This is a genomic window from Natrialba sp. INN-245, assembly GCF_009807105.1.
Lineage (GTDB): Archaea > Halobacteriota > Halobacteria > Halobacteriales > Natrialbaceae > Natrarchaeobius > Natrarchaeobius swarupiae.
Genome location: NZ_WUBV01000014.1, coordinates 1 through 81,121, shown reverse-complemented (window position 1 = coordinate 81,121; position 81,121 = coordinate 1). Strand labels below are relative to the sequence as shown.

The window sequence follows — 81,121 nt, the reverse complement described above, 5'->3', positions numbered from 1 at the left end:
TTAATAGTCCATGGTTAGTGGCAGCGGGTGTCGGCTTCAACCCCGGGCACGGTGGTCCGGGGAATCCGCCTTGGTTTTCTTTTGAAATCGACGTACCGGCGAACCAACACGACGGGTCGCGGGTGCGCTGGAACTGACGGACACCAATCCGTATCATACCGACCGCGATGCGTCTGTCCCGGTCGACCGCAGACCAGCGATCGACCGGCAATCAGTCGTCGCAGACCGTCTCAGTCGTCGGCGGGAGTTCCTGTTCCCGTATCGTCGACGATACCAGTTCCGAACGCCGACGGCTGTCTGGCGATGAGCGCTTCGTTGGCTGCGACCCAGCGCAACAACAGGAACGCGAAGACGTACTTCGCACCGATGTCGAGGGCGCTGTACCCCCAGGAGGTGATCGCGACGTCGAGGATGGCCAACCCTTCTGCACCGAGTGCCCAGAAGATCGGGTAGCCGAGCCACAACACGACGGTCAGGATTTTGAGCATGTTGAAGATATCGGAGGTCCCTGCGGCTTCGGCGTCTTTGGGCCACTCGACGAGTAAGACGTAGAGGACGACGATGAAAAACGTACAGCTGAGAAAGTACCAGAACCAACGGAGACCGTAGGAAGACGTCGTCATTGCGGCCGCAAGTCCGGTCACACACATCGCGATGTCGGCCGTGATGATCGTAAACAGCTTCGTCAGATTCGTTCCCGCAAGCAAGCCGAGAGCGAGCAGGATCATCGGAGTCGACAAGGTCCAGGTGAGATACCGCCCCCACATCGTCAACACCTCCTCGCCGGCCAGTGCGTGGCCGCTCGGCATCTCGAAGAAGCTTATCGTCAGCCCGGACGCCAGTCCGGTGTAGCTGGCGATCGACACGAGCGGCACCAACAGTGTGGCGACCCAGATGAGTTTGGCTCGAGGATCAGTGACGTTTCGGCCCATATAGACGAACAGGAGTATGGCTACCCCTGCGAGGGCGATGTTCGCCCAGAACGACGCGTTCAACAGCACGTTGTCTTGGACCTCCTGGTACACCTCCGCTTGCGTCATCTCGAGTGGTACCCCGTGAACGAGTGCGACCATGTCCGCCGCGATCGGTTCGATCATTGTACGTCGAGTATAGACGGCACGAGGCATCGTTGTGAACCCATACCATGCAAACGCCACTGACGAGCGACGAACGACATTCAGGTGTCGGCCGCCCAGTTACTGCGATATCCTGCTCAGTATGGCTCTGGTTTATTGATGGTTCCTCACGACGGACGTACTGTGAACCGCTGGAACCACTCGAGCACGTTCGGCCGGTATGAGAGTTATCATCGATGCGGTCGCCGTTTCGAACGGGAACGATCCTAAACCGATGACACTGGCGCTCAGTTATCTGTCTATCCACGCGATTTTCGTACTCCCGCCGATCGTCGTCCTCGGATTGCTTGCTTCGCGACGAGATCGAGCCCGATGGTCTACTCGAGCGTTGACCGGCCTCGGCGTTATCCTCGTGCTCGCTGTCGTCTACACGACGCCGTGGGACAATCTACTGATCGCCGAGGGCGTCTGGTGGTATGGAACAGGGAGCGTTCGCGCGACTATCTGGCACGCCCCGGTCGAAGAGTACCTGTTTTTCGTGTTCCAGCCACTCCTGACCGGGTTCTGGCTGTTTCAGTTTCTTCGAGTTCCGGCCCGATCGCTGCGGATTCCACGTTTGCACCGCCTCGTGGGTGCGCTCGCGGGGCTCTCGATTGGCGGGGCGGGATGGCTCTTGCTCGGCTCGACGCCGACGACGTATCTCGGTGCGATACTGCTGTGGGCGGGACCGATTCTCGCCATTCAGTGGGCGTTCGGGATCACCGCGCTGTGGGACGTCCGTCGAACGGTCGCACTGGCGGTCGCCGTTCCGACGCTGTATCTCTGGATCGTCGATCGGATCGCGATCGGACTCGGCGTCTGGGTTATCTCGGATGAACACACGATCGGTGTGTCGCTGATCGGTCTCCCGGTCGAAGAGGCGCTGTTTTTCCTCGTCACGAACGTCTTCGTCGTTCAGGGGCTGGTGTTGTACGTGTGGACACTCGAGCAACTCGACGAGACTCCGACGCTCCAGGGTCTTCGAACGCGTCGATAATGTCTACGAACACGAACGCGTCGGCCGAATCGCCGAACGCTCGAGAGCGTGCGCACGCTCGAAACGTCGCTCGAGTCGTGAGCCTCGCAGCCGCGACGATGGTGCTCGGACTCGGATTTGCGCTTACGGCTCTCACCGGATCACTCCCGCTGTGGGTTCAGTACCTGCCGCTGTTGGCAAGCGTTCTCCTCCTGGGTCTCCCACACGGTGCGGTCGATCATCTCGTTCTCCCCAGGGCTCGAAACGAGCCGATCACCGTCCGGGCGCTCGCGGCCGTCGGCGCACTCTATCTCGTCGCTGGAACCGCCTACGCCGCAGTGTGGCTGCTCGCTCCGCTGACTGCGTTCTCCCTGTTCATCCTCCTGACGCTGTTTCACTGGGGCCAGGGTGACGTCTACGTACTCGACGAACTGGTCGGCGTCGACTACCTCGAGACGCCGGTGAGACGAATGCTCACGTTGCTCGTTCGCGGCGGCGCACCGATGGTCGTCCCCCTGATCGCCTTTCCCGGGCAGTATGCCTTCGTCGCGGGGACAGTGGTCGGTCTGTTCGACCCCGGTGTGGCCACTGCACTCGAGTCACTGATTCGGACACAGGTTCGCCTGCTCGTCGGCGCGGCGTTCGGGGCCGTGGTGGTCGCGACCCTCGGTGTGGGCTATCTCCGGTCTGAGGGGTCGCGATCGTGGATGATCGACGCTGGCGAGACGGTCGGTCTCCTCGCGTTTTTCGCGCTCGTACCGCCGGTTCTCGCGATCGGGCTCTACTTCTGTTTCTGGCACAGCGTTCGCCACATCCTCCGGACGATGCTCGTCGACGACGGTACCGTCTCTGCTCTCGCGGAGCCCGCGGTCGGGCGGGCCTGCCGGCGATTCGTCCGCGATGCGACACCGTTGACGGTCGGTGGGATCGTCGTTTGCGCTTCGATTGCCCTGTTGGTTCCACAGACGCCGGCGACCGTTCCGGAGATCGGTGGGCTCTATCTCGTCGCTCTCGCGATCCTCACGCTCCCCCACGTCGTGGTCGTCTCGTTGCTCGATCGAGCGCAGGGACTCTGGCCGCCGTCACCGACCCACGACTGAAGTCGTGGGCTTTCGCCTCGAATACGTGTGAACCGGCGACGAGCCGCGAGTGAGAGCAACGAGAGGTTTAAATCGAAACGGGCGGCCAAAGCGGGCGATGCCAACGCTCGGCGTCGAGTTCGTCATCGATCCCGCCACGACCCTCCAGCTACTGAGTTGGATCCTCGGCGGCGCGATACTCGGGAGCGTAAGCGGCCTCGTGCCGGGACTGCACGCCAACAACTTCGCACTTTTGCTCGCCGGCTTCGCGGTTGCCGTTCCCGGCCCGCCGCTTTACGTCGGCTGTGCGATGCTTGCCGCGGGCGTCGTCCACACGTTCCTGAACGCCGTTCCCGCGATGGCACTCGGTGTTCCCGACGCGGAGATGGCCGTCACCGCCCTGCCGGGCCACCGGATGGTTCTCGAGGGGCGAGGCCCAGAAGCGATTCGCCTCTCGGCGCTCGGGAGCCTCCTCGCCGTGCTCGCAGCAGTTCCGCTCGCTGTTCCAGTCACCTACGCCGTGACAGCCGCGTATCCGACGATCCGGGCGAACCTCCCGCTCGTCCTCGCGACGGTCGTCGTCGCGTTGATCGCCTCGGAACGGACGTGGCGCGGTCGGGTCGGCGGAACGCTCTCGTTCGCACTCGCCGCGGCGCTTGGCGCGCTGACGCTCGACCTCTCGCCGGACGCGCCGCTCGAGGCGGGTGGGATGCTCGCGCCGCTGTTCGCCGGACTGTTCGGTGCGCCGGTGTTGATCGACGCCATCTTCGGGAGCGGGATTCCACGTCAGGACGAGGAGCGAATCGCCCTCCCACGGTGGCTCGTCGCTGCGACTGCCGTCGCGGGAACGCTCGCGGGCGCGGTCGTCGGCTACATTCCCGGCATCTCGGCCGCCATCGCCGCCGTCGCAGTGTTGGTACTCGTTCCCGGCGGCTCGGGCGATCGTGGTTATATCGTCGCAACGAGCGGCGTCGACACCGCAAACACGATCTTCGCGCTGTTCGCGCTGGTCGCCATCGGCCAGCCGCGGACGGGCGTGATGGTCGCCTTCGAGCACGCGAACGCGCCACTCGAGTTGCCCGTTTTGATCCTCGCGGTCGTCGTCGCCGGTGCGATCGGCTTCGTGCTCGTGATCGTCGTCGGCGACGCCTACCTCGAGTTGGTTGGCCGAACCGAATACTGGAAGATTTCGGCGGTCGTCCTCGGGTTACTGCTCGTCCTCTCGTTTCTCTTTACCGGCGTTCCCGGTATCGCTGTGTTCGTCGTGGCGACTGCGGTCGGACTGATCCCCGTCCGATTGCGAGCCCGACGTGTCCATCTGATGGGGGTTCTCATCGGTCCGTTGATGTTTGGCCTCTGAACGAACTGTTGTCGAACGTTACCGGCGAGACCACGACCTCCCCGTGGTTTCACCAACTCATTGATCCACCGAGTCGGCTGAATCGCCGCTTCTCGTCGGGCCATCGAATATACCACATAATTTTTGTACACGATTAATGTAGGGCTCGACGGTGCTCACCAATGGTAGACGCGACAGTCGACGTCATCCACCGCGGCGGGCTCGAGTGCGATCAGAACTACATGATCGAGGGAGAGACCCTCGGCACACACGACGAGCCAAACCCTGACGTGACCTACGACGAAATCCCGGTCTGGAGCCTCGTCATCGATCACCCGGAGGCGACGATCCTCTGGGACACCGGCTCACACCACGACGCCCTCGACGGTCACTGGCCCGAGGGGCTCTTACAGGCGTTTTACCCCCACGACGCCCACGAACATCGGCTTGACGACGATCTCGAGGAGGCGGGGTACAGCCTGGACGACATCGACGCCGTCTTCCAGACCCATCTGCATCTGGATCACGCGGGCGGCCTCGAGTTTTTCGACGGGACCGACGTCCCGGTCTACGTCCACGAACGCGAGATCAAGTTCGCCTACTACAGCGCGAAGACGGACAAGGGAAGCGCGGCGTACATCCTCGAGGACTTCGATCACGACCTGAACTGGCAGGTGATCCACCGCGACAGCGAGGAGCATTTCGAAGACGTCGAGTTCGTCCGCTTCCCGGGGCACACACCAGGGTTGACTGGGACGGTGATCCATCTCGAGGATGACGGCACGCTCGTGTTCACCGGCGATCAGGTGTATCAGGCCCCGAACTACGAGGACGAGGCCCCGCTCGGTGCCGGATTGCTCTGGGGCAAGACGGAGTGGTTCGAGACCCTCCGCCACATCAAAGAGATCGAACGGCGTCACGACGCGGAGGTCGTCTACGGCCACGACGCCGACCAGTTCGAGGAGATCAGGGACGGGTGGGGGCGATGAGCTACGATCGCTCGGTCTCAGCGCCGGAACACGAACTCGGCCCGGAAACCGTCTGGCACCTCCAGATGCCCCAGATTCGGTTCGGTCGGGACAGCGTCGAGGAACTCGGCTTCCAGCTCGCCGATCTCGGGGTCGACGCGGCTGCCGACGAGACGCCACACGGTCTCCTCGTGACCGACGAGAACTTGGTCGACATCGGCCACGTCGATCGCGTCACCGACCTCCTCGAGGACGCGGGCTACGACGTCACCGTCTGGGACGGCGCGGAGCGCGAGCCCTCGATCGAGAACGTCGACGACTGTATCTCGTTCGTCCGCGAGAACGAGGGCGAGGACGGGTACGACTTCTACGTCGGATTCGGCGGCGGAAGCTGTATCGACGTCGCGAAGGGGACTCGGGCGGTGATCGCAAACGGCGGCGAGGTCCTCGATTACATCGCCGAACCGACCGGCGGAGGCGAGTCGCTCACGGAATCCGGCCCGCCGCTCGTGTTGATGCCGACGACGGCGGGGACCGGCGCGGAGATCTCGCCCGTCGCGATCTTCTCCGTCGAGGAAAAAGAAATCAAGGAGGGCGTCTCGAGCAACCACATTCGGGCGGACGCGGCAGTCCTCGATCCGACGTTCACGACGACGCTTCCCGCCGAGCAGACCGGCAAAACCGCGATGGACGCGCTGGGGCACGCGATCGAGGGCTACACCACGCATCCGTTCGACGGCCTGTTGCGCCCGTCGGATCCAGCCGAACGACCCGTCTACGCGGGGCGGACCGGACTGACGGAGATGTTCTCCGAGAAGGCGATCGAACTTCTTTCCGGCAACGTCCGCACTGCGGTCCACAACGGCGACGACATCGAGGCCCGGTCCGCCATGCTGAAAGGAGCGCTGTTCGGTGCGATCGCCGGCCTGACGGCGGGGGCGAGCCTCTGTCATGCGATGGCCTACCCCGTGGGAAACAAGTATCACACCTATCACGGCGAGACGATCGCTGTGCTCACCCCCGCGACAACGCTCGGCTACAACGCTGCGAGCGATCCAGAACGCTTCGCCAGCGTCGCCGAGATGCTCGGTGCCGACACCGACGGTATGGGGACCCGCGAGGCCGCGGATCGAGCGAGAGCGGAGTACGTCCGGCTCCAGCAGGACCTAAACGTCATCCCGAGCGGTCTGACCGACCTCGCAGGTATCGAGGACGACGACGTCGACTGGCTCGCGACCCAGACCGTCGAGACCCAACAACGGCTGTTGCGGTGTAACCCGCGGCCGGTTACGAAAGCGGATGCCGTCGAGATCTTTCGGGATGCCTTGCACAACTGGGAGTAGCCGATTCGATCCCGGCTCCTCCGGCGGACTCGAGCGATAGATACTGTTTGTGAATCAATATAGTAAGCGAACATGTTCGACCTACGTCTCAACCGATGGGAATAGGCGCGCTCTTCAATGAGATAGACCCGTAAAACAACGGTGAACTATGAGTATGGACCACGGTTCCCGACGAACGTTCCTGAAGCTCACCGGTGCGACAGCAGCGACGGCGCTCGTCGCAGGATGTAGCGACAACGGCAACGGTAACGGTAACGGAAACGGCGACGACGGAGCCGACGGTATCGCGCTCGATCCCGGCACCGACATCCGGTTCGACGCCCAGACCGCCGGCTGGGAGGGCCTCGAGCCCTCCGAAATCGAGAGCGAACAGAACCCGACGATCGTCTTAGAGGAAGGCGGCGAGTACACCATCGGCTGGACCGAAGGCGACGGCGCGTTCCACAACATCGAGATTCGCGACGACGGCGGTGACGTCGTCGACGACCTCCAGACCGACGAAACCGACGACGACGAGCCCGACGACCAGATCCTCGAGTTCGAAGCCAGCAGCGAGATGGTCCAGTACGTGTGTGAGCCACACGAGACGACCATGGTCGGCGACATTCAGGTCGAGTAGTACGATCAACCGGCCGCAACTCGTCGTTCGGGACGAGAACGCTGCGATTTTCGCTTTTCGGGACCACTCCACTGCTCGGAGAGCGATCACTCCTCGTGCCACTTGATCGAACAGCCCTGTGACGGTCGCCAGTCGAGATCCACGTCTTCGCCGTCGAGGACGGCGTCGATGGCCTCGCTGACGTAGAATCGGGACGGGTCGTCGTCCGGGTTGGGGGCGTCGTCGAGTCGTCCCTGGTAGACCAGCCGGAAGTCGGCCTCGCCGGACGCCTCGGCTTCGTTCGCGAAGAGGAACGGGTCCGGGGTACAGACTGCACCGTACTCGCGGGCGACCGCCTGACTCTCGTCACGGAGATACGCATCGTAGTCGATCCGGCCGTCCGTGACGAACTCGCACATCAGTTCGAACGAGTCGTCGGGATACTCCTCGGCGTCGTTCGGGTTGATCCCGACGACGGAGACGTCGTCGTACTCGTCGGCCAAGTCGTTCAGCAGGTCGAACTTCGCCTGTGCGTACGGACAGTGGTTACAGGTGAACACGAGCAACAGCGCCTCGTCGTCGGCGAACGACTCGAGGGTATACGTCTCGCCGTCGGCGCCGGGTAGTTCGAAGTCGGGTGCCGGGTCGTCGGCGGCCAGTTCGGAATCAGATTCACGCAAGACCATGTCAGTACCGTTGTATATCGGGCGTAAAAACCGTTGTCGTCGGGGCTGTCCTCCGGTCGACTGGCGGGAGAGAGTCGATGGACCCCACGTCCAAAACGCCTATTCGCTCGAACGTCCATCCGGTCTCACGTCCACTCGAGGGACCCTCGGGACGGCCTACATATTTGTACCTCCCACGTTATCGATGAAATATGAAGACGCTCGAGGTAACCGACGAACAGTACGCCTACATCCAGTACCTCCGGGAGGAGATTTCGGAGTCTGTCGTCGGCAAGTACGGGTTCGTGCGCGAACGAGATGCCGTTCAGTTTCTGATCGACAACGCCGACGAAGATTTCGAGATCGACGGCGAGTTCGACTCGTCGGCGACCGACGACGTGACGGCGTCGGTCGACGCGGCCATCGAAGGCGGGTCCGATCCCCACGAACTCGAGGAGATTTCGTACGACGAGTCCGCCGATCCCAGCGTCGAGGACTCTACGGCAGACGACGAGGGGGACCCGGAGGCAGGTGACGAAGACGACGTCTCGGGAGACAGCAGTGAAGCGGAAGAGGGTTCGGGAGATAGCAGCGAACCGAACGAGGGCTCGAGTGCGAGCGACGACGCAGATGACGGCTCGAGTGGGGGCGGTGACGCCGACGACGACGACATGTTAAACGAGATGATGAGCTTACTCGAGACCCACGACGACAAGTGGGAGGAGTCGTCGTCGGCAGACTACCGTTACACCGTCGCACTCCCCGACGGCTCGAACGAGGACGTCCAGACGAAAGACGACGTCCGCGCGCTGTTGTTCAAGAATTATCGGTAACTCGATCCAGTCATTCGTCGGAGAGTCGAACGCGGTATTCGTCGTCGGTGAGAGCGACCTGGCAGCCGAGAAACGGGATTTCGCGGGGAGACGACCGTCTCGCTTTGCCTCTCTTTCGGACGCCGCTTCAACTCGAATCGGGGCCGTCGTACCCATCGAGAGCGGGCGCGACCATCCCGACGATCCGATCGAACCCGCGGCTGACGGCGATCCTTCTCGTCTAACGAGCGAAGAACAACGTTTTTACTCGCGCTCGCGCTTCGCAGTGGTATGAGCGAACGCGACGTGCTCGAGTCCCTTCGTGAGAACGCGCGATACTCCACTGCGGACATCGCGCGAATGACCGACCTCGAGGAGAGCGAGGTCGAGGCAGTAATCGAGGAACTCGAGGCAGCAGGCGTGGTTCGCGGCTACCAGGCGGTCGTCGACTGGGACAAGCTGGAAGACGAACGCGTTCGCGCCGAGGTCGAGTTGAACGTGCGCCTCGACCGCGAGACGGGCTACGGCGACATCGCCGAACGGCTCGTCCAGTTCCCGGAGGTCACCGCGTTGCGGCTGGTCAGCGGCGACTACGACTTCGACATGGAGGTCGAAGGCGACTCCATCCGCGAGGTCTCGCAATTTATCAGCGAGAAAGTCGCGCCCGTCCCCGAGATCACCCAGACGGTCACCCACTACGTGATGACCTCCTACAAGGAAAACGGGATCGAACTCGGCGACGGCGAAGAAGACGATCGACTCTCGTACTCCCCCTGATTTCCGACGATGACGATCGAACTCTCAGACCGCGTGAAGGCGGTCCCGCCGTCGGGTATCAGGCGATTCTTCGAGATCGCCGAGGAGCGCGACGACGTCATCTCGCTCGGCGTCGGCGAACCCGACTTCTCGACGCCATGGGCGGCGAGAGACGCCGCCATCGCCTCCCTCGAGCAAGGAAAGACCTCCTACACGGCAAACCGGGGCAAGCGCGAACTCCGGGAGGCCATCGCCGACTACGCCGCCGATCGGTTCGACCTCGGCTACGACCCGGACGAGGAGATCATCGTCACGGCCGGCGCGAGCGAGGCCGTCGATCTGGCGTTTCGCGCGCTGGTCGATCCCGGCGATACGGTCGCGATCGCCCAGCCGTCGTACATCTCCTACGAACCCGGCGTGATCTTCGCCGGTGGCGAGGTGCTCCCCGTCCCGACGAGAGAGGAAGACGAGTTCCGACTGACGGTGGAGACACTCGAGGCTGCGGGCGCGAGCGAAGCCGACCTCCTCGTCCTCTGTTATCCCAACAACCCGACCGGAGCGATCATGCGCGAGAGCGACCTCGAGCCGGTCGCCGAGTTCGCCCGCGAGCACGATCTGACAGTTCTCTCCGACGAAATCTACGCCGAACTCACCTACGATGGTGAGCACACCTCGATCGCGACGCTGCCCGGAATGCGCGAGCGGACGGTCGTCTTCAACGGCTTCTCGAAGGCCCACGCGATGACCGGCCTCCGACTGGGATACGCACTCGCCCCCGCAGACGTCGTCGGTGCCATGAACCGGATCCACCAGTACACCATGCTCTCCGCGCCGACGACGGCCCAGTACGCCGCCCTCGAGGCGCTCGAGTCCTGCGACGACGAGGTCAAGAAGATGGTCGACCAGTACGACCGCAGGCGGCGGTTCGTCCTCTCGCGGTTCCGCGAGATCGGCATGGACGTCTTCGAGGCGAAAGGTGCGTTCTACTGTTTCCCCGAGGTTCCAGAAGGCTGGACCGCCGAGGAGTTCGCTGAAGCAATTCTCCGCGAGCAAGGCGTCGCTGTCGTTCCGGGTGACGTCTTCGGCGACGGTGGCGAGGGACACCTCCGAGTCTCGTACGCGACCGCCCTCGAAGAGCTTCGTGAGGCGTTGGGACGGATCGAGGCCTTCCTCGAGGAACGGGACTGACCGGCAGTCGCCTCTCCGACCGAGATAGGGTAAACAGGCGCCTCAGGGCTCGAGATCGACAGTTACGGTAGTCGCGATCCAGCCGTCGGTGTTGTCTCGTTCGGTGAAAACGTGCTTGCCGGGCCGGGTCTCGTGGCTGCTTACGATCGTCGTCGGTTCCTCCAGTTCGTCGTCGTCCTGATTCTCCCTGCGGGCGGGTACGTCCATCACGAGAGGTTAGGCGACCCTAAATCTAAAAAGGTTTTGGTGGGCCTAAGTTTCTGGGAGGTGGAACGTCTCCGCCGCGGTGAGAGACAGCGGGGGGACGCCGCCGGTCACGTGGCGAGAAACGCCAGTTACCGACCTCGAGTGCGGTAGTCCGTGACGCCCCCTATAGTAGCCACTAGAACGAATTACACACTGATCGCGGAGCCACCTTGCGATCAGGTGTACATTGACTTTCAGTGGCTACTATAGAACACGGCGAACGGCACCAAAAGCGCCAGCGGAACGCCGACGGCGACCGCAGCCGTTCCCCACGGAACGTCGGCGTCTCTGGAGAGACCACACGTGAGCAGGTACCACTGCCAGAGCAAGACCAGAAGCGAGACGACCTGCAGGATCGGCTCGAGCGAGGCCACCGCTCCCTCGATGACGCCGAGTTGAGCGTCGGGATCGGTGATGGTGACGTCCCGGAGGACGAACCAGAACCCGACGAGGACTGCGCCGAGCCGGACGAATTCCGGCACCGCGGCCCAACCCGCGAGCGCGAATGATCCCGGGACCGAGGGATCTCCGCCAGCGAGGCGGCCGGCGGCGAACAGCACGATCCCGCTGAAAATCCACAGTATAAACGGCGAAATCAGCGCGTACGGGATGTACTCGTGGAACGTCTCCTGGGCCAGTGCACCCGCGTCGCGTTCGATCGTCGCCGGTTCGTCACAGTTGTCGGCGAGTGGCGATTCGTCGTCACCGTGTTGATCGCAGACCCACTCCGGCGGCCGGTCGGGGTTGTCCATCGTCACCGTCGCGTCGATCGATCCGGCGAATATTGTCCCGAGAAGCGAGAGGCCGATCACGAGAGCAATCGCGAGCGCGACGACGACACCCGCCGCGACCGCGAGCGTTTCGGCCGGTGGTCGTTCCTCGAAGAACGTCCCAGGCGAGAGCAGGAGCGTCCGAATCGAACGGAGGATGGAGGGCATCGTGACGACGAGTCGTCAGGTTGACGCTAAAAACCGCAATCTCTAAATGTATGTCAAGACAGTGTTATTCCTCCCACTGAGGTCGCGGAGAACCTGGTAATTCGTCTGTTCGTTCCACCAACTCATCTTCGGTTAGCCACGGGTAACACCGATCCTGTAACTCGAACAGTCTGAAATCGTTCAACTGAACCCAACTGTAGGAGGGAACCGCTAACTCATGATCGGTAAGCCACTCTGTGAGCTCATCGACAGTCACATCGATCCCAGCCGCAGTGGCTCGATCGACAAGTTTCGATAGCTCGGACTGTGTCGTCTCCTCGTCAACATCAGTTGCGGCCTCGATTTGAGCCGCTGCAGCGAGTACGTCTTCCCTGCCTCGAAGATTTGATTCTGTGTCCCACCGGTAACCTCGCGGCAGAACATATGCTTTCCTGAAATATTCCGTCTCCGAAAGTTTGCCCAGTTCGTTGATCTCGCCGCCTGCATCCTGCTCGATAACGGTCGTGATGTAGTCGGCGAGCGCCGCCGTAAGATGAAACTTGACGCGAAACTCGGGGTGCCGTGAGACATCGATATCGCCCAGATCGCCGATCAGAAATGCGTAGGTTCCGTAGCGGCGATTGAGTCGGTCAGTTACCGACCGCACCCGGCGGATATAGGGTGACCGATAACTTCCTAAGACGAGATACGCCGTCTGATCCCGTTCGTAGATGGCTGGGAGTTCGTCCTGTGCCCACGAGAGAATATCCATCGCTTCTGTCGGTGTGAGATCAACGTTTCGCAGAGCGCGACGGACAGCACCCATGATTTGTCCTGCGTTCGGCGGTACAGATGGAGTCGTCATATTTTGTTCAACAACTGGTACAGTGATACATTTTCTGATTAACTTAGTCATTCCGGTAAAATACTCACTTAGTTGTCCCGAATCGTTAAATGCAGAGCTATGCTACAGTCCACTATGAGCCATACGGCGGACGATGTCTTCGACGATCCTTTTGCCGAGCAACGCGAAATGCGGGAGTTACTCTCCCAGGAGACTCGTCACCTGATCGTCCAGTGCCTGCTGGGCCATCCTCACCACCTCGCGTCGCTTGCCGAACTCACCTACATGATCCAGAAAAATGAAGGAGCGATTCTCGATCAACTCGAGACGCTTCAAGAGGCCGGTCTCTTGAACGTCTACGTCCACGAGCCGAACGTATCCACACGTGATCTGCCGTCTCGGTTTTGGGGACCGACCGAACGTGGCGTCGAAGTACTGTACGAACACAACTTCCTTCGCGGTGTCCCGGTTGCCCGGGCAGTCTACGAAGAGACGAACAAATCAGAGAAGGTTCGCCGCCACGAAACGGCTCCACGACCATCGCTTCCTGATACCGTCCACGAGGCGCTCCAATTCGAGGAACCAGTTCCCGAAGAGTAGAGTAGAGTAGGCCCAACTCCGTCGTAGAGGCCGTCCCGCCTTACCAACCGACTCGAACGGAAGTGGTCCGATTCCTTGGTAAGGTAGGCGCTTCGGTGAAATGGTGTCCTGGGTACGTGCTTTCTCGTCGGTTCGTAGTGCACGTCTTGTTGATACCTGTTGCTTTTTCCACCTGCATACATAGCTCTCAAATAATGGTTGAGTGTCGCTATTGCGAGCAAACCTTTGAGGAAGAGTCTGCGCTCCGTGAGCATCTCTACGAGGTTCACGAACGTGACGAACTCAGTCGGATTGACCAAAAGCGAGTCGAGCAATACGTCGATGAACACGGCTTGGACGAGAGTGACAACGAGGAAGATCAAAGTCCCGATCAATCCATCCAGCGTGAGCAACGAACAGTCGATACATCAGACGGTATCTATCCCGCTGATGGGTGGGAACTCAGCGACGTCGAAGCACTCTCAACGGACGAAATCGTCGAGAAACTCACGGGCCACGGCATCGAAACGAACGAGACGGCGTTTTTGAACCGAGTTGAAGACTGTAATTCGGCGACAGCACTTTCTGAGCAGTGGGAAGCCGAATACGCAGTTGACGCCACGGGCTACGATCAGGACTTCATCTGGATGGCGACACAGGAACTCTGGGAGCGGTGGGCACCCGACACTCCGAATAAAGAACGGATCTACGACTTCGTACAGGAGGGACGCGATCTCCGAGAGAAAGGAAACCGTACTGCAGCCTGCGATCAATGGCTAACCGCCTGGGAATACATTGTCGCCGTAACGCCAGACGATATCACGACCATCGAAGCGGCAGATCGACAGCTACCGACGTTTCTCTCACTTGAGCCATTCATTCGGTCGCTCGATAGCGATCTTGCTACTGTCGCGGAAGATGAGCCAGCATATCACGAGAATCGTCTCGAGTTCTGTCGAGAAGTCGTCGAACAGTTCCCTGACGCTGACGATGAGCTTCTCCTTGACTTTCACCACTTCATCGCCGATTCACTCGCAAAACTGGACAGAACGTCCGACAGCAGAGCCGAACTCGAATCACTCATCGAAGAGTACCCCGAAGATCCCTATGCGTACAAGAAAATCGCAGACAGCTACTGGCTCGATGACCTGGGTGACCTGACGGTCGAAGAGATTGAACGAACTGCAGAACTATATCAGGCGGCGCTTGAGGCTGACACCGCGCTCGAGGGAGCGTCGATAGTGGCTGATCGCCTTGATGACGTCGAGAACCGACTTGCTGAGATGGGCGCGTCCGACGAGAGGGAGAGCTGAACGACGATGAAGCTTCGATACTACGCCGACACACCGAACTTCGACGACCACGAGCAGATAATCGATCTCCTCTACACCATCTCGGACAAGTACGGCATCACAGTGGAGATCGAGCGAGTGAATAACCGATTCGGCTCGATTCAAGTGTTTCCGGGCGAGATCCGTGATAGCTCGCCAGAAGACGTCTACGACCGATGTTTCCATTACAACCGAACGCTCGGGTCAAACATCGACGAATCGCCGTCACAGGCGTTCAAATCCGGAGGACGACACGTCGACATCGACGGATACGTCGGCGTCATCGACGATGGACTCGTCTGGGCGACGACCCATCGTGGTGATCCAATCGGCTACGGAACGGATATTGACGCTACGGACACGACACTCGGATTTCTCGATCAGGTCGCAAACGAGGGGCTGGACGCAATCGAAGGGAAGTATATGGACGAGTCAGAAGGCGAGCAGTGCGTTCTCGAACAGTTCCTCGCGGCAGATGTCATTGACGGTACCGTTCGTCGGAATGTAACCGTCGGCGAATCGCTGCTACCCGACTTCCCTGCCCATGGAGTGGACAGCTCCGTTGGCGAACTGATCACCCGGACGGTCGATGCAGTCATCGAAACGGACGAAAGCGACTGGATCATTCAGACAGCGAAGACCTTTGAAGCGTCGGCGTTCGACACCGCTCTCGGTCAAGTTCTCGTTCGCGATCGACTCTATCGTATCGATACGGGCAACGATATAGATACGACTCCTGCGATCGTATTCAATACGGTTCCCTGGGAACGGGACATTGACGCTGTTCGGGCTACAGTCGACCAAGTGACTGCGAGAGCAGACGGACCAGCTGTCCACGTGTTCGTCGGTCGCGACGGGGAGTTCAAAGAGGTTACCGAGTGACTCAAAACCCGGCCTTCTCGAGTTGGCCAAGGAATGCTGGCCGATTCGAATGCATCTCTTTGAGAAACTCGACGAACTCCTCATACGGATTGCTGTAACTATTTACCGGGGCAACCGCGCCTCGCCTTGCGGTTGCCCCGGTAAGGACTTACAGCAGTCAGTATCAAACCTGCTCTCGGAAACCAGTTCCTGCATCGGCTCTAAGTGGTCTGCGATTTCCCGGTAGTGGCGACGTCCAGTATCACCGGCGGAAAACGGAATCAACTGTTCTCGATATATCTCGAAGTATTCGATCGGACCGACTGTTGCGACCGGATCTTGATAGCGACGAACCCATGACAGATTCCCGGTCTCCTTCAGTTCGAAAAACGCCGTCTCTAGATCCATCTCGTGGACGTACATCGAGATCAGTCGTTGTCGGTCACTCTCGTGAAGTTCCCGCCCGAACTCCCCGTATATTGACGCCCATTCGCGGTCGGTACAGGCCTCTTTCAGTTCATCATAGGCGTCCCACTCGGAATTATCGAGAAACAGTTGCTTCAACAGCGTTTTGTACCGGTCTGGGTCTCGATCTTGGTACAACTCGACGGCGAGCCAGCGTAGATCGATCTTCGTGAGTTCCGAGAAATCGCCCTAATGTGTGTCGTCTACAACATCAAGCGTGCCGTGAAACAGTGAATTCCACCGCGGTATGGCGATTCAACACAGCCCTTTGTCCGGGTTCTTCCCGAACGTGAACAACCATTTGCGACAGTCTTCACGCTGGGAACGATAGTTAGATAGCTGACGGTCGTTGAGCAATTCCTCGCACGGTTCCGTGACGACCGAGATCCAGTCAAGATCGGTCATGAATTCCCCTTGAATCTTACGCCGAACGTAATTGCCGGGGAAACAACATGAACCGCAAGACTGCATCGGGGTGACACGGGTTCGATTACGTGTTTGCCCTGTAGCATCGTATTCACCTTAGGTTAGCCACAGGCCAAAACCGCAAGACGAGAAAGGGATTGGAGTGCTCCGACTGGGATTCGAACCCAGGTCATTGCCGTGAGAGGGCAATATGATTGGCCGGACTACACTATCGGAGCGCGCCTCGTGTGCATTCGTTCGTTACGCGGGTTTGTGTTTAAGGATTCCGTTTCGAATCGGGAGTGGGCAGTCGTGACACGGCCGCTGTCGGTCACTCGTCGAAGGGGGATTTCGTCGCTTCGGGTTCGAAGCCCTCGAGGCTGATGATGTTTTCGCGGCCGACGCGGAGTTTGCTGATGGTTCCCTCGTCTTCCATGTCCGAGAGGAGCATGCTGACTTTCGACTTCGACCAACCGGTTTCCTCGACGATGTTGACCTGTTTCATCCGCCCACCGTTGTCTTGGATGAGGTTGACCACGCGGTCCTCGTCGCTGAGCAGTTCCGCTTCCGGGAAGTCGTCGGGCGGGTCGACTGGTTGGTTGCTTGAGGTTGGGGATTCGACCGGCGTGGCCGTCGGCGAGATGGTCGCTTCGCGGTCGGCGTCGTCGGATCGGCGACGATACAGGACGACGCCGGCACCGGCTGCAAGCGAGACGACGAGTGCAACGACGAGGAGCTGCCAGGGCAGTCCGTCGTCGCTACCGTCGCCCATTCCGGAGACGGGGCTGCCACCGCCGGTGTTTCCGGTCTCGCTTCCCGGCTGTTCGAGGACGGCACGTGGGTGGCCGTCGAGGAACTCTCGTTCGCCACTCCAGGTGACCGAGTCGGCGTTCTCGAGTGAGGCACCGACGTACTCCGGTTCGGGTTCGGCGGCCTGGAACGTTAGGTCGTCGTCGGCGACGACAACGATCGACTGATCGTCGGTGATGTAGAGATCCTGGAAGACGTCGCCGACGATGACGGTTCCGTTGTCAGTCGCCGCGAAGCCGTCCCAGAGGAACGACATCTCTACGACTCCCACCGGGTTGAGCTGTTCGTCGATACCGGCCGAGCGATTGAAGTTCGTCGCTTCCATCTCCCGGTCGGTCGCACTCGCTCCCGTTTCGGTCATCGCTTCGGCCTGATCCCGGAATCGTTCGTACAGCCCGAAATCGTCGCCGTCGGATTCGAACCCGTCGGCGAACTCGCGAAAGTTTTCGCGTGCGACCATTTCGTTCGTATCGTCGCTGCCGTCTAACCGTTGCTCGTGGCGGAACGTCCACGTCGCGCTTCCGTTCTCGTGAACGACGATCTCGAACGTGGTGGTATCGAAATCTCGGGAGTCGACGTCGGACTGACTCGCCGTTGGTATGGACGCGGCTACCGCACCTTCCCCTGTCGTCGGATTCGTGCTGGCGGCGTAGTCGTGGACGCCACCGGCCGCCGCCGATCCCGTGACACCGACCAGCGAGACGACGACGACGAGGACGACGAACCCGACGGAAACCGGCCGGCTCATTCATCTATCACTACGTGCCGGAGCTAAAAATCCTTGTGAATAGCTGTTCGTCACTCTGTTTCGTGATTGGTGCCGGGACGTGTCGACACGCACAAACCGACCGCCTGCATACTGAGGCGTATGATCACGAACCTCGCGGCCGGCGTGCAGGCGTTTACGAGCAACGCCTTTCTCGTCGACGGCGATCGGACAGTCCTGGTCGACACTGGCGCGAATTTCGACGTCGTCGACGGGCTTCGAGCGAACACCGACGATCTCGAGGCGGTCGTCCTCACGCATACACATCCCGACCACGTCGGCAACCTCGAGACGGTCGTCGAGGCGTTCGGCGTCGACGTCTGGGGATTCGATCCCTCGCGACCGGGCGTCGACCACGGGATCGAGGACGACGAGACGGTCCAGTTGGGTGATCACGAGTACGTCGCAGTTCACACGCCGGGTCACAAAGACGACCACCTCTGTCTGTACTCGAGGGAGGCGGGCGTCCTGTTTGCCGGCGATCTCGTCTTCCAGAACGGAGGTTTCGGCCGGACCGACCTCGAAGAAGGCGATCGCGAGACGCTCATCGAAAGCATCGACCGGCTGTCCGAGCAGGTCGACGACGACCTGTCGGAGATGCACACCGGCCACGGGCCGAGCGTGACGACCGACCCCGCGAAACACGTCGAACTCGCGGGGCGGATGGCCCGGCAGATGTAGCCTGTAGTCGACTGGTTCCGTCGTTCACCCCGGACACTTCCCTCTGTCCGAGCGCTTGAGGGTCTACGATGTCTCGACGACATGGACGTCGTCGGGGGCGAATCCGACCGTTACGGTGTCGTCGGGGACCTCCTCGAGTCGCAAGACAACGGGGGTGTCGTTCCAGTTGCCGTGGGCGCGGATGCTTTCGCCCAGGAATTCAGTTGTCTCGACGTCGACGGTGAAGCGGTTCCGGTCGGCCTCCCGCGAGAGCGAATCGGGACGGACACAGAAGCTCACTCGTCGTACGTCCTCGGAAACGCCCTCGAGTTCGAACGCTGTGTCGCCCACGTCGACTCGTGTTCGCCCCCGCTTACGGCCGGAAGGTAGAACCTCGAGGTCGCGAACCACCCCGTCGAAGACGTTGTTGTCGCCGACGAACTCGGCGACGAACCGCGTCGCCGGCTCCCGGTATATCTCCTGTGGTCGGCCGACCTGCTCGAGGTCGCCGTCTCGCATCACGGCCAGCCGATCTGAGATGGCCAGCGCCTCCTCCTGGTCGTGGGTGACGTAGACGGTCGTGATCGCCAGCTCGGACTGGATTCGTTTGAGCTGGAGGCGAAGCGACTCTCGTAGGCGGGCGTCGAGGGCGCTCATCGGTTCGTCGAGCAAGAGGAGATTCGGTTCCGGTGCGAGCGCTCGAGCGAGCGCGACGCGCTGGCGTTGGCCGCCCGAGAGCTGATCGGGCGAGCGCTCGCCCATTCCCGACAGGTCGACGAGGTCGAGCAACTCGGAGACGCGTTCGTCGACGGTCGTTCCGGCTGGCGGCTCGCGAAACTGGAGCCCGTAGCCGACGTTCTCGGCGACGGACATGTGCGGAAAGAGCGCGTAGCTCTGGAAGACGACGCCGACGTCGCGGCCCTCGGGCGGGATATCCGTTATCGGCTCGCCGTCGAACGAGACCGTCCCTTCGGTCGGCACCTCGAAGCCGGCGATCGTCCGGAGGGTGGTGGTCTTGCCACAGCCCGAGGGTCCGACAAGCGTGAAGAACTCGCCGTCGCGGACGGTCAGGTCGATCCCGGTGAGTGCGCTCGTCCCGCCCTCGGCCGAGCCGTACCGTTTCGAGACGCCCTCGAGACGGAGTTCGGTCACGGCTCGTACCTCCCGCCGACACGGTCGACGACGACGAAGCTGGCCGCGGTCACGAGGAGTAACAGCGTCCCCATCGCGAGCGCGGGGCCGGATCTGCGTCCGAGATAGCGTTCGACGGCGACCGGCATGGTGTAGCTCTCGCTTCCGCCCGCCAAAATCACCGTCGAAGAGAACTCGCCGATCGAGATGGCGAACGCGAAGGCCGCGCCGGCGACGACACCGCTCGCGATCAGCGGCAGTTCGACGTCGACCAGCGCGCGGTAGCGCGAGGCCCCGAGCGCCCGGGCGGACTCGACCATCGCGCGGTCGAGACTCGAGAGCAACGGCGAGACGTTTCGCGTCACGAACGGGTAGGCAGCGACGGCGTGGGCGACGACGATGGCGACCGCGCCAGTCACCTGGAATCGCCACCCGCCGGGAAGCGGGATGCCGAAGACCAGTCCCTGCAGGAGGCCGATCCCGAAGACGATGCCGCTGACCGCAAGCGGGAGCATCGCGAGGGCGTCGACGACTGTCCCCGCGCGGCCAGCCCGCGCGGTCAGTACCGAGACGATGACGCCCATCGGAACCGCGATCAGAAGCGTCGCGACGCCGAACAGAAGCGAGTTTCTGATCGCCGGAAGAGGCCTGGTCTGGAAGGTGGCTCCCTCGAGTTGGCGTTCGGCCAGGAACGCGTAGTTTCGGAGGGTGAATCCGCCGCCGTCGGTGACGCTCCCGACGACGAGACTCGCCATCGGCCCGACGAAGACGACCAGCGCGACGAGCCCGTAGGCGAGCACGCCGAGGCGTTTCGGCGTCAACGCCGTCCGGAGATCAGGAAACAGCGGCTCCACCGACCGCGATGCGCTCGTTCTGGCGAACCCGGACCGGGCGGACTCGTACCGGAGGTAGGCGTAGGTGAGCCCGAGCGAGAGGATCGTCTCGAGGATCGCAAGCGTGGCCGCCTCGGCGTAATCCAGGCGCTGGACGCGGTCGTAGATCCAGACCTCCACGGTCGCAAGCTGGAGGCCGCCCAGCGCGAGCACGATGGGGAACGTCATGAACGTGAAGATGAACGTCAACAACGCACCGGTGAGTACCGCGGGCGCGAGTTGCGGGACGACGACGTCGCGAAACGCACGGCGCTCGCTCGCTCCAAGACTCCGGGCCGTTTCGACGGCCCGACGATCGACGGACTCCCAGGCCGCGACGGTGATCCGGGCGACCAGCGGGGCGTTGTAGAATGCATGTGCGAGGATCACGACCGCGAGCGGGTTCGCCTCGACGAATGCGAACGGACCGAGCCCGACGACGCCGAGGATCGAGTTGAGCGTTCCCGCCCGGCCGAACATCGCGTAGAAGCCGACCGCGACCATGATTCCCGGCAGGACAAAGGGCAGGATCGTCAGCGAGCGAAGCGTTCGACGGCCGCGAAACTCGTAGTTCGCGAGGACGTACGCCGCGGGGAGGCCGAGGGCGACGCTCGCGACCGTCGAGAGCGCCGCCTGGTAGGCGGTGAAGCCGAATAGCCCCATCCGGACGCCCGGCGTCTCGAGGCCGATCCACGGAAGCGGCAGGCCGACGCCTGGGACGGGATACTCGAGCGAGACCGAGACCGATACCCCGGCGAGCCATCCTGCGAGTGCGCCGAGGTGGGTTCCGACCGCGAGTGGATCGGCGAGGACCTCGGCGAGAAACCCAACGTAGAAGGGATCGGTGAGGACGTCGGCGAAGTGATCGAGCGTCGGCGTTCCGTCGACGAGGACGGCCTCGACGAAGACGACCCCGACGGGCAGGTACAACATTACTGCGAGGACGCCCGCCGTGACGAGCGCGGTCAGCCACAGCGCTCGGCGCTCGAGTCGGCTGGAAACTGCCTCGAGCAGGCGTCGAGCGCGGTCGGCGAGGTCGGACCGTCCTGGGGGTGACACGGCTGGCGCCCGGTCAGTGCGTGGCGAACTCGCGGGCCCAGTCGTCGACCCACTCGTCGACGTTCCCGCGCAGCTCCTCGTAACCGACCGTCACGGCCTCCGGAGGAACGTGTGCGTACTCGTCGAACTCCTCGTCTAGATCGACGTACTCCTCTTCGACGGCGGGGAACTGGACGTTTCGCTCGGCGATTTCGGCCTGGGCCTCGTTCGAGAGGACGAACTCGAAGAAGGCGTAGGCGAGATCGGCGTCGCCGTCCTCGAAGACCGCCATCCCCTCCGGATTGGCGTACCCCTGGTCGTTCGGGAAGGCGACCTGGTGGCGGGTGAGGTCGTTGCCCTCCGCGACGGCGAACACCTGGTCGGTCGAGTAGGAGACGACCATCGGACGGTCCTCTTCCATGTACGCGCCGTAGTACGACTCCGTCCAGTCGTCGAGAACCCGGACGCCGTTCTCACGGAGGTCCGCCCAGTAGTCGAGGTAGCCGTCCTCGCCGAAGGCGTCGATCGTCCACAGCAAGAACGCCTGTCCGGGATCGGACGTCTGGGCGTTCTGGGCCAGCAGGGCATCCTCGTAGGCGGGCTCGGTCAGATCCTCGAACGTCTGAGGTTCGTCGACCTCGCTCTCGTCGTAGACGAGGCTGATGTAGCCCGTATCGTAGGCGAGGACGCGACCGTGGGGGTCACCCATGTCGAGGCCGTCGCGGATCCGGTCGGACCGCTCGATCTCACCTGTGTCGAGTTCCCGAAAGAGCCCGCCGTCCTCGAGGTTGTCGTCGACCGTCACGAGGTCGTCGATGTTGAGACCGAAGTAGACGTCCGGCTCGATCTCGACGCCCTCGTCGGCGCGGTTCACGTAGTGGTTGATCCCCTGGTCGGGGAGCTGGACCCACTCGAGTTCGACCTCGGAATATGCGTCCTCGAACGCGTCTTTCAGCCACGGACCGGCGGGATTCTCCCCGTCGATCATCGACTCGTAGGTGACGACCTGGAGCGTCCCCGAGAGCTCGTCGTCGGCCGACCCGTCGGTCTCCGTTCCGTCGTCGGTATCGGTGCTGTCGTCTGTCGGGGATTCGTCCGAGTCGTCGGCGTCGGATCCGGAGCCTGTCTCCCCGTTTTCGCCGTCCTGGGTCAGACAGCCTGCCAGTCCGAGCGTGATCCCACCACCGACGCTACCGAGAACCGTTCGTCGTCTCATTACTCGGTTGTTCCACTCAGTGTTCATAATGGCTGTGATCCGTTTGTTTCCCGGCGCACGGGCGGACGAAAACGACTCGAGCACGGAGGACAGACAAAAACGGTCCGTCGAGACGGACGTCGTCCCGATCACCGCCCGACGGTCTCTCGAGCCGCCTCCAGGAGCGCGTCGTAGGCCTCGTTGTAGGCGCGGGCGATCCGTTCAGGTTCGCTTCGTTGATCGCTTCCGAGCGCCGGCAGACCGACGCGCTCGAGCGGATCGAGATACTCGAGAACGTCGGGGACGCGTTTCTCGAGGCGGCCGTCGATCGCGCTGGAACTGGCGATCTCGCAGACGCGACAGTAGCGGTCACCGCGGTAGATCCGTACCCGGCCGGGTTCGACCGCCGCGACGGCGGCGACGGACGCCGGATCGAGCGCCTGGAGGGGCCGTGCGACGTCGCTGTAGGACTCGACGACGGCGATCTCTGCGGCGTCGATCTCCGTCGCCAGCCGTTCGAACTCGGGGACGTACGACTGCTTTGCGAGTTCGTCGAACTCCTCGACGCTCTCGATCGGAATCGCCTCCTCGAGGGGGAGCGCGTCGGCGACGGTCGCCGGAATATCGGCGGTCGCGTTTCGGACGAACGCCACGTCTCCGTCGGCGGGTCGACCGACCCTGTCGACGAGAAACTCACGGTCCGCCCGGCCGAACAGCCCGCTCCCGCCGGCGGGGTTCGGTTGCCACAGCCGGTGGACCGGGTTGAGCGACTCGGGGTCGCGGGCGCGTCCCTCTGCGTCCGCGAGTCGCCTCGCGTCTTTGCCGTACAGTCGTCCATCGGCGAACGCACGCTGACAGTCGTCGTGGTCGAACCAGAAGTCGTTGCCCGCGCGGGGTTTGTAGCCGGCGGCGCCGGTTCGCTCGAGCAAGCCGACCGAGAACGTCGTTTTCCCGGCGTCGACGCGGTCGGAACCGACGACCAGGACGATCATTCGTCTTCGTCGTTGCCCTCCCCATCGGCCGTCGTGGCCGCCGGTTTCAATCCGTAGTATCCCGGCTCGTCGTCGCTTCGCGGCTCGGCGACGACGAGGTCGTCGGCGTTGACCATCACCCAGGGGATCGCCCAGTCGAGCAGGATATCCTCGGTCTGGCGGTCGATGTCGGCGTCGGTCTCGAGCCCCTGTAGCAAGCGAGCGATCTCGTAGACGGTGTACATCTGATCGTCCTCGAGTAGCTCTTCCGGCGTGTAGAACTCACAGGGCGGTAACTGGTCGAACTCGGATTTCGGAACTGGCATACGCCGAGCTATCGGTTTCGAGCGCCTAAATCGTTCGTTTCCTTGCGTGGCGGACGGACGACGGGGCGCAACCAACCCAACGTGACGACCGCCCGGTGACTCCGACGTCCCCACCGAGATGGTCGGTTAGATCGACGGCCCGTCCTCGAGGGCTCGGTCGACCATCTCGATCGGATGTGCTGGTCGCTCGTATCCCTCGAAATCGCCGATCTGGGTCCGACAGGAGACTCCCGGTGCGACCACCGATGGTGCGTCGCGAGTGACCGATCCGCCGTCGACCCGCGCGGGAGCCCGGTCGGCCGCCGCGGCCGACGCCGTCCCGAGGCGGTCGGGATCAGATTCCGTCGTCGCACTTGTCAGCCCCTCGAGTTGCTCGCGAAGCAGCGACCCGATCGCCAGCGAGAGCTCGTAGTGGTCGGCCTCGTAGCCGAAACTCCCGGCCATGCCACAGCAACTGGCGTCGATGGGGTCGACGTCGTATCCGACCCGGCCCAAGACGCCGACGGGGTGGTGATCCGTCCCGCGGGCCTTCTGGTGGCAGTGGCCGTGATAGGCGACTCCGTCGGATCGGGGGCCGCTGTCGATGGCGAACGACAGTCTCTCCTCGAGGCGGTGTCGATCGACGTACTCGCAGACGTCGTAGGCGTTCGTCGCGAGTCGCTCGAGGCGCTCCTCGTCGACCGTCCCGGAGAGCAACGACCGGTACTCGTCGACGACCATCGACGCGTCCGAGGGCTCGACGAAGACCACGGACCAGCCGCACTCGAGGAACGGCTCCAGATCCGAAAGCAGTGCCTCCCCACGCGATCGGGCCTCCTCGAGCATCCCCTGGGAGTAGGCGGCCCGGCCCGTCGGTCCGAGGTCGGGGATCCGGACGCGAACCCCTGCCGCCTCGAGGACGCGGACGGCCGCCTTTCCGGGATCGGGATTCGAGTAGTTCGTGTACGTATCGGGGTAGAGGACGACCCCACGCGTCGCCTCGCCGGCGGCGACCCCGGGGCCACGTCCCTCGAACCACGAAACCAGGCTCTCGCGGCGAAACGTCGGTAGCGTCCGATCGGCGGCGATGCCGACCGTCCGCTCGAGGGCGATTCTGGCACCCGGAAGCGCCGACGCGCGGTTCGCGATCGGGGCGAACGTACTCCCGAGGGCGGCGACCCTGTCGACGTTCGCGAACAGTCGCTTTCGCAGGTCGATTCCCGTTCGTTCGTTGTACTGGTGGGCAACCTCGGCTTTGAGCTTCGTGAGGTCGACGCCGGTTGGACAGTCACTCTGACAGCCCTTACAGCCGATACAGCGTTCGAGGACCTCCTCCTGGAACCGCTGGTCGTACAGCTCCTCGGGATCGATTTCGCCGCTGATCGCCGCCCGGAGGAGGTTGGCTCGCCCGCGGGTCGTCGCGATCTCCTCGTCGGTCGCACGGTAGGTCGGGCACATCACGTCGCCGTCGGTCTGGCGGCAGGTGCCACAGCCGTTACAGAGTTCGACGAGGTGGGAGAAGCCGCCATCTTCGTCGAAATCGAGGGTGGTCCGCGGCTCGAGCGAGGCGTAGCCGGGGCCGTACCGGAGGTTTTCGCGGATGTCGGTCGGAGTTTCCTCCCGGTAGACGACCGTTCCGGGGTTCATCCGCCACTCCGGATCGAACGCCGACTTCACGGTCTTAAACGCCGCCCAGAGATCTGGGCCGTAGAGTTTGGGGTTGAACTCCGTCCGCGCGAGTCCGTCGCCGTGTTCGCCCGAGAACGAGCCGCCGTGTTCGAGCGCGAGGTCGGTGACGTCCGCCGCGATCGAGCGCATCTTCTCGACGCCCTCGCCCTCTTTGAGGTTCAGGATCGGCCGGATGTGGAGCGTCCCCGCGCCGGCGTGGGCGAAGTAGGCGGCGGTCGTGTCGTGATCCGCGAGGATCTTACGAAAGCCGTCGACGTACGCGGCGAGTTTCTCGGGTGGTACCGACGCGTCCTCCACGAACGGGTACGGCTTCGGATCGCCCTCCATCCCCATCAGAAGCGGGATGGCGGCCTTTCTGAGCTTCCAGAGTCGGTCCTGTTCCGTCGAGGACCGTGCCTCGAGCAGTCCGAACGCGTCTCCGTCAGCGACGAGCCGCGTCCGTGCTCCCTCCAGGGCCTCGTCGAAGTCGTCGAACAGTTCCGAGTCGAACTCGACCATTAGCGCCGCCTCGGTGCCGTCGGGGACCGGTTCGGCGTACTCGGCGTACTCCGCCGACTCCGAAGCAAGTCGGAACACCTCGTCGTCCATCAGTTCGACCGCGCTGGCATCGAGATCGAGCGCCGCGGGGACCGCCGACAGCGCCTCGAGTAAGTCGTCGTACCAGCAGAGCGCGAGGACGGTCTCCTCGGGTCGTGTCACGAGCGACAGCGTCGCCTCGGTGACGACCCCGAGCGTTCCCTCGGAGCCGACGAGCAGCTTCGAGAGGTTGATCACCCGATCGCCGTCGTCTGTCGTCCGGATCACCTTCTGGAGATTGTAGCCGCTGACACTGCGCTCGAGGGTCGGATACCGCTTCTCGATCACCGCTTCGTGCTCGTCGAGGAGGCTGTGGACCGTCCGGTAGAGCGCTGCCTCGCGGTCGTCTCTCTCGAGGATACGGTCCCACTCGTCGCTGCCGATAACGACGTCCCGGGTGCGAATCACCGAGCCGTCGGCCAGGACGACCTCGCACTCGTCGACGTAGGCGTCCGTGATCCCGTACCGGACCGAGTGCGCGCCAGTCGAGTTGTTGCCGATCCCGCCGCCGATCGTCGCGCGGTTCGAGGAGGCGGGGTCGGGTGGGAACTTGAGTCCGTCCGGTGCCAGCGCGGCGTCGAGGTCGTCCTGGACGACCCCCGGCTGGACGACGGCCCGTTTCGCCTCCCGATCGATCTCGAGAATATCGTCGAAATGTCTGGAGAGGTCGAGGACGACGCAGCCGGGTCCGACCGTCTGCCCGGCCAGCGACGACCCCGCGCCTCGAGGGAGGATCGGTACGCCGTGGTCGGCCGCGACGCGAACGACGGCGCGAACGTCGTCGACGTCTACTGGGAAGACGACCCCCGCCGGCTGTGCGCCGTAGATGCTGCCGTCCGTCGCGTAGAGCACTCGGGTGTACTCGTCAAATCGGACGTCACCGCGACACGCTGTCTCGAGATCCGCGGCCAGTCGTGTGCCGGCATCGTCGGACGTTCGGCCCCGATTCCGCTCGAGTCGGTCGGTCTCGATCGTTTCATCGCCCTCGACAGCCATATCACGCCCTCTCATCGTCCCCGACAATAAATCATGTGAGTGGGTAACGGGTGGCAAAAGCGTGTGGATTAATACCGATATCTTGTGTCAGTTCCACGACGTGTACGGGTCGTCGGTGTGGCAGTCGCTTTCCGACTGGTTCGAGAAAAAATCGAGATCGACGAAGTCGTCGCTTACTCGAAGTGGTCGACGCACTTCCCGTACTCGTCGGCGACCGAGTCCCAGTTGACGACATCGAAGAAGTTGTCGATGAAGCTGCCGCGGTCCGGGCCGTAGTCGTGGTAGTACGAGTGCTCCCAGACGTCGAGTGCGAGAATCGGGTGTGCGCCCCACAGCGCGCCCTGGTCGTGCTTGTCGACCGCCAGGTTACGCAGCTGTTTCGCGACCGGGTCGTAGACGAGCAGGGCCCAGCCACCGGCAGCGCCGGCAGCGGCCTCGAACTCGCCCTTCCAGGCGTCGTAAGAGTCGAAATCCTCCGCGATGCGGTCGGCGAGTTCGCCCTCCGGCTCGCCGCCGCCGTCGGGAGACATGTTCTCCCAGAACAGCGTGTGGAGATAGTGTCCACAGCCGTTGTGGGTGACACCGCCCATCGCTCCGGGGGAAGAGCCGAACTCGCCGGACTCGCGGTTCTCCTCGAGGGTCTCCTCGGCGGAGTTGAGACCGTTAACGTAGCCCTGGTGGTGGGTGTCGTGATGCCAGGTCACGACCTGCTCCGAGATCGACGGTTCGAGCGCATCGTAATCGTACGGTAGTGGTGGAAGTTCGTGGTCAGTCATTGGTAAACACCTGTTCGTTGTAATGCTATCTCTCCTGTTAAGTGTTGAGGAGTGAAACGATACCATACCCCACAATTACGTCGTGGGGAGTCGACTCCGTCAGGACCCACCACGAACGTCAAGTTAAACCTTTCAACCCGGTCCGGTCCGCACATGCGCGTTTCGACGGCTCTCGTCATCTCATACGGTCTGTTGTCGGTCAGCACCGCCGCACCGGGGGCCCGTTCTCCGCGTGCGGCGGTAGACAGGTACATCACATCAACCAGTATCAGGCGAACTCCTTGTGGTAGGCGTGCTCGAGCCACTCCTCGAGCGTCGGCTGGGTCCAGTATCTCACCGTTTCGCTTCGGCGGTCGTACTCGAGAACCCCCGAATCCTCGAGTTTCGGCACGTGAACGTGTTGGAGTTCCGTTCGAATCTCCAGTTTCTGCCGGTCGATCTCGGAAACTAACTCACTCCCCTCCTCCCGGTTCTCGAAGGCGACAACGTTGTTCGTCACCTCCTCGAGCGTCGCGACGCCGTCGGGGCGGTCGTACAGAAAGTACAGCACGTATCGACGACGGCGATTCGACAGGAGGTCGAAAACGACGTCGAGCGACGGAGTCGTATCAGTTGACAGTTGTGTCGACTCCCGTTCGGCTTCACGCATTCACGGACCACCTACCATAAGTTACCATTCGAAACCACCAACACCCCGTTCACCAGCCGCCACATTAGATGTTACGTCTACCGGAACGAGTACCTGTGTTATATAATACACTTGCTGGGCCGGGTAGAAATGCGGTGGAGCTGGTTCGACGGGCGGGGCTACTCGTAGAGCCAACCGGCGTCGTGTTGATCGTAGTCGATCAGTTCGTCGTCGTCGAAGTGGATCGAGATCTCGCGCTCGTTTGCGCCCTCGTCCTCGTGGTCGGCGGCGTGAACGACGTTCCGACCGAGATCGAGCGCGTAGTCGCCCCGGATCGTCCCGGGTTCGGCCTCGAGCGGATCGGTCTCGCCGATCATCTGGCGGACCTGACGCGTCGCGTCCTGGCCCTCCCAGACCATCGGGACGACCGGGCCGGAGGTGATGAAGTCGACGAGGTCGTCGTAGAACGGCTTGTCCTCGTGCTCGCCGTAGTGTTCTTCGGCTCGTTCGCGGGGCATGTTCTCGACTTTGATGGCGACGAGTTTGAGCCCGCGCTCCTCGAGCCGAGAGATCACTTCGCCCACGAGCCCGCGTGCGAACGCGTCGGGTTTGACCATCACGAACGTGCGTTCGCGGTCGCTCATTGGTCGTCTTCCTCGTCGTCGCTCTCGGCGGTTTCCGTCTCGTCCGATTCGGCGTTCGCTGGCGCGTCGTCGTCTTCGACGTCTTCGGCGGATTCGGTGTCGGCCTCGTCGACGGCTTCGACGACGTCCTCCTGGTCTGGTTCCTCCTCGACGTCCGCGTCCGTCTCGACGGGGCCTTTCCCGGCGCGACCTTCCGCGGTCCACTCGAGATCGCGCGGTTCGCGACCGAGCTTGTAGTTTTTCTCGGCCTTCGAGTCGACGAAGTGGAGCACGGTTCCGTCGTTGCGGACGTACATGATGCCCGTGCCGGGCTCGATCTCTTCGCCCGTGTAGTCGCACGTGCGTTTCTCGACCATTGGTTACTGACCTCCGATGGAGTCCGCCTCGCGGGCGGTCTCGCGAAGCTGGAGTACGTCCCCTTCGCGGACCGGCCCGAGACAGTTTCGGGTGATGATTCGTCCCTGGTTCTCGCCCTCCTGAATGCGGCACTTGACCTGCATGGCCTCGCCGTGCATTCCGGTTTTGCCGACGATCTCGATGACCTCGGCGGGCGTGGATCCGGTTTCTTCCTCTTCAGCACTCATCTTCGGTCACCTCAGTCGAGATCCTCGACCTTGTCGGCGATGTCCTCGACGTCACCGTCGGCCTCGCCGGCGTCGACGATCGCTGCGGCGGCCGAGCCGACCTCGAGGCCGGCGGCGTGGCCGACGTCGTCCTGGGTCTCGACGAAGACGACCGGAATGCCCTTCTCGTCTGCAAGTTCGGGAAGGTGCATGACGATCTCTTCGGGAGAGACGTCCTCGGCGACGTAGACGAGATCGGCGTTGCCGCGCTCGATCGCTTTCGTCGTTTCGTTGGTTCCTTTCTTTACTCGTCCGGTGTCTCGTGCGACCTCGAGCGCCTCGAGGGCGTCGTCGGCGAGGTCGGCTGGAATTTCAGTGGTTACGTAGACTGCCATTGGTTGTTCACCTCTCCTACACGTGGGCTCGCGCTCCCCTGCCGTCCGGGACGCTGGGCATCCCGTGCCGACACGATAGCCGGCGGAAGTCCTGTGAGGCTAGGAGCATCATCAACCCCGCGTAGGGTGTAGTACGGAGTAGCGCTGCCCCCCTTAAAAGCGTGTTCAAACTATCGGAGCCGTGCGATTCCCCCCCACGGTAGCGCTCGTCTCCACTATCTCTAACGAGCAACTACTCGGAGACACACGTTTCCCGTCGTTGCGTTCAGCGAAACGCCAGTCAGCACTGTCCGCCGGTTTCCGCCAGTCCGGCAGTATCTTACCGTCGAACGACCAAACCGGGGATACCGATGGAGAACGTCGCCTCGATCGCCGGTTCGCTGTTCGACGAAGCGCAGCGAACGAACGAGCGGCGAGCGCTCGTGCTCGCGGGCGACCGCGAACGGGGATACGACGCCCTCGAGTCGACCCTCGAGGCGCTCCCGATCCCGATCACGGACACGACGCTGGTCGGTTCCGAGGATCGACTGCGCTGTGAGTGCGTTTCCCAGTCGAGAGCGGGCGAACTGCTCGGGACGACCCGAACCGCGGTCGCGCTGGACACCCACGGCGGTCTCCGACCGAACGCGCTCGGGAGCGTTCTCGGCGCAATCGACGGCGGCGGCCTGTTCTTCCTGCTGGTCCCGTCGCTCGAGGACTGGCCCGATCGTCGCGGCGAGTTCGACGAGTCGCTTGCAGTCCCGCCGTTCTCGTTGTCCGAGGTCACGGGTCGATTTCGACAGCGACTCGTCGACACCCTCCGGGCCCACCGCGGTATCGCCGTCGTCGACCTCACGGACGGCCGACTCGAGGCCGACGGGTTGACGCATCCGGCCCCGCGCTGGTATCCGGCGACCGACGGCGAGCAGCCGTCGGATTCGCGCCACCAACGGTTATCGCCCGACCAGCATCTATTCCCGCCCGAAACGTACGACGCGTGCCTGACCGACGACCAGGCCGAGGCGGTCGCCGCGTTCGAATCCCTCGCGGATGAAAGCGAGAGCGAGAGCGATCGGGAGTGTGAGAACGGGTATGGGAGCGGGAAGCGGGCGCTCGTCCTCCAGGCCGACCGTGGTCGCGGGAAGTCGAGCGCCGCCGGGCTGGCTGCGGGCGCACTCGCCGCCGCCGGGGCCGACGTTCTCGTCACGGCACCCGATCGACGAAACGCTCGAGAGGTGTTCGACCGTGCCGGCGAACTCTGTAACCGCCTCGAGGCCGCGACAATCGTCGAGTCAGACCGCCTCGAGACGGTCGACGGCGGTCGCGTTCGGTTTCTCGAGCCCGCGGCCGCCGTCGGCGAGAGCACCCCGACGGACGAAGACGGCTCAGGGATCGACGGACGGGGTGAAACACCGGACGTCGTAATCGTCGACGAGGCGGCCGCGTTTCCGGTTTCCCGGCTCGAGGCGTTCCTCGAAGCGGATCGGATCGCGTTCGCGACGACGACCCACGGCTACGAGGGGGCGGGCCGAGGGTTCTCGGTGCGCTTTCGCGACCGACTCGCCGACAGCGACCACGAGGTCGTCGATCGAACGCTCGTCGAGCCGATCCGCTACGCCGCGGGCGATCCACTCGAGATCTGGGGCTTTCGAGCGCTGTTGCTCGACGCGCGACCGCCGGTGGCTCCCCTCGTCGCGGACGCACAGCCGGAAACCGTCGAGTACTGCCGTCTCGAGCCCGACGAGTTGCTCGCCGACGAGTCGCTCCTCCGGGAGGCGTTTGGCCTGCTCGTCCTCGCCCACTACCGGACCGAACCCAACGACCTCGCGCGGCTGCTCGACGCTCCAAACCTCGAGACTCGGGCGTTGGTCCACGACGGACACGTCGCCAGCGTTGCCCTGCTCGCACGCGAGGGTGGGCTCTCGGCGGAGACGCGAGAAACGATGTACGAAGGCGGACGCGTACGCGGGAACATGCTCCCCGACGTGCTCACGAGCCAGCTCCGAGACGAGAAAGCGGGAGGCCCTCGTGGGATCAGGATCGTCCGGATCGCGACACACCACGACGCGCGTGGGCGAGGACTCGGTTCGCAACTCCTCGAGTGCGTCGAGGCGGAGTTCGCAGGCCGTGGAGGGACCGCCGACGAGGACGACTCCGTCGACTGGCTCGGAACCGGGTTCGGCGCGACGCCCGGCCTCCTCTCGTTTTGGCGCGAGAACGGGTATCGGACGGTCCACGTCTCGGGCACTCGAAACGACGCCAGCGGGAAACACTCGGCGCTCATGCTTCGACCAGCCAGCGACGGGGGTCGGGCGCTTCACGATCGGCACGCGAGGTGGTTCGCCCGCCGGATTTCGGCCCTCTCGACCGACGCCCTCGCTGATCTCGAGCCGGACACCGTCCGCGAACTCCTGGGAAGCGTCGACGAGCGCGCCGCGCCGGCGCTCGAACTCTCCGACCACGAGTGGCGGATCGTCGCCGGTGCGGCCTACGGCCCCGGCCTGTTCGACGTCGATCCGGGCCCATTTCGCGCGCTGGCGGTCAGGTACCTGGTGGAGACTCCCGACTCCGTCGCACTCGAGGATCGCCAGGAACGCCTGCTCGTGTTGCGAGTTCTCCAGGGCCGAGCGTGGCCGGCCGTCGCCGACCGTCTCGAGTATCACTCGACGAGACAGTGCATGCGGGCACTCGGCGAGACGTTCCGTCCGCTGGTCGATCGATACGGTTCCGACCCGGCGCGTTCGGTACGCGAGCGCTTTCTCGGGGAGTGAGATCGACTGGCGCAGGTCTGGTTCGCACGGCGACGTGACGGTTCGGGTCGGTGCGTACGGCGACGTGAGTTCCTCGAGTCGACACCCGACCGAGCCGGTGCTGTGGTGGCCACAGTTTCAACCACGTCGAGGATGTATCGCCCTGCATGGAGTTCGACGTCGTCCAGGGAGACATCGCAGCACAGTCCGCCGACGCGCTCGTCAACGCCGCGGGAACGAGCCTGCGGATGGGGTCGGGCGTCGCCGGCGCGCTCCGCCGGGAGGCGGGCGAGGAACTCAATCAGGAGGCGATGGACGAGGGACCCGTCGACCTCGGTACCGTCGTGGTCACGGACGCCTACGATCTCGACGCCGAGTACGTGATTCACGCCGCTGCGATGCCCCACTACGGAGACCGGCAAGCGACCGAGGAGAGCGTCCGCGACGCGACGCGAAACGCACTCGAGACGGCCGACGAGCTGGGCTGTCGCTCGGTCGTCTTGCCGGCGCTTGGCTGTGGGGTCGCCGGTTTCGACCTCGCTGACGGCGCGGTGATCATCGGAAAGGTGATCGACGGCTACGAGCCAGAGATCCTCGAGGAGGTTCGATTTATCGCTTACAGCGACGAGGAGTACGACGCGATTCGCGCGGCGACGGGGGCGAAGACGTCCGAGATGACGGACGCCGAGGAATCGGATCGGTGAGATCGAGGCGGCCGACCGCTACGATCGTTCGCGGATCGTGACGTCGGTCGTGCCGCCGAGGGCTTTGAGTTCGTACTCCGCTTTGGCTTTCAACTCGAGATCGAACGTCGTTTCGCTGTCGACGGTTTCCCACAACACCGGCGATGAGAGGGAAACGCCTCCTCTCGTATCTGAACGAGCGATCGGCCGCTTTCCGAGTCGGCCGTCACCCCGCACTCGGTTCCCGTTCCGGTTTCGAACGTTTCGCTCTCGTCTCTGAACACCTGCGTCGACAGGATCCCGCCGTTGCCCGCGCCGAGACAGCCGGCAGTCGTTCCCGCCGCGGCTATCGCGGAGCGTCCGAGGAAGCGTCGTCGGTCAAGTCGGAGACGAGCGTTTCGTTACTATGTTATCATTATACCGAAGAAAGCGCAACTACCCCGGATATCGGTCGGGGAAACGGTCCGTTCCGTGCGATCCGTCTCGTGTGCCTACTCGAGAGAAAGTCCGCGAATCTCGACGGACTCGCCCGCTTCGACGCGACCGATGATCTCGCCGTCCGTCTCCTCGACGAACGCCCCGGCCCGGTCTTCGGGGAGCGCGACGACGAAGCCGGTCCCCATGTTGAACGTGCGGTGCATCTCCTCGTCGGTGACGTTGCCTTCCGTCTGGACGAACTCGAAGATCGGCTGGGCGGGGTGGGGATCGTCGATCACGTAGCGACGCTGGCCCATCCGGAGGAGGTTGGTCCAGCCGCCACCCGTGACGTGGGCCGCCGCCCGGACGCCGTGGTCGCCCATTGGCCCGAGCAAGTCGGTGTAGATCCGCGTCGGGCGGAGCAGTTCCTCGCCGATCGTCCGGCTCTCGTCGTGGGGGAACGGGTCGGTGTACTCGTAATTGCGGGTGACGGCCTCGCGAGCGAGCGTGAGCCCGTTCGAGTGAATGCCACTCGAGGGAACGCCGACGAGGACGTCGCCGACGGCGGCCTCGCCCTCGAGTACCGCGTCTTTTTCGGCGAGACCGACGCAGGTTCCCGCGAGGTCAAACCCTTTTACGACCTCCGGCATGACGGCCGTCTCGCCCCCGAGCATCGTCAGGTCGGCCGTCTCGAGGCCGACGGCCAACCCTTCGCCGATCTGGTTGGTGAGTTCCTCGTCGGGATCGTCGATCGCGAGATAGTCGACGAACGCGACGGGCCTAACGCCCGCCGCCACGAGATCGTTGACGTTCATCGCGATGCAGTCGATGCCGATCGTCGAGTAGTCCTCGATCGCCTCGGCGACGAGGAGTTTCGTGCCGACGCCGTCGGTCGCAAGCGCCAGATACCGGTCGCCGATGTCGACCAAGCCGGCGTACTCGGTTCGCAGGTCGCTCCCAAAGGCCTCGAGCAACGCGGCGGTCGCGTCCTCGCTCGCTTCGATGTCGACGCCGGTCTCGGCGTACGTGAGTCCCTCGCCCCCCTCCTCGGGGTCGTCGTCGGCTGTCTCGGTCATGTGCGAACGACCGCGTGGGTCGTCCAAAAGATCACCGGTCCGCCGATGTGGGGGGTGTGGGGCGAACCTTCATACTACAGGCGACCCAACAGTTGGGTATGAACTGCAGGGTTGCCGTCGAAGCTGCCGTGCCGGTGTTCGACGTGGAGACGGAAGACGAGGCGATCCGAATCGCCATCTCGAAGACGGGCGAGATGCTGAACCCTGACTTAAACTACGTCGAGATCGATATGGGCGAACGGACGTCCCCATCGGGAGAGGAGCTTCCACCCGCGTTTATCGCAGCCGACGAGGCGCTGGTCGCTCTCGAGCTCGAGATGACCGTCTTCAACGTCGAGCGCGAGGAACACGCCTCGCGCATCGCCAGAAAGGAGATCGGTCAACGCCTCGAGAACATCCCACTCGAGGTTACGGAAATCGAGACGATCGAAGACGAGGAGTCGGCCGACGACGAGGAGTCGGCCGACGAAGAACCCGAGACCGACGACGACGATTCGAAGACGAACGACGACGAGTCGGAGTCGGACGAAATCCTCCCCGAGTTCGAGGATCTCGTCGAGTAATCGCTCGTTTCCGACGGACGATGTCCGTAAGCGTTCCGTGACGACTCGGCTCCGTCGTGGCGAGACTCCGTAGTATTTCCTCTCTGGGGGACAGACACACTGTTGTCCGAGATTCCAACGAGACGAGAGAGACGGTCTCACCAGTCGGTGAGTAGTGTACCCGAGAATACGACGCGAGATTCAGTCAGCGGTTGCGGCGACGACTTCCTGTTCGTCCTCGCGCATGTTGGTCGTGATGCCACCGGCGAGCGCGAAGACGGCTGCTTTGTGGTCCGTTTTCGATTTGTGGATCGATGTCGGTCGAATACCGCGCGATTCGTACTCCTCGAGGTCGATCTGACAGTCATTCCACTCTGCACACTGGTTCGATACCTCCGCGAGAAGTCCGTGAAGGTGAATGAGCTCCTGCTTCTTCATAACCATCCACTCCTACCCACTGCAGGGTTATATTATTATCTTGAGTCGCGTTACCATGCATCTTATGCTGTGCCTTCGTGACTGTCGAGATCGCAAACCAATTCGAACCGATAACTGACTGGGCGAAACCGTCGTCTAAGACGCTGTTGGGCATCCCCGAATTCGGGAAACACCTGGTTTACCCGTCGATTTTCCTCGGCGTAGCCCACTGCGAACGGAAACGGCGAATTCGAAAACCCGTCGGTTACGTTCCGGCTACCCGAGTTGTTTCAACGTCTGAAGGTCTCGATCGGTTCGCATAAACTCCGCCGTTCGACGCGACGCGTGACAGTTCGGACAGTGAAACATCTCGGTCGAGGCCGGAAGCTCCCCCGGCGTGACCTGCCAATCTTTCCCACATTCTGGACACAACAGTCGAACGGTCGTCTCGTCCATGGTATGTGATTACACACCGGCCGTGAAAAACCTTGTCGACACGGATGCTGTCTCGACATTGGACAGGTATTTTCAACGAAGTGTAGTAGATAGATCGATCAGTCGACGGGCTAATTTTCACGCTTTGGCACTGGAGAGTGCCGTACGTTCAATGTACTCGGTTGTGAAATCCAGCCACTCACCAGATGGCCGACAAGTATATTCGGGTGGGTGACGTTAGGGTCTGTGGCGGGGACGGGCGCACAGTCGTTGCCACAACTGCGTCCAGTGCCGTCGGCGACGACGGATCGATAGCGGTCAACTGCCGATGGGACTCGCCCGTAATCCCGGTTCCTCGCCACCCGGACGAATCCGATCTCGAGAGGGGGATGGGGGCTTTCCCCTTTCGATGTTCGGCGCATCGACCCGAGACGGCAGTCGACTCGAGCGGGCGAAACTTACTGTGACCCGTATTCTTCTGGGTGATGGTCGCTAATACACATCTGCAGCACCTGCCGAATATAAAAATCCTTCTCGGAGGGGTTCTCCTCCGCTAATGCGTTTTCGAGGTGTTCTTTACACTGAGCACTGAGCGGCCTCATGTTGTCCCATCATATGGTTGGGTACTAAAATCTATCAATTCTGGTAGAAATGGTCGTCGAATATTAGGATTACTCATCATCTCTCCCGGTCAGCAACGATTCGGAACGACCGTTCCGACCGAGCATGGCACCCACGTCGATCGGACAGATCTCGTAGCGGACTCTCTCCTCGACGCGGTGTTCGGTCGAATCACCTGCTCGAGAGAGTCACATCCGAGTTCGTCGGCCGCGGTGTTACTCACCAACAGCGTCTTCGACGATCGCGATTTCCTCGTCCGTCAGCCCGTACAGTTCGTACACGATCCCATCGATTAGATCGTCGGTCTTCTCGATTTTCTCCTCGAGTTCCTCGGCTCGAGCCTTCGTTTCGAGGTAGCTCTCGAGGCCGTCCTCGACGTCTGCGACGGCGGGGAGGGTGAGCTTCCGGAGGCGGTCGACGGGCGAGTTGGTCTTGGTGGCGGTTTCCCGGAAGTTCGCGAAGCCGCCGGCTTCCTCGACGGCGACGGGGACGAACGCTTCGATCAGGTCGGCTTCGGTCTCGGTGAGATCCGAAATCCGGAGTGCGGGTTCGAACTCGGTTTCGGTGTACCCCCAGCGGTCGGTCTCGAACTCGTCTTCGTTCTCGGGTTTGTAGCGGGCTGTTAGGTGGATCTCGAGACTCGAGTCGGACTCGCGGACGACCTCGACGGAGCCGATGCGGAGGTTCTCGCGGTCCTCGGCGGTATCGGTGAGGATGGAGTCGGCTGCATTTTCTGGTGGTTGGCTGAATCCTATCTTAGAAATAGCCAGCTCGTTAGAGAAAGTCCCCAAGTGATCGAGAAGGGAAAGATTAAGCGAACTTCTGTCTTTTCGAAGTTTCATTATCTCTCTGACTAAATCTTCTAGGTCCGTCACTAAGTTACTATTATCTGACAAACCGTTGTAAATCGGTATCTTTCGGATATCGTCTGGATATATACTGGAATAGCTTCCTTGGAGTGTTCCAGTTGCAAGAAATTGGGAGAAGTAATATGTGATGAGATTCGAGTTGAATATACCAACTATCGCTCTTACATCAAATTCTTCTGTGTCATCTAATGGCTCGAAGCTTTTCGGAGACTGTTTGTCTAAGATTTCCTCGCTCCAACGGACGACATTCGTAACATTGTCGTTATTGTAATATCCTGTCTTATCGAAACAGGCCTCAATCCTATTATCTGCACCACTTACTCTTGGGACAAGGATTTTTTCAGACTCAAAGAGTTCTGGGAACTTTGGTCGATGAAAATGCTCTCTCTTAGATTCGTAGTCGATATATTCTCCTTCCCAGTCAATCAAGTATCGAGAGATATTGCTTCCTTCGATGTACTGTTTGTGTCCCTCCTGTGCCTCTTTGGAGATTACATCATCTTTCTTGAAATCCAGTTCACTATCGGAAGCAGCATGCGCAACTACCCCGACATTGACACAGCAAACATGTCCAGCGGGAATACTTTTCTCGTCAACCTTCCTTTTGAGGTCGATATCAGTAGTTGCTAGAGATGGACGGAGCGAATAATTAGAATACTCTGAGAAATTAGTCTGATGGATTCTTGCTGTAATGCTGAAATGTGGATTGTTAAACTCAACTAAACTTGTTTTACCATCTTTTCTTTTTTCCGGTGATAATATGTATATGAGATATTGTCGGTCAACTTCATTGAATATCTGATGCTCTCCAAAGTGTATCAGTTGGTGTATTGTCCAATCATCGATGAATTTTTCTCGAATTTTCGTCCCATATTTTTCAGTTCCCAGTGATGTTGGTGTAATGAATGAGTGTCGCCCTTCACTCTTTGCTAATGTTGCTGCTCGATAACAGAATGGAACAAACAAATCCCAATGCCCAGAGGTCACTTCTTGATACAGTGATTCCAGCGTCGATACAATCTGTTCATTACTCTCTGTCAGTTCCCAATTTGATACCCACGGCGGATTCCCAATCACCGCATCGAACCCAGCATCCGCCCGCTTCTCCCCGTCGTCATCGAAGAAAACCTCCGGATACTCGAGTTCCCAGTGGAAAAACGCCTCGCCACCAGCCATTGCCTGCGCAGTCTGGAACCAGTCTTCCTCCCGTACCTCGAGCCACTCGTCCTCGTCGTCGATCGCTCGAGCCATCCGCTCGTAGGCCCCTTCGGGAACGTCGAGGTCGAACCGTTCGGCCGTGTGGACGTTCGTCAACTCGAAGAGCCGCTGGTAGAACGGATCGCTCCGAACCTCGGCGTAGATCTCCTCCATCGACTTGACGTCTGCGAGCGTCTCGTTGTCGATCTCGAGTAACTCCTGTACCCGATCCATGACGTGATCGAGCGTCCGCTCGCGCACCCGAGCGAACGACTGCTGGAGCGTCAGTTGCCCGCCGTCGTCGTCCGCGTCCGCGCCGTTCGAGAGCACCTCCGTCACGTCCGAGCCGACGAGCGAGTTGCCCGCTTTCAGGTGGTGGTCCAGAAACGCAAGCGGCTGATCCGCCGCCAGCGTCTCGAGCCACATCGACAGCTTCGCGAGTTCGACCGCCATCCCGTTCAAGTCGACGCCGTAGATACACTCCTTCGCGACGTCCCGGCGCACCCGCTGTTCGTCGAACGCCGTCGCCTCCTCGAGTTCGCGCACCTCTTCCATCACCTGCTGGGCGAGGTACTCCGTCGCCCGCGTCAGGAAATGCCCACTGCCCATCGCCGGATCGAGGATCTTCAGGTCGGTCACCCGCCGGTAGAACGCCCCCAGATACTCGTGGGTTCCCGGCTCGAATCCCTGCTCCTCGAGGTCGGCTTTGATTTCGGTGACCAGCGGCCCGACGGTCTCCTCGACGATGTACGTGACCACGTAGTCCGGCGTGTAGTACGCCCCCGTCGCCTTGCGCTCGCCCTCGTCGTTGACGACGTACAGCCCACCCGGGGAGACCTGTTCGACCGCCTCCGCGACCGTCACCTCCGTCGCCGGCTTCCAGACCTGCCCGCCGTCTTCGGCCACCGCCGCGTACGCCTCGGGTGCGATCCGGAACTGGTGTTCGAGCAGCCCCTCGTAGACGCTCCCGAGGTGGCGCGTATCCAGGTCGGCGTAGTCGGCCAGCACGTACCGCCCCTCGTCGTTTTCGGTCGTCGAAATCCGGTAGAGCACCTCCGCGAGATACCGGTTGCTCACCTCGTGGTCGGTCAAAAACTCGTGGCGCTCGCGGTTGAACAGCCCGCCGTTGTACGGCGGAATGCCCAACGATTCCTCGCCCTCGTCGATCAGCCGGAACAAGTCCTCGAGTCGACTCCACATCGTCGTCGAGTACTCGCTGTAGGCGTCGGTGAAGCCGTCGTCAACCTCACCGATCTCGTCGTGAATCTCCAGACGGAGTTCGTCGAGGCTGAAGTTCTCCTCGTACTCCGTGATCGCGTTCTGGCCCTCGCCTTCGGGATGGATCAACCCCCGCGATTCGGCGTAGAGGACGAACATGAGCCGATACAACAGTACCAGCGACTGCTCTTTTAACTCCTCGAGAGCCGCGTCGTCGTCGGGATCGATCTCGAGATCGTTCGTCTCGACGAACCCGCGGCCGAGTACCCGAACTGCGGTGAAAACGTTGTCCTGTAAGTCCTCGCCGAGTTCCTGTGCGACCGTCTCGCTTTCGGACCAGACCGAATCGAGAAACGTCGTCCCACCGTGTTCGCGAAACGCGTCCGGCCGGAAGAAGACGTAGAAGTACTTGAACGCCTCGAGAGAGCCGGACTCAAGCAATTCGGGCAGATCGACCTCGAAGTACGTCTGGGTCTCGTAGTCTTTGGTTCCGTAGAGTCGCCACTTCCGACCGTTGGTGAGCACGCCCCACTGGATCGCCTCGGGCGTTCGCTCGAGATAGTGTTTGATCTGGTGGGAGGCGTTCCGGTATGGCCGCCGTTCGCTGAAGCGCGTCGTAAACTCGGCGTCCCACTGCTTCGCTTCGACGAGGCCGATTCCGCGGTCGAACAGATCGGTGGTGTCCTCGCTGCTCAGGTAGACCTCGGCGGCGTCCCGTCTCGCCTCGGTGTCCTCGAACAGCAAGACGTCGACGTAGCCGCTCCCGCCGGGGAGCGTCGTCTCGACGTTCGTCCCGAACCCGAGGACGTCGAGCACCTCGTCGATCCAGTTGTCGATCAACGGATCCTCCGTGTAGCCGTCGACGAGGTCGGACTCGAGGTCGTACAGCGACTGCAGTTCCGACATGGCCTCCCGGGCGGCGTCGTCGCAGTCCCACTCGTCGCGATCCTGAACGCGCTCGTCGAGATAGTGCCCGGAGAAGAGATTCGAGTTCGTGTACGGCCGATCCGACAGCGTCGCCTGACTCATGATACACGGGTCCTCGAATTGTCAGGATAAGAAAGCTCTGGTCGATCGGGTCGGCCCGTCCGGCCATCGAATCCGAATCTGGCGATCGACCGGCAATCGACCATCGAAGACCCACTCAGACGGATTGCTGTGCAGATGTCCCGGCGCGGCCGCGACCCGTACGGCGGTTGTGCCGGAAATGACTGATACGATCTACTGTGAGTCATTTTCGGTGCGACCGCGACCCGTCCTGCGGTCGCACCGGTAAATCGTTACAGCAAACCGTATGACAGTAACCTGTCTCAGTCGTCGGCCGGCCGTTCGACGCCCTCGCCGAGGATCTCCGCCCGGTGTTCGTCGAGAAGCGGTGCTCTCCCCCGTGGCTCGGGGGGTGTCTCGGTCATTTTGATCGGATTGCCCGCGATCTCGACTGTGCGGTTGGCACCCGGTTGGTCCACGGCGACGAGCATCTCACGCTCGCGGACGTGGGGATCCGCGAAGATCTCCGCCGTACTCTGAACCGGTGCGGCCGGCACCTCGCCCTCGAGAGTCCCCACGAGGTCGTCGGTCTCGAGGTCCTCGGCCCACGCGGCGATCTCTTCCCGGAGGTGGTCACGGGACTCGAGTCGGTCGGCGGCGGTGGCGTAGGCGGCGGCCAGATCGGGCCGATCCATCGCCTCACAGAGTGCATGCCAGTGAGCGGTGCCGAAGGCGGCGATTACGGCGTAGCCGTCGGCCGTCTCGAAGGCGTCGTAGGGGAACAGCGTGGGGTGGGCGTTACCCCGGCGGGTCGGAGGCTCACCGGTGTAGGAGTGTTGGTAGACCGCCCGCTCGGTGAGGCTGATCATCGCGTCGTACATCCCGGTGTCGACGTACTGGCCCTCGCCGGTGTGCTCGCGGTGGTTGATCGCCGCGAGAATGCCGATACAGTTTAGCGTCGCGGTAAAGAGGTCGCCGATGCCGGGGCCGACCTTCGTCGGCGGGCCGTCGGGGTGGCCGGTGATCTCCATGACGCCGCCCAGCGCCTGTGCGACGAGGTCGAACGAGGGCTGTCCCTGCCGATCCGTCTCGCCCGTACGCGGGTCACCGAACCCTCGAATCGACGAGTAGACGAGCGCCGGATTGTGCTCTTTGAGTGTTTCGTAGCCGAGGTCGTACTTCGCCATCGTCCCCGCGCGGTAGTTCTCGACGACGACGTCGGCCTCGGAGACCAGCGAGAGAAACGCCTCGCGGTCGGCGTCGTCGCCGAAGTCGAGTTCGACGCTTCGCTTCCCGCGGTTGACGCTCTGGAAGTAGCCGCCGTAGGCCTCGTCGTCGGCGTCAGCCGCGAACGGCGGGTTCGACCGGATGAGGTCCCCGCCGGGTCGCTCGATCTTTACGACGTCTGCACCCATATCCGCGAGCAACATCGTACAGTACGGCCCGGCGAGCACCTGGGTCAGATCCAACACGCGCAGGTTCGAGAGCGCACCCATGCCTCGAGGCACCCGGCGCGAGCATAAAACTGTTGTGAACAATCATTATATTTGTGGCTGTATGCCACACCCGGTCACTAAACACGATTAAAGAATATTATCATGGAAGATCATTAAGTTTATCACCCGCTCTCACATGGGTCGGTATGCATGTCGAATACGGTCGTTCTCGGCGTGATCGGCTCCGACGCACACGTCGTCGGGATCACGATCCTAGAGCAGGCGTTTCGTACAGCTGGCTTCAACGTCGTCAACCTCGGTGTCCAGACCTCCCAGGAGGAGTTCGCCGAGGCCGCACGCGCACACGACGCCGAGGCTGTACTGGTCTCGTCGCTGTACGGCCACGCCAAACAGGACTGTCAGGGCTTTCACGACGTTCTCGAGGCGGCCGACGTCGACGCGGTCACCTACATCGGTGGCAACCTCGCGGTCGGCCAGGACGACTGGGAGCGAACGCGCGAGACGTTCGAGGCGCTGGGCTTCGATCGCGTTTTCGACTCCGAAACCGACCCCGAGGAGGCGATCGCCGCGCTCCGTCGGGACCTCCGGATCACACCGCCCGAAACCGAGCGGGTGGCGGCCAACACGTAGATGATCCGAGACGAACGATTGCCGTCCGACGAGCTACGGCGTCTCGACGAGACGATCAGAACCAACTGGTCGACCGGAGCCGACATCGACTTCGAGGAAGCGATTCGCTACCACGACTCGCTTCCCGCCCACAAACGCTTCGCGGACGTCCTCGAGTCCGCGGACGATCCGTTGCTCCAGCCGCGGGCCGGCGTCCCCCGACTCGAGGATCAGATCGAACTGCTCGCGTACCTCCACGAGTCGGGAGAGGCCGACCTCCTCCCCACCACGATCGACTCCTACACGCGGGACAACGCCTACGAAAAAGCAAGGGAAGGACTCGAAAACGCCCGCGAGACGGGCGACGACACCCTCAACGGGTTTCCTGCAGTGAACCACGGCGTCGAGGGCTGTCGCGAACTGATCGACGCGACCGACGCGCCGATCGAGGTGCGCCACGGCACCCCCGACGCCCGGCTGCTCGCGGCGATCACGTTTGCGGGTGGCTTCCAGAGCTTCGAGGGTGGGCCGATCTCCTACAACATTCCCTACACCAACCGCCACAGCCTCGCGGAGACGATCGAGAACTGGCAGTTCGTCGACCGGCTGGCGGGCACCTATACGGAACACGGCGTCCGGATCAACCGCGAACCGTTCGGACCGCTGACCGGCACGCTCGTTCCGCCGTCGATCGCCATCGCGATCATGCTGATAGAGGGCAAACTCGCCGCCACACAGGGTGTGCGGTCGCTGACGCTCGGCTACGGACAGGTCGGCAACGTCGTCCAGGACGTCGCCGCCCTGCGGGCCCTGAAGGAACTCGGCCAGGAGTTCCTCCCCGACGAGGTGTGCGTCACGACGGTCTTCCACGAGTGGATGGGCGGCTTTCCGCCGGACGAGGCTCGCGCCAACGGCGTCATCGGCCTCGGCGGACTGACCGCTGCGATCGCTCGGCCGGACAAAGTGATCACCAAGTCCCCACAGGAGTTCCAGGGGGTTCCAACGATGGAGGCCAACGCCAGCGGCCTCCGCACCACGAGACAGGTCATCGATATGGCAATCGAACAGAACATCGATATCGACGGCATCGACCGAGAACAGCAACTGATCGAACGCGAGACTCGCAACCTCCTCGAGGCGGTCCTCGAGGCGGGCGACGGCGACGTCGTCCAGGGAACGCTCGCGGCGTTCGACTCCGGGGCGCTCGACGTTCCCTTCTCCCCGAGCGACAGCGCGAAAGGGGCCGTCCTTCCGGCGCGAGACGACGACGGACGCGTCCGAATCCTCGAGTGGGGCGAGCTCGCGATGGACGACGAGATCAAGGAGATCCACCGCGGGCGTCTCTCACAGCGTGCCGACACCGAGGGACGCGACCAGTCGTTTCGGATGGTCGCCGACGACGTCGACGCGATCAGCGAGGGGAAACTCATCGGCCGCCCGGAGCCCCGAGGTGACGCGTAGATGGAGATCGAGACGATCGACGCGACGACGGGCTACGCCGGGTTCTTCGCGGACGACCAGCGGGCGATCAAACGCGGCGCGAAACGGGACGGCTTCGTCTACGAGGGCGAGCCCGTCACCGACGGTTTCGAGGCGATCCGTCAGGCCGGCGAGGCGCTGCTCGTCGACGTCGAACTCGCGGACGGCACCGTCGGCCGCGGCGACTGCGCCGCGGTCCAGTACTCCGGCGCAGGCGGACGCGACCCGCTCTTTCGCGCCGAGGAGTACGCCCCCGTCGTGACTGGGCCCGTCGCCGACGCACTCCGCGGGAGCGACGCGCGCGGGTTCCTCGAGAACGCCGAGGCGATCGAACACCTCCGAATCGATGGGGAGAAACTTCACACGGCGATCCGCTACGGCGTCTCGCAGGCGCTACTGGCGGCCGCGGCCCGCGCCGAGGGCACGACCCGGACGGACGTCCTCGCCGACGCACTCGAGACCGAACCCGCCAGTGATCCAGTCCCCGTCTTCGGCCAGTCCGGCGACGACCGCTACGCCAACGCCGAGAAGATGATCGTCAAGGGCGTTCCGGTCTTGCCCCACGCACTGATCAACAGCGCCGAAAAGCTCGGCCCGGACGGCGAGGGACTGCTCGAGTACGTCGCCTGGCTCGCCGAACGGGCGCTGGAACTCGGCTCCGAGGGCTACGAGCCGCGATTCCACGTCGACGTCTACGGGACGATCGGCGACCTGTTCGGGCCGCCGTACGACCGGGCCGAGGTGGTCGACTACTTCTACGCCATAGAGGAAGCAGCCGCGCCATTCTCGATACAGATCGAGGGGCCGATGGACGCTGGGAGCCGCGAGACTCAGATCGAGGCGATGGCCGAACTCCGCGACGGCCTCCGGGACGCTGGCGTCGACGTCCCTATCGTCGCCGACGAGTGGTGTAACACCTTGGCCGACGTACAGGCGTTCGTCGACGCGGGCGCGGCCGACCTCGTGCAGGTGAAAACGCCCGATCTCGGCGGGATCCACCGAAGCGGGCGAGCCGTTCGCTACTGCGAGGGGACCGACACGGAGGCGTACCTCGGCGGAACGTGCAACGAGACCGCGACCTCGGCGCGGGCCTGCGCCCACGTCGCGCTCGCGACCGACGCCGCCCAGACGCTCGCGAAACCCGGCATGGGGTTCGACGAGGGCTACATGCTCGTCGAAAACGAGATGCGGCGGACGATCGCCCGGCGAGAGCGAGCCGCCGAACGGACGAGCACCGACGCGGAGACCGGAGCCGGGTCGGACTCCGAATCCGGGGAGGTGAGCGCCGATGACTGAGAACTCGAGGTCGAACGGCGACGCCGAACGCGGATCCCGGAACCGACACGACTCCGTGGAGTGGACCGATCCCGACACGTTCGCTCGAGCCCTCGAGCGCGCCGAGACCAGACCGAAGGGAAACACCTTCGAGACGTTCGCCGAGGGTGACGTCGTCGAACACGACCCCGGGCTTCGACTCACCCGCTGGGGGAACGAACGCTGGACGAGCCAGACGCTCAACCACGATCCGGCCTACTGGCGGACCGACGCGGCTCGAGCGCGCGGGTTCGACGAGCCGCCGATCCACCCCGACTATCTCACGGCGGCCACGCTCGGGATCACCGTCGAGGAGTTAAGCGAGAGGGGCGGCTACTTCCTCGGCCGGACGAACCTGCGGTTCCCCGGGACCCCGGTCTATCCGGACACCGAACTCCGCGTCGAGAGCGAGGTCGTCTCGACCGCGACCTCGAGTTCCCGGCCCGAATACGGGATCGTCACGTGGCGAACACGGGGAATCGACGCCGAGACGGACGAGCCCCTCTGTACCTACGAGCGGACGAACATGATCCCACGGCGCGAGCCCGTCGAAACGGCTGGGAATGGCGCGACAAACGCCGACGGAACCGGTTCGTCGGGGACAGCCGAAACCACACCCGACGACGACCTCCCCACGGACCTGATCGTACCCGAGGGCGGCTTCTTCGAGGACTTCCTCGAGGCCCTCGAGGCGGCAAGCGGCGGTGACACCGCGGTGGCCTACCGGCACGAACGCGGGCGAACCCAGGACGACGTTACCGTCGCGGCGCTGCCACTGGCGACGCTCAACACGGCCGGACAACACTACAACGCTGACGTCATGGCGGAGACTCCGTCGGGCGACGTCGTCACCTACGGCGACGTTACCCGGTCGATCGCGCTCGGCCACGCCCGCTCGGACGAACGAACCTGGCGCGAGGTCGGCTTCGACGACGAGTCGTTCCACGACTTCGTCACACCCGGCGACACCGTCTACGCGTTCACCCGCGTCCTCGAGGTTGAGGACGACGCCTCGGACGGGCGGGCCGGCACGGTTCGCTTTCAACACGTCGCGTTCAACCAGCACGAGGAACCCGTCTACTCGGGCACGCGGACGGCCGAGATCCGGAAACGAGCGCCGTGACCCGAACGACCGAACGCCGTGATTCGGAGGATCGAACACCGCCGACGGTGGTCTCGCGACGTCCGACATCCGAACCACGGCAGACGACCGGATCGCCGATACCCCAAACCGATAGGGACCACCGACCCCATCAAAATCAACGATGACACCGACGACCGAACCACGAATCTGTCGAACGTTCCAGACTGCACCGGCCGCCGTCCCGAGAGAGGAGTCGGCGAAGTATCTCGTCTCCGGCCTCGCCTCCGAGGGGTTCGAAGCCCCCGACTGGCTCGTTCCCGACTTAGAGGACGGCACCGCACCCGACGCGAAGGCGAAGGGACTCGAGAACGTCCTCGCGGAGGTCCCGCGGGCCGACTTCGCGGGCGAAATCTGGCCCCGCGTCGAGTGGAGTTACGCCGATCGACCGTACCGCGAGAAGGGCCGCCACCAGATCGACCGCCTCGTGGGCGAGATCGGCGACGAGATCGACGGCGTCGTCGTCCCAAAGGTGGGGCGACTCGAGGACGTCGAACGCGCGGCGGCGGTCGTCGCCGAGGCCGAGGCGAGCCACGGCTACGACGAGGGGGCGATCGAACTCGCGGTGATCGTCGAGACGGGACGTGCCCGCTCGGATCTGCGCGAGATCGCGAGATTCGGCGAGAACTCCCGACTCGCCGCGCTGGTCTTCGGCCCCGTCGACTACACCGCCGAACTCGGCGGCCGGGATCTCGGCGACGGCCGGCCGCGCTGGGACGGCCTGCTCGAGGCACTCTCGAACGAGACGAGCGCGGCGGACCTGCTCGCAATCGGGGGCCCGTTCGACGATCTGTTCACCCAACGCGCCGGGCTCACGTACTACAACGCCGAGGGGTACGCCGATCAGGTCGAACACGAAGCCCGACTCGGCCTCAACGGCTCCTGGTCGCTCCATCCGAAACAGACGATCCAGGCGAACACGATCCACACGCCGACGCCCGCGGAACTCGAGCGTGACGTCGACCGAATCGAGCGGTTCAACGAGGCCAAACGCGAGGGGACCGGCGCAGTCACCATCGACGGCCAGATGGTCGACGAGGCGACGTTCAAGGTGTTCCGGAACACGATCCGGACGGTGCGTGCGATCCACCGGACGCGGCCCGAACAGACCGCCGACTACTACGACGAAGCGCTGCTCGACCGGGCGCTCGAGCTCGAACTACGCTACGACGAGTGATACGGATTGCTGTAACGAGTTACCGGTGCGACCGCAGGATGGGTCGCGGTCGCACCGGAAGTGATTTCCAGTAAACCGTATGAGTGACCCGAGGGACGAAAGCGTCGGCTCGAGACGAATGTACTCGCGGCCGGACGGTTCGTCGTCGACCCAACTCGAGGTCGGGTGAACGAAATCGTCAGTTACGAGCGATCGGTGAGAAAAGAGCGGAGGTTCACGCGGGTGCCGCCGTATCCGAAGCCTCGAGCAGCTCCTTGTAGCGGTTGCGGATCGTCACTTCGGAGATGCTGGCGACCTCGCTGACCTCGTTTTGGGTGACCTTCTCGTTGGTCAGCAGTGCGGCGGCGTAGACGCCGGCGGCGGCGAGGCCGACCGGCGACTTGCCGCTGTGGACGCCCTCCGTGCGGGCCGAGTCGAGCAGTTCGCGGGCCATTCGCTCGGTCTCGTCCGAGAGATCGAGGTCGCTAACGAACCGGGGGACGTAGCTCTCGGGGTCGGCCGGCTGGACCTCCAGCCCGAGTTCCCGAATCACGTACCGGTACGTGCGGGTCAGCTCCATCTTGTCGACGCGGGAAACGGCCGAGATCTCGTCGAGGCTGCGTGGGGTGCCCGCCTGGCGAGCGGAGGCGTACAGCGACGACGTCGCGACGCCCTCGATCGACCGTCCCGGCAGGAGGTCTTCCTCGAGTGCGCGGCGGTAGATCACCGACGCAGTTTCACGGACGTTCTCGGGGAGCCCGAGCGCGCTAGCCATGCGGTCGATCTCGCCGAGTGCCTGCTTTAAGTTGCGCTCTTTCGAGTCTCGCGTGCGGAAACGCTCGTTCCAGGTGCGCAGTCGCTGCATCTTCTGTCGCTGGCGACTCGAGAGCGCCTTGCCGTAGGCGTCTTTGTCCTGCCAGCCGATGTTCGTGCTGAGCCCCTGGTCGTGCATCATGTTGGTTGTCGGAGCACCGACGCGGCTTTTCTTGTCCTTCTCGGCGGCGTCGAACGCACGCCACTCGGGACCGCGGTCGATTTCGTCTTCCTCGACGACGAGTCCACAGTCCTCACAGACGGTCTCGGCGTGTTCGGCGTCGCTGATGAGCCGCCCGCCACACTCCGGGCACTGTTCTCGTTCCGTCGATCGCGTCGTCGTTTCCTCGTTCTCTTCCTCTCGTTCGTCCGAATAGGTTCGAATGCGTGTATCGGTCATGGTGTATCGGGTGCGTTACTCGGGGCTCCCGGGTGGGGGAACCAGAAGAAACCCGGTCGCCTCAGCTAACGTATGGTAAGGTCGTAAGAGACTTAAAGCTTCCGCCTACCTTATAAAATAATCGGAATTGTTGTTATATATGTTCCGATATACACCTAATAATCATGAAAGATTCGGAACACTCCTCCGGAGGTCCGTTTTGCGTTCTCGCTGATCCGATCAGCACCGCTCTCGAGTCGAACGCTTTTCGACCCTCGCTCCCGAACCGCTGTCCATGACCGTCCGTTTCGGTGCGGTGACGATCGACTGGTTCGGACTCGCGACGATTCGCCTCGAGGGCCAGACGGGTGCCGTCATCTACGTCGACCCCGGGCCAGCGGAGTACGGTGTGCTGGATGGGTACGACGCTCGAGATGGCGACCTGATCCTCGTCTCACACGCACACCACTACGATCCGGAGTCGATCCGCCGGGTCGCCCACGAGGACGCGATCGTCGCAGTTCACGAATCGATCGACGCGAGCGAGATCGATCGGGTCGAGGAAGCACCCGAAGAACTCCCGTTCGTGGTCGAACGCGTCCGGGCCGACGAGTCGTTCGTCCTCGGCCCGCTCGACCTGTTTACCACCCCAGCGTACAACGACCCCGCGGGAGGACACACCGACGACAGTGGGTCACCGTACCATCCTGAGGGCGACGGATGCGGGTTCGGAGTTACTGTCGACGGTATCTGTGCGTTCTGGCCGGGTGATACCGACGTTCTCCCGCTTCACGAGGACCTCGACGTCGACGTCCTTCTGCCGCCGATCGGCGGGACGTTTACGATGGATCGACGCGATGGGGCAGCCCTCGCAGCGACGATCGATCCCGATCTCGTCTTGCCGGTCCACTACGACACCTTCGAAGAGATCGAAGCGGACGCCGACGCGTTCGTCGTCGACGTCGCCAACCGGGGCGTGCCCGTGGTCCTCGACGAGTGAACCCTCGTGTTTTGGCGTCGTCTACTGGCCGTTGTCGTTCGATACCGGTGATCGATCGGACGGAGTCATCGATCACCGGTAACTTCGGGAAGATGGATCTGACGTTGCCTTGATACGGTTTACTGGCCGTCAGTACCGCCCGCTTCCGGAACCCGTTCTCCGGGAGCAGCGCTACACAGGGACAGCAATCCGTATGGGACCGCGACGCGTCGGTCGAACAACGAACGTATAAGTACACCCTCGAGAAGTTGCGGACGATTCATATGGCGATCACAGATCGGCGTCTGGGGGAGTGGGGTTCGACGAACGGTGAGTCGAGACGGACCGCTGTGCGAAGGGGTGAGTGGCGTGGCCGGTGAGGCCGGTGTCGAAAGTGAGGTCCACCAATCCGAGCTTACGTATCCGTCGACTGACTGGCGTGGGTTCTTCAGGAACCACTTCGGACCCTCGATGCTGTGGGCACTGATCGGCATTGGCGCCAGCCACATCGTCCTCGCGCCGACGCTCGGCGGGACGTTCGGACTGTTTGCCGTCTGGCTGTTCGCGCTCATCTACCTCGCGAAGTACGGCGCCTGGGAACTGGGCATTCGGTACAACTACGGCGTCGGCGGGAACCCGGTCGAAGCGTACGGCGACCTGCCGGGGCCGAACAACTGGATGCAGTGGTTTACGGTCGCGGTCTTTCTCGTCGCCTACGCCGGGATCACCGCCGCGGTCGGAATGAGTACCGCCGCGTTCGTCGAGGCGTTGACGCCGCTTTCGTTCCCGCAGGCGTTCGTCGCCCTCGTCGGTCTCGCCGGTGCGCTCGTCCTGTTCACCCGGTACAGCCTCCTCGAGAAGATCCTGCTGGGCTTTACGATCGCACTCGGCCTACTGATCGTGCTGGGCGTGTTCGTGGGCCCGCCGCCGAGTGACGTCGCCATTGGAACGGCGTTTACCGTTCCCGATCTCACCGGACCGGTGTTCGTCGGTCTGTTCGCCGCCGCGGCGGGCTTTGCGCCGACCGGCTTCAGCACGAGCGTCCTCATCGGAAGCTGGAGCATGGCGAAAGGCGAGGGTGCTGGCGAACTGCGCGACCGCGGCCTCGATCCCGAAGACGAGGCCCACCACGACTACATCCGCGCCTGGATCCAGACCGGCCGACGTGACTTCAACATCGGCTACGCGTTCAGTTTCGTCCTCATCGTCGCGATGGTCGTCCTCGCCGCGAACGTCCTCTATCCGAACCCGCCGGCGGACGCGAACCTCGCGGTCGCCATCGGCACCATCCTGAGCGACTCCTTCGGCGAGTGGTCCTACTACGCGATGGTTCTCGGCGCGTTCGCCGCGCTGTACTCAACTGTCATCACGCTCCTCGACGGCGCCTCGCGGGCGACCGGTGACATCGTCCCGATGGCCGTAGAGCGCCCCGACCTCGACGGCGAGCGCATCAGGAAGGCTGTCGTGGTCGCCATCGTCGCCGTGAGCATCGGCGTCGTTCTCACACTCGGCGCTGTCCCCGTCACGTTCCTCATCTGGATCTCGGCGATCCTCGCGATCACGGAGATCCTCTTCTACCCGGCGAACTGGTACGTCGTCAGAGAACACCTGCCCGAACAGTTCCAGCCCTCGCGGCGGTGGGTCGCCTACTACGCGATCAGTCTGGCCGTCGTCCTCGTCTTCGGGCTCATGGGTGCGGCCCACGAGTTCGGCTACGTTTAGCGGTTTCTACGCTCCGAACAGCGCCTGGCGGTTTTCACCTTCGAAATAACGTGTGAAACTGAACGTGTTGATTCGGAGACGACAGATGGCACGGAAACGGTTCGGAGGAAAACGGCTGGGTGGGGTTGTGGGTGTGGCGTAGCCGATACGCCAGAGGGGCGTCTCTCGGTAGTGGACAGACTGTTTGGTGGGATATGCGGTCACGGGCTGAGACCGCACCCGTCATTTGGCGGGTGGGATGAATAAAGGGAGAGACCCACTCCAGCGAACTGGGAATGATGACAACCGTTGTCGCCCATTTTCACCCGCCGAACTCGAGCGATCGGCCTCTTCGAACCGATCGAAAACGTCGCTTTTTCAGCCCGGCTCGAGAACCGCTAGATCACGCCCATCGCATCCAGACGCTCGGGGAGATACGTATCCGTCACGAAATCCAGACCGTGAGACGCCAGCGACTGCTGTTCGGACTTCTTCTCGATCTCGAGTTGCAACTCGATCTGTTCTTCCCAGTAGTCGGTCTGGAACCGGGGGTCCTCGAGTTCGCTCTCGAGGGCGTTCTTGTCCGAGTCCGAGAGGGGATCGGTCGGCAGGTCGTACTCGACGATATCGGCGGGCTGAATGCCGATGTACTCGGCTTCGGGCGTCGCGAGATACTCCGAGAGGTGGGCCGATTTGATCGAGCCGTAGGCGACGGAGCCGTAGATCCGATACGACCACGGGTCGCCGTCGGCGAACACCGTCGCCGGGAGGTCGAGTTCGTCGTGTAAGCGCTTGATGATCCGACGGGTCGCCCGTGCGGGCTGGCCTTTGAGGTGGACGATCAGGGCGTTGTACTCGTCGTCGAAACCGTTCTCGACGAGTCGGTCGCGCATCCCGCCGGTCTCGACTGCGAGCATGAAGTCGGCGTCGCTATCGAGAAACTCGATCGTATCGGGGTTGTTCGGAATCTGGTACCCCCCCTCGCCGACGTCTTCCTGGCAGTGAATCTCGCGTTCCCCGCGGCGAGTCTGCTCGCGGAGATGCAACGGCCCCATGATCGTCGCACCCGATTCTTCGGGGCGCATATGAAAGTCCTCGCGGGTGACTCCCGAAACGATCTCGAGATCCTCGATCAGCCCGTTCGACTCGTCTTGGTCGCTGAACTGGGCTTCCTTGTTGTCCCAGCTCTCCGAGAGGTAGTACAGTTCACGCAGGGTCGACGAGCGATCTTCCTCGAGTTGATCGGCGAGGAACTCGATGGTGTAGACCGCCTTCAAGAGCTTTCGCGCGCCACGAACCGAGTTCGCCGATCGGGTCGACTCCCGGTCGCCGTACACCCAGACGCCGCTTCCCTCGTCGTACTCGATGTTGTTTTTCGTCCGCGTCGGCACGGACATATGCGGAATCTCGCCGAGTTCGAACTGGTCGTAAAACTGTGCGGCGAGATCGATCAACTGTTCTCTAGCTTGCTGGTCTTTCTGGGTACTCATCGGTCTCCCTCCGTGACGGTGAGTTTCTCGGATTCGACGCCTTTGACGTCCAGATCGAACGCCGCGTCGTCGGCGATCTCGTACTCGAGTTCGGCCTCGTCGCCGCTCCCGACGTCGGCTTCCCACTTGACGAACCACTCGCCATCCATCTCGACGACGGTCGCGCCGTCGCTGAGCTTCCGTGGCTCGGCGGAGACGATGTCGGTGATCTCGAGCGTTTCGGTCGTACTCGAGTTGTTCTCGACGACGACCGAGACGGCCTGTCCGTCGCCGTTTGCTTCGATCCGGCGTTCGACTAAGACGTTGTTCATGATGCGAGCGATGGCGTCGTCGATATCTGGTTCCTCGCGGCCGGTGACCTCGGCGACTTTCGTGGCCATCTCCGGCAGAATCTTCCCGAGGACGTTCTGTTTCTTCCGGCGCTGTTGCATCGACCGGCGCTTGTTCAGGTAACTTTTGAGTTCGCGGGCGGCCTCCCGAATCGCGAGTTCGATCTCGTCTTCGATCTCGGGAACGTTCGCGACCGCGTCTTTCGACTCGCTGGTAAAGGGAACGTTCGTCGAGGCGACGTGGACCATGATCACTGCTGGGCCGTTCGGCAGGCCCGAGCCGCCGGGTTGGTCGAGCCCGTAGTTGCGCCAGCCGATCGACTTGACGACATCGGTCGTCGCACACGCGCCGCGCTGGTAGACGAGTGGGACGCGGTTCGCAAAGCGCAGGACGTCCGCGCTCCCTTCCGCCTCGAGGTCGCCGCCGTAGGCGATCCCCGCCTCGACGATGAACGGATCGCCGCCGTGAACTTCGGCGTCACGGGTCGCGGAGGCGTAGAAGTCGGCGTCGAACTCCTTCTCTAAGCCAGCCTCGATGAGATCCGCGGAGATCGGCGAGAGACACCGCGTCGGCGGTGCCATGATGTCGGTCTCGCGCATCCCGTCGACGAGGTCGCTCGCGGCGTCTCGATCGTCGGCGAGTTCGCGCACCAGCGGCAAGTCGTCGGGAACGGTCGCCATGACGTCCCAGATCGCCTCCACGACGTTCTCGCGGGCAGTGTCGCCGAAGGCGACGTCGTCGTACTCCTCGGTCAACTCGGCCGCACGGTCGACGTACTCGCGGAGTGCCCGGCGGGTGAGGCGGTGGCGAACGTCCTCTTCGTCTTCGAACCTGGCCCCGAGCCGGTCGGCGAAGGCGTGGACGGTTTCGTCGTCTTTGCGAGTGCTCGTCGCGTCGTCCGCAAGGTCGTAGAGGTCGGCGACGATCCTCGAGTCGACCGTCTCTCCGTCACCCGCAGCGTCGGCATCCCCAGGGGTGCTCTCGTCCTCTTCGGCGGCGTCGATCAACGCGAGCCAGACGGCTTCGACCGCGTTCTCCCGAACTGTCTCGCCGAACGTCGTTCCGTGTTCGGATTCGGTGGCCTCGGCGGCCGCCTCCACGTCGGCGCGCAGTTCGTGGTGGGCGATCCGGTCGCGGTCGTCGACGGCCTCGGCGATCGCGCCGGCGAAGGCGGCCGTCGCGTCGGCACCTTTGTTGGCGGTCGCATCCGAGACGATCGACTCGAGGTCGATTCTCTCCTGTGGTGCGGGTGGTCGCCAGCGCATCTCGCGGCCGTAGTGGCGGTCGCGGAAGGAATCGATCACCGAGTCGGCGGTCTTCTTCCCGACACGGGTGAACTCCTCCTGGAGGAATCCCGAGACGCTGTGGGAGTCAGTCGCCGTGAGCATCTTCATCACGGTGCCGAGTTCGACGCCGTGGGGGTGGGGGCGAATCTCCTCGGTTTCCTCGGGGAGCTGGTCGGTCGCCCGCTCGAACTTGAACTCCGCTTTCGGCTCGCGTAACTCGAGGCGGGCGTGGGGGTTGACGACCGCCGTGTGTTTGATGTAGTCGTGAAGCTGCTGGCGGGCGCGCATGTTCGCCTCCATCTCGAGTTCGATTCGGGTGCCGTGGGGACGGTCCCAGGAAGTCGCCTCCTCGACGCTGATCTCGGGTTCGTTGTCGTCGGTGTCGACGATCAGCTCGAAGTACTGGGCGTCGCTTGCACCCTGGGTTCGGCTGGTGATCTTCGCGGGCTTGCCACTCGTCAGCTGCGAGTAGAGCACTGCCGCCGAGATTCCGATCCCCTGCTGACCGCGATTCTGTTCGCGGACGTGAAACCGCGAGCCGTACAGTAGCTTCCCGAAGACTTTCGGAAGTGACTCTTTGGTCAGCCCTGGCCCGTTGTCCTCGACGATGAGTGTGTAGTAGTCACCGTCTTCCTGAATTTCGACGTAGATGTCCGGTAAGATGCCGGCTTCCTCGGCGGCGTCTAACGCGTTGTCGACGGCCTCCTTGACGGCCGTCACGAGGCCTCGAGCGCCGCTGTCGAAGCCGAGCATGTGCTTGTTCTTCTCGAAGAACTCGGCGATCGAGATCGCCTGCTGGTTCTCGGCCAGCTCCTCGGCGATCCCGGCATCCTCACCGAGTGTCGACTGGAACGACGTCATTGTCTCCCCATACTAACGGCGAGGCTAAAAGGTGTGCGTTACCGGAGTGAAAGTGAATGGGGTTCCCGGAGTGGTAGTGATACACCGATCGCCAGAGTGGCGGCGATCGGGTGTGTAGTGACGTGCACCGACACCGATAGCGCGGCGGTTCCGAGACGAGACCGTATCACAGAATCGATCTCACACCGTCGCTTCGCTCGTGGTGTACTCGTACATACAGGTAGCGATGGAGCGAAACTGCGTATAATCGATCCGGCAACTGGAAAAATAGCGCACAATATGTAGAGGATCAATTCGTAATGACCTCGAGGTCGCCGACCTGCGTCGTCGGGTGGAACTCACAGATGTACGTCCCCATCTCCTCGGAAGCGACGACGTTCTCGAGCGTCTGTTCTTCACCTTCGTCGCCCATCCCCTCAGTTGCGTAGTCGTCAACGACGTCCTCGTTCTCGTCGTGCATCGCGATATTGTGTACCGCGCCGTCTTCGTTTATCCAGCGGAAGTCGTACTCTTGACCCTCGAAAAGGACCAAATCTGGGTTATCTACTCCAGCGATAATCTCCGGTTCGATTCCCGTCCAGGCCGCGATTCGTCCCTCGAAGTAGAACTCGTCTACCCCTTCCCAGGCCTCGTCGTCGACGTCCTCGTCGTCGACGTCACCGTCTTCCTCTTCGTCCTCTTCTGTCTCGCCGGGGCCCTCGTCGCCACAGCCAGCGACGAGCGCTGGCAAACTCACCGCGCCAGTGTATTTCAGGTACGTTCTTCGATCGAGCGATTTCTTTCGGGGCATTCATAGATTCGAATACAGAGGCACTAATAAAACGTGTTCAGTCATCTCATGAAAGTCATTATTTTGTGTCCACTCGTTTCGAACCGCGGCACTCGCAGTGCGACCGGGTGCGCCCTGGCGTTCAGTGGATATCTAATTCCCTCGAGAACCCATCGACGATGGTGACTCGAGCCAGTGCGGGCGGGTCAAGCATCGACCGCGCTGACTCGGCACGCCGAATCAGTATCGAATCTCGAATCCGTTCTCGCCCAGCGGGTCGCCGTACTCGACCTCGACGTCCTCGACGCTGGCTTTCGGGCTCCCGTCGTGACACCACTCGACCATCGACTCGACCGCATCCTCCGGTCCTTCGAAGACCGCCTCGACGCGGCCGTCCTCGAGATTTTTGACCCAGCCGTCGACGCCTCGCTCCCTTGCGGTATCGCGCGTCGTCGCCCGGTAGAAGACGCCCTGGACGGTTCCGGAGACGAACACGTGTGCGCGGGTTCGTTCTGTCATGTCCGTGCGGTCGACCGCGACCGTCAAAAATCCCGCGCGTTCGCGGCCTCGAGTCCGACGGGCCCTCCCAATTCCCACCCTCGGAACGGCACACTCTCCGGTCGAGGTCCATCGCGTCTGACTTTCGTCCGACGCGTGGCTGACGAACGGCGTGCGACAGTTACACACGCGACGCACCCCCCGGCAGATGATTCCTGGACGGATCGATTCGAAGACCGGGCGCTCAGCTGTCGCCATCCGTTGTGGCGGCCGTGAACTCGTGGCCTCCGTCTCGGTGAGTTTCGTCCGGAGCTGAACCGCCCCACGAAACAGTTTGGAGCCGACAGGACGAGGGTGCTCGAGCCCGTAGGGATAGCCGATGGGAGTCCTCGACCGCCTCGAGGAAGAGTTCCTCGAAATCTCGAGTCACCGGCGGACGCTCCGGGAGCTACTCGAACTCGTCGTCGGCTCGGTCCTGTTCGTGCTCGTCGCGAGCGGGCTCGCGTACTACCTGCTGGGTCGGGTGACCGCGATCGGCGTCGCCGCGATCTTGGCGATCATCTTTACGATCACGATCGTCTCGCAGGCGTACTGGGCGATATCAGGCCGGAAGGACTACGGTGACGGCCAGTAGCCGCCGAACGACGTGATTAGACGGCGGTCACCCACCAGTCCGGACGGAGTTATTCGCCAGTCCGGAGATGGTGGAAAATGTAGGTCTGGGCGTAGCCGGCGTACTCCCCGCCCAGGCGCTCCCGGATCGCTCGAGAGGTGTCGGCGTAGGAACCGCGATCGCAGTCGGGGTAGTACTCCTCGATGGCCGACGTGATCCAGGTGTCGAGGGGAACGGCCTCGTCGAAGCCGAGCGAGAACAACAGGACGCAGTCGGCGACCTTCTCGCCGACGCCGACGAACCGGGTCAGGTACTCGCGAGCGGCTTCGTACTCGAGGTCGCGAGCCGCCTCGGGGTGGGCGTCGCCGTCGGCGACCATCTCCGCGGTTCGGACGACGTAGGGGGCGCGGTAGCCAAGCCCCAGTTCCCGAAGCTCGGCCTCCGTCGCCGCCGCGAGCTGGTCGGGCGTCGGGAAGGCGTGGTAGGTTCGCCCGTCGAGAGCGAACTCGTCGCCGTACTCGCGGGCGAGCGTCGAGACCATCCCGTGAATGCGGTCGACGCGCATCTGTGCCGAACAGATAAAGGCGATCAGCGTCCCGAACGGCGGATCATCAACGAGCCGCAGTCCGCGGTGTGTCTCGTAGGCCTCGGCGAGCAGCGGATCGTCCGGTGCGTCGGCGACGACCGCCTCGAGGTCGTCCTCGAGACGCAGGAGTCGGCGGACGGTCGGCTCCGCGTCGACGGTCGACTCCCACTCGAGGACGCCGTTGTGCGAGCGGACGCGGATCACCTCGCCGTCGACGACGGTGACGTACCACGCCTCCGGCGCGCGCTGGCCTCCGTACATCTCGCCGTCCTCACGACGCCAGAGGTAGCTCTGTCCGCTCTCGAGGGTCAGATACAGGTCGAGTCCGCCGGATAGCTCGTCGATGGGGATCGTTCCCGTCGCCATTCGTCCGAGCCTTCGGGGGCGAGGGCTTGGGGCTTTCGGACTGCGTTGAACCGCGTCTGAGAACGGTGGCTCGACTACCAGAACCCGAAGACGAGTAAGAAGCCGACGAGCAATACGACGCTTAGTCCGAACACGGCCCCGAAGACGCCTTTGTTCCACTCGAGGACGGTCTTCCCGTCGAGCGGTCCGAACGGAATCATGTTGAACGCGGCGAGAAACAGGTTTATCAAGACGCCCATGTGTCCAATGAGGCCGAGGTAACCGCCGAACAGCATCATCGGCAAGAACAACACTGCGAGCAGGTGGTTCGTTACCGGGCCCGCAAGTGCGATCATGGCATTTTCCCGCTTGGTGATCCGCCCCCGGTGGTAGACTGCACCCGGCGCGGCGAACAGAAAGCCGATCAGGGCGCTCATGATCGCCAGAAACAGCATCTGGTAGTCCGCGCGGAACTCGGCGATCTGGCCGTACTCGATCGCGACGACCTTGTGGGCGAGTTCGTGAAGCAGGAAGGCGACGCCGACGGTGACGAAGCTCAGACCCACCATCGTAAGGAAGTAGCCGACGTCGATGTCGAACCGGTGGATCGGCGCCATCAGGAGCGCGAACGCGACGCTCAGCACGATCCAGGCGACCGCGAGATCGAACAGCTCCTTGTCACTGAAGCTGAGTTCGGGATCGGGCTGGCGACCCACCTGGACGCTCACGTGATCACCTCTCGGATCAACTCGAGGCTGTTCTCGGCACCCCGAAGCAGTTCACCCATCAGCGCGTCGACGCCGCCGATCTCGGGGGCGAGCCACGGCAGGACAACGAACGGGAACAGGAAGGTGCCGATGACGCTCCCGATATTGGTGAACGCGACAATCATGATGAGCCGGAACAGCGGGACGTCGAACATGTCTCCGACGGCGTCACCGATCGGTCGGGTGGTGTCGTTGACGATCTCGTTTAGCGTCTGGACGTCCCGGACGTTGACCGGCCGGTACTTGAGTTCGACGTAGCCGACGAACCACCCCGGCGCGAGCAGGGGATTGATGCTGGTCAGCCAGGCGACTGCGCCGCCGACGCCCGCGCTGGTCCAGCGCGCCCCCGCCAGCCGTGCGAGCGTGAACGCGAAGATCCCGTTGAACAGGAACCACGCGCCGAACAGCTGGAGCAAGAACGTGTTGCGAACGCCGGCCATGATCAACAGGAAGAAGAATCCGAGGAAGCCGAGCATGACGAGGTAGCCGAAGATCTTCAGCGGCGAAAACCGGCGGCTCGAGGCTGTGCCGGTCAGCGACTCCATCGGCGGCAGCTGATCGGGGTTCCGGAGGTAGCGTTCGATCCCTGCTTTGTGGCCGGCGCCGACGACGGCGAGCACCTCGTAGCCCTGCTCGCGCAACTGGTGGAGGTTGTGTGCGATGTACGCGTCGCGTTCGTCGATCAACGCGTTCGCCCCGCGGGGGCTGAACTGGCGGAACTCCTCCATCATCGCCGCGACGACGTCGCCGTCGGTCATCTCCTCGATGTCGACCTGCTCGACGTCCTCGACGTCGCCGCTCAACGCGTCCAGGACGATGCCCAGAGCCGCGCCGGCGACCACGCCGATACCCAGACCGGCGACGACGCCCGTCGTGGCGCGAATCGAGTAGATACCGGCGTTCTCGAATCGCGCTTCCGAAATCGGGCCGGCGAACGTCTCCGTGGCGACCAGTGCGAGACAGATCCCGATCCCGATCACGACGCCGGCGAGGATCCGTATCGAAAAGTCGTTTACCAGGCCGCTGGTGTAGCTCTCGGCCGACTCGAGCGAGGGGAGAAAGAGCACGCCCAGAAAGGCCCCACCGAGGGCACCGAGGCCGCCGGCACCGACGTACTGGAGCGTCGTCGGCTCGGTCACGCCGAGTAAGAGAACGTCCGCAAGGCCGAGCATCGGCGCGAACACGATCGCGAAGAGGGCTCCGAGGAACGCGCCGACGGCCGCGCCGAGTGCGAGTCCGACGGTGCGGGGGTCGGTGATGCCGAGCGCGAGCCCACCGACCATCTTCAACTTCTCGGAGACGGACAACCGACGCCAGAACCGCTGGATCGTCACCTGGATATCCCGGTCGACGAGCGCGACGCCGCTGCCGTTTCGTTCGGCGGCCTCGATGGCAGCGCGCATGTCGGCACCGGGCTCGATGTCGAACTTCTCGCCGAGTCGCGACTGGACGTACGAGAGCATCCAGTAGGCCAGAAACTGAAAGACGGTGTTGCCCGAGAGGATGTCTTTCGCCTCGATGTCGTCCGGGGTCCCCCCCTGCATCTGGCGATAGCGCCCCTCGTCGAGTTCGACGGCGACGACGTCCGGGCGGTCCCGATCGACGACCTCGTGTACCTCGTCGACGCTCGCCTGCGAGACGTGGGCCGTCCCGAGGACTTCGACCGACCCCTCGCCGCTCGCGCTCGCGTCGGGCGGGGAGGGTACGTCGGCGTCGCCTGCATCGCTCATTAGGGGGACCAGTCGGCGACGACTTTTACCAGTATCGAACTCGGGGGAGAGAGCCGACTCGTGGATCGCACCCGAGGTGTTCGCCGCGCCGATGGCTGAGAGTTGACAGGAAGACTCATCACCCTCCTCGAGCAACACCGACCGATGACCGATCTCATCGAGACGTTGATCGAGAACCGCGAGATGGTTCAGCCGAACCACGCGAACATGCTCGAGGTCGCCCACGGAGGGAACGTGATGAAGTGGATGGACGAGATCGGCGCGATGTCGGCCATGCGCTTTTCCGGCGAGACTTGTGTGACCGCACACGTCAACCGGATGGATTTCGAGCGCCCGATCCCTGTCGGCGATACGGCCTACATCACGGCCTACGTCTACGACGCAGGCACCTCGAGCGTGAAGGTTCGTCTCGTCACCGAACGCGAGGACCTGCGGACGCGCGAACGCGAGAAGACCACCGAATCGTACTTCGTCTACGTCGCGATCGACGAGGAAAACGACCCGACGACGGTGCCGGAACTCACCGTCGATACGGAGAGAGGACAGCGCCTCCGTCAGGTCGCCCTCGAGGGAGAGAACGGGGATCGATAACCGCCACGCTCGCCTCCGTTTCCCGACGAATGCGGATTACTTCCTGTGGCTTCGAGTCACTCGAGAAGCGTCTCGACCTCGCCGAGGGACTCGAGGACGTAATCGGGCTCGATCGTGCTCGACTCGAGGCTTCTCCGGTCCGTGATTCCGGAGAGGACGACCGCCGTCGCCATTCCGGCGTTCGCGCCGAGGGCCACGTCAGTCTCCAGACGATCGCCGACGACCAGGGTTCGCTCCGGCGGGACGTCGAGTCGGTCGATCGCGGCCGTCGCGGCGACCGACGACGGCTTGCCGAGGACCGCGTCGGGTTCGCGGCCGGCGACCGCTTCCATGGCCGCCAGGATCGCGCCAGTCCCTGGCTTCACGCCGTCGTCGGCGGGGATCGTCACGTCCGGGTCGGTCCCGTAGAAGGGGACGCCGTCCGAAAGCGCCTCGAGAGCGGTCGACAGGATGTCGTAGCTGAACTGATCGTCGAACGAGCCGAGGACGACCTCCGCCGCCTCCGGATCGGCCGTCGTCTCGACGCCCGCGGTCTCGAGGATCGCCTCTAGTCGGTCGCCCCCGACGACGAACACCTGTTCGTCGGGATGGGTCTCCCCGAGGTACGCCGCCGAGACCGTCGCCGAGGTGAGCACCAGCTCGGGCTCGACCGCGACGCCGTGGGGTTCGAGCAACTCGGCGTAGTGATCTGCGCTGCGGGTTGGGTTGTTCGAGAACAGCAGTCGCGAACAGCCCGCCTGCTCGAGCGCTCTCAGGCCGTCGGTCACATCGGGGATCAGCGACTCGCCGCGGACGATCGTCCCGTCGACGTCGAGGATTACCGCCTCGTACTCCGTCATCGGGAGTGCTTGGATCGGGGTCCGATTGAGTGTTGGGTTCCCGGCCGTCTTCGGATACTCGGCGGAGTCTCCGCTCGAGAACTAATCCGTTCGCTCGAGGTTAGTTCGAGCGCTCGAGTTCGAGCCCTTCGGTCTCGATACCCGCCCGCTCGGCGCGCTCGTTGGCGTCGATCAACCGCTCGAGTTTCGCCTCGAACTCCGCTTCGGAGAGTTCTCCGGCGGCGTACCGGTTCTGGAGTTTCGTAACGGGGTCGACGGCGGTGTCGGCCGTTTCGGATGCGCCCACCGTGGCGGCTTCCGGCCGTGGAGGGTCGCGATTCGTGAGATACCACACGAGGAACGTGCTGACGACGAACAGTGCCGCGAGTCCGATCGCGTACCACACGCCGGCAAACAGCAGGACAAAGATGATGAGCACGTCCGCGAGGACGAACTTGAGGACGAACAGCTCCGCGAGGCTGTAGCCGTCGTCGGAGTCCTCGGCCATACCTGAACCGACGGCCTCGCGAGGAATAACTGTAGGGATCGACACACACCGTGGCGTTTCGCGAACTGCTGGTACTGCGGTTATAGGCCGTTCGCGCGAGCGGGGGTGAGAATTCTTATCCGCCGACCGCCTCTAGGTCGGGTATGGGACTCGAGGTCGATCCGCCGAAGCCGCCAGAACTGGAGTTCGTCGATCCGAACGAGTACGAAGACGCCACGATCACCGGAGACGGAGCAACGGAGATCGATTACCGACGCGAAGAACTCCAGGCGTTCCTCGAGGAGGGCGCCTGGGAGGAGGCGCTCGAAGAGTGGCTCGGCGACACCGATCTCGGCGAGCGCGAGTACCTGATCGCCCGCGACCTCGATCTCTTCGCGGAGTTCGACTTCTTCTGGGACGACTTCGCGGACCGCGTCGGCTACCACGCGCCGGGGATCCCTGAGGACTGGCAGACCAGGGAGTACCACCCCGGACTCGACACCTGGGGAACCGTCTCGTCGATCAACGCCGAACTCACGGAGTTCGGTCAGATCGTCTCGGTCGTCCTCAAAGAGGAGTACATCGACTGGGAGGCCGAGTACGAACCGCCGGAGGATCTTCCGGATTTCGACTGATCGTTCGACCGAACGGGACCACCGCGACGGGGGTCACTCTCGAGCGACGGCGATGTTTCGTACTGGCCCCTGACAGGACGGACACGAACCGAGCGAGTCGGCCGCTTCGCGGTAGCCACACTCTTGGCACTCGTAATACGATCGCTTCGGCGTGTACGGGTCGGTTCGGACCATGGTTCGCGTCGACGTATTCCATGCAAAAGCGTTGTGCTACTACTGTTTAGTGTGAGTTATACAATCGGGTGATGGGATATATCCTTATTTCCTGACCGTACATCCACTTCCTCCTCGCATTCGAGATCGCTGCTATCGCCGTGTGCCCGAACGTATTCGGAGACGGGTTTTCCCCCACCGAACCCGTAGGTCGGCCATGGACCAACCAGGGACCGCAACTCAACTCGAGGCGGACGACTCCGCCCAACAGGAGACGACCGTCACGGTCCGGTGTACCGGGCACGTACGCACGGCCGTCGGCGCACACGAACTCGAGTACACGTTTACGGGGACGACACTCAGGGCGTTTCTCGAGGCGTTCTTCGACGAGTACGACGTCGAGGAGCTGCTGATCGCCGAGACGGAAGCCGAGGCGACGGCTCGCGGCTGGGCTCCCGTTCCGGACGAGCTTCCGGGCACCTGGCGGAAGAATCCGGAGGGCGATCAGACCCGTCCCTACGCCAGGGTCTGTATCAACGGCCGGTTCAACGAACACGACGACGGCTTCGAAACCGAACTCGAGGACGGAGACCGTATCGCGCTCGTCTATCCGTTCATGTTTTGCGTGTGATCTCCCACCCAGCACGAACGGGGACTCGACAGCCGACAGCACGTCGACGCCGCGACGGTTCGCCCCGTAGCTCATCTGTCAACCGATGATTCGGACGCTCTCGATCATCTACTCGGGTTCGAGCCGGATCGATTGTATCGTGATTTACTATCAAAGGTCAGATAAGGTTGGCAGAGGCTTCTTTCGCCGTCGTTCGATCGGCCTGACGCGCGAACTCGTCGTCGACAGATTTAGGGTTAGACGCCCCGAAACATTCGTACAATGATGCTGAGTGACGTGATGGAGGACTATCTCAAGGTGATCTACCAGCTCCAGCAGGCGACCGACGATCGGATCAAGACCTCCGAGATCGCCGACGAACTGGACGTCACGTCACCAACGGTCACCAGCATGCTCGAGAAACTCGAGGAGCGTGGCCTGATCGACCGCGAGAAGTATCGCGGGGTGACCCTGACCGATGAGGGAGAGACCGTCGCTCTCGAGATCGTCCGCCATCACCGTCTGCTCGAGGCGTATCTCACCGAACATCTCGATTACGACTGGGCCGAGGTTCACGACGAAGCCGACCGCCTCGAACATCATATCAGCGAGAGCTTCGAGGAACGGGTCGCCAACGCGCTCGATCAACCCGACGTCGACCCGCACGGATCGCCGATCCCGAACGCCGACCTCGAGCCGCCGGAACGGTCGCCGGGCGAGTCGGTAATCGAGTTCGCCGAGGGGGAGACGGTCGTCGTCGAGGAGGTCGCCGACGACGACGCCGAAGTCCTCTCGTATCTGTCCGACCACGGTGTCGCACCCGGCGTCGAACTCGAAATCGTCGAAATAGCGCCGTTTGGGATGGTAACGGCGCGCTCGAGTCAAAACGAGAAAACCGTCTCGTTGCCGGAACACGTCGCACACCAGATCCGCGTCGCTCAGCCGGCCGAAGCCGAAGGGTAGTGGATATCGTCTCCGATCCTGTCTCTGGTGACCCGAGCAGTTTGTTTCGAATCAGTCCCACGGATTGCTCGCGGAAAGGATATACGTTTAGACTCCTCTAATTCCATGTAATGATGACTCGAGTTTACTCTGTCGGCGGTGATCGACCGCGATGAGTCGCCGATCGCTTTACGATCTCCCGCGGTGGCTGCTCGCGATCGGTCCTGTCCTGATCCTCGGCGCCGTGTTCGGACTTCTCTACTTGAGTTCACCGTTCGGTGACCTCTCGAGTGCTGGCGAGGCGAGTACCCTCGACGTGATCTGGGTCGTGACGGTTATCGGCGCGATCGCAGGTATCGTCCCGGTCGCGATCGGCATGCTCTGGTTCCCGTTCATCCGGGAACTCGATACGCGGTATATTCACGGCTTCATGGCGCTCGCTGCCGGCGTTCTCGCGTTCATCGCTGTCGAGATGACCGAGGACGTGGTCGAATACGCCGGCGACACCGGTACCCCAGTGCTCGCGTTTGGCCTCGCGGCCGCCGGTGTCGGCGTGACGTTCGCCGTCATGTACGTCGCGAGTCAGTGGCGACAGCGAACGATGAACAGGACCGAAAAGAGCGGCGTCGAGATTGCCTACCTCGTCGCGATCGCGCTCGGACTCCACAGCGTCGGGGAGGGACTCGGCATCGGGGTGTCGTACGTCATGGGTGATACGGCGACGCTTACCCTGCTCGTCCTGGCGTTCGTGATGCACAACGTCATGGAAGGGCCGACCGTGGTCGCCGCTATCGCCCGGGATAGGGCGACGCCACCGTTGCGTCACTTCGCCGCGATCGGGGTCATCGCCGGTGGCCCCGTCATCGTCGGCGGCTGGATCGGCAGTTTCGCACAGTCCGATCTGCTTGCGATTCTCTTTTATGCCATCGCGATCGGCGCGATCCTACAGGTCCTCATCGAGGTCGCGGAACTCATCCGGTTCGACGCCGACGCCGTCCTCACTCGAGCAAACACGATGGCGTTTGCGTTCGGATTCGTTCTCATGTTCCTCCTCGAGGACGTCCTCACGGAGATTCTCCTCGAGGGGTGGCTCGTTCCCGCCTGACCGTCTCGAACTGGTCGACCAACGCCACGAAGAGAAACGACTTACTGTATTCGGTCCGAAAGATCGAACACCGAAAACCAACTTGGCCCACCCGTCGGGTTTAAGGAAATCAATTACGAACATTTCGCCATGTCATCAATCGAACTGACTCCGAGCCAGAAGAAAATCCTCCGGGCGTTGACGAACCTCCACAAGGAGTCCGAAGACGCCATCAAAGGGGAAGATATCGCCGAACAAGTAGACCGCAATCCGGGGACGATCCGCAACCAGATGCAGAGTCTCAAAGCCCTCCAACTCGTCGAGGGCGTTCCCGGCCCGAAAGGCGGCTACAAACCGACTGCTGCGGCCTACGAAGCCCTCGAGATCCAGCAGATGGACGATCCCGCCTCGGTGCCGTTGAGTCACGAGGGTGAACCCGTCGAAGACGTCATCGTCGAGGAGATCGATCTCTCGAGCGTCCATCATCCGGAGCTCTGCCGTGCCGAGATCCACATGCAGGGGACGATCGGCGACATCTCCGAAGACGATGCCGTCACCGTCGGCCCGACCCCGCTGTCGAAACTCGTCGTCGAGGGCCGCGTCGACGGGAAAGACGACACCAACAACATCCTCATTCTCCGCATCGACGACATGGTCGCGCCCGCCGAAGAGCCCACCCACTGACCAGACTGTTCCCGTCGGTGGACACTGATCTGTTTACGATCTTCCGGAAAACGCTCTCTCAGTTCGTCTGATGCGATACAGGGAGAGTTGTCTCGAGCGACCGTCCCCCTACTCGCTGTCGTCCGCGTCTTCGTCGCCACCGACTGAGACCGCCGGAATCACGTCGACGCTGGCGACGGCGTCGTCGGCTTCGACCTCCATGACGATGACGCCCATGGTGTTTCGCCCGACCGTCGACACCTCGTCGACCCGGGTTCGGATGATCTGTCCGCGTTCGCTCATCAACACGGCCTGATCGTCCGCCGAGACCGCCTTGACGGCCCTAACGGGACCGTTTCGCTCCCCCGTCTTGATGTCGATCAGCCCCTTGCCGTACCGCGACTGGGTGCGGTACTCGGAGAGATGTGTTCGTTTTCCGTACCCGTTCCGGGTGACGGTCAACAGCGCCCGGTCGTCGTCCTCGTCGGTCGCGACCAGCCCCGCGACGGCGTCGTCGCCCTCGAGTTTGATGCCGTTGACGCCGCGGGCGTTACGGCCCATCGACCGAGCTTCGGTCTCGTCGAAGCGGATCGTCATCCCCTGCTCGGTCCCGATGACGAGATCCTGGGAGCCGTCGGTTACCTCGACGTCGATCAGTTCGTCGCCCTCTTCCAGGTCGGCCGCGATGATCCCGGTCGAGAGGATGTTGTCGAACTCCTCGCCAGCTGTGCGCTTGACGTAGCCGTTACGGGTGGCCATCGTCACGTACTCGTCGTCACCGAAGGCGTCGGTGTCGACGATCGCCGTGATCTCCTCGTCGCCCTCGAGGTCGAGGATGTTGACCGCCGACTTGCCGCGGGCGTTTCGCCCCATCTCCGGGATCTCGTACGTTTTGAGCTGGTAGACTTTGCCCTGATTCGTAAAGCAAAGCAGATAGTCGTGGGTGTTCGCCCGGAACACCGTGGTGACGCGGTCACCTTCCTTGACGTCCGCGCCGATGATCCCCTTGCCGCCACGACCCTGGGGGTCGAAGGTGTCGATGGGCATGCGCTTGACGTAGTCGTCCTCGGTCATGACGACGAACACCTCCTCTTCGGGGATGAGGTCCTCGTGGGTGACCGTCCCCTGATCCTCGACGATCGAGGTGCGCCGATCGTCGTCGTATTCGGCTTTCACCTCGCGGAGTTCGTCTTTGATGACCGAGAGTAGCTCCTGTTCGCTCTCTAAGATCGCCGTCAGTCGCTCGATCTCCGCGGTGACGTCCTCGTACTCGTCTTCGATCTCCGCGGCCTCCATCGAGGTCAGACTGCCGAGTTGCATCCGGACGATGTGGTCGGCCTGATCCGCGGAGAAATCGAACTCCTCCTGTAACCCCGCTTTCGCCGCCGACCGATCGTCGGAGTTCTGGATGAGGTCGACGACGTCGTCGACGTTCTCGAGCGCTCGCAGTCGCCCCTCGAGAATGTGTGCTCGATCCTCGGCCTCGGCGAGGTCGTACTCGCTTCGCCGACGGACGACCTCGCGGCGGTGGGCGATGTACTCCTCTAAGGTCTCTTTCAACGAGAGCACCTTGGGCTGGCCGTCGACCAGCGCGAGGTTGATGACGCCGAACGTTCGCTCCAAGTGATTCTCGAGGAGTTTGTTCTTGACGACCTCGACGTTCGCCCCCCGCTTGCACTCGACGACGATGCGGACGCCGTCACGGTCGGACTCGTCACGCAGGTCCGAGATTCCCTCGAGGTCGCCGTCGTTGACGTCCTCGGCGATTCGCTCGACGAGGCGGGCCTTGTTCGTCTGGAAGGGAAGTTCGGTGATGACGATGCGTTCGCGGTCGTTTTTCCACTCCTCGACCTCGAACTCGGCGCGTACGCGAAGCCGTCCGCGGCCGGTCTTGTACGCCGAGTAGATGGCGTCGCGACCGACGATGTTCGCGCCCGTCGGGAAGTCCGGCCCCTTGACGTGGCCCATCAGGTCTTCGACGGTCGCGTCGGGGTCGTCGATCAACTCGATGGTGGCGTCGATTATCTCGCCCAAGTTGTGCGGCGGGATGTTCGTCGACATCCCGACGGCGATCCCCGACGAGCCGTTCACGAGGAGGTTCGGAAACGCCGCCGGCAACACGTCGGGTTCCTGCAAGCGATCGTCGTAGTTCGCCGAGAAGTCGACGGTATCCTTCTCGATATCCTCGAGTAACTCCTCGGAGATGGGCGACATCCGCGCCTCCGTGTACCGCTGTGCGGCCGCCGGGTCGCCATCCATCGAGCCGAAGTTCCCCTGGCCGTCGACCAGCGGATAGCGCATCGAGAAGTCCTGGGCCATCCGGACCAGGGTGTCGTAGATCGCGCTGTCGCCGTGTGGGTGGTAATCACCCATCGTCTCGCCGACGATCGAGGACGACTTGCGGTGGCTCGAGCCACTCGAGACGCCCATCTCGTGCATCGCATAGAGGATGCGCCGGTGGACGGGTTTCAGGCCGTCCTCGACCCGCGGGAGCGCACGACCCGCGATGACGGACATCGCGTAGTCGATGTAGCTCTGCTCCATCTCGTCCTCGATGCGGACGTTCTCTACCGCTCGTGCCTCTATGTCTGTGGGATCGGGTACGTCGGAACTCATGTAGTCACCTCACCTCATCTCGAGCGCTCAGATGTCGATCCATTCTGCCTCGGGGGCGTTCTCCTTGATGAACTGCTTTCGGGGCTCGACGGCGTCGCCCATGAGGACGGAGAACATCTTGTCCGCCGCCGCGGCGTCCTCGACCGTGATCTGTTTGAGGATCCGGTTGTCGGGGTTCATCGTCGTCTCCCAGAGCTGTTCGGGGTTCATCTCGCCGAGTCCTTTGAACCGCTGGACCTGCGAGGGGTTGCCGTTGCACTTCTGTTCGACGATCTCGTCGCGTTCGGCGTCGGTCATCGCGTCGTAGGTCTCGCCGCGATACCGGATGCGGTACAGCGGCGGCTGGGTCGCGTAGACGTAGCCGCCCTCCAACAGCGGGCGCATGTGCCGGTAGAAGAACGTCAGCATGAGCGTCCGGATGTGGGCCCCGTCGACGTCGGCGTCGGTCGCCATGATGATCTTCTTGTAGCGGACGTCCTCGACGTCGAACTCGTCGCCGATCCCCGCGCCGATCGCGGTGATCATGTTCCGGATCTGCTCGTTCTCTAAGATGCGATCCAGACGGTGTTTCTCGACGTTCAGGATCTTCCCCTTGATCGGGAGGACGGCCTGGAACTCGGGGTTTCGGGCCTGTTTGGCGCTTCCACCGGCGGAGTCACCCTCCGCGATGAAGATCTCGGCCTCCTCGGGATCTTTCGTCTGGCAATCGGCCAGCTTCCCCGGCAGCGACGTGGAGTCGAGCGCCGACTTCCGGCGCGTGAGTTCTTCTGCCTTCTGGGCCGCCTTCCGCGCTTTCGCGGCCTCGACTGCCTTCAACACGATCGCCTGGGCGGTGTCGGGGTGTTCTTCGAAGTAGGTGCCAAGCCCCTCGTGCATCGCGCTCTCGACGATACCTCGAACCTCGCTGTTGCCGAGTTTCGTCTTCGTCTGGCCCTCGAACTGCGGATCTGGATGTTTCACCGAGATGACTGCGGTGAGCCCCTCACGAATGTCTTCGCCTTTGAGATTCTCGTCTATATCGTCGAGTAGGTCGTTCTCGTTCGCGTAGTCGTTGACCGTCCGTGTCAACGCGGTCTTGAAGCCGGTGAGGTGAGTACCACCTTCGCGGGTGTTGATGTTGTTCGCGAAGGCGTGGATCGAGCCCTGGAGCTCCTCGGTCGCTTGCATCGCGACCTCGACCTGGATGTTCTGGTCTTCGTCCTCGAAGTAGATGACTTCCTCGTGCATCGCCGAGCGCGTCTCGTTCAAATACTCGACGAACTCGCGGATGCCGCCGTCGTACTCGTACGCTTCCTCGGCGGTTTCGTCCTCGTCGGCCCGCTCGTCACGGAGCGTGATCCGCACGCCCGAGTTGAGGAAGGCCAGTTCGCGAAGGCGATTCGAGAGCGTCGAAAACGAGAACTCGTCGGTCTCGAAGATCTCCGTGTCGGGTCGGAACGTGATCTCCGTCCCGGTCGCCTCGTCCGGCTTCATATCGCGGACCCGCTCCATATCGCCGACGGGTTCGCCCGCCTCGAACGCGTGGCGATAGACGCCGCCGTCGCGTTTGACCTCGGCATCGAGGCGGCCCGAGAGGGCGTTGACCACGCTCACACCGACGCCGTGGAGTCCGCCGGAGACCTGGTAGGACTTGTTGTCGAACTTGCCGCCGGCGTGGAGGACGGTGAGAATGACCTCGAGGGCAGGGCGGTCGTACTCCTCGTGGGTGTCGACGGGGATGCCGCGGCCGTCGTCGGCGACGCTCACCGCGCCGTCGTCGTGGATGGTGACGGTGATCTCGTCACAGTGGCCCGCCAGCGCCTCGTCGATCGAGTTGTCGACCACCTCGTAGACGAGGTGGTGTAGTCCTCGAGAGTCGGTAGAGCCGATATACATCGCAGGCCGTTTCCGAACGGCCTCCAGGCCCTCCAAGACCTGGATCTGTCCGGCGCCGTACTCGCTTTCCTGGGACATGAGAAACCTGCTTTCGGGTAGTGGACGGTCACTAATAAAGCTTCACGTACGCGCGCGAGCGCGAGCCGAGAACAAAAAGCGCGGGGTGGAAACGGCCGGGTCGGTTCGACTGTCCGCGAGCACGGGCCGTATCCGGCGCTCCCGGCCGGGTTCGACGTGAAGGGGTCCGTAAATCGCACAACGAGCCCGCTGAGAGGACGTTACTCCTCTGCGCCTTCGAGTTCCTCGACGATCTCGTCTGCGTCGACGTCGGCGTCCTCGAGCGCCTCCTCGATGTCGCCGCCGCCCATACCGCCCATGCCGCCCATCATGCCGCCGAGACCGCCCATACCCATGCCGTCGATGATCTCCTGGACGATGACGCGGTCGACGCCAATCTGGTCGATGATCTGCTGGCCGATCTGTTGTTTCCCCATCATCCACTGCTGGTTCATCGTCATCTGGGGCGTGGCCTCGAGATAGAGCGTCTCCTTCTCGACTACCTCCGTTTCGAACTCGGGTTCGGCTGGCTCGTCGTCTTCGTCCGCATCGTCGTCGGGTTCGACGGGGACCTCCTCTTCGACCTCGTCGGTCTCGATCCAGAGCTCGGGCTCCATCCCGAGGTACATCTCGAAGAGACCGGCGGCCTGCTGCTCGCGGTCGTCGACCTCGTCGACGACTTCGTACTCGTACTCGACGTCCTCGCCGGCCAGCGGGTGGTTGAAGTCGACGCGTGCGCGGCCGCCGACGATCGTGCTGATGTAGCCCTGCTGGCCGTCGACCTGGACGTTCGCGCCGGGGTAGCGGTCGTCTTCGTCGATCTTCTCGGCGCTTACGGTCTCGACATTGTCGGGATCGTACTCGCCGAAGGCCTCCTCGGCGGAGATCGTGACAGTACCGGAGTCGCCAGCCTCGCTGCCGGTGATGGCTGCTTCGACGCCCTCGAAGATGTGTCCTTCACCGAGGACGATCGTCCGCGGTTTGAACTCCTGGCCCTGGTCGTCGACACCTTCCTCCTCGGCGACTTCCGGGTCGGTGGTGTCGACGAGCTGTTCGCCCTCGACGGTGTAAGCCGTGTACTCGATTTCGACGAAATCGCCCTGCTGGAGCCCGTCTTCCGCGTCGGTATCCGGACTCTCGCTTTCGGCTTCCTCTTCAGCGACGTCATCGGCCTGCTCGTCTAGCTCGGCCTCCTGATCCTCGGTCATACGTTGTACGTCCCGCCGTCTACATTTAAGGACCGCGTTTTTCGCTGGGAGCGACCAATACTTACCGCCCCTCCCCCTCGTATCCACCATGGACGAGGTGGCGTAGACCGTGTACGAGGTGGAAGTGAAGGTCCCTGTCGACCGCGAGTGCGTTCGATCGAAACTCGACGCGCTCGAGGCGACCCCCTTAGGGACGGTCGTCCAGGTCGATACGTACTACGACGCACCCCATCGCACCTTCGCGGAGACGGACGAAGCGTTGCGGATTCGGTCCGAGCACCGACCGGACGACGATGCGGAAACCAGGCTCACGTACAAAGGGCCACTCGTCGACGACGAGTCGAAGACGCGCGAGGAAGTCGAAACCGCAGTTCGGGACGACGATCGGATGGACGCGATTCTGGCAAACCTGGGCTTCGAGCCGGCCGCCACCGTCCGGAAGGAACGCGAGCGGTTCACACTCGAGAACGGCGAGTACACCGTCACCGTCGACGACGTCGACGGGATCGGCGAGTACATCGAAGTCGAGACCGAAACCGCGGACGAAGCGACACTCGAGGCCGCACGGGACGGCGTCTACGACGTGCTCGAGCAACTGGACCTCGACCCCGACGATCAGATCCGCACCTCCTATCTCGGCCTCTTACTCGAGGCCGAAGACTGAGTTCGACGACCGCTGCTATATTACCAGAGAGTATATTCTCTCCGGGATCGGTTTCCGCAAGTTATAGAATGTCGCTTCCCCAACGTCGGGTAATGAGCGAGCGGAACATCCGGGTCGAGCCGATCGACCGTCAGGCAGTCGAGGATCAAGAAGTCGAAATCGTCGAGCGAAAGGGGATCGGCCACCCCGATTCGATCTGTGACGGGGTCGCCGAGAGCGTCGCCGGGGCGTTGGCCCGCGAGTATCTGGATCGCGTCGGTGAGGTACTTCACTTCAACACCGACGAGACCCAGCTCGTCGCCGGCGAGGCTGCGCCCGCGTTCGGCGGCGGCGAGGTCGTCGACCCCATCTATCTGCTAATCGTCGGCCGCGCAACCAAACGCTACGACGGTCAGACCATCCCCGCCGAGACGATCGCATTGCGCGCCGCTCGCGAGTACCTTGAGGAGACGATCCCGCAACTCGAGTTCGGCGAGGAGATCGTCGTCGACGTGAAACTCGGCGAGGGAAGCGGCGACTTACAGGAGGTGTTCGGTGAGGATGGCGAGGGCTCCGACGCGGACGGCCCGGTGGGCGTTCCGATGGCCAACGACACGAGTTTCGGCGTCGGTCACGCACCACTGACCGAGACCGAACGGATCGTCCACGACGCCGAGTCGCGGCTCAACGGCGAGTTCGCCGCCGAAAACCCGTATCTCGGACCGGACGTGAAGATCATGGGCAAACGCGAAGGGGACGAGATCGACGTCACCGTCGCCGCGGCGATGATCGACGAGCATATCGCGGATCTGGACGAGTACGCCGAGGCCGTCGAGTCGGTCCGGGAGTTCGTCGCCGAGGTCGCGAGCGAACACACCGATCGCGACGTCGAGGTTCACGTCAACACCGCCGACGACTACGAGGATGGCTCGATCTACCTGACCGTCACCGGTACCTCGGCCGAGCAGGGCGACGACGGCTCCGTCGGCCGCGGGAACCGGGCTAACGGGCTCATCACGCCCAACCGATCGATGTCGATGGAGGCGACGAGCGGGAAGAACCCCGTCAACCACATCGGGAAGATTTACAACCTGCTCTCGACGGAGATCGCCGAGGCCGTCGTGAGCGAGGTCGACGGTATCCGCGACCTGCGCGTCCGTCTTCTCTCCCAGATTGGTCGCCCGATCGATCAGCCACACGTCGCCGACGTCCACGTCGTCACAGCCGACGGCGTCGACCTCGCCGAGGTCGACGAGTCGATCGAGGCGATCGTCGACCGCGAACTCGCCGACGTCACCGGGATCACGCGACGGGTGATCGACGGCGAACTCTCGACGTTCTGACCGCGGACGCCGGCTCGAGCGAATCTATCTTCTCGACCCACACACGGAAGCCGAGCCTACACATTAGCCAGGGAGACCGAACAGGTTCCAGTACCGGTACACCCACAGCAAGACCGCGAGCGTGGCGACGACCGCCGTGTAGTAGACTCGAGCGGGAACCCTCCAGAACTCATCGCGCCCCGCCTTGACTGGGGTGCCCACGGAAACGACCATCGCGACGGGCGCACCGAGCGACAGCGCGAACAGCAGGCTGTCCCGTCGAGGGTCGGCCGTTCGATTTTCGGCTCTTCGACTCTGCTCGTGTTTCTCCGGCTCCGCTCGTAATCCCCTTATAGCCACGGTCATCTATCCACGACCATGCATCCGCCGGGAGCCGATACCGTCCTCATCCGCCACGGGGACGTCAACACCAAGAGTAACACGGTCAAGCGGTACATGGAGGACATCCTCGCGGAGAACCTCGAGGCGCTGCTGGCCGATCGGTCGATTCCCGGCGACGTCGAACGCCGGTGGAACCGACCGCTGATCCACACCACCGAAGCCTCCGTCGAGGAGGCGACCGCGGCGGCGGCCGACGCCTTCGGCGTCGTCTCCGCGAGCCCGACCCTGACGACGAGCACCGAGTTCGACCGCATCCTCGAGGCGCTCGCCGACATCGCCCGCGAACGGTACGACGGCGGAACGTTCGCCGTCGAGGCCAGACGGGGCGACAAACGCCTCCCCTACGACAGCGAAGACCTCGCGAGGGAGGGCGGACAGGCAATCTGGGACGCGGTGGCCGACGAGTTCGATCCCGAAGTCGACCTCGACGACCCCGACCTCACGTTCGGCGTCGAGGTCCGGGAGGATCTCGCCTTTCTCTCCCTCGAGTCGGTTCCCGGCCCCGGTGGACTCCCGCTGGGCAGCCAGGAGCAGGTGATCGCGATGGTTAGCGGCGGCATCGACTCCCCCGTGGCGGCCTACGAGATGATGAAACGCGGCTGTCCGATCGTCCCCGTCTACGTCGACCTCGGTGCCTACGGCGGGGTCGACCACGAGGCCAGGGCGATGGAGACGGTCCGGACGCTCTCGCGGTACGCACCGAACTTCGATACACAAGTCTACAAGATTCCCGCCGGAGAGACGGTCGACCTGCTGGTCCGGGAGATGGAGGAAGGGCGGATGCTCTCGCTTCGTCGGTTCTTCTACCGGGCTGGGGAGACCCTCGCCGAACGCGTCGACGCCCACGGTATCGTCACCGGCGAGGCCGTCGGTCAGAAGTCGAGCCAGACGGTCCAGAATCTCGGCGTGACGAGCCGCGTCACCGACCTCCCGATCCATCGACCGCTGCTAACCCGGGACAAACAGGAGATCGTCGCCATGGCCCGCGAGATCGGAACCTACACCGACTCGACCATCGACGCCGGCTGTAACCGGGTCGCACCCGACCGCGCCGAGACCAACGCCCGTCTCGAGCCGTTGCTCGCTGCGGAGCCGGACGACCTGCTCGAGCGAGCCGAACGAGCGGCTCGAAACGCCGAACTCGTCGATCCCTGATACGGATCGGTGTCGCGTTTTGCCGGTGATCGCCGACCCCATCCGAGCGATCACCGGTACCGAACGACAACGGACCGTATGACGCGACGAGCGCGGCTCCGCCGGGTTCCCTTCGCGTCGTCGTTTTTTCGAGACGCCGCCCGGGAGACGAAACCCACATTACGCGACCGCACACACCACCACGTAGTGACCCGCGTCTGTCTCATCGGGAACCCCGACTGTACCCTCCAGTACGAACTCCTCTCTCGAGAGACCTCCCGCGAGGCGCTCGCGACCTACGATCTGACGCGCCCGTTCGAGAACTCGCTCGCGGTTCGAACCGTCAGCGTCGGCGCCGCAGTCTCGCTGCTGAACGACCTCGACTGGTATCTCACCCGGTTCGTCGACGAGGCGCTCGTCCTCGAACCGAGCGTCAGCGACGAGGAGTGGCTCTCGCGACCGCTGGCTCGCGCTCTCCGCAACGGCGCGGTCGACCCCGAGGACACCGGCGAGTTCTGCAAGGTCTATGGCCTCGAGCGCGTCGGTGAACCGAACTCGAGCAGTGATACCGAACCGAACTCGAGCGGCGGCGAAAGACCGCGCTCGAGCGACGACGCCGGACGGGAATCGAGCGGTGACGACAGACGGGAGTCGAACCGTGACGACGACTCCGCCGACGCCGACCCGGGTGGCGAGGAGGCCAAACCGGCCGACGCGTTTGGCGTCGCTGGCCAGACTCACCGCCTCGTGGAGCCACTTTACGTCCGCCGGACGGACGGCGAACTCCCGGAGTACGACCTCCGGGATGTCGGGGAGACGCTCGTCGTTCGACTGACGGAAACCGAGTACTCTTCGTAGCGGTTCGGCCGGCGGACGTCGATACGAGCGCGGTCATACGGTTTACTGTAAGTCATTACCGCCGCGCCCGGGACCCGTTCTCCGGGAGCGGCGGTAAACAGTTACAGCAATCCGTATCAGTCGAACAGCCCCGTCGAGAGGTACCGTTCCCCGCTGTCCCAGAAGACGGTTACGACCAGCGGGCAGTCCTCGACGGCGCCGCCGTCGGTCTCGGATGAGGCTGGCTGACCACCGTCGAACGCTGTCGACACCTCGGGACACTCGAGTTCGGGTTCGGCGATCTCGCGAGCGATTCGCTGGGAGACGAGACTCGTTGCACCGCTGGATTGCCCGACGAGGACGCCTTCCTCGCGAGCGAGTCGGCGACACTCGTCCTCGGCGTCCTCGAGTCGGACCGTCTCGACGCGGTCGATCAGCTCTCGATCTAAGTTCTCGCTGACGAAGCCAGGTCCCATCCCCTGGAACTCGTCGTCGCCGGGTTCACCCGTCGAGAGAATCGCGTTTCGCTCCGGTTCGACTGCGACGATCTCCATCTCGGGGAACGCTTCGCGGAGCCGCCGGCCAGTCCCCGAGATCGTCCCGCCCGTACCGACGCCCGCGACGAAAGCGTCCACCTCGCGGTCGCCGACCTGCTCGACGATCTCTTTGCCCGTCGTCCGGTAGTGGGCCTCCGGATTCGCGGGGTTGTCGAACTGGCCGAGCTGGATCGCTCCCTCCGCCTCGAGTTCGTCGGCGCGGGCGCGGGCCGTCTCCATATCGCCGTCGACGAGCTCGAGGTCGGCCCCGTAGGCGGCCATGATCTGTCGGCGCTCCTCGGATTTATCGGCGGGCATGACGATCGTCAGATCGTAGCCTCGAGCCGCACAGACCAGCGCAAGGCCGATTCCCGTGTTTCCGCTGGTCGGTTCGACGAGCCGATCGCCGGGTTCGATCAGTCCCTCGCGTTCGGCCGTCCGGACCATCTCACGGGCCGGCCGATCCTTCGCCGAGCCGCCGGGGTTGAACGATTCGATTTTGGCGGCGACGGTCGCCCCCTCCGGCGAGTCGACCTGGACGAGCGGCGAGCCGATCGTGTCCAGGATACTCCCTTTCATTAGCAACCTCTAGTGAGTCGAGCCATAAACCGATGCTGGACGAAGGCAGGACGTGCCGGTGTATCTGTGATCTGAATTACCAAATTCCTCGGCTCTATAGTAGCCACTGCAAGGGAGTGTTATGTTCCTACTGTACTTCTTCCACTGAATCCTCCGTGGATTATCCAGTACGTGAATGTGCGTACTGACCGCTGAACGCTCTACCAGTTACAATAAATGTTCTCACTGCCGTGCAAGATACAGGGCGCGATTCTTGCACGTCACAAACCGAGAATCGGGGTCGTCTAATTCGGTCAGTACAGGACTGGGAGTTATCGGAGCCATCAAGCTAATACCCAGTAACTGACAGGGTTATGCTGATAGGCGTAGTGTGTCACCAATGTTGTCACACCAAGGAAATATTGGAAAATGTCTTATGGAGACTGCGGTGCTACATTATATCGTGAAAATCCAAGAACTCATCCATCTTCACGCGTTGCTCCTCGAAACACGTGGGTACCTCGAACGGGAGGACAACGTGCCATACGGTGCATTTGATCCCTACGATGCGCAACCAATTCGTCCATCCCATATCCATCGCCAAAAAGACGCACACATGAACGCAATTGATCTGCTACTCGACGGGCTCGACAATTCCGTTCAACCGCACCCTCCACCAGACAACGCACTAGCTTTCTAAAGAGGATATGCTCACATAATATGACGCCAACTATTGAAGAGGCATCTGACCGTTGTGAATTGGACGCTGTTGTAATAGATAATCCAAGCTCCGTCAACGAGTGTGTACTCTATCCATCGGGCGCAACCGACGACGAACTCGAAACGATGTGGATTCTCGCCAAGGAGGGTGATTATACCCCTCTGGCGGATAGTCAATGATGAGTCCGCATTGAAGCATGACTCTTTGAAGTCCTACGTTGATTGATGGATCTTTCAGCAGTCAATACCTGTGTCGCGTGAACGGTTCGGATTTCGACGACGCGAATTTTAGCGTACTCGTCTATCGTCTCGCCCTCTACGTCTCCGAGTGTCTGGCCTGTATGGACCCAAACCTCGTCGTTCTCGTCGGCAGACGCCGACATGATACCGTCGTAGGCGGGATGCTCAGTATAGGATGAGCGAGCGTGTCATAGAAAGATTCGCACGCTCTGCTTATCCAAGTCTTGTCAAGACTCGCGTGCAAGATGGAACGCGCATATTCAACACCAACTGTACAATAAAAGAATACTTAATCAAATCAGTCCTATCGAGCTATAATGATAGAATGGCAGCGACGGATTGTCATGTTATTGTCTGCCGTGGCCCTGCTTGTCTTTGTGTACACGCTCCTCTACCAGTGGGCAATGCTCACGTTTGAAGGGGTAGAGATCGCGTTTTTTGATTCCTTACAAGTCGTCATTGAGGCACTCACGACAGCCGGATTCGGTGGCGATACTGGGTACTGGAACACAGCCATCATGAATCTCATCGTCGTTTGGATGAACCTTTCCGGCGTGCTCCTCGTGTTTCTAGCACTACCGCTGTTCGTCGTGCCGCTATTTCAACAAGCCCTCAAAGATAACCCACAGGAATCGACCGAACTTACTGACCACGTCATCATCTGTTCATACAACCCGCGCGAAGATGTCCTTCGGTCTAAGCTTGAGGCAGCGGATGTCCCCTATGTTATTATCGATGATGATCCCAAAACGGTGCTGGATCTGAATACCCGTGGAATCGAAGCGATCTGCGGCGATCCCGAATATGAGCAGACGTTCCGAGCCGCAAACATCAACGAAGCCCAGGCGCTGGTGGCCGATGTTTCTGACGAAGAGAACATCTCAGTAATTCTTACTGCTATAGCCCGTTGCACGATTTCGAAATTAGCTCCGACCTATCGCGGTGTAGTCACTAGCGTCTAAATAGTCACTTTAACTAGACTAGAAGTCGGATC

General features: G+C 62.7%; 76 protein-coding genes and 1 tRNA gene. 36 read left to right on the top strand and 41 right to left on the bottom strand.

Annotation, left to right across the window (positions count from 1 at the left end; genetic code table 11):
* Positions 1-230: 230 nt before the first annotated feature.
* Positions 231-1,073 (bottom strand): bacteriorhodopsin, encoded by an 843-nt coding sequence (locus GRS80_RS04235; RefSeq protein WP_235019641.1) that lies wholly within the window; start codon positions 1,071-1,073, stop codon positions 231-233.
* A gap of 277 nt (positions 1,074-1,350) precedes the next feature.
* Between GRS80_RS04235 and GRS80_RS04230 the strand changes: the two genes are divergently transcribed.
* The 6 genes from GRS80_RS04230 to GRS80_RS04205 all read left to right on the top strand — a co-directional run bounded on the left by GRS80_RS04230 (position 1,351) and on the right by GRS80_RS04205 (position 7,439).
* The gene (locus GRS80_RS04230; RefSeq protein WP_160046486.1) at positions 1,351-2,112 is read left to right on the top strand and encodes a lycopene cyclase domain-containing protein; all 762 of its coding nucleotides are present in this window, start codon (positions 1,351-1,353) and stop codon (positions 2,110-2,112) included.
* A complete protein-coding gene (locus GRS80_RS04225) occupies positions 2,112-3,191 on the top strand; it encodes a Brp/Blh family beta-carotene 15,15'-dioxygenase (RefSeq protein WP_160046472.1) in 1,080 nt (359 codons plus the stop codon). Before GRS80_RS04230 ends, GRS80_RS04225 begins: the two co-directional genes overlap by 1 nt.
* Positions 3,192-3,288: 97 nt before the next feature.
* Positions 3,289-4,530 (top strand): tripartite tricarboxylate transporter permease, encoded by a 1,242-nt coding sequence (locus tag GRS80_RS04220; protein ID WP_160046470.1) that lies wholly within the window; start codon positions 3,289-3,291, stop codon positions 4,528-4,530.
* A 161-nt stretch (positions 4,531-4,691) separates the two neighbouring features.
* Positions 4,692-5,498, top strand: coding sequence for an N-acyl homoserine lactonase family protein (locus GRS80_RS04215; RefSeq protein ID WP_149081662.1), 807 nt, complete (start codon positions 4,692-4,694; stop codon positions 5,496-5,498).
* Positions 5,495-6,820 (top strand): hydroxyacid-oxoacid transhydrogenase, encoded by a 1,326-nt coding sequence (locus GRS80_RS04210; protein ID WP_160046468.1) that lies wholly within the window; start codon positions 5,495-5,497, stop codon positions 6,818-6,820. Before GRS80_RS04215 ends, GRS80_RS04210 begins: the two co-directional genes overlap by 4 nt.
* A 148-nt stretch (positions 6,821-6,968) precedes the next feature.
* Positions 6,969-7,439, top strand: coding sequence for a twin-arginine translocation signal domain-containing protein (locus tag GRS80_RS04205; RefSeq protein ID WP_160046466.1), 471 nt, complete (start codon positions 6,969-6,971; stop codon positions 7,437-7,439).
* Positions 7,440-7,525: 86 nt separating this feature from the next.
* On the opposite strand, the gene GRS80_RS04200 is transcribed toward GRS80_RS04205, so the two are convergent.
* Positions 7,526-8,104, bottom strand: a complete 579-nt coding sequence (locus GRS80_RS04200) for a thioredoxin family protein (protein ID WP_160046464.1) — start codon at positions 8,102-8,104, stop codon at positions 7,526-7,528.
* A 191-nt stretch (positions 8,105-8,295) separates the two neighbouring features.
* On the opposite strand from GRS80_RS04200, the gene GRS80_RS04195 reads away from it, so the two are divergent.
* From GRS80_RS04195 to GRS80_RS04185, 3 genes are all read left to right on the top strand, one after another.
* Positions 8,296-8,916, top strand: coding sequence for a hypothetical protein (locus GRS80_RS04195; RefSeq protein ID WP_160046462.1), 621 nt, complete (start codon positions 8,296-8,298; stop codon positions 8,914-8,916).
* Positions 8,917-9,186: 270 nt separating this feature from the next.
* Positions 9,187-9,672 (top strand): Lrp/AsnC family transcriptional regulator, encoded by a 486-nt coding sequence (locus tag GRS80_RS04190; RefSeq protein ID WP_149081667.1) that lies wholly within the window; start codon positions 9,187-9,189, stop codon positions 9,670-9,672.
* Between the two features lie 9 nt (positions 9,673-9,681).
* Positions 9,682-10,839 (top strand): aminotransferase class I/II-fold pyridoxal phosphate-dependent enzyme, encoded by a 1,158-nt coding sequence (locus GRS80_RS04185; protein ID WP_160046460.1) that lies wholly within the window; start codon positions 9,682-9,684, stop codon positions 10,837-10,839.
* A 42-nt stretch (positions 10,840-10,881) separates the two neighbouring features.
* On the opposite strand, the gene GRS80_RS20300 is transcribed toward GRS80_RS04185, so the two are convergent.
* From GRS80_RS20300 to GRS80_RS04175, 3 genes are all read right to left on the bottom strand, one after another.
* Positions 10,882-11,046, bottom strand: a complete 165-nt coding sequence (locus tag GRS80_RS20300; protein ID WP_200840318.1) for a hypothetical protein — start codon at positions 11,044-11,046, stop codon at positions 10,882-10,884.
* Between the two features lie 233 nt (positions 11,047-11,279).
* The gene (locus tag GRS80_RS04180; RefSeq protein WP_160046458.1) at positions 11,280-12,023 is read right to left on the bottom strand and encodes a Yip1 family protein; all 744 of its coding nucleotides are present in this window, start codon (positions 12,021-12,023) and stop codon (positions 11,280-11,282) included.
* A gap of 64 nt (positions 12,024-12,087) precedes the next feature.
* Positions 12,088-12,774 carry a hypothetical protein gene (locus GRS80_RS04175; RefSeq protein ID WP_235019639.1) on the bottom strand — a complete coding sequence of 229 codons (687 nt, stop codon included), beginning with the start codon at positions 12,772-12,774 and terminating at the stop codon, positions 12,088-12,090.
* 207 nt (positions 12,775-12,981) lie between these two features.
* Here GRS80_RS04175 and GRS80_RS04170 point away from each other — a divergent pair, with 207 nt between their 5' ends.
* The 3 genes from GRS80_RS04170 (at position 12,982) to GRS80_RS04160 (ending at position 15,638) form a co-directional block, all read left to right on the top strand.
* Positions 12,982-13,446 carry an ArsR family transcriptional regulator gene (locus GRS80_RS04170; RefSeq protein WP_160046456.1) on the top strand — a complete coding sequence of 155 codons (465 nt, stop codon included), beginning with the start codon at positions 12,982-12,984 and terminating at the stop codon, positions 13,444-13,446.
* Between the two features lie 137 nt (positions 13,447-13,583).
* Positions 13,584-14,738, top strand: a complete 1,155-nt coding sequence (locus GRS80_RS04165; RefSeq protein WP_343161439.1) for a tetratricopeptide repeat protein — start codon at positions 13,584-13,586, stop codon at positions 14,736-14,738.
* A 6-nt stretch (positions 14,739-14,744) separates the two neighbouring features.
* Positions 14,745-15,638: a hypothetical protein gene (locus tag GRS80_RS04160; protein WP_160046455.1), complete on the top strand. Its 894-nt coding sequence runs from the start codon at positions 14,745-14,747 to the stop codon at positions 15,636-15,638.
* Positions 15,639-15,740: 102 nt separating this feature from the next.
* Here GRS80_RS04160 and GRS80_RS04155 read toward each other — a convergent pair whose 3' ends face one another.
* From GRS80_RS04155 to GRS80_RS04145, 3 genes are all read right to left on the bottom strand, one after another.
* Entirely contained in the window at positions 15,741-16,220 is a 480-nt protein-coding gene (locus GRS80_RS04155) for a hypothetical protein (RefSeq protein ID WP_200840317.1), read from the bottom strand.
* Positions 16,221-16,651: 431 nt separating this feature from the next.
* A tRNA-Glu gene (locus GRS80_RS04150) sits at positions 16,652-16,726 on the bottom strand.
* Positions 16,727-16,818: 92 nt separating this feature from the next.
* Positions 16,819-18,045, bottom strand: a complete 1,227-nt coding sequence (locus tag GRS80_RS04145) for a hypothetical protein (RefSeq protein ID WP_160046454.1) — start codon at positions 18,043-18,045, stop codon at positions 16,819-16,821.
* Positions 18,046-18,165: 120 nt separating this feature from the next.
* Here GRS80_RS04145 and GRS80_RS04140 point away from each other — a divergent pair, with 120 nt between their 5' ends.
* The gene (locus GRS80_RS04140) at positions 18,166-18,744 is read left to right on the top strand and encodes an MBL fold metallo-hydrolase (protein WP_160046453.1); all 579 of its coding nucleotides are present in this window, start codon (positions 18,166-18,168) and stop codon (positions 18,742-18,744) included.
* Between the two features lie 63 nt (positions 18,745-18,807).
* Here the strand turns inward: GRS80_RS04140 and GRS80_RS04135 are convergent, their stop codons facing one another.
* The 12 genes from GRS80_RS04135 to rpl7ae form a co-directional block, all read right to left on the bottom strand.
* Positions 18,808-19,875: an ABC transporter ATP-binding protein gene (locus GRS80_RS04135; protein WP_343161438.1), complete on the bottom strand. Its 1,068-nt coding sequence runs from the start codon at positions 19,873-19,875 to the stop codon at positions 18,808-18,810.
* Complete coding sequence (locus GRS80_RS04130; protein ID WP_160046478.1) at positions 19,872-21,740, bottom strand: iron ABC transporter permease; 1,869 nt, start codon at positions 21,738-21,740, stop codon at positions 19,872-19,874. The genes GRS80_RS04135 and GRS80_RS04130 overlap by 4 nt, the downstream gene beginning before the upstream one ends.
* 58 nt (positions 21,741-21,798) lie before the next feature.
* Positions 21,799-22,980 (bottom strand): thiamine ABC transporter substrate-binding protein, encoded by a 1,182-nt coding sequence (locus GRS80_RS04125; protein WP_160046452.1) that lies wholly within the window; start codon positions 22,978-22,980, stop codon positions 21,799-21,801.
* Between the two features lie 128 nt (positions 22,981-23,108).
* Positions 23,109-23,951 carry an ATPase gene (locus GRS80_RS04120; protein WP_160046451.1) on the bottom strand — a complete coding sequence of 281 codons (843 nt, stop codon included), beginning with the start codon at positions 23,949-23,951 and terminating at the stop codon, positions 23,109-23,111.
* Entirely contained in the window at positions 23,948-24,256 is a 309-nt protein-coding gene (locus GRS80_RS04115; RefSeq protein WP_160046450.1) for a DUF5827 family protein, read from the bottom strand. The genes GRS80_RS04120 and GRS80_RS04115 overlap by 4 nt, the downstream gene beginning before the upstream one ends.
* 126 nt (positions 24,257-24,382) lie before the next feature.
* Positions 24,383-27,496: an FAD-binding oxidoreductase gene (locus GRS80_RS04110; protein WP_160046449.1), complete on the bottom strand. Its 3,114-nt coding sequence runs from the start codon at positions 27,494-27,496 to the stop codon at positions 24,383-24,385.
* 173 nt (positions 27,497-27,669) lie between these two features.
* Positions 27,670-28,272, bottom strand: a complete 603-nt coding sequence (sod, locus tag GRS80_RS04105; protein ID WP_160046448.1) for a superoxide dismutase — start codon at positions 28,270-28,272, stop codon at positions 27,670-27,672.
* Positions 28,273-28,540: 268 nt separating this feature from the next.
* Complete coding sequence (locus tag GRS80_RS04100; RefSeq protein ID WP_160046446.1) at positions 28,541-28,921, bottom strand: hypothetical protein; 381 nt, start codon at positions 28,919-28,921, stop codon at positions 28,541-28,543.
* A 158-nt stretch (positions 28,922-29,079) separates the two neighbouring features.
* Positions 29,080-29,544 (bottom strand): nucleoside-diphosphate kinase, encoded by a 465-nt coding sequence (gene ndk, locus GRS80_RS04095; protein ID WP_160046445.1) that lies wholly within the window; start codon positions 29,542-29,544, stop codon positions 29,080-29,082.
* Positions 29,541-29,900, bottom strand: a complete 360-nt coding sequence (locus GRS80_RS04090; RefSeq protein ID WP_160046444.1) for a 50S ribosomal protein L24e — start codon at positions 29,898-29,900, stop codon at positions 29,541-29,543. Before GRS80_RS04090 ends, ndk begins: the two co-directional genes overlap by 4 nt.
* A 3-nt stretch (positions 29,901-29,903) precedes the next feature.
* Entirely contained in the window at positions 29,904-30,128 is a 225-nt protein-coding gene (locus tag GRS80_RS04085; protein WP_008894573.1) for a 30S ribosomal protein S28e, read from the bottom strand.
* Between the two features lie 11 nt (positions 30,129-30,139).
* Positions 30,140-30,502 (bottom strand): 50S ribosomal protein L7Ae, encoded by a 363-nt coding sequence (gene rpl7ae / locus GRS80_RS04080; RefSeq protein WP_149081683.1) that lies wholly within the window; start codon positions 30,500-30,502, stop codon positions 30,140-30,142.
* A 350-nt stretch (positions 30,503-30,852) separates the two neighbouring features.
* Here rpl7ae and tmcA point away from each other — a divergent pair, with 350 nt between their 5' ends.
* Both tmcA and GRS80_RS04070 read left to right on the top strand, forming a co-directional pair.
* The gene (tmcA, locus tag GRS80_RS04075) at positions 30,853-33,252 is read left to right on the top strand and encodes a tRNA(Met) cytidine acetyltransferase TmcA (protein ID WP_160046443.1); all 2,400 of its coding nucleotides are present in this window, start codon (positions 30,853-30,855) and stop codon (positions 33,250-33,252) included.
* Between the two features lie 146 nt (positions 33,253-33,398).
* The gene (locus GRS80_RS04070) at positions 33,399-33,935 is read left to right on the top strand and encodes a macro domain-containing protein (RefSeq protein WP_160046442.1); all 537 of its coding nucleotides are present in this window, start codon (positions 33,399-33,401) and stop codon (positions 33,933-33,935) included.
* A 470-nt stretch (positions 33,936-34,405) separates the two neighbouring features.
* Here the strand turns inward: GRS80_RS04070 and purM are convergent, their stop codons facing one another.
* On the bottom strand, positions 34,406-35,407 hold the full coding sequence (purM, locus tag GRS80_RS04065; RefSeq protein ID WP_160046441.1) for a phosphoribosylformylglycinamidine cyclo-ligase: 1,002 nt from the start codon (positions 35,405-35,407) through the stop codon (positions 34,406-34,408).
* A 98-nt stretch (positions 35,408-35,505) separates the two neighbouring features.
* Between purM and GRS80_RS04060 the strand changes: the two genes are divergently transcribed.
* A complete protein-coding gene (locus GRS80_RS04060; RefSeq protein WP_160046440.1) occupies positions 35,506-35,970 on the top strand; it encodes a DUF555 domain-containing protein in 465 nt (154 codons plus the stop codon).
* Positions 35,971-36,150: 180 nt separating this feature from the next.
* Here GRS80_RS04060 and GRS80_RS04055 read toward each other — a convergent pair whose 3' ends face one another.
* From GRS80_RS04055 to mct, 4 genes are all read right to left on the bottom strand, one after another.
* Positions 36,151-36,387: a UPF0058 family protein gene (locus GRS80_RS04055; protein ID WP_149081689.1), complete on the bottom strand. Its 237-nt coding sequence runs from the start codon at positions 36,385-36,387 to the stop codon at positions 36,151-36,153.
* 255 nt (positions 36,388-36,642) lie between these two features.
* Complete coding sequence (locus GRS80_RS20595; protein WP_149081690.1) at positions 36,643-36,822, bottom strand: hypothetical protein; 180 nt, start codon at positions 36,820-36,822, stop codon at positions 36,643-36,645.
* A gap of 815 nt (positions 36,823-37,637) precedes the next feature.
* Positions 37,638-41,735: a TaqI-like C-terminal specificity domain-containing protein gene (locus GRS80_RS04045; protein WP_160046439.1), complete on the bottom strand. Its 4,098-nt coding sequence runs from the start codon at positions 41,733-41,735 to the stop codon at positions 37,638-37,640.
* A gap of 281 nt (positions 41,736-42,016) precedes the next feature.
* On the bottom strand, positions 42,017-43,189 hold the full coding sequence (mct, locus tag GRS80_RS04040) for a succinyl-CoA:mesaconate CoA-transferase (RefSeq protein WP_160046437.1): 1,173 nt from the start codon (positions 43,187-43,189) through the stop codon (positions 42,017-42,019).
* A 150-nt stretch (positions 43,190-43,339) separates the two neighbouring features.
* Between mct and glmS the strand changes: the two genes are divergently transcribed.
* The 5 genes from glmS to citE all read left to right on the top strand — a co-directional run bounded on the left by glmS (position 43,340) and on the right by citE (position 48,870).
* On the top strand, positions 43,340-43,780 hold the full coding sequence (gene glmS, locus GRS80_RS04035; RefSeq protein ID WP_149083155.1) for a methylaspartate mutase subunit S: 441 nt from the start codon (positions 43,340-43,342) through the stop codon (positions 43,778-43,780).
* Positions 43,781-45,220, top strand: coding sequence for a methylaspartate mutase subunit E (locus tag GRS80_RS04030; protein ID WP_160046436.1), 1,440 nt, complete (start codon positions 43,781-43,783; stop codon positions 45,218-45,220).
* Entirely contained in the window at positions 45,221-46,534 is a 1,314-nt protein-coding gene (locus GRS80_RS04025; RefSeq protein ID WP_160046435.1) for a methylaspartate ammonia-lyase, read from the top strand.
* A complete protein-coding gene (gene mch / locus GRS80_RS04020; RefSeq protein WP_160046434.1) occupies positions 46,527-47,675 on the top strand; it encodes a 2-methylfumaryl-CoA hydratase in 1,149 nt (382 codons plus the stop codon). Before GRS80_RS04025 ends, mch begins: the two co-directional genes overlap by 8 nt.
* A 142-nt stretch (positions 47,676-47,817) precedes the next feature.
* The gene (citE, locus tag GRS80_RS04015) at positions 47,818-48,870 is read left to right on the top strand and encodes an L-malyl-CoA/beta-methylmalyl-CoA lyase (protein WP_160046433.1); all 1,053 of its coding nucleotides are present in this window, start codon (positions 47,818-47,820) and stop codon (positions 48,868-48,870) included.
* 214 nt (positions 48,871-49,084) lie between these two features.
* Here the strand turns inward: citE and GRS80_RS04010 are convergent, their stop codons facing one another.
* Positions 49,085-50,062 (bottom strand): transcription initiation factor IIB, encoded by a 978-nt coding sequence (locus tag GRS80_RS04010; RefSeq protein ID WP_160046432.1) that lies wholly within the window; start codon positions 50,060-50,062, stop codon positions 49,085-49,087.
* Positions 50,063-50,336: 274 nt separating this feature from the next.
* On the opposite strand from GRS80_RS04010, the gene GRS80_RS04005 reads away from it, so the two are divergent.
* Together GRS80_RS04005 and GRS80_RS04000 are read left to right on the top strand one after the other, a co-directional pair.
* Positions 50,337-51,041, top strand: a complete 705-nt coding sequence (locus GRS80_RS04005) for an MBL fold metallo-hydrolase (protein WP_160046431.1) — start codon at positions 50,337-50,339, stop codon at positions 51,039-51,041.
* A 348-nt stretch (positions 51,042-51,389) separates the two neighbouring features.
* Positions 51,390-52,742 carry an Nramp family divalent metal transporter gene (locus GRS80_RS04000; protein ID WP_343161441.1) on the top strand — a complete coding sequence of 451 codons (1,353 nt, stop codon included), beginning with the start codon at positions 51,390-51,392 and terminating at the stop codon, positions 52,740-52,742.
* A gap of 377 nt (positions 52,743-53,119) precedes the next feature.
* Here the strand turns inward: GRS80_RS04000 and GRS80_RS03995 are convergent, their stop codons facing one another.
* The 4 genes from GRS80_RS03995 to GRS80_RS03980 all read right to left on the bottom strand — a co-directional run bounded on the left by GRS80_RS03995 (position 53,120) and on the right by GRS80_RS03980 (position 57,976).
* A complete protein-coding gene (locus tag GRS80_RS03995; RefSeq protein WP_160046430.1) occupies positions 53,120-54,211 on the bottom strand; it encodes a DNA topoisomerase IV subunit A in 1,092 nt (363 codons plus the stop codon).
* Positions 54,208-56,688 carry a DNA topoisomerase VI subunit B gene (locus tag GRS80_RS03990; protein WP_160046429.1) on the bottom strand — a complete coding sequence of 827 codons (2,481 nt, stop codon included), beginning with the start codon at positions 56,686-56,688 and terminating at the stop codon, positions 54,208-54,210. Before GRS80_RS03990 ends, GRS80_RS03995 begins: the two co-directional genes overlap by 4 nt.
* Positions 56,689-56,977: 289 nt before the next feature.
* Positions 56,978-57,478, bottom strand: a complete 501-nt coding sequence (locus tag GRS80_RS03985; RefSeq protein ID WP_160046428.1) for a PKD domain-containing protein — start codon at positions 57,476-57,478, stop codon at positions 56,978-56,980.
* Positions 57,479-57,697: 219 nt separating this feature from the next.
* Complete coding sequence (locus GRS80_RS03980) at positions 57,698-57,976, bottom strand: acylphosphatase (protein WP_160046427.1); 279 nt, start codon at positions 57,974-57,976, stop codon at positions 57,698-57,700.
* Between the two features lie 358 nt (positions 57,977-58,334).
* On the opposite strand from GRS80_RS03980, the gene GRS80_RS03975 reads away from it, so the two are divergent.
* Positions 58,335-58,589: a hypothetical protein gene (locus GRS80_RS03975; RefSeq protein ID WP_160046426.1), complete on the top strand. Its 255-nt coding sequence runs from the start codon at positions 58,335-58,337 to the stop codon at positions 58,587-58,589.
* A gap of 49 nt (positions 58,590-58,638) precedes the next feature.
* Here the strand turns inward: GRS80_RS03975 and GRS80_RS03970 are convergent, their stop codons facing one another.
* The 3 genes from GRS80_RS03970 to GRS80_RS03960 all read right to left on the bottom strand — a co-directional run bounded on the left by GRS80_RS03970 (position 58,639) and on the right by GRS80_RS03960 (position 61,996).
* Positions 58,639-59,520: a DNA glycosylase gene (locus GRS80_RS03970; RefSeq protein WP_160046425.1), complete on the bottom strand. Its 882-nt coding sequence runs from the start codon at positions 59,518-59,520 to the stop codon at positions 58,639-58,641.
* Between the two features lie 74 nt (positions 59,521-59,594).
* On the bottom strand, positions 59,595-60,227 hold the full coding sequence (locus tag GRS80_RS03965; protein ID WP_343161437.1) for a metalloprotease: 633 nt from the start codon (positions 60,225-60,227) through the stop codon (positions 59,595-59,597).
* Entirely contained in the window at positions 60,224-61,996 is a 1,773-nt protein-coding gene (locus GRS80_RS03960) for a TraB/GumN family protein (RefSeq protein WP_160046423.1), read from the bottom strand. Before GRS80_RS03960 ends, GRS80_RS03965 begins: the two co-directional genes overlap by 4 nt.
* Before the next feature lie 144 nt (positions 61,997-62,140).
* On the opposite strand from GRS80_RS03960, the gene GRS80_RS03955 reads away from it, so the two are divergent.
* A complete protein-coding gene (locus tag GRS80_RS03955) occupies positions 62,141-62,587 on the top strand; it encodes an acyl-CoA thioesterase (protein ID WP_149082826.1) in 447 nt (148 codons plus the stop codon).
* Positions 62,588-62,643: 56 nt separating this feature from the next.
* On the opposite strand, the gene GRS80_RS03950 is transcribed toward GRS80_RS03955, so the two are convergent.
* Both GRS80_RS03950 and GRS80_RS03945 read right to left on the bottom strand, forming a co-directional pair.
* On the bottom strand, positions 62,644-63,426 hold the full coding sequence (locus GRS80_RS03950) for an HAD-IIA family hydrolase (protein WP_160046422.1): 783 nt from the start codon (positions 63,424-63,426) through the stop codon (positions 62,644-62,646).
* Positions 63,427-63,526: 100 nt separating this feature from the next.
* Entirely contained in the window at positions 63,527-63,913 is a 387-nt protein-coding gene (locus GRS80_RS03945) for an SHOCT domain-containing protein (protein ID WP_160046421.1), read from the bottom strand.
* Between the two features lie 143 nt (positions 63,914-64,056).
* Here GRS80_RS03945 and GRS80_RS03940 point away from each other — a divergent pair, with 143 nt between their 5' ends.
* Positions 64,057-64,527, top strand: a complete 471-nt coding sequence (locus GRS80_RS03940; RefSeq protein ID WP_160046420.1) for a hypothetical protein — start codon at positions 64,057-64,059, stop codon at positions 64,525-64,527.
* 33 nt (positions 64,528-64,560) lie between these two features.
* Here GRS80_RS03940 and GRS80_RS03935 read toward each other — a convergent pair whose 3' ends face one another.
* On the bottom strand, positions 64,561-64,701 hold the full coding sequence (locus GRS80_RS03935; protein ID WP_149082830.1) for a rubrerythrin-like domain-containing protein: 141 nt from the start codon (positions 64,699-64,701) through the stop codon (positions 64,561-64,563).
* Positions 64,702-64,897: 196 nt separating this feature from the next.
* Between GRS80_RS03935 and GRS80_RS03930 the strand changes: the two genes are divergently transcribed.
* From GRS80_RS03930 to GRS80_RS03915, 4 genes are all read left to right on the top strand, one after another.
* Entirely contained in the window at positions 64,898-65,311 is a 414-nt protein-coding gene (locus GRS80_RS03930; RefSeq protein ID WP_160046419.1) for a MoaD/ThiS family protein, read from the top strand.
* Positions 65,312-65,572: 261 nt separating this feature from the next.
* Positions 65,573-66,253: a metal-dependent transcriptional regulator gene (locus tag GRS80_RS03925; RefSeq protein WP_149082832.1), complete on the top strand. Its 681-nt coding sequence runs from the start codon at positions 65,573-65,575 to the stop codon at positions 66,251-66,253.
* Positions 66,254-66,404: 151 nt separating this feature from the next.
* Positions 66,405-67,337 (top strand): metal cation transporter, encoded by a 933-nt coding sequence (locus GRS80_RS03920; RefSeq protein WP_160046418.1) that lies wholly within the window; start codon positions 66,405-66,407, stop codon positions 67,335-67,337.
* Positions 67,338-67,466: 129 nt separating this feature from the next.
* Positions 67,467-68,000, top strand: coding sequence for an Rrf2 family transcriptional regulator (locus GRS80_RS03915; protein ID WP_149082834.1), 534 nt, complete (start codon positions 67,467-67,469; stop codon positions 67,998-68,000).
* A gap of 108 nt (positions 68,001-68,108) precedes the next feature.
* On the opposite strand, the gene gyrA is transcribed toward GRS80_RS03915, so the two are convergent.
* From gyrA to GRS80_RS03900, 3 genes are all read right to left on the bottom strand, one after another.
* Positions 68,109-70,595: a DNA gyrase subunit A gene (gene gyrA, locus GRS80_RS03910; RefSeq protein WP_160046417.1), complete on the bottom strand. Its 2,487-nt coding sequence runs from the start codon at positions 70,593-70,595 to the stop codon at positions 68,109-68,111.
* 27 nt (positions 70,596-70,622) lie between these two features.
* A complete protein-coding gene (gene gyrB / locus GRS80_RS03905) occupies positions 70,623-72,548 on the bottom strand; it encodes a DNA topoisomerase (ATP-hydrolyzing) subunit B (RefSeq protein ID WP_160046416.1) in 1,926 nt (641 codons plus the stop codon).
* A gap of 200 nt (positions 72,549-72,748) precedes the next feature.
* Entirely contained in the window at positions 72,749-73,735 is a 987-nt protein-coding gene (locus GRS80_RS03900) for a peptidylprolyl isomerase (protein ID WP_160046415.1), read from the bottom strand.
* A 109-nt stretch (positions 73,736-73,844) separates the two neighbouring features.
* Here GRS80_RS03900 and cyaB point away from each other — a divergent pair, with 109 nt between their 5' ends.
* Both cyaB and GRS80_RS03890 read left to right on the top strand, forming a co-directional pair.
* Positions 73,845-74,399 carry a class IV adenylate cyclase gene (gene cyaB / locus GRS80_RS03895; RefSeq protein WP_343161436.1) on the top strand — a complete coding sequence of 185 codons (555 nt, stop codon included), beginning with the start codon at positions 73,845-73,847 and terminating at the stop codon, positions 74,397-74,399.
* A gap of 92 nt (positions 74,400-74,491) precedes the next feature.
* Positions 74,492-75,721, top strand: a complete 1,230-nt coding sequence (locus GRS80_RS03890) for a methionine adenosyltransferase (protein WP_160046414.1) — start codon at positions 74,492-74,494, stop codon at positions 75,719-75,721.
* A 63-nt stretch (positions 75,722-75,784) separates the two neighbouring features.
* Here GRS80_RS03890 and GRS80_RS03885 read toward each other — a convergent pair whose 3' ends face one another.
* Positions 75,785-76,066: a hypothetical protein gene (locus GRS80_RS03885; protein WP_160046413.1), complete on the bottom strand. Its 282-nt coding sequence runs from the start codon at positions 76,064-76,066 to the stop codon at positions 75,785-75,787.
* Positions 76,067-76,078: 12 nt separating this feature from the next.
* Between GRS80_RS03885 and GRS80_RS03880 the strand changes: the two genes are divergently transcribed.
* Together GRS80_RS03880 and GRS80_RS03875 are read left to right on the top strand one after the other, a co-directional pair.
* The gene (locus GRS80_RS03880; protein WP_160046412.1) at positions 76,079-77,257 is read left to right on the top strand and encodes a tRNA sulfurtransferase; all 1,179 of its coding nucleotides are present in this window, start codon (positions 76,079-76,081) and stop codon (positions 77,255-77,257) included.
* A 186-nt stretch (positions 77,258-77,443) separates the two neighbouring features.
* Entirely contained in the window at positions 77,444-78,094 is a 651-nt protein-coding gene (locus tag GRS80_RS03875) for a DUF5804 family protein (RefSeq protein WP_343161440.1), read from the top strand.
* A 116-nt stretch (positions 78,095-78,210) separates the two neighbouring features.
* On the opposite strand, the gene GRS80_RS03870 is transcribed toward GRS80_RS03875, so the two are convergent.
* Positions 78,211-79,188 (bottom strand): PLP-dependent cysteine synthase family protein, encoded by a 978-nt coding sequence (locus GRS80_RS03870; protein ID WP_160046411.1) that lies wholly within the window; start codon positions 79,186-79,188, stop codon positions 78,211-78,213.
* 379 nt (positions 79,189-79,567) lie between these two features.
* Here GRS80_RS03870 and GRS80_RS03865 point away from each other — a divergent pair, with 379 nt between their 5' ends.
* Together GRS80_RS03865 and GRS80_RS03860 are read left to right on the top strand one after the other, a co-directional pair.
* Positions 79,568-79,867 carry a UPF0058 family protein gene (locus tag GRS80_RS03865; RefSeq protein WP_338006041.1) on the top strand — a complete coding sequence of 100 codons (300 nt, stop codon included), beginning with the start codon at positions 79,568-79,570 and terminating at the stop codon, positions 79,865-79,867.
* A 577-nt stretch (positions 79,868-80,444) separates the two neighbouring features.
* Entirely contained in the window at positions 80,445-81,089 is a 645-nt protein-coding gene (locus GRS80_RS03860; RefSeq protein ID WP_160046409.1) for an NAD-binding protein, read from the top strand.
* Positions 81,090-81,121: the final 32 nt, after the last annotated feature.

Excerpts from the sequence above, each read along its gene's own strand:
- GRS80_RS03935 (WP_149082830.1), bottom strand. The coding sequence starts at position 64,701 with ATGGTCCGAACCGACCCGTACACGCCGAAGCGATCGTATTACGAGTGC.
- GRS80_RS04225 (WP_160046472.1), top strand. The coding sequence starts at position 2,112 with ATGTCTACGAACACGAACGCGTCGGCCGAATCGCCGAACGCTCGAGAG.
- GRS80_RS04230 (WP_160046486.1), top strand. The coding sequence starts at position 1,351 with ATGACACTGGCGCTCAGTTATCTGTCTATCCACGCGATTTTCGTACTC.
- GRS80_RS03970 (WP_160046425.1), bottom strand. The coding sequence starts at position 59,520 with ATGGCGACGGGAACGATCCCCATCGACGAGCTATCCGGCGGACTCGAC.
- mct (WP_160046437.1), bottom strand. The coding sequence starts at position 43,189 with ATGGGTGCGCTCTCGAACCTGCGCGTGTTGGATCTGACCCAGGTGCTC.
- GRS80_RS04180 (WP_160046458.1), bottom strand. The coding sequence starts at position 12,023 with ATGCCCTCCATCCTCCGTTCGATTCGGACGCTCCTGCTCTCGCCTGGG.
- sod (WP_160046448.1), bottom strand. The coding sequence starts at position 28,272 with ATGACTGACCACGAACTTCCACCACTACCGTACGATTACGATGCGCTC.
- GRS80_RS04070 (WP_160046442.1), top strand. The coding sequence starts at position 33,399 with ATGGAGTTCGACGTCGTCCAGGGAGACATCGCAGCACAGTCCGCCGAC.
- GRS80_RS03900 (WP_160046415.1), bottom strand. The coding sequence starts at position 73,735 with ATGACCGAGGATCAGGAGGCCGAGCTAGACGAGCAGGCCGATGACGTC.
- GRS80_RS03930 (WP_160046419.1), top strand. The coding sequence starts at position 64,898 with ATGGACCAACCAGGGACCGCAACTCAACTCGAGGCGGACGACTCCGCC.
- GRS80_RS20300 (WP_200840318.1), bottom strand. The coding sequence starts at position 11,046 with ATGGACGTACCCGCCCGCAGGGAGAATCAGGACGACGACGAACTGGAG.
- GRS80_RS03985 (WP_160046428.1), bottom strand. The coding sequence starts at position 57,478 with ATGCCCCGAAAGAAATCGCTCGATCGAAGAACGTACCTGAAATACACT.
- GRS80_RS04010 (WP_160046432.1), bottom strand. The coding sequence starts at position 50,062 with ATGACCGATACACGCATTCGAACCTATTCGGACGAACGAGAGGAAGAG.
- GRS80_RS03950 (WP_160046422.1), bottom strand. The coding sequence starts at position 63,426 with ATGACGGAGTACGAGGCGGTAATCCTCGACGTCGACGGGACGATCGTC.
- GRS80_RS04110 (WP_160046449.1), bottom strand. The coding sequence starts at position 27,496 with ATGGCTGTCGAGGGCGATGAAACGATCGAGACCGACCGACTCGAGCGG.
- GRS80_RS03980 (WP_160046427.1), bottom strand. The coding sequence starts at position 57,976 with ATGACAGAACGAACCCGCGCACACGTGTTCGTCTCCGGAACCGTCCAG.
- GRS80_RS04185 (WP_160046460.1), top strand. The coding sequence starts at position 9,682 with ATGACGATCGAACTCTCAGACCGCGTGAAGGCGGTCCCGCCGTCGGGT.
- GRS80_RS04160 (WP_160046455.1), top strand. The coding sequence starts at position 14,745 with ATGAAGCTTCGATACTACGCCGACACACCGAACTTCGACGACCACGAG.
- GRS80_RS04215 (WP_149081662.1), top strand. The coding sequence starts at position 4,692 with ATGGTAGACGCGACAGTCGACGTCATCCACCGCGGCGGGCTCGAGTGC.
- GRS80_RS04120 (WP_160046451.1), bottom strand. The coding sequence starts at position 23,951 with ATGATCGTCCTGGTCGTCGGTTCCGACCGCGTCGACGCCGGGAAAACG.
- GRS80_RS04140 (WP_160046453.1), top strand. The coding sequence starts at position 18,166 with ATGATCACGAACCTCGCGGCCGGCGTGCAGGCGTTTACGAGCAACGCC.
- GRS80_RS04025 (WP_160046435.1), top strand. The coding sequence starts at position 45,221 with ATGGAGATCGAGACGATCGACGCGACGACGGGCTACGCCGGGTTCTTC.
- tmcA (WP_160046443.1), top strand. The coding sequence starts at position 30,853 with ATGGAGAACGTCGCCTCGATCGCCGGTTCGCTGTTCGACGAAGCGCAG.
- GRS80_RS03960 (WP_160046423.1), bottom strand. The coding sequence starts at position 61,996 with ATGAGCGATGCAGGCGACGCCGACGTACCCTCCCCGCCCGACGCGAGC.
- citE (WP_160046433.1), top strand. The coding sequence starts at position 47,818 with ATGACACCGACGACCGAACCACGAATCTGTCGAACGTTCCAGACTGCA.
- GRS80_RS03945 (WP_160046421.1), bottom strand. The coding sequence starts at position 63,913 with ATGGCCGAGGACTCCGACGACGGCTACAGCCTCGCGGAGCTGTTCGTC.
- GRS80_RS04055 (WP_149081689.1), bottom strand. The coding sequence starts at position 36,387 with ATGAAGAAGCAGGAGCTCATTCACCTTCACGGACTTCTCGCGGAGGTA.
- GRS80_RS04170 (WP_160046456.1), top strand. The coding sequence starts at position 12,982 with ATGAGCCATACGGCGGACGATGTCTTCGACGATCCTTTTGCCGAGCAA.
- GRS80_RS03995 (WP_160046430.1), bottom strand. The coding sequence starts at position 54,211 with ATGAGTACCCAGAAAGACCAGCAAGCTAGAGAACAGTTGATCGATCTC.
- GRS80_RS04235 (WP_235019641.1), bottom strand. The coding sequence starts at position 1,073 with ATGGTCGCACTCGTTCACGGGGTACCACTCGAGATGACGCAAGCGGAG.
- GRS80_RS03860 (WP_160046409.1), top strand. The coding sequence starts at position 80,445 with ATGATAGAATGGCAGCGACGGATTGTCATGTTATTGTCTGCCGTGGCC.
- glmS (WP_149083155.1), top strand. The coding sequence starts at position 43,340 with ATGTCGAATACGGTCGTTCTCGGCGTGATCGGCTCCGACGCACACGTC.
- GRS80_RS04175 (WP_235019639.1), bottom strand. The coding sequence starts at position 12,774 with ATGGATATTCTCTCGTGGGCACAGGACGAACTCCCAGCCATCTACGAA.
- GRS80_RS03920 (WP_160046418.1), top strand. The coding sequence starts at position 66,405 with ATGAGTCGCCGATCGCTTTACGATCTCCCGCGGTGGCTGCTCGCGATC.
- GRS80_RS03880 (WP_160046412.1), top strand. The coding sequence starts at position 76,079 with ATGCATCCGCCGGGAGCCGATACCGTCCTCATCCGCCACGGGGACGTC.
- rpl7ae (WP_149081683.1), bottom strand. The coding sequence starts at position 30,502 with ATGGCAGTCTACGTAACCACTGAAATTCCAGCCGACCTCGCCGACGAC.
- GRS80_RS04030 (WP_160046436.1), top strand. The coding sequence starts at position 43,781 with ATGATCCGAGACGAACGATTGCCGTCCGACGAGCTACGGCGTCTCGAC.
- GRS80_RS04195 (WP_160046462.1), top strand. The coding sequence starts at position 8,296 with ATGAAGACGCTCGAGGTAACCGACGAACAGTACGCCTACATCCAGTAC.
- purM (WP_160046441.1), bottom strand. The coding sequence starts at position 35,407 with ATGACCGAGACAGCCGACGACGACCCCGAGGAGGGGGGCGAGGGACTC.
- gyrB (WP_160046416.1), bottom strand. The coding sequence starts at position 72,548 with ATGTCCCAGGAAAGCGAGTACGGCGCCGGACAGATCCAGGTCTTGGAG.
- GRS80_RS04100 (WP_160046446.1), bottom strand. The coding sequence starts at position 28,921 with ATGCGTGAAGCCGAACGGGAGTCGACACAACTGTCAACTGATACGACT.
- GRS80_RS04060 (WP_160046440.1), top strand. The coding sequence starts at position 35,506 with ATGAACTGCAGGGTTGCCGTCGAAGCTGCCGTGCCGGTGTTCGACGTG.
- mch (WP_160046434.1), top strand. The coding sequence starts at position 46,527 with ATGACTGAGAACTCGAGGTCGAACGGCGACGCCGAACGCGGATCCCGG.
- GRS80_RS03915 (WP_149082834.1), top strand. The coding sequence starts at position 67,467 with ATGTCATCAATCGAACTGACTCCGAGCCAGAAGAAAATCCTCCGGGCG.
- GRS80_RS04090 (WP_160046444.1), bottom strand. The coding sequence starts at position 29,900 with ATGGTCGAGAAACGCACGTGCGACTACACGGGCGAAGAGATCGAGCCC.
- GRS80_RS03940 (WP_160046420.1), top strand. The coding sequence starts at position 64,057 with ATGGGACTCGAGGTCGATCCGCCGAAGCCGCCAGAACTGGAGTTCGTC.
- GRS80_RS04190 (WP_149081667.1), top strand. The coding sequence starts at position 9,187 with ATGAGCGAACGCGACGTGCTCGAGTCCCTTCGTGAGAACGCGCGATAC.
- GRS80_RS04210 (WP_160046468.1), top strand. The coding sequence starts at position 5,495 with ATGAGCTACGATCGCTCGGTCTCAGCGCCGGAACACGAACTCGGCCCG.
- GRS80_RS03975 (WP_160046426.1), top strand. The coding sequence starts at position 58,335 with ATGGGAGTCCTCGACCGCCTCGAGGAAGAGTTCCTCGAAATCTCGAGT.
- GRS80_RS04220 (WP_160046470.1), top strand. The coding sequence starts at position 3,289 with ATGCCAACGCTCGGCGTCGAGTTCGTCATCGATCCCGCCACGACCCTC.
- GRS80_RS04145 (WP_160046454.1), bottom strand. The coding sequence starts at position 18,045 with ATGAGCCGGCCGGTTTCCGTCGGGTTCGTCGTCCTCGTCGTCGTCGTC.
- GRS80_RS03890 (WP_160046414.1), top strand. The coding sequence starts at position 74,492 with ATGAGCGAGCGGAACATCCGGGTCGAGCCGATCGACCGTCAGGCAGTC.
- gyrA (WP_160046417.1), bottom strand. The coding sequence starts at position 70,595 with ATGAGTTCCGACGTACCCGATCCCACAGACATAGAGGCACGAGCGGTA.
- GRS80_RS03885 (WP_160046413.1), bottom strand. The coding sequence starts at position 76,066 with ATGACCGTGGCTATAAGGGGATTACGAGCGGAGCCGGAGAAACACGAG.
- GRS80_RS20595 (WP_149081690.1), bottom strand. The coding sequence starts at position 36,822 with ATGGACGAGACGACCGTTCGACTGTTGTGTCCAGAATGTGGGAAAGAT.
- GRS80_RS03955 (WP_149082826.1), top strand. The coding sequence starts at position 62,141 with ATGACCGATCTCATCGAGACGTTGATCGAGAACCGCGAGATGGTTCAG.
- GRS80_RS03990 (WP_160046429.1), bottom strand. The coding sequence starts at position 56,688 with ATGACGTCGTTCCAGTCGACACTCGGTGAGGATGCCGGGATCGCCGAG.
- GRS80_RS04115 (WP_160046450.1), bottom strand. The coding sequence starts at position 24,256 with ATGCCAGTTCCGAAATCCGAGTTCGACCAGTTACCGCCCTGTGAGTTC.
- GRS80_RS04085 (WP_008894573.1), bottom strand. The coding sequence starts at position 30,128 with ATGAGTGCTGAAGAGGAAGAAACCGGATCCACGCCCGCCGAGGTCATC.
- GRS80_RS04205 (WP_160046466.1), top strand. The coding sequence starts at position 6,969 with ATGAGTATGGACCACGGTTCCCGACGAACGTTCCTGAAGCTCACCGGT.
- GRS80_RS03870 (WP_160046411.1), bottom strand. The coding sequence starts at position 79,188 with ATGAAAGGGAGTATCCTGGACACGATCGGCTCGCCGCTCGTCCAGGTC.
- GRS80_RS03925 (WP_149082832.1), top strand. The coding sequence starts at position 65,573 with ATGATGCTGAGTGACGTGATGGAGGACTATCTCAAGGTGATCTACCAG.
- GRS80_RS04045 (WP_160046439.1), bottom strand. The coding sequence starts at position 41,735 with ATGAGTCAGGCGACGCTGTCGGATCGGCCGTACACGAACTCGAATCTC.
- ndk (WP_160046445.1), bottom strand. The coding sequence starts at position 29,544 with ATGAGCGACCGCGAACGCACGTTCGTGATGGTCAAACCCGACGCGTTC.
- GRS80_RS03865 (WP_338006041.1), top strand. The coding sequence starts at position 79,568 with ATGTTGTCACACCAAGGAAATATTGGAAAATGTCTTATGGAGACTGCG.
- GRS80_RS04200 (WP_160046464.1), bottom strand. The coding sequence starts at position 8,104 with ATGGTCTTGCGTGAATCTGATTCCGAACTGGCCGCCGACGACCCGGCA.
- GRS80_RS04125 (WP_160046452.1), bottom strand. The coding sequence starts at position 22,980 with ATGAGACGACGAACGGTTCTCGGTAGCGTCGGTGGTGGGATCACGCTC.
- GRS80_RS04005 (WP_160046431.1), top strand. The coding sequence starts at position 50,337 with ATGACCGTCCGTTTCGGTGCGGTGACGATCGACTGGTTCGGACTCGCG.